Below are 115343 nucleotides of genomic sequence, written 5' to 3' on the forward strand. Positions count from 1 at the left end.
GGGGACGAGGCCCTGACTCGATCGTTATGAGCCTGTGGATGAGTGAGCCTTCTCCACAGGCTCTGTTTCCTCCCTTCCCTCAGGCAGTGCCGCCGTGGTCATCTGGCCGACATGGGACGGACACGAACACCCGGTCGGACACGCACGGCGAAGAGCACACGGACCGCCAAAGGGACGCGCAGACAGGCGCTCGGCAGCAGGGGAGAGGACCTCGCCGCCGCGTTCCTCGAAGCCGCCGGTCTGGTCGTTCTCGAACGCAATTTCCGGTGCGCTCGAGGTGAGCTCGACATCATCGCCCGCGACGGCGGCACGGCGGTCTTCGTCGAGGTCAAAACGCGTCGCACCGCAATGCTGGGATCTCCGCTGGAGGCGGTGACCCCGACCAAGCTCGCCCGCATCCGCACACTGGCAGGCATCTGGCTGCGGGAACAGGACGAGTATTTTCCGGCCACACGCATCGATGCGCTCGGCATCATCACGGAACCGCGCGTCCAGTACTTCCACTGCCCGAACATCCAGGTCGACTCATGAGCGAGGAGACACCGGGACGCGAGCACCGGCCACCGGAAGCGGTCGGTTCAGACGAGGCCGAGCCCGAATGCTCTGAGCCTGAGACAGGAGGCGGGGGAGCAGAGCCGGAACCGTCTGGACCCCAGCCAACGACACACATCATCGGGCGGGCCTCGGCCGTGGCCCTGTGGGGACTGACCGGGAAGATCGTCTCGATCGAAGCCGGCGTCAGCGCCGGACTGCCCGGAATCGACATCGTCGGACTGCCCGATGCCTCGGTGAGCGAATCACGCAAACGACTCCGAGCCGCCCTGGCCTACCTCGGCAGACCCGTTGCCACACAACACCTGACGATCAACCTCACTCCCGGCACTGTGCCGAAGATCGGCACCGGATTCGACCTCGGCATCGCCGTGGCCGTGCTCAGAGCACTGTCGCTGATCACCAACGACGACACCGGCGATGTCGTCCACTGCGGTGAGATCGGACTCGACGGCAGGATCCGTCCCGTCACCGGAGTGCTCCCTTCCCTGCACACAGCACTGCAGGCAGGCTTCGACCGCTTCGTCGTCCCCGTCGGCAACGCCGACGAGGCGGCCCTCATCGGACGGGCCAGAATCCTCCCGGTCGCCTCACTGGCCGAAGTCGTCAATGCCTACGGCGGATCGATGGCCGTGCCCGCACTGCCCGCAGTCCTCGAAATGGACCGCCCCGTCCCCGTCGCCCCGGAACTCCACGACCTAGCCGAGGTCCAAGGACAGGCCGAAGGACGATTCGGTCTCGAAGTCGCCGCCGCGGGCGGCCACAACCTGCTCATGCGGGGCACGCCGGGAGCGGGCAAGACCCTGCTGGCTCAATGCCTCCCCGGAATCCTGCCGCCCCTCGACGACGATGAAGCCGTCGAAGTCGCCACCGTCCGCTCTCTGCGCGGAGAACTCGACGGCAGCGACGGACTCGACCACCGGCCCCCGTTCGAAGCACCCCACCACCGCAGCACCGCCTCGGCGCTCATCGGCGGACGCCGCCCCGGAACGGTCGGGGTCCTCAGCCGCGCCCACCGCGGGGTGCTGTTCATGGACGAAGCCCCCGAATTCTCCCGCGACGTCCTCGAAGCCCTGCGGCAGCCGATGGAATCCCGTCGCGTCCACATCCACCGCGCCTGGGGATCGATGGTGCTTCCGGCCTCGTTCCAACTCATCATGGCCGCGAACCCCTGCCCCTGCGGAGTCGGGATGGCCGGAGCCGGCGCGGACTGTCGGTGCACGCCCCTGGACAAGCGCCGCTACCGCAACCGTCTGTCCGGCCCGCTGCTCGACAGAGTCGACCTGCAGCTCGAACTCTTCCCCGTCTCACCCGCCGACATCAGGCTCGGCGGAGACCAGGAGACCAGCGCCACCGTCGCGGCCCGCGTCCTCGAAGCGCGGAACCGACAGGCCGAACGCTTCGCTGACTGCGACTGGCGGCTCAACGCCGACGCACCCGGAACCTGGCTGCGCGAACACTTCGCACTCACACCGGCGGCCCTGACCGATCTCGACCGGGCCCTCGACACGGGCCGGATCACAATGCGCGGCTACGACAGAGTGCTGCGAGTCGCGACCACCCTGGCCGACCTGGTGGGAAAGCCAGGACCCGACCCCGACACGATGAGAATGGCGCTCGCCCTGAGGACACAGGAGTCATGACCGTGAACGCACATGATGAAGTCCGCTCAGCCATCGCCTCACTCCTGCGCATCGGCGAGCCCGGTGACGGTCTGCTCAAACGCCTCGTCGACGGCATCGGTCCCGTCGCCGCCCGGGCGATCATCGCCGCCGTCGGCCGGGGTGAGACCACAGCCCACGACGCCGTCCAGGGTCTGGCCACCACCGGTGCCGAGGCGGCTGAACATGCTCAGATGCCAGAGGCCATCGACCGGTGGGCGGTGCGAGCCGGCGAAGCCGGCGCTGTCGGGAATGATCTGGACAAGATCGCGAGAATCGGTGGGCGCCTGGTCATCCCCGGTGACGATGAGTGGCCTCGGATGCTCGACGACCTCGGTCCAGCTGCGCCACTGGGGCTATGGGTCCGAGGGTCGGCTTCTCTCGGTGCCGTGCTGACTCGTGCCGTTGCCGTGGTCGGGGCCAGAGCGGCCAGCAGCTACGGAACCAAATGCGCTTCGGACCTCGCGTGGGATCTTGCCGCTCGTGGAATCACCGTCGTGTCCGGGGGAGCTTTCGGCATCGACGCGGCCGCCCACCGTGCCGCCGTCGCTCGGGAAGCACCGACGGTGGCATTCATGGCCGGGGGCGTCGACCGCTTCTACCCGGCGGCGAACGCCGAACTGTTCGAACAGATCCTCACCACCGGCGCCATCGTGTCCGAGACCGCTCCGGGAATGACGCCGATGCGCCACCGATTCCTGCTGCGCAATCGGCTCATCGCCGCCTCCGCGCAGGTGAGCGTCATCGTCGAAGCCGGTTGGCGCAGCGGGGCACTCAACACCGCCCGGCATGCCCTCGAACTCTCCCGGCAGGTCGCGGCTTTCCCCGGGTCCGTCTATTCGGCGTCCTCGGCCGGGGCCCACAGGCTCGTGCGTGAACACGAGGCGGAGCTCGTCACCTGCAGCGACGATGTCATCGCGCTCACGGACGATGACACCCCGGCGCTGTTCGACGCTGCCGCAGTGGGAGACGCCCCGCACAGCGGAGATCGTTCGCCGTCGTCCGACCCCCGGGAAGCGCTCGACGAGCGGGAGAAGATCTGTCTGAATGCGCTGACCGTATCGAAGCCGCTCGACGTCGGCACCATCGCCTCTCGGGCAGGTCTGACGATTGCCGACGCGCTCAACTCCCTGACCGCACTCGACCTCGACGGTTTGGCAGCTCGGCGCGACACAGGGTGGGTGAAACTGCGCAAGTCCCGCGGCTGAACCCAGGCGCTCGCATATCCTGGGGATGTGAGCACAGACTCGACCGTCGCCGAGGTGGTGTCCGGCTATGCCGACCACCTGCGGTCCCGTGATGTCTCCGAACACACCGCTCGCGCCTACGTCGCCGACGTCACCGACTTCCTCGACCATGCCGTGCACTCGACGAAGATCCGAGGCAGCTCCGAGAAAGGCGCGGCAACGGCGACGTCCAAGCGGACCTCGTCTGACGGCGAACAGAGCCTGCCGGACGGAGCAGGAAACTCGTCGAAGACTTCCGGGCCGCGAATCGATGTTGCTGGCGTCGAACTCGATGACCTGCGGTCTTGGCTCATCGCGCTCGACGACGCCGGAGCCGCGAAATCGACGGTGGCTCGCAAGATCGCGGCCGTGCGTTCCTTCTTCGCCTATGGTGTGAGCAATCTGGGGCTGCAGAACAATCCGGCCGCACGTCTGCGGACACCGAAGAAGGACTCGCGTCTGCCCACGGTGCTCAAACCCCAGCAGGCCGCCGACCTCATCTCCGCCGCCGAGAGGTCCCGGTCAGGAAACACCGCGGCTGGACATGAACAGCAGGATGAATCCGGGGCGAGCGGTTCGAACACACTTGGGGAAAAGCCAGACCCGCTCGACGCGGCCAAACGCATTCGGGACGCCGCGATCCTCGAAATGCTCTACGCCACCGCGGTGCGCGTCTCGGAACTCACCGGGCTCGACCGCAGCGATATCGATCACCGGGCATCGATGATCACCGTGCTCGGCAAGGGCGACAAGGAACGTCGTGTCCCCTTTGGAAGCCCAGCGCGCAGGGCCCTCGAGGACTGGCTCGCCGCCCGCGAGCTGTTCGCCGGTCCCAACAGCGGCGACGCAGTGTTCCTCGGCGTCCGCGGGGGACGCATCGGTGCGAGGCAGGTGCGCGAACTCGTCCACCGCTACGGCTCCCACGACCCCAGCGCCCCGGACATCGGTCCGCACGGACTGCGTCACTCGGCGGCAACCCATATGCTCGACCGCGGCGCCGACCTGCGGCAGATCCAAGAGCTGCTCGGCCACTCCACCATGAGCAGCACCCAGATCTACACCCAGGTGTCCATGCAGCGGCTGCAGGACACCTACCGTCGAGCACATCCGCGGGCCTGAGACTCACAGAGCTGCGGCCGGCCGGCAATGTCCCCTCGGAAGCGCCCTGCCGGCAGCGGCTCTCTACTTGCGGAACTCCCAATGCCACGGCTCGGGCAGCGACCCCGTCTGCCTCGCCCATCCGGGGTGGATCCAGCCGAACTTCGGTGCGTTCGCCCGCATCCACTGATGCTGTGCGGTGCCGAAGGAATTGATCCCGCTGCCGAGGTCGACCGCCAGCGCCCATCCGTGATTCGATGTCCCCGGTGTCGCCGCCATCCGCCCCTTCCGACGCTTGAGGATCACCTGCGTGGCGTAGTCCCGGTAGGCGTCGGTGACGGAGATCGGAGCACCGAAACGGGCCTCGAACGCCTTCGAGAGCCGATCGAACGCGGCCTGAGCATCACAGCGCAGCATCTGACCGGGCGCCGTCTCCAACCGGCACATCGCCGAGGCGGGTATCCGCCCGTTCCTGTGACCGCCCCATGCACCAGCACCCGAAGTGGTCGAATCCCCACCGCCTTTCGGTTCCTTCGCCGGTTTCCGAGACAGCGGCAGCAGAGCCGACTGCTCCTGGCCGAAGAACCTGACCGGATCGACATATCTCTTCTCGCTCGCGGCCGGCCACGCCCCGATATGCAGGCACGAACGCTGACAATGACCACCGCTGTCCACCGCGCCGATCTGCTCACCGGCGGCGAAGCTCTCACCCTTTGCCAACGATGTCGCGGCCGGCTGGAACGTGAGCACATGTCCGGAATCGGTGAGGATGCTGACGGTGGCCATCCCCGCCACGGTCCCCGCAAAGCGAATCGTCCCCGTCGTGGGTGCCCGCAGCGGCTCGCCGACGACGGCGAGCACGTCGATTCCGCGATGCCCCTTGAGCCACGGTTTGTCCGGAGGGTCGAAGGCCTCGATGATCTCCATCGCCGGCACCGGGGTGGCCCAATTCTTCGAAGTGCTCGTCTTCGGAGCGCTCTGTGCTGCTGTCGAGCCAGGGCCGGTGGCGGCGCTCGCCGCCGGGGGAGTGGCCGTGAGCACCAGGGCCGCTGCGATGATCAGGGCGAGGAACACAGACGGCGGCGAACCGAAACGTGAGCCGGTCTCGGCCTCACGCTGGTGAAAGCGTGGGCGGAATCGGTCGAGCGCAAAGAGATCCATAGGAGCATGCAAGCCTGTGGCGCACGTCCGTGTCACCCAGCGGAGACAGCCCTGTGGACGAGCCTTCTCCTTCCACAGGCTCCCGACGTTCGAGTCGACAGGCCATGCACAGGAATCGGTGGCCGAGTGAACCGGAACCACGGCGATTCAGCAGCCCGTGCCCGGATTCGGTGTCCTGGCCCGGATTCGGTGTCCTGGCCCGGACTGGAACTGCTCCTGCCGGCCGTGGTCGCATCCATCCATCCACACCGATCGACGCATGAGTCGACACATCGTGACCGGTCGACCACGCGTCGACGCGCATGTCGACACGGCGGTGCGAGCCGGTGGGCCGCCTCGGCGAGGGATCGATCTCGATTGGAAATGGCTTGCCCGACCGGGATAGACTTAAGACCAGCAGAAGCGTGTCTTCTGACTACGCGTATCCGAATTCTTCTCCTTCCCATGGTGCAGGCAGCCGTCAGGTGTGCCTGTGGGGCGGACGAACCGGGTACCAGGAATCAACCGAAAATGTCATCGACGCATCCCGTCGGTCCGATCGAAGCGAGCCCATCGGGTCTCGAATCGGCAGAGATCGGCGCGCGCGTGACGTAAAAGCACCTTGCGGTGCACAGAAAGGAGGGCGTCGGCATGGCCGTCGTCACCATCCGCCAGCTGCTCGACAGCGGCGTTCACTTTGGACACCAGACCCGTCGTTGGAACCCGAAGATGAAGCGCTTCATCTTCACCGAACGCAACGGCATCTACATCATCGACCTGCAGAAGTCGCTGGGCTACATCGACAACGCCTTCGAATTCGTCAAGGAGACCGTGGCCCACGGCGGCTCGATCCTCTTCGTCGGCACCAAGAAGCAGGCCCAGGAATCCATCGCTGAGCAGGCACAGCGCGTGGGTCAGCCCTACGTCAACCAGCGTTGGCTCGGCGGTATGCTCACGAACTTCCAGACCATCTCGATGCGTCTGCGCCGGCTGAAGGAACTCGAAGAGATCGACTTCGACGACGTTGCAGGCTCCTCGCACACCAAGAAGGAACTGCTCATCCTGCGTCGCGAGAAGGACAAGCTCGAGAAGACCCTCGGCGGTATCCGCGACATGCAGCGCACCCCGTCGGCCGTCTGGATCGTCGACACCAAGAAGGAACACCTCGCAGTCGACGAAGCCAAGAAGCTGGGCATCCCGGTCATCGGCATCCTCGACACCAACTGCGACCCGGACGACGTCAACTACCCGATCCCGGGCAATGACGACGCCATCCGTTCGGTCTCGCTGCTGACCCGCGTGGTCGCCGATGCCGTGGCCGAAGGCCTCATCGCCCGCCACTCCTCGGACGACGCCAGCGGTGAGAAGAACGTCTCCGCCGTCGAGCCCATGCCCGAATGGGAGCGCGAGCTGCTCGAAGGCAACGCTCCCGCCTCTGAGGAAGCCGCCTCTCCTGCCGCAGACGCCGCAGCCGCGGCTGAAGAGGCGACCGACGAGCCCCCAGCTGAGGCTGCTGCCGAAGCCGCTGACAAGGCGACCGAAGCACCTGCCGCTGAGGCCGCGGGAGCCGCCGACTCCACCGAGTCGACCGAGTCCTGATTTCGTTTAACTCCACCATCCTGAGGAGAAAGAATGGCAAACTACACTGCCGCTGATATCAAGGCACTGCGCGAGAAGACCGGCGCCGGAATGATGGACGTCAAGAAGGCTCTCGACGAGTCCGACGGCGACCAGGCGAAGGCCATGGAGGCACTGCGCATCAAGGGCCTCAAGGGCGCCACCAAGCGCGAAGGCCGCTCGACCTCCGACGGTCTGGTCGCGACCTCCGTCGAAGGCGGATCCGGCACCATGATCGAGCTCAACTCGGAGACCGACTTCGTTGCGAAGTCCGAACCGTTCGTCAAGCTCTCCGAAGAGGTCCTCGAACTGGCCGTGGCGAACAAGGCCGACTCGGCCGAGTCACTGCTCGCCGCTGAGACCGACGGCAAGCCCGTCTCCCAGTTCATCACCGAATCCGGTGCCTCCCTGGGTGAGAAGGTCGACCTGCGTCGCGTGGGCCGCCTCGAGGGCGCCAAGATCGCCTCCTACCTGCACCGCACCAACAAGGACCTGCCTCCGCAGGTCGGCGTGCTGCTGGCATTCGAAGGTGACGACGAGACCGTGGCACATGATGTCGCCGTGCACATCGCCGCCATGGCCCCGAAGTACTTCTCCCGCGAAGACGTTCCCTCCGACATCGTCGAGAACGAGCGTCGCATCGCCGAAGACACCGCGAAGAACGAAGGCAAGCCCGAACAGGCACTGCCGAAGATCATCGAGGGTCGCGTCAACGGCTTCTTCAAGGAGAACTGCCTGCTCGACCAGGGATTCGCCAAGGATCCCAAGCAGTCCGTGGCCAAGGTGCTCGAGGCTGCCGGCGTCAAGGCCACCGGCTTCCTGCGCTACCGCGTCGGAGCCTGATTCACCACTGACCGCGAAGCAGACACGTCTCTGCTTCCCAGGTTCACCGAGTGAGTGAGAACTCACCCGAGGAGCGGGGTCGGACCAATCGGTCCGGCCCCGTTTTTCGCTAGAATGACCCAGACGCCCGGCCACAGTGACGATCCCACCGGGCACAGACCTGCCTGCACGGAAGAAGGACTCCATGACAAGCACCCCTGTTCACGAATCCAGCTACGCCAGCCGAGCGGTGCGCACTCACCGCCGCCGTGTTCTGCTCAAGCTCTCCGGGGAGGTCTTCGGCGGCGGCAAGATCGGCGTCGATCCCGACGTCGTGGCCGCGGTCGCCCGCGAGGTCGCCCCCACCACCGAAGACGTCGAAGTCAGCATCGTCGTCGGCGGCGGCAACTTCTTCCGCGGAGCCGAGCTCTCCCAGCGCGGAATGGACCGCACCCGTGCCGACTACATGGGCATGCTCGGCACCGTGATGAACTGCCTGGCCCTGCAGGACTTCCTCGAGCAGACGGGTGTCGATACCCGCGTGCAGACCGCGATCCCGATGTCGCAGGTCGCCGAATCCTATATTCCCCGCCGCGCCATGCGGCACATGGAGAAGAACCGCGTCGTCATCTTCGGCGCCGGCGCCGGACTCCCGTACTTCTCCACCGACACCGTGGCCGCCCAGCGTGCACTCGAGGTCCACGCCGATGAGGTCCTCATCGCCAAGAACGGTGTCGACGGCGTCTACACCGCCGACCCGAACGTCGACCCCAGTGCGGAGAAGATCGCCGAGATCAGCTACCAAGACGCCCTGCAGCGCGGCCTCAAGGTCGTCGACGCGACCGCCTTCAGCCTGTGCATGGACAACAAGCTGCCGATGCACGTCTTCGGAATGGAAGGCGAGGGCAACCTGCAGAAGGCCATCATCGGTGAGAAGATCGGCACGGTCGTTCACTGAGACCCGCTCCCACCGAGGGCGCCGGGCACTGAACGCAGGCAGCCCCTCACAGCGTGGAACCGCCCTCACCGAGGCGACCACACCGTTGCGCGTCCACGCTGGTGAGGACACCCCTGTGAAGTTTCGGTGCGGCATTTTTCAGCGATGACCCATAGAATGAACTCAAAGCTTTAAGAGATGGAAAGAGGCAACCGTGATTGAAGAGACACTGGCCGAAGCCAGAGAGAAGATGGACAAGGCCGTCGAATTCACGCAGGACGACTTCGCGTCGATCCGCACCGGCCGCGCCAACCCCGCACTGTTCGCCGACATCGAGATCGACTACTACGGTGCTCCGACGCCGCTGCAGCAGCTCGCCTCGTTCCAGACGCCCGAGGCTCGCACGATCCTCGTGACTCCCTACGACAAGGGCACGCTGGGCGATATCGAGACCGCCCTGCGCAACTCCGACATCGGCGCGAACCCCGCCAACGACGGCAACGTCATCCGCATCGTCCTCCCGGACCTCACCGAGGAGCGCCGCAAGGAGTACGTCAAGATCGTCAAGGGCAAGGCCGAAGACGGCAAGGTCTCCATCCGCAACATCCGCCGTCACGCCAAGGAGACGCTCGAGCGCATCAAGAAGGACGGCGAAGCCGGTGAGGACGAGGTCACTCGCAGCATCTCCGAACTCGACGATCTGACGAAGAGTAAGGTCGAAAGCGTCGACAAGCTGCTTGCGCAGAAGGAAGCTGAGCTGCTCGAGGTCTGATGATTGCCGTGACAGGGTCCGACAGTCCCGCCTCAGATCCGGCTCCCCTCGGGGAGCCGGATCCGTCCGGCGAGGCAGCGCAGGTGGAGTCCCCGTTCCCCAGACGTAGGGATCTGCGCAACTCGGACAAGCCGTTTTCGCCCGACGACCCGGAGTCGAATCCCACCGTCGAGGAAGCAGAAGACGGGGCCGAACCGGAATCGAAGGACTACGGTCGGGCCGGCCGCAACCTGCCGGCCGCGATCGGCATGGGACTGCTCATCGGCGGCGTGGTGCTCGCCTCACTGGTGTTCCTGCCGATCTCCTTCCTCTTCATCATCCTCGTCGGCATCGTCGCCGCGATGTGGGAGCTGGCGAACGCTCTGTCGCGTTCGGGTTCCCTGGTCTCCCGGGTACCGACCATGGTGTCGGCCGCCTGCATGGTCGTCGCCACCTACATCGGCGGCCGCGAAGCTCTCTGGGTGACGTTCGCCGCCAGCGCCGGAGCAGTCATGCTCTTCACGATGGTCGAGCGTCGGAAGAACGCAGTCAAAGACGTCTCGCTCTCCCTCTTCGCCCTGACCTACGTCGGCCTCATGGCCTGCTTCATCGTCTACCTTCTGACCCAGCCGGACGGCAATTTCTACATCATCATCTTCCTCGCCGCGGTCGTCGCCTCAGACACGGGCGGCTACGTCTTCGGCGTGCTGTGGGGCAAACACCCCATCGCCCCGCGGATCTCTCCGAAGAAGTCCTGGGAAGGCTACCTCGGCTCCACCGTCTTCGCCGCGGTCGTCGCAACGATCCTCGCGGTCACGGTCGTCGACGCACCGTTCTGGACCGGGCTGGTCATCGGTGCGGTCATCCCCGCCTTCGCCACCCTCGGCGACTTCAGCGAATCGATGATCAAACGCGACCTGGAACTCAAGGACATGGGCACCCTGCTGCCCGGCCACGGCGGCGTGATGGACCGACTCGACTCGATCCTGCCGACCGCCCCCGTCGCGCTCGTCCTCTTCTCGGTGCTGCCCGGCTACCTCTGAGCCGGTCGCCGAGGCGGTTCCTCGGCACCGAGTGGACCGTGCGTCTCGAGCCGCTGTCCCGACGTGGCGGCTTGTATCCGCCCGACGTGGCGGCTCACACACGACAGTCCAGCGGCGAACATGAGACAATGGCCGTGTGAGTTCTCAAGCAGGCAGAAGGCAGACCAGGCCCGTCGTCGAACATGCCGACGGCACGACATCGACGACCCCGATGCGCGATGGCCGTCCCCTTCTCAATTTCAAGTCCGCACGGGTCAAGCAGCCGCCTCAGCATCTGGCCGATATGACGATGGACGAACGCATCGACGCGGTCACAGAGATGGGACTGCCCGGATTCCGGGCCAAGCAGATCTCTACCCACTACTTCAGCCACTACGTCACCGACACCGAGGCGATGACGGACCTGCCCAAGGACAAGCGGGCGGAGATCCAGGAGCGGTTCTTCCCGCATCTGCTCACCGAGGTGCGTCGCCTGCGCACCGAGAACGGCGACACCATCAAGTTCCTGTGGCGCCTGTTCGACGGGGCTCTCGTCGAATCCGTGCTCATGCGCTACCGCAACCGAGTCACGCTGTGCGTGTCCAGCCAGTGCGGGTGCGGCATGAACTGCCCGTTCTGCGCCACCGGCCAGCAGGGTCTGACTCGGAACATGTCGACGGCCGAGATCGTCGAACAGGTCGTCCGCGCCAACCAGGTCATCGCCGCCGGAGAACTCGCCGAGGCTCCGAGATCGGATATGCCCGGTGCAGGTGAGACCGCTCTCGGCGCGGAAGCCGACGATGACGATGCGGCGGGGGAGTCCGCCTTCGACGGGGAGGCCACGGCCACCTCGGCGAGTGGGCCCGAACGGGTCTCGAACATCGTCTTCATGGGCATGGGCGAACCCCTGGCCAACTACAAGCGGGTGATGAACGCGGTGCGCCGCTTCGTCGGGCCCGCCCCGGAGGGCCTGGGCATGTCGGCCCGTCGGATCACGATCTCCACGGTCGGGCTGGTGCCGGGCATCAACAAACTCGCCGCCGAGGACATCCCGGTCACGTTCGCACTCAGCCTCCATGCACCCGATGACGAGCTGCGCGATGAGATGATCCCGGTCAACACCCGGTGGAAGGCCGATGAGGCCATCGACGCCGCGTTCAACTACTACCAGGTGACCGGTCGACGGGTGAGCATCGAATACGCGCTCATCAAGGACATGAACGACCACGTCTGGCGCGCCGAACTGCTGGCGAAGAAACTCAACGCACGCGGTCGCGGCTGGGTCCACGTCAACCCGATTCCGCTCAACCCGACCCCGGGCTCGGTGTGGACGGCCTCCGAACCGGAGGTCGCCGACGAATTCGTGCGCCGCCTCATCGATCAGGGCATCCCGACGACTATCCGCGACACCCGCGGTTCCGACATCGACGGCGCCTGCGGACAGCTCGCCGCAGCCGACTGATCTCCGTCCGATTCGGCGCCTGCCGACCGCGGCCACGCAATTTCTGCGGCTTCCATCTATCATGGTGGAAACACCACAGCCACTCGCTTCTGGAGGAGACATGGCGGACACGACTTTCCCTCGAATGTCCGGTTGGAAGAACGGATACGACCCCAAGCAGGTCGACAGCTTCTTCAAGCGTGCACGTGAGTCCTTCGAACGGCCGACGCCGCAGCCCGGCGATCTCGACTCCCGGGCGGTGCGCACGGTCGGCTTCGACCTCGTCCGCAAGGGTTATCACGTGGCCGTCGTCGATGCTGCGCTCGACCGTCTCGAAGACGCCTTCGCCAAGCAGGCGCGTGACCGTCTGATCGCCCAGTCCGGTCAGGACGCATGGGTCTCCGAGCTCACCCGTGTCGCGGCGTCCCTGCGGGGACGTCTGGTCCGCGAGCCCGGAGAGCGCTTCGACAACCCTCCTCCCGGAGTCATCGGCTACGACATCGACCAGGTCGACGATATGTGCGACAAGGTCAACTCGTACTTCACACAGGGCGTGGCGATGAGCGTCGACCAGGTCCGCCGCGTGCTATTCAAGACCGGGAAAGGCAAGAAGGCGTACAACGAGGACCAGGTCGATGCGTTCATCGACCGCGTCGTCGAAGTGATGGCCTCCGTTGACTGATTTCCACTTCTTCACGGTCCCGACCGCAACCGATCCGGGCACGCTCAACCCCGTCTACGAGCTCCTCGACTTCCCGATCGCGATGGGCCGGGCCGACGACGTCGTCCTCACCGGTCCCGCCCCGGAGAAACCTCTGGTCGACGGCCGCGAAGTCACCGATCCGCGCCTCATCAAGGCACTGTCGGTGCCCGTCGAGCTCGACCGCGCCGAGGTGCTCGACCGCAGTTCGAAGCTCGCCGGAGTTCTGCGCGCCATGGGAGTGGTCCCGGAATCCGGTGCCAGGCTGAGCCTCGCCGAGGATGTCCCGCCGCTGACGCGGGCGCTCGGTCTGCTCGCTGCCACCCGCATCGGGTTGGTCGTGGACCTGCGCGCTGGGTCTGGTGGAGCGACGCCCGGTGTCGGAACTGACGGTGTCGGTGCTGTTTCTGCCCAGGACACAGTCGTCCTGCACACGATCGAAGCCGAACCGCTCGAGTCGGGCCGTGCCTCCGTGCGGGTCACCCGCTCTCGCTTCGAAGGCGTCGGTGTGACGATCGGGTCCGAGACCGCGAACCTCGACCAGGCGATGCGTGATTCCCGAGTCGAATTCGCCGCTGTGGTGCCGCTTAAGCCACAGCACACCATGCTGCTCACCGACGACGGAGAGATCGATGCCCAGTCGAGCCTCGACTGGTATCGCAGCGAGGTCCTCTCTGCCTCCTGAGCCCCGGACGTCCGGGTGCTTCGGTCCGAGAGCGGATGGCCCTCGGGTTCAGGCTGATCCGCGATTCACACGGACGGTGGAATCGCTGCGCGCCGCCGGCTGTGTCTTCGCCGAAGACGAAGCGGCGATCCTCCTTGAGGCAGCGGGCGGGCCCGCGCGGAGACTCGATGGTCTCGTGGCCCGCCGCGTTGCCGGCGAACCCCTCGAACAGATCGTCGGCTGGGTCGACTTCGCGGGCCTGCGATTGAGTGTCCAGCCTGGAGTGTTTGTGCCACGGCAGCGGACTGCTCTGCTCGCGACTCACGCGGTGTCCGCGACCCGGCGGATGATGAGCTCACAAGGGAATGGGACAGAGCCAGACGTCGCTGCTGTCCGACCTATTGTGCTCGAAGCGTTCTGTGGGGTCGGACCGGTCGCCTCAGTTGTGGCTGCCCGGGTGCCGGGAGTCGATATTCACCTCGGCGATGCGCAGGCTGAAGCCGTGCGATGTGCTGTGGAGAATGTTGATTGTTGCGTCCAGACAGGCGACTCCGCACAGGTGGGGGAGTCGGGTGCCACTGTGACGGGGCATGTCCTCGACTGTCTCCAGGGACTGCCCGACTCACTGCGGCAGTCAATCTCTGTCCTCGCGGCCGTGCCGCCCTATGTCCCTGAAACTGCGGCCGACTTTCTGCCCCATGAGGCCTTCGACTTCGAACCGAGCACTGCTCTGTTCGGCGGTGCTGATGGGCTCGACCTCGTCCGACGGCTCATCACGGAGTCGCTCGACTGGCTGGCTCCGGACGGAGTGCTGCTCATCGAACTCGGTCGTGGGCAGGTCGCAGAGGCCACCACATTCGCAACCGAGCGGAGGCTGGAAGCCCAGAGCCACCTCGGCGAGGACGAACAGACCGTGCTCCTCGAACTGCGTGGTCGAAACTGACAGTAACCGACCTCGTACCGACTGGCTCAAAGCGCACGTGCAGTGCATGAGGGCCGTGCGCCTGCACTTTGAGCCGGTCGGTGAGCGGGTGGAGTCAGTACGCTGGCCCACCCTGGGCGATGCGGATCAGTTGGCGAAGGCGTTGATCCCGGTCATGGTCCGCCCCAGGGTCAGCTGATGCACTTCGTGCGTGCCTTCGTAGGTCAGCACGGTCTCGAGGTTCACGGCGTGACGCAGCGGCGGGTATTCACTCGTGATGCCCGAACCGCCGAACAGGGCGCGCAGGTCACGGCAGACGTTCATCGCGGTGTCGACGTTGACCATCTTGCCCAGGCTGATCTGCTCGGGGCGCACACCCTTCTCCGAATCCTTGAGCTTGCCCAGGTGAGCGGCGAGCAGCGTGATCTGCGAGTACTGACCGAAAGCCTTCGCGAGCTTCTGCTGGGTGATCTGGAACGACGAGAGCGGACGGTCGAACTGGATGCGGGTGCCGGTGTACTCCAGAGCCGAGAGCAGGGCATCGCGGGCGGCACCAGTGACACCGAAGACGATTCCGTAGCGGGCCTCGGACAGGCAGGACAGGGGGCCCTTGAGGCCCTTGGCCTTCGGCAGCATCGCATCTTCGGGCAGACGGACGTTGTCGAGGACGATCTCACCGGTGATCGAGGCGCGCAGCGAGATCTTGCGGTGGATCTCCGGGGTCTGCACACCCTCGGCGTTCGAGGGGACGACGAAGCCGCGGACGACGTTCTGTCCCTTGTCGTCGACCTCTTCGGTCTTGGCCCACACGACCATGACATCGGAGACCGGCGAGTTCGTGATCCACATCTTCGCGCCGTTGAGGATCCAATCGGATCCGTCCTTCTTCGCCGTCGTCTTCATCCCCGACGGGTCGGAGCCGACATCGGGTTCTGTCAGCCCGAAGCAGCCGATGGCCTTGCCGGCGGCCATCTTCGGCAGCCATTCCTCCTTCTGCGCTTCCGATCCCCAGTGGTGGATGGCGAACATCGCCAGCGAACCCTGCACTGACACGAGCGAACGCAGACCGGAGTCGACGGCTTCGAGTTCACGACAGGCCAGTCCGTACTGAGTCGCTGTCGACCCGCCGCAGCCGTAGCCGTCGAGGTGCATGCCCAGCAGACCGAGCTCGCCGAGTCCTTCGGCCAGTTCGCGGGCGGGGATGGTGGCGTCGAGGAAGTAGTCGCCGATCTTCTCCCGAACGTTCTCGTCCAGCCATTTCTTCACGATCGATGCGAATTCGAGGTCATCGGATTCGAAGACCGAATCCAGTCCAAGAATGTCGTCAGGGCTCAGCGTCTTGCTCATATCCATCTCTTTCGCCATTGATTGTCTTCATTCACAGTTTTACCGGAACCCGGTGGAGGACCGGTGTCCCGAAGCACTACAGATGACCAGGTACGCTGGGCGACACACGAGCTCATGTCGAGTCATTTCCCAGAGAACTTTGGCATCATCGGTTGGCGTGAGTAAACGTGGTTTCATTGTAGTCGGCTCGACAGGTTCGGTCGGCACCCAGGCCCTCGACGTCCTCGCCGAGCACCGGGACGAGCACGCGATCACCGGCCTGGCTGCCGGATCTCAACTCGACCTTCTGCTCGAGCAGGCTCTTGACTTCCGTGTGCCCGTCATCGGGCTCACGACCCCTCCGACCGGGGGAGAGTCCGAGGTGCGTGAGCGCCTGACCCAGTTGGCCGCCGAGCGGGGAATCGCTGATCCCGTCGAAGCCATCCACCTCGGGCATGACGCCGCCGAGGTGGTTGCGGGCTCGGCGGCGGACATGGTCCTCAACGCGATCACCGGTGCGGCCGGTCTCGGCGCGACTCTGGCCGCTCTCGAGCGCGGCACGGATGTGGCCCTGGCGAACAAGGAATCCCTCATCATCGGCGGCTCCATCGTCCTCGACGCAGCCCGGGCCACGGGTGCCCGACTCGTTCCCGTCGACAGCGAACACTCCGCCATCGCCCAGGCGCTGCGGGCCGGCACCCATGGGGAAGTCAGCAAACTCATCATCACCGCCTCGGGTGGGCCCTTCCGGGGAATGACCCGCGATGCCCTGCGCCGAGTCACCCCCGCTCAGGCGCTCAACCATCCCACATGGTCGATGGGCTCGATGATCACCATCAACTCGGCGACCCTGGTCAACAAGGGCCTCGAAGTCATCGAAGCGCATCTGCTCTTCGACATCGACTTCGACCACATCGAGGTCGTCGTCCATCCGCAGTCGCAGATCCATTCGATGGTCGAGTTCACCGATGCCTCGACGATTGCGCAGCTCTCACCACCGGATATGCGGCTGCCGATCTCCTACGCTCTGGGCACCCAGGACGATGGAACGACGAAACGCCTGTCCTCGGGAGCCGTCCCGCACAATTGGGGCCAGCCCATGCACTGGTCGTTCGAACCGGTCAACCATCTCGCTTTTCCCGCGCTCGGCCTGGCCATCGACGCAGGTAAGAAGGGCCGCAGCTACCCGGCGGTGCTCAATGCCGCCAATGAGGAACTCGTCGCAGCATTCATCGCCGGTGACATCGCCTTCACCGGTATCGACAAGGGCCTCACCCGAGCACTGGCCGCTCACGAACCGGCGGCCGACCACACGGTGGAGACCGTACTGGTCGCCGATGCCTGGGCACGGGAGTTCGCTCGTGCCGATGTCGCCGAACAGAACGGGGGTCGCCGATGACAGTTGTGCTCTATATCGTCGGGATCATCCTGTTCCTCATCGGCATTTCGATCTCGATTGCGCTCCACGAACTCGGCCACCTCACCCCGGCGAAGAAGTTCGGGGTCAAGGTCACGCACTATATGGTCGGCTTCGGACCGACCCTGTTCTCCTTCCGCCGCGGTGAGACCGAATACGGCATCAAAGCGTTCCCCCTCGGCGGGTTCATCGCGATGCCGGGAATGTACCCGCCGGAAGACGCGACGAAATCCCGCCTCGAAGGAGCAGCAGTCGCGAACAACGGCGTCGCTGCGAACAGCAGTGTCGACGGCACGGAAGACCTCCTCGGTGGACCGGGCGCGGCACTCGACTCAACGGGCGACGGAACGGTGGAACACCTCGGCGAGGGGATGGGTGACGGTGATGCCGCTCCGCTGCGCAGGGATCGGAAGAAGCGGAAGGGGCGGCTGTTCGAGGACACGATGGCCGATGCCCGGGAGTTCTCGAATCAGGAGATCGAGCCGGGGGAGGAGCACCGGACGTTCTATGCGCTCAGCGTGCCCAAACGGCTCGTCGTCATGTTCTCAGGTCCCTTCGTCAACCTGGTGCTCGGCATCCTCATCATGGGGATCTCACTGCTGGGCATCGGTGTGGTCACTCCGACGACCACGGTTCAAACCGTTGTCGAATGCGCCGTGCCCGCCTCCGAGGCGCAGGAGCGTCCCGCCTCGGAGCAGAACAGGTGCCGACCCGACGATCAGCTCACGCCCGCGTGGGAGGCCGGGATCAAACCGGGGGATGAGATCACCGCGATCGCCGGTGTCGAGACGAAGGACTGGGACCAGCTGTCGTCGGTCATCAAGGAACATGCCGGCGAACGCGTCGATGTCGACTTCGTCCGCGACGGCGAGGCACAGACGGTGACGGTGCCGATCATCGCCACCGAACGGCCGAAGGCCGACGACGCGGGCAAGGCAGTGCTCAACCCGGACGGGACTCCGCAGACCGAGACACAGGGCTTCTTCGGCGTCGGACCCGTCCAGGAACGCCAGCCGCTTCCGCTCGGCGAGTTCCCCGGCGCAGTGTGGGATCAGGTCTCCGGAGTCTTCCACGCGATCCTGACGCTGCCGGTCAAACTCGTCGACATCGGCGAGGTCGCCGTCGGCACGAAGGACCGCGACGCCGAAGGGCTTGTCGGCATGGTCGGCGTCGGACGCATCGCCGGCGAGATCGTGTCCACCGACAAGATCGACGTCGTCGACAAAGCGCAGATGGGGTTGGGCATGCTCGGCTCGCTCAACATCTTCCTGTTCGCATTCAACATGATCCCGCTGCTGCCGCTCGACGGCGGTCACATCGCCGTCGGCCTCTACGAAGGCGCGCGCCGCCGCATCAACCGGTGGCGCGGACGCGGGCTGATCGGTCCCTTCGACACGGCGAAGCTGCTGCCCCTGACCTATGTGTGCATCGGCCTGATGCTGTGCATGACCGCACTGCTCGTCTACGTCGACCTCGTCAAACCCATCACCCTCGACGCGATCTTCAACTCCGGGGGATAGGAGAGGCAGGGCGGCTGGGCTGAGCGACCGAACTCTGCGGCTGAGCGTGAGTCGCCTGCGGCTGAGCTCGTTCAGCTGCTGAGCGTGATCGCCTGCACCTCGCCGAGGTGGTTGAGCCCCACCGTGATCGTTGCCTTCGCCTCTGCTGTGCCCGTCACCGCCGAATCGCCGGTGTACGGCACTGTGACCACTCCGCGCAGCGGGGAGACCATGGTCAGGTCCGCCCCGGTGACGGGACGGTCGATCTGCTTCTCCGCCCGCCACCGGGCGAAGCGCTCCCGCCGTTCGTCGCGGGGTTCGTCGAGGTCCATATTCGTCGAGAAGATCGCCTCTGCGACGGCGTCGTCGAAGTCGTTGACGAGGTTTGCCGCGGCCAGCACGGTGTCGGTCTGGGCTTGGGCTGCGGGGAAGCGCGGCACCGGCACCGAGGTGGTCCGTCGTTCCAGCCGGGTGGCCTGTCGTCCCGTGGCCGCCGCCCACCCGAGGTCGAGCGAGTCCTGGACGACCCGCTGCGCCGGATAGTACGTGGTGTTGCCGAGCACGACGATGCTTAACCCCAGGTCTGGGAACCACCGCATGTGTGAGCCGTATCCGGGGTAGCCGCCGGAATGGCAGACGACGCGACCGAATCGGGTGTCCAGACGTGTCTCGAGCCCGTATCCGTAGCTGAGCGTCTCCGAGTGATGGTCACTCGTCTGGAGCTCCATGGTCCGTCGTGGCTGCTGGTCGTCGGCGAGGATCCGCGACCAGGCTCCGGGCGTGTATGTGTCCAGGTGTTCGAGGGCAGCGAGGTGTGTGTCCATCCACGCACCGATGTCGTCCACTGTGGAGATGACACCGCCGATGGGGGAGAAGACCCCCGGGCCGGTGAGTTCTGCCAGGTGGAGGCCGCCGTCGAGATCGACGCGGAACCCCGACGCCAGGTCCGGGAAGTCGGTGTGGTCGAACCCGGTGCGCGTGAGACCCAGCGGCTCGAAGACCTCCGTGCTCACGAGTTCGATGAACGTCCGGCCGGTGACCGCCTCGGCGACCATGCCGAGCAGGGCATATCCGAGGTTCGAATACTCGTAGCCGGTGTCGGCGGGCGCGCAGGCGATCGCGCCGCGGTGCAGCCATGCGGTGAGCTCGGCCGGAGTCATCGCCTCCATCCGATCGGCCCACGGGTCGTCCTTCGTGAATCCGGTGCTCATCGTCAGCGCCTGTCGGCAGGTGCGGTCGGCGATCGCAGTGTCGGCGAGCTCGGGCAGCAGGACACCGAACGGTGTGTCCAGGTCGAGGCCGTCGGCGGCGAGGAAGCCGATGGCTGCGGCAGTGAAGGACTTCGTCATCGAGGCGATCCGGTACGGAACGTCGGCGTTCACGGTTCGGGCGGGACCGCCTCGGCGAAAGATTCCCCACGCCAGGGATCCGCCCTGTTCGTCGAGCTTCTGAGATTCGGCATCGAGGGCCGCGGTCATCGCCTCGATATCGGGTTCGACGAATTCGGGTGTGCTCACTGGGCCGCTCCTTCGTGCAGACTTCACGTCATCTTCACACTACCGTCAGCCGGTGATAGGGGTGCGTGGTCGGCGGCGCGGCAGTGGTGCGTGGATGGGCCCGCGGTCGCGCAGGTGCCGTTCCAGGGTGCGCACTGCGGACGGTCGGCCGTGTGTCAGTGGGAGGTCCTACAATGGTGATGGTTCGCACAATCCGGGCTCCGCATCGGCGCCGACTCGGACATTGTGGCTGGTCACCAGCCCGACTGAAGGGATCCTTCGTGACATCGGTCAATCTCGGAATGCCCGCACCGCCGCCTCCCGTGCTTGCTCCGCGGAGGAAGACGAGGCAGATCAACGTCGGACGGGTGGGGGTCGGCTCCGATTCCCCGGTGAGCGTGCAGTCGATGACGACGACGCAGACGACGGACATCAACGGGACTCTGCAGCAGATCGCCGAACTCACCGCCGCCGGCTGCGATATCGTCCGCGTGGCCTGCCCGACCGCCGACGATGCCGCGGCCCTGCCGATCATCGCCGGCAAATCCCAGATCCCCGTCATCGCCGATATCCACTTCCAACCCAAATACGTCTTCGCCGCCATCGACGCCGGCTGCGCGGGGGTGCGCGTCAACCCCGGCAACATCCGCAGATTCGACGACCAGGTCAAAGAGATCTCGAAGGCCGCCGCCGAGGCAGGCGTGTCCATCCGCATCGGCGTCAACGCCGGGTCCCTCGACAAACGGCTGATGGAGAAATTCGGCAAGGCCACGCCCGAAGCGCTCGTCGAATCCGCGCTGTGGGAGGCCTCCCTGTTCGAAGAGCACGGATTCTATGACTTCAAGATCTCCGTCAAACACCACGACCCGGTGATCATGGTCCGCGCCTACGAGCTGCTGGCCGAGCGCGGCGATTGGCCGCTGCATCTGGGCGTCACCGAGGCGGGCCCCGCCTTCCAAGGCACGATCAAATCCGCCACGGCCTTCGGCCACCTGCTGGCCGAGGGCATCGGGGACACCATCCGAGTGTCGCTGTCCGCACCTCCGGCCGAGGAGGTCAAGGTCGGCAACCAGATCCTCGAATCCCTCAACCTGCGCCCCCGGAAGCTCGAGATCGTCTCCTGCCCGTCCTGCGGACGTGCGCAGGTCGACGTGTACACGCTCGCCGAACGCGTCACCGCCGGCCTCGAAGGCATGGAGGTGCCGCTGCGAGTCGCCGTCATGGGGTGCGTTGTCAACGGGCCCGGCGAGGCCCGCGACGCCGACCTCGGTGTGGCCAGCGGCAACGGCAAAGGGCAGATCTTCGTCAAGGGAGAGGTCATCAGGACCGTACCCGAATCCGAGATCGTCGAGACCCTCATCCATGAGGCCAACCGCATCGCCGAGGAGGCCGCGGGCGAGTCATCCGGTGTCGCCTCGGGGCCGCCTGAAGTCACCGTGGGATAGGTGCGATACCTTGTGAGGACGAACAGATTCATGGTCCAGTCATTGGCCCATGCTGACGGCTGAGAAAGAGTTCAGGGGCACATGGCGCTGAGGATCGCACGACTGGAACATCAGCACACCCGGTGGCTGACGGACCTGCTTGCGCGCAACCCCTGCGAGAACGTCTACCTCATCTCCCTCCTCGAAGTCACCGGCACTGCCCGGCTGGGGTCACCGGCAGGAACGCTGTACGGAATCTTCGACGGTGACCGACCCGTCGCCGCCTACTGGGTGGGCGGGAACATCATCCCGGTCGCGGCGACTCCGGCGACGAATGACGTGCTCGCCCGCAAACTCAATGCCGACGGTCGCGTGTCCTGCTCACTCATCGGCAGTCGGTCGGTCATCCTCGACCTGCGGCAGCGACTCAACTGGGGCGAACCGCGCGGAGTGCGTGAGCGACAGCCGCTGCTGGCCATCAGCTCCGATCCGCGGGTGGCCCCTGATGAGCATGTGCACCGGGTGACTCTCGACGATCTCGGCGCAGTGTTTCCCGCCAGCGTCGACATGTTCACCAAAGAGGTCGGATTCTCACCGATCGAGGACGGCACCGCCGGGTACCTGTCGCGGGTGCGCGGGATCATCCGCAGCAAGAACTGCTACGCCAGGATCTCCGACACTCTGCCGCAGGGAGGAGCGGTGCCGAGGTGGCCGGCCACCGAACAGGACGAGCAGGTGCTGTTCAAGGCCGATATCGGCATCCGCGCTCGACGCATCGTCCAAGTCCAAGGAGTGTGGGTCCATCCCGAAGTGCGCAATCAGGGCCTCGGCGCCTCGGGCATGGCCGCCGTCGTCCAACGCACCCGCGACAAAGGCCATTCCACGGTGAGCCTGTACGCCAATGACTACAACGAGACGGCTCTGCGCATGTATGCCCGTGTCGGCTTCGAACAGGTCGGCACCTTCGCCACCGTCATGTACTGAGCGGTCGGCGAATCAGTCGCGGCGATTGCGGGACTGCGGTTTGGCCATATCGCCGAGGAACTTCTCCATCTCCCGGCGGTCCTTCTTCGTCGGACGCCCCAAGCCCTTGTCGCGCCTGGGCACGAATCCGCGCAGCGCCGGATCGGGCGGGGGAGTCAGATCCTCGTAGCACTTCACGGCCACACTGGCCTGCATCCGAGTGGGGATGAACCCGGTGATCTTCCAGATGAATTCCGACCCGGCCTTGCGCACTCGGACCTCTTGGCCGATCGTCACCTTCTGCGCGGCCTTGACCCGCTGACCATCGACCTGGACATGGCCGCCGCGGCAGGCTTGAGTGGCGAGGTTGCGGGTCTTGAACATCCGTGTCGTCCACAGCCACACGTCGATGCGCATGTGCTTGGACGGGTCACGATCGATCTCAGTCATCTCACTCCCGTCGGGATCCCTCTGGCGTTTCGAGCCGAGTGTCAGCGCGCAGAGCCAGGGCCGAGCGCCTCGTGAACGTCTGCGCAGGGCGGCCCCGCCCCTGGCTGACGGCCTGACCGGTGGGGTCGAGCAGAGGCAGCATGGTGCGGCGGAACGTATCGGCCTGCAGGCTCTCCCCGGCGACGACCTCGTGGAGTTCGCGCAGCTGTCGCAGCGAGAACTCCCTCTCCAGCAGCCCGAAGGGGTCCGGGGTGCGTTCGTGGAAATCCCGCAGCCGGTGCACGGCCACGCGCACGATCTCCTGATGTTCGGCACTGAGCTCACCGACGTCATGGACGGGTACGAGCTTCCGGCTGTGGACGGGGGAGTCGGGATGATCGGAATCGGACTCCGCAGGCTCAGGTTCGGCCGCCTCGGCGGGGGTGTCACCGGTGCCGTCATCCTCGGCGAGTCCGACGTCGGCGGCGGAGAGCACATCGAGGTGGGCTACGGAGATCACCCAGCCGCGATCGTCACGGTCGGGCTGGTCGAACACATGCAGCTGGACGGGGGCACGGTCGACCAACCGAGCCTTCTCACGCAGACAGCGGGCGACCGCCTCGGCGAGGCGTTCCTGCGGACGCAGAATCGACCCGGGCAGCTGCCACACCCCGTCTCCGGGATGGGTCATGAGAACATGCAGGCCACGGCCGGGCACGGGGCAGAGGACCGCGGTGTCGACCGCGACCGAGGGCCGCGGGAACTGCGTGAGTTGACTGGGATCAGGCATGCTCTTCGTATCGTTCGGACTCATCATTTCAGCGGGGACCGGGCGGGGAACCGGACGGTCCCGACCGCTGCTGGACTTCGGTGCTGCAGCCACCAGTCTAATTCTCTTCCCCCAGGTGACGAATCCGCGCCCGCACGGATTCCCTCCGCTTCGTCCGCGTGCGATAGTGTTCGATCTGAGTCTTGACAAGTTGAGGAGTTTTACCCATGGCCCTGCGCATGTCGTCCCTGTTCGTGCGAACCCAGAAGGAGGACCCGGTCGGCGCCGAGGTGGCCAGCCACAGACTGCTGCACCGCGCCGGATACATCCGCAGGTCAGCACCGGGAATCTACACGTGGCTGCCGCTGGGTCTGGCCGTGCTCGGCAAGATCGAAGCCATCGTGCGCGAAGAGATGGCGCTCGCCGGCTCCCAGGAAGTCCACTTCCCGGGCCTGCTGCCCGCCGATCCGTACAAGAAGTCCGGCCGCTGGGAAGCCTTCGGACCCGACCTCTTCCACCTGCGTGACCGCCGCGAGAACGACTACATCCTCGCCCCCACCCATGAGGAGGTCTTCACCCTCCTGGTCAAGGACCTCTACTCCTCGTACAAAGACCTGCCGCTGTCGATCTACCAGATCCAGACGAAGTACCGCGACGAGGCCCGCCCCCGCGCCGGTCTGCTGCGCGGACGCGAATTCATCATGAAGGACGCCTACTCCTTCGACATCGACGACGCCGGTCTCGACGCCTCGTACGAGGCCATGCGCGTGGCCTACCTGCGCGCCTTCGCCCGCCTCGGCCTGCCGTGCCTGCCGGTCAAGGCGACCCCGGGTGCCATGGGCGGCTCCGGAACCGAGGAGTTCATCTACCCCTCCGAGGTCGGAGAGGACACCTTCGTCCGGTCCCCGGGCGGATACGCCGCGAACGTCGAGGCCGTGACCTCGATCGTGCCCGAGGCGATCCCGTACTCGCAGTCGCCTGCCGCGCATGTCGAGGACACCCCTGACACCCCGACCATCGAGACCCTCGTGGCGGCTGCGAACGCGGACCATCCGCGCGCCGATCGCGAATGGACGGCCGCGGACACCCTGAAGAACGTCGTCTGCGCCGTCACCCACCCCGACGGCACTCGCGAGATCATCGTCATCGGCCTGCCCGGCGACCGCGAGGTCGACCTCGACCGTGCCGCCGGCACCGGAATGCTCGGCGACGGCGAGGTCGACCTCGAAGCCGCGACTGCTGAGGACCTCGCCGCTCATCCCGAGCTCGTCAAGGGATACATCGGGCCCGGCAACGACCTCGACAGCCCCGTGCTCGGCCTCGAATCGCCGTCGAAGATCCGCTACCTCCTCGACCCCCGCGTCGTCGACGGCACCCGCTGGATCACCGGAGCCAACGAGCCGGGTCGCCACGTCTTCGACCTCGTCGCCGGACGGGACTTCGCCGCCGACGGCACGATCGAAGCCGCCCAGGTCGTCCTCGGCGACCCGGCCCCGGACGGTTCCGGTCCGCTGGAGCTGGCCCGCGGTGTCGAGATCGGTCAGATCTTCAAGCTCGGTCGCAAGTACGCCGAATCCCTCGAGCTCAAGGTGCTCGATCAGAACGGCAAGGCCCAGACCGTGACCATGGGCTCCTATGGCCTCGGCGTCACCCGCGTCATGGCCTGCATCGCCGAGGAATACCATTCCGAGGACGGGCTCCTGTGGCCGCAGCATCTGGCCCCGGCCGATGTGCACATCATCGTCGCCGGCAAGGGCGAAGAGATCGCCGAGGCGGCCGAGAAGATGACGGCCGAACTCGAGTCCGACGGCATCAGCGTCCTCCTCGATGACCGGAACAAGGTCTCGCCCGGATTCAAGTTCGCCGATGCCGAGCTCATCGGCATCCCCAGCGTCATCGTCGTCGGCCGCGGTCTGGCCGACGGCGTCGTCGAGGTGCGTGACCGTCTGGCCGGCGAGAAGTCCGACCAGCCCGTCGCAGAGGTGGTCCCCGCCACCGTGGCACGCGTCCGTCAGGCGTACGCCGAGGCCGCAGCCGCAGCCGATGCGGCGATCAGCGCCGACGAGAACGCCTGAGCCGCCTCGGTGTTCGAAGCCCTCGCCGGAGGCATCGACGTCACCTGGACGATGGTTCTGTGGCTGCTCGCCGCAGGACTCCTGGCCGGGTGGATCGACGCCGTCGTCGGCGGGGGCGGACTGATCCAGCTGCCCGCGCTGCTGCTGGTGCCGGGGATGAGCCCCGTCCAAGCGGTCGCGACGAACAAGATCGGCTCGATTGCGGGCACGACCGCCTCGGCGATCACCTACCTGCGTAAGATCACCCCGGACCGGTCGGCGACGATCCCGGCCGCGGCCTCGGCGTTCCTCGGTGCCGTGCTCGGAGCGAAGCTCGCGACCTTGGTGCCGAGCGAGGCCTTCACCCCGATCATCCTGCTGGCGCTCATCGGGGTCGGGATCTTCACCGTGCTCAACCCCAGCCTCGGTGCCGATGCCACTCTGCGTTTCGGGGAGACCTCGAAACGTCACCATGCGCTGTCATGGCTGATCGGGCTCGTCATCGGCATCTACGACGGCGTGCTCGGGCCGGGGACGGGATCGTTCCTCGTCATCGCCTTCGTCTCGATCATCGGATTCTCGTTCCTGCAGGCCTCGGCCACGGCCAAGGTCATCAACTGGGCCACGAACTTCGGAGCGCTCGTCTACTTCGTCCCCGACGGTCAGGTCGTGTGGCTGCTGGGCATCGTGGTGGCCGTCGGCAACGTCGCAGGCGGAATCGTCGGCGCCCGCACCGCGCTGGCGAAGGGCTCCGGGTTCGTCCGCGTCATCTTCGTCATCGTCGTCTCCGCGATGATCCTCAAACTCGGATACGACGTCATCTCCAGCCTCATCCACTAACTGCTACCTGACGGCGGCGCAGCAACCTCGCGCAAGGTTGCTGGGCCGCCGTCAGGTAGCAATAAGAGGTCAGCCTATGGGTTTGAGGGCGTGGGCGTTGACTCCGGCGACGTCGGCGCCGGACAGAGCGCGGGCCACCCACAGTGAGCGGGCGGCATCGGCCAGGCTCGAGGTCGAACCGCCGGAGGCCGCGCGCAGGTACCAGAACATGTTCGTGATCTCCCGGGCCACGGTCGCGCCCATCCCGTACTGCGGATCGACCCCGGCACACAGTGCCAGATCGGTGGCGAAACCCCGCAGCCACGCCGCCTGCGCCTGCGGATGATCCGACGGGATCTCGGCCAAGCGGTTCCACAGCACCGGAGCCAGCGTGTACGCGGTCGGACCGGCCAAGGGCTGCGGGTCGATGGCCTTCCACGTCGAAATGCCCGTCGGATCGGGATTGCCGGCGAGGATGTTGTAGTAGTGCAGGTCGGCGTGGATGAGCCAGTTCTCCTCCGAAGACGCCAGAGTCCGCATCCAATTGCGGGCGAACGACAGCAGCAGCGAATCGTGCGGACCCGCCTCCGACCACCCGGTCAGCAGCGCGGCATCGGCATCGAACGAGTTCAGCCACCCGGCCACGACATCCTGGACCCGCAGGAACTCCGAGGTCGCCGGAATCTCCAAGGACCGCTGCAGGGCACCCCACACCGGCGGCACGTCGGCCAGGGCCAACACGGACAGATTGTCCTTAGTGCGCAGCCGCTCCTGCAGAGTGACCCGGAAACTGCGATCATCGCGGATGACCCGGACCGCGCCGTGCCCGTTCCACATCGTCAGTGCCCGCAGCACCTGCGCATGCGCGGCCGTATGCGCCGAGGTGGGAGCGGCGAACCGCAGCACACCCTGATAGTTCTCCTGAGTGAGCACCGGAATCACCAGCGACTCGCACCCGGCCCACGGCGCCCCCGGCACATCGTCGAAGCGCAGCTTCCACCGGTCGAGGAGCTCGTTGGCCATATAGTCGAGCGCCGCGACCCACGAATCGGTGCGGAATTCGCCGATGATCTCGCGCGTCGCACGATAGAGAACCGGTGGAACCTTCACTCCTGCACCTCCGCCTGCCCGGGTTCGTCATAGGTGAAGCGCAGCGGCTGCGGATCGGCGAAGACCGTTCGGGTCCGAGCCGATTCCCACAGTCGCAGAATCGCCGAGGCGTCCGCCTCCAACCAGGGCAGAAGCGCGGAGGCGACGCCGTCCTCGAGGGAGAGGGCGAGGTCCTTCGCGGATTCCGCATCCGTCGGTGTGGGGTCGAGCTTCCACGCCGAGGCGGCCGGATCGGCCGCGTCCTCTCCGAGGAGTTCCAGCATCTCCCCGGACAGGGCACCCAGAGACTCGAGCCGCGCTAGCGCCCCCTTGCGTTCGCGCGACTTCGCGTCGAAGTTCACAGCCAGGCGCTCATAGCCGTACGCGGCCGCCCGGGACTGGTTGAGGATCGCATTGAAGACCTCGGCGCGATCGTCCTGGTCCTCATCGTCGACGTCCTGCTTCGAGTCCTGAGTCGTCTGCCTCCGGTCCCCGTCCTGGTCCATCTGGTCGCGGCCGGTGCGGATGAGGTCGTCGGCTGTGGTGATGATCTCCGGCTTCGTCGTCCCGGCGATCAGAGCCAGACCCGTCGCCGCGTCGGCCAGGATGGGAATGAGCCCCGATCCCAGGGACGACGAGGCTTCGAAGACGGCTCGGGACGCGACCTCGGCGGCCTGGACGAAGGTGCGTTCCTCTTCGATCGGGGGTGCTTCGGTGGCGAACTCGGTCGGCGGATTCCAAACTGGTCCGACCGCCGCAACGACATCGGCGAGGTCCTCACCAGCGGTTTCGGGGTCGCCTGGACCAGGAGAGGTGGAGTCGAGGATGCGGGCCAGACGATTGCGCAGCTGCCGGGTCGAATCCAGCGTGGGGATCTCGGGATCCTGATCGAGTCGCAGGCCGCAGGCGGTGAGCAGACCCAGACTCAACCCGCCGACGCCGGCAGTCAGAAGGCCGCGGCGACTGACGGGAAAACGCATACGGCAATCCTATCGGATGCCCGGTCGTCGCCGAGGAATGCCCGGTCGTCGCCGAGGAATGCCCGGTCGTCGCCGAGGAACGCCCGAGCGATCGCCGAGGAACGCCCGAGCGATCGCCGAGGGGCGCCCGACCTGCCGCAGCACGAGACTCGGACACCTCACCGATTGGGGCGAAGGCTTAACCTCGACGGCGGCTGTCGCTTAGGGTGGGTGAGAACAAGGCGACCGCGCAGGTGCACGGTGCGTCGGACCCCTCGCCCCACCTCGGCGAGGGGAGAGGCTGGAGATATGGAGGAGAAATGGACGAAGACGTCGAGCGGATCAAGGGCCTGCTCGCCCCGCCCCTGCAGGACGCGGGATTCCACCTCGAGACCGTCAAGGCGGTAGCGGCCGGACCGCGGCGCACGCTCACCGTCGTCGTCGACCTCGACGAATCGAGCACCGACCCGATGTCGATGGAGAAGATCGCCGAATCGACGAAGATCGTCGGCGACGCCCTCGACGAGGTCGAGATCTTCCGGGACAAGCCCTACCAGCTCGAGGTCACGAGCCCCGGCGCCACCCGGAAACTCGAGACCCCACGCCACTTCCGACGTGTCATCGGCCGCCGCCTGGAGATCACCACGAAGAAGGACACCTTCAAGCTCGACCTCGCCGAGGTGGGGGAGAGTTCGATCACGGGCACCGACCCCCAGCGCAAGGAGCCGAAGACGGTCGACCTCGGCGATATCCGCAGGGCCCAGGTGGAACTGAAGTTCCGCTGAGGCAGAACTCACGCTTCGCCGGCGGTGAAGAGCCCCATCGGAGACAGAATGCGGGCGCGGACTGGGATAGACTGTGACGCCTGCATAAGTGAACACAGACAATTCAATGCTCGATTGAGCCGGAGAGGACTTAGACATGGACATCGACCTCAATGTTCTGCGCGTGATCGAACGAGAGCGTGAGATTCCGCTGGAAACCCTCATCGAACTCATCGAACAGGCGCTCTTCCTCGCCTACCAGAAGACCGAAGGGGCATGGCCCGACGCCCGCGCCGAACTCGACAAGTCCACGGGTGAGGTGCGCATCCTCGCCGTGGAGTTCGACAACGACGACAACCCGATCGGCGAATTCGACGACACCCCCACCGGTTTCGGCCGCATCGCCGCCCAGACCGCCCGGCAGGTCATCCACCAGCGGCTGCGCGACGTCGAGGACGAGACGCTGCTCGGCACATTCAAGGGCCGCGAGGGCGAGATCGTCTCGGGCATCATCCAGCAGAGCCGGGACCCGCAGATGGTCCAGGTCGACCTCGGCGATGTCGAAGCAGTGCTGCCCCCGCACGAACAGGTCCCCGGCGAGACCTACGCCCATGGCACCCGCCTGCGCGTCTACATCGCCGATGTCCACAAGGGAACGAAGGGCACCTCGGTCACCGTCTCCCGCACCCACCCGAACCTCGTGCGCAGGCTCTTCGCCCATGAGGCCCCGGAGATCGCCGACGGCACCGTCGAGATCGTATCCCTGGCCCGCGAGGCCGGCCACCGCACGAAACTCGCCGTGCGCGCCACGAAGCCCGGAGTCAACGCCAAAGGCTCATGCATCGGCGAACTCGGCTCGCGCGTGCGCGCAGTGATGAACGAACTCGGCCAGGAGAAGATCGACATCGTCGACTACTCCGACGACCCGGCGAAGTTCATCACCCACGCGCTGTCCCCGGCCAAGGCCAAGAGCATCGAGATCCTCGACGCCGCCGCCCAGGAGTCGCGCGCCGTCGTCCCCATCGACCAGCTCTCCCTGGCCATCGGCAAGGAAGGGCAGAACGCGCGCCTGGCAGCGAAGCTCACCGGCTGGAAGATCGACATCGTCGCAGGCGAGTAGCCTTTCGCAGTGATCCGCACCACTGGCCCCCTTGGCGCGAGCGGGGTTGCCGGTGCTGTAGAATCATTCATTGTGAATGTTGGTGATGGACCCGTAAGGACGTGCATCGCCTGTAGGCAGAAGGCCGGTCGGGACGAGCTGACACGCTTCGTGTTCCGCCCCGATCAGCGCCCCGCCGTCGTCCACGATGTGTCAGCGACACTGCCGGGACGTGGTGCTTGGGCGCACCCTGATGAGAAGTGCCTGAACAAGGCCCTGACCACTGCCGCCTTCGCTCGATCCTTTCGAACGAAGATCACCGCCTCGGACCTCCCGAGGCCGGACACCGAACCCAAAGAGAACGGGTAGCCGAATGGATGACAAGTTGTGAGTGTCGCACGATGACACCCAAACGGAATTCGAGAGAGCAGTGAAATGAGAACTGCTCTTCATTGATGAGGTTCTTTCCTGACCGGGAAAGAACCCGGACAGGAGAACTGTGGCAAAGCCCCGTGTCCATGAGCTCGCGAAAGAGCTCGGCACAACAAGTAAGAACGTCCTCGAAAAGCTCCAGGACATGGGCGAATTCGTTCGCTCCGCCTCTTCGACGCTCGAAGCGCCCGTCGTGCGTCGTGTGAAGGAGGCATTCGCCGATTCCGCTCCCGCCGATGGCGAGAAGAAGTCCGCCGGTGGCGCGAAGAAGGCCGCCAAGCCGGCCGCGAAGCCCGGAGCCCCGAAGCCCGGTGCGAAGCCCGCACCCAAACCAGCTGCGAAGTCGGCGGCCAAGCCGGGTGCTGCGAAGCCTGCCGGATCCGCAGAATCGGCCCCCGCCGAGGATACCGCCCCCGCTGCGAAATCCGCTCCGAAGCCCGGCGCCAAGCCGGCCGCTCCGAAGACCGCAGAGCCGACCGAGGCCCCCGCAGCCGAGACCAAGCCGGCTGCCTCCTCGGCGCCGAAGCCCGGTGCACCGAAGCCGTCTGCCGCACCCAAGCCGGGTGCACCGAAGCCGGGCGCGCCCAAACCCGGTGCGCCGAAGCCAGGCGGTCGTGGAGCTGCACGGCCCGGCAACAACCCGTTCGCTTCCTCCCAGGGAATGCCGAAGCCCGGCCGCGGATCCAAGTCCGGCGGTCGTCCCGGCGGCCAGGGCGGTCAGGGTGGCCAGGGCGGACGCCCCGGCAACAACCCGTTCGCTCCTTCGCAGGGAATGCCGAAGCCCGGCCAGAAGCAGCGCGGCGCAGGAGAGGACTCCTCGGGCGGTCCCCGTCCGGCACCTCGCCCGGGCGCACCTCGCCCCAACCCGTCGATGCTGAAGAACTCGGCGCTGAACAAACCCGCTCCCGGCCGCGGTCGCGGCGGCGGACGCGGAAATGCCCCCGGCGGCGCACCCGGTGCACCGGGCGGCGCTCCCGGCGGTCCTCGTCGTGGGCCCGGCGGCGGTCCCGGTGGTCGCGGTTCAGGTCGCGGTCGCGGAAGCACGCAGGGTGCATTCGGCCGCGGCGGCGGTCCCCGTCAGAAGGGACGCAAGTCGAAGCGGGCGAAGCGCGCAGAGCTCGAGCAGATGCAGGCTCCGTCGGTCGGCGGCGTCAGCGTTCCGCGCGGAGACGGCACCACGCCGCTGCGTCTGCGTCGCGGCTCCTCATTGGCCGACTTCGCCGAGAAGATCAACACCGATCCGACGAACCTCGTGACCGTGCTCTTCCACCTCGGTGAGATGGCCACGATCACCCAGTCCCTCGACGAGGCGACCTTCGAGGTCCTCGGCGAGGAGCTCGGCTACAAGATCGAGATCGTCTCGCCCGAAGACGAAGACCGCGAGCTGCTCGAGACCTTCGACATCGACCTCGACGCCGAAGCCGCAGAGGAGGACGATGAGGACCTGCAGGCACGTCCGCCGGTCATCACCGTCATGGGTCACGTCGACCACGGTAAGACCAAGCTGCTCGATGCGATCCGTTCGGCCAATGTCGCCTCCCGCGAAGCCGGCGGAATCACTCAGCACATAGGTGCCTACCAGGTCGAGGTCGACCACGAGGGCCAGGAGCGCAAGCTCACCTTCCTCGACACCCCTGGTCACGAGGCATTCACTGCCATGCGTGCCCGCGGTGCGAAGTCGACGGACCTCGCGATCCTCGTGGTCGCCGCCGACGACGGCGTCATGCCGCAGACGATCGAAGCTCTCAACCACGCTCAGGCGGCCGAAGTGCCGATCGTCGTGGCCGTGAACAAGATCGATAAGGAAGGCGCCAACCCCGCCAAGGTCATGCAGCAGCTGACCGAATACAACCTCGTGGCCGAAGAATACGGCGGCGAAACGATGTTCGTGCCCATCTCCGCACTCAAGCGCGAGGGCATCGACCAGCTGCTCGAGTCCGTCCTGCTGACCACCGATGCGGCCCTGGATCTGCGGGCGAACCCCGACAAGTCCGCTCGCGGCATCGCGATCGAGGCCAAGCTCGACAAGGGCCGCGGTGCGGTCGCCACGGTCCTCGTCGAGTCCGGCTCCCTCCGTCAGGGCGATGCCATCGTCTGCGGCACCGCCTACGGACGTGTGCGTGCGATGTTCGATGAGAACGGCAACCTCGTCGAGGAAGCCGGACCCTCACGCCCGGTCCAGGTGCTCGGTCTGTCTTCAGTGCCCCGCGCCGGTGACTCGTTCATCTCAACCGATGACGATCGCACGGCCCGTCAGATCGCTGAGAAGCGTGACGCCATCGAGCGCAACGCCGCTCAGGCTCGCGGTCGCAAGCGCATCAGCCTCGAGGACTTCACGAAGGCTCTGGCCGAGGGCAAGGTCGACATGCTCAACCTCATCCTCAAGGGTGACGTCTCCGGTGCTGTCGAAGCGCTCGAGGATTCGCTGCTCAAGATCGATGTGGGCGACGACGTCGACCTGCGGATCATCCACCGCGGCGTCGGAGCGATCACGGAGAACGACATCAACCTGGCCACGGTCGACAACGCGATCGTCCTCGGCTTCAACGTCCGTCCGGAAGCGAAGGCTCGCGACCTGGCAGACCGCGAAGGCGTCGACGTCCGCTACTACTCGGTCATCTACCAGGCGATCGACGACATCGAGAGCTCGCTCAAGGGCATGCTCAAGCCCGAGTACGAAGAGGTCCAGACCGGCACCGCGGAGATCCGCGAGGTCTTCCGCTCGTCGAAGTTCGGCAACATCGCCGGTTCGATCGTCCGCGACGGCCACATCAAGCGGAACTCGACCGCTCGCGTCACCCGCGACGGAATCGTCATCGGCGACAACGTCCACATCGAATCGCTGCGCCGGTTCAAGGACGATGCGACCGAGGTCCGCGAAGGCTACGAGTGCGGTATCGGACTCGGCAAGTTCAACGACCTGCGTGTCGGCGACATCATCGAGACCTTCGAGATGCAGGAGAAGCCGCGCGACTGAACGGTCGCTTCCGACGAGTCACCCCGATGACTTCGAGCGCACCAGCGCACCCGAGGATTCGGATGGGACTCGCCACGTGAGTCGAAGGCTCCGGTCGGCCCCCGGACGGGGACCGACCGGAGCCGGTTCGATTCCACAGCTAACATAGGGCCGGAAGAGTTGTTCCGGCCCCGAACAGAAGGACAAGCACCATGGCAGACTCGACACGGGCCCGCAAGATCGCCGACCAGATCAAGGTCATCGTCGCCAGCACCATCGAGCGCAAGCTCAAGGATCCGCGCCTCGGCTTCGTCACCGTCACCGACGTGCGCGTGACCGGTGATCTGCAGCACGCCACCATCTTCTACACCGTGTACGGCGACGACCAGGACCTCGTCGGCACCGGTCATGCCCTCGAATCGGCCAAGGGCTTCATCCGCTCCGAGGTCGGCAAGGGACTGACGATCCGTCTGACCCCGAGCCTCGAATTCATCGCCGATGCCGTCCCCGAGGCAGCCGCCCGTCTCGACGGACTGCTCGCTCAGGCCGCCGCCGACGATGCTCGCGTGGCCGGATTGGCCAAGAACGCGGAACATGCGGGCGAGTCGGACCCGTACAAGAACAACGACGACGCCGACGAAGACTGAGCCTCTCATCGCGGCGCTCATCGCATCGCCCCTGGTCATCGGGGGAGTGCCACCGATCGGCGGCATAAGGCCCGAGTTGAGCTTCGTCACGTCCGGAAAAAAGTTCTCGTAACAGTTTTGTTATCTTTCCGAGATGTCGTAGACTTTTTGCGGTAACGAAATGATTACGACTCTGTTAAGGGAATTCTGCATTGGGTAAGCACTCCTCACCGAAGCCGTCGTTCGCGAAGCAGCTGATCCGGGATCTGGCTCCCGGCAACCGCCCCGCCGGCCGGCGCGCAGCGAATGCGCCGTCCACGGCGACTTCCGTGCTGGCGACCGTCAAGCAGCGTCCCGTCGTCGCCGCGATCGCCGTTCCTGCCGCCGCGACCGCCGCCGTCGTCGGTTCGACCGTCGTCATGGGACCGCCCGAGTCCGGCAATGTCACCACCGAAGCCGCATCGACGACACCCGAGGAGTCGAACACATCCTCGACCGTGAGCCAGAAGGAGCTCGACGCCGAGCGCAAGAAGGCCGGCGAAGAGTACCTGGAGAAGGTCAAGGACGACCCGAAGTACAAGAACAAGTCCTCGAAGACCACTCTCGAGGTCAAGGCGCCGCCGAAGCCCGAGCCGACCGCCGAATCGTCGGCCTCCCCGGAGAAGGGCGACAGCGACTCGTCCTCCGATGAGAAGTCCTCCTCGGACGAAGGCACCTCCTCGGACACCTCGGCTCCGCCGTGCAGCGTGTCCTCCTCGATCGAGTCCGGTCTGCTGCCGAACGCCGTCAACGGCTACCGCGCCGTGTGCGCGAAGTTCCCCGAGGTCAAGACCTTCGGCGGACGCCGCCCCGGCACCGGCTCGGATCACAACACCGGTGAAGCCGTCGACATCATGATCACCGGCGCCACCGGCGACCGCATCGCCGACTACCTCATCCAGAACCAGGGTTCCCTCAACGTCAAGTACGTGATCTGGAAGCAGCGCATCTGGATGCCCGGCCAGGGTTGGAAGGGTATGGAGGACCGCGGAGACGCGACCGCCAACCACTTCGACCACGTGCACGCGTCCTTCAACTGATCGCCGGCCTCAGTGAGCGATCCTTCCCCGCAGGGCGTCCTCGTCTGCGATAAACCGCAGGGACTGAGCTCCCACGGCGTCGTCTCCCGCATCCGCCGCTGGTTCGGAACGAAGAAGGTCGGCCACGCTGGCACTCTCGATCCGATGGCCACGGGCGTCCTCGTGCTCGGCCTCGGCCGCGGCACCAAGCTGCTCACCTATATCACCGGGGTCTCGAAGACCTATTTCGCTACCGTCCGTCTGGGATCATCGACCCCGACGGATGATGCCGATTCCGAGCCCGATCGCTTCGCTGATCCGGCCGATCTCGCCCGCGTCGACCCCGCGGCCATCGAGGCCGCCGTGGCCGAGCTGCGCGGTCCCATCGACCAGGTGCCCAGCGCCGTCTCGGCGATCAAGGTCGACGGCAAGCGCTCCTACGCCCGCGTTCGCGCCGGTGAGGACGTCGAGCTCAAGGCCCGTCGCGTCGAGGTCTCGGCCTTCGAGATCATCGACATCCGCTTCTCCGCCGACGACGGTCACATCGACGTCGATGTCGAGGTCGACTGCTCGTCCGGCACCTATGTGCGCGCCCTGGCCCGCGATATCGGCACCGACCTCGGCGTCTTCGGTCACCTCACTGCGCTGCGGCGGACCCGCGTCGGAGAATTCCACATCGACCGGGCCGTGACCCTGCCCGAGGACCTCGACGTTCCCGCGCCCGACCTCATCTCCCTCGCCGAGGCGGCCCGCACCCTGCTGCCCGTCGTCACCGTCGGGGCCGAACAGGCCACAGCGCTCATGCAGGGCAAGACGGTGGCCGCCGCCGACTGGAGTGCCGATTCCGGCGGGACGGACTGGAGTGCCGATTCCGGCGGCGCCGACTGGAGCGCCGAGTCCGGCGGGGCGGACTCGGAGAGCCGCGAAGTCGCCGTGGTCTGCGACGACGCCCTCGTCTCTGTGGCCGAGGTGCGCCGGGGCGGCGGACTCAAATCCCTCACGGCCTTCGCCATCGACCTCGCCTGAGCCGGTTACGACGGAGGCCGACCAGTCGACCCGCGCCGACTTCGGCCGACTCACACCGTCTTCAGCCGTCCCACGCCGCCGTCGGCCGACCCACGCCGTCGACTGATCCACCGTGACAAGATAATTAGTTGTAATCATGAATTACAACCGAAACTCTTGTGCCAGACGACGGCATCTGATCTACTTGTCCTATGTTCGTCTTGACCCTCGACCAGCAGGATTCGCGGTCGAACGCCGACGCGGTGCCCCGAGTCCTCGACGCGCTGTCCCCGATCACCACGGTCGTTCCCTTCGCCCGCACCATCGGCGACGAGGTCCAAGGAGTCCTCGACGACCCCGAGGCCGTCGCCGAGGCAGTGCGCAGAATCGGCATCGACTCCGACTGGCATATCGGCATCGGCATCGGCGAGGTCGAGCGGCCGCTGCCCGAGGCGACCACCGAGGGCAGGGGAGCGGCGTTCTATGCTGCCCGTCAGGCGGTCGAAACGGCGAAATCCGCACCCGCCCACCTCGTCGTCAATGCCGACCCGGACGGCGAGCACCGCGTCCTGGCCGAGGCGGCTCTGCGCCTGCTCGTCAGCACCCTCGGCGAGCTGCGCAGCCACTCCCGCGGCTACGTCGGCTTCCGCCTCGATGATCCCGATGCCACTCAGGCCCAGATCGCTGCAGAATTCGACGTCTCTCAGCAGGCAGTCTCCCGAGTGCTGGCGGCCGGTCCTGCCGATCTCGTCGCTGGAGCCGAACGCCTGGCCCGACATCACCTCGCCCGGCACGACGCCGCCCAGTCGGAAGGAGCCGAGCATGTGGACTGAGGTCCTCGTCGCCGTCGCCGCCGCAGTCGCCGCGGCGCTCATCGGCTGGCCGCTCGTCCCGCTCTTCCTCCGTCTGACCCATACGGGACCGGGGACCAAGCCCGCACGCACCGGAGCCGAAGACATCGAAGTCCTGCGCGGCGGACTGTGGATCGGCATCGTCGAACGCGCACTCATCGCCGGAGCCATCGTGCTCGGCCGACCCGAACTCATGGCCGTGGTCATCGCGGTCAAGGGGCTCGGACGCTTCGCCGAGATCAAATCCTCGGCGGCCGCGGGAGAGCGGTTCATCATCGGCACCTTCGTCTCGATCGCCCTGGCCTCCCTCCTCGGAGTCATCGGCTGGGCGATCGTGTCCTGACCGCCTCCTCTCGCGTCGGCCTCACGCCGTTCCCGCCTCATCGCCACGGTGACTGCACGGTCACGGTCGGGCAGGGCCGCCTCGGCGAGGTGCGGGTTAGGAGGCGGAAGATCTCTGCGATAATCTGAATCGGTGCACGGAAGGAGCGAATGTCTGGTGGAGCTGTATCACGGACTCGGTGAGGTCGAGGTCGATGCTGTCGGCACCGTCGTCACCCTCGGCAACTTCGACGGCGTGCACCGCGGCCACCAGACGGTGCTGACCACCGTCGCCGCCCTGGCCAGGCAGGAGGGCCTGCGCTCGATCGCGATGACGTTCGATCCGCACCCGCGCACGGTCCACCGCGCCGAGGACCCGACCGTGATGATCACCTCGACCCGGCAGCGCGCCGAACTCATCGCCGCCACGGGAATCGACGGCCTCCTCATCCAGCCCTACGATCTCGGCTTCGCCGCACAGTCGGCCGAGGAATTCGTCCGCAGATACTTCGTCGAAGCCCTGCGCGCGAAGATCGTCGTCGTCGGCGATGACGTCCGCTTCGGCAAGGACAACGAAGGCTCCATCGAGACTCTGCGCCGCCTCGGCGAGACATACGGTTTCCGGACCGAGACGATCGATGAGGTCGGACGCGGGGGACGGTATTCGTCCTCGCGGATCCGCGAACAGATCACTGCAGGCGACGTCGCCGAGGCGGCCGACCAGCTCGGGCGCTACCACGCACTCCACGGCACCGTCGTCCACGGCGATGCCCGCGGACGCGACCTCGGGTTCCCCACTGCGAACCTCTCCGACGACCACGAAGGGCTCGTCCCCGCCGACGGCGTCTACGCCGGATGGGCCACGTTCTCCGGTGAGGACCAGTCATACCCGGCGGCGATCTCAGTCGGTACGAACCCGACCTTCCAGGGACAGATCCGACGGGTCGAGGCGTACGTGCTCGACAAGGAGTTCGGCGAATTCGATGTCTACGACCGTGAGATGACTCTCGAATTCGTCTCCCGCATCCGCGGCCAGGTCGCGTTCACCGGGATGGATGACCTCATCGTGCAGATGCATGAGGACATCGCCGATGTGCGCGAAGTCCTGCACACCTGATAAGCTGATCTCTGCCGTTTTCACCGGCCGCGGTCCCATAGTGCAGAGACTTCAGGTCCCTGCGCCGCGCAACGACACGAAGGAGAACTCCATGGCTCTCGACACCGCTGTGAAGCAAGAGATCATCAAGGAATATGCAACTCATGAGGGTGACACCGGTTCTCCCGAGGTTCAGGTTGCACTGCTGACCCGCCGGATCTCCGATCTGACCGAGCACTTCAAGGATCACAAGCAGGATCACCACTCGCGTCGTGGCCTGCTGCTCCTCGTCGGTCAGCGTCGCCGCATGCTCAAGTACCTGCAGAAGGTCGACATCGAGCGTTACCGTTCGCTCATCAAGCGCCTCGGTCTGCGCCGCTGATTCGACGTCCGCGCAGCTGTCACGCAAAGCGTCCCACCTTCGGGTGGGGCGCTTCTGTGCTTCTGCGGTAGACTTCGTAACGGACAACCATGCCGTGGACGTTTCGGTCTTCGGTAGTGGCCTCCGGAGGAATGAGCGCTTCGCGCCGGTTCCGTGGGCCCCGATCGATGACCGGCTTGGATCCATGGGATGTCCGAGCCAATATCCCGCCGGAACGGCGCGGGGTCTCGCACTGCCGAGGGCACACCGCCTGCGGCAGCGCGTTCACTCATGCGTTGAGGACAAGCACCTGCGCACCACAGACCACCGCGTGCCGGCACAACATAGGAGACTACGTGGGACTCAACCCTGAATCCGCCGTTGCCCATATCGACAACGGCAGCTTCGGCAAACACACCATTCGCTTCGAAACCGGTCGGCTGGCCCAGCAGGCCGCCGGCTCCGCCGTTGCCTACCTCGACGACGACACCATGCTGTTCTCGGCCACCTCGGCCGGAAAGAACCCCCGTGAGGGCTTCGACTTCTTCCCCCTGACCGTCGACGTCGAAGAGCGCATGTACGCAGCCGGCCGCATCCCCGGCTCGTTCTTCCGCCGCGAGGGACGCCCCTCGACCGACGCGATCCTCACCTGCCGCCTCATCGACCGCCCGCTGCGCCCGTCCTTCGTCAAGGGCCTGCGCAACGAGGTCCAGGTCGTCGTCACCGTGATGTCGGTCAACCCCGACCACATCTACGACGCCCTGGCCATCAACGCCGCGTCGATGTCGACCCAGCTGTCGGGTCTGCCGTTCTCCGGCCCCATCGGCGGTGTGCGCATCGCGCTCATCGACGGCCAGTGGGTCGCCTTCCCGAACCACTCGCAGCTCGAGGACGCCGTGTTCAACATGGTCGTCGCCGGTCGCGTGGTCGGTGACGACGTCGCCATCATGATGGTTGAGGCCGAAGCCACCGACAACGCCATCGACAAGATCAAGACCGGCGCTCAGGCCCCCACCGAGGAGGTCGTCTCCGAAGGTCTCGAAGCTGCGAAGCCGTTCATCGCCGAGCTCTGCCGTGCGCAGTCCGAACTCGCCGACCGCGCCGCGAAGCCGACCGTCGAATTCCCCGTCTTCCGCGACTTCGAAGATGACGTCTTCGACGCCGTCAGGGAACTCGCCGAGGCGAAGCAGACCGAGAACTTCAGGATCGCTGACAAGCAGGAGCGCGAAGCCGCCGGTGAGGTGCTCCTGGGCGAACTCTTCGACAAGCTCGGGGAGCGCTTCGAAGGCCGTGAGAAGGAGATCGCGAACGCGCTCAACGCGCTGACCAAGCAGGTCGTGCGCAAGCGCATCCTCACCGATCAGGTCCGCATCGACGGTCGCGGGCTCAAGGACATCCGTCCGCTCACCGCCGAGACGAACGTCATCCCGCGCGTGCACGGTTCGGCCATCTTCGAGCGCGGCGAGACCCAGATCCTGGGTGTCACCACGCTGAATATGCTCAAGCTCGAGCAGACGATCGACTCGCTCTCACCCGAGACCTCGAAGCGCTACATGCACCACTACAACTTCCCGCCCTATTCGGTCGGTGAGACCGGTCGTGTGGGCAGCCCGAAGCGCCGCGAGATCGGCCACGGCGCGCTCGCCGAACGCGCCCTCGTGCCCGTTCTGCCCAAGCGCGAGGACTTCCCGTACGCGATCCGTGAGGTCTCCGAGGCTCTCGGCTCGAACGGTTCGACCTCGATGGGCTCGGTCTGCGCTTCGACGCTGGCCATGCTCTCAGCCGGTGTGCCCCTGCAGGCGCCCGTCGCCGGCATCGCCATGGGACTCGTCTCCGACGTCATCTCCACCGACCAGGGCGAGCAGACCGCCTACGCGGCTCTGACCGACATCCTCGGCGCCGAAGACGCCTTCGGCGATATGGACTTCAAGGTCGCCGGTACGCGTGACTTCATCACCGCGATCCAGCTCGACACCAAGCTCGACGGCCTTCCCGCCTCGGTGCTCGGTGCCGCACTCAAGCAGGCTCGTGAAGCCCGCATGGTCATCCTCGACGTCATCGCTGAGGCCATCGACACCCCGGCCGAGATGGCACCGACGGCACCGCGGATCATCTCCGTGAACATCCCCGTCGACAAGATCGGTGAGGTCATCGGGCCCAAGGGCAAGATGATCAACCAGATCCAGGAGGACACCGGCGCGGACATCAGCATCGAAGACGACGGAACCGTCCTCATCGGGGCCACCGACGGACCGGCCGCCGAGGCCGCCCGCTCGATGATCAACGCGATCGCGAACCCGCAGGTCCCCGAGGTCGGCGAACGCTACCTGGGCACCGTGGTCAAGACGATGAGCTTCGGCGCATTCGTCTCCCTGACCCCGGGCAAGGACGGCCTGCTGCACATCTCCGAGCTGCGTAAGCTCAACGACGGCAAGCGTGTCGAGGACGTCGAAGACGTCGTCGGCGTGGGCCAGAAGGTCCAGGTCGAGATCACGAAGATCGATGACCGCGGCAAGCTCTCGCTGGCTCCGGTCACCGACGAAGACGAGAACACGGACGAAGAGGGATCAGACAACTGATACTGAGTAGTTCGCACACCGGGGAGGGCAGCCGAATCGATCGGTCTGTCCTCCCCGGTGGTTTGACGCTGACCACCGAACACATGCCGGGCCTGGCCTCGGAGACGATCGGCATCTGGGTCGCCGCCGGGTCCCGTGACGAATCCGCCGAGACCGCCGGGTCGACGCATTTCCTCGAACACATGCTGTTCAAGGGCACCGGCAGCCGCGACGCGAAGACCATCGCCGCGGCCTTCGACCGCACGGGCGGGGACTCGAACGCGATCACCGCGAAGGAGCTCACCTGCTATTACTCCAGGTGTCTGGTGACGGATCTGCCGGACATCACGGGGCTGCTCGTCGATATGGTCTCGAACGCCCAGCTCGAGAACGAGGAGTTCGAGCGCGAGCGCGGAGTCATCATCGAAGAGCTCGCGATGTCCGCCGATGATCCCGGGGACGTCCTCTTCGACGACTTCGACTCCCTGGTCTTCGGCTCGCATTCGCTGGCTCGGCCCGTGGGTGCGACGAAGGACCAGATCCGCGTGCTCGGCCATCACACGGTCATCGACCACTACCAGTCGACGTATATTCCGCCTCGTCTGGTCATCGCTGCCGCGGGTGGGGCGACCCATGAGGAAGTCCTCGCTATGGTTGAGGACGCCCTCGCCGAGGCTGGGCTCGGGTCCCGTGCCGATGTGTGGTCGGGTGCGGAGAATGGTGCTCACGGCGCGGGCTCGGTGGAGAGGGGAGCGCACCTGGCCGGTGCGTCCCGGGTGCGTCCGCAGTTCCATTCCGGACAGTCGCACACCGTCAAGGACATCGAACAGCTGGGCATCATGCTCGGCTGCGAAGGCCTGGAAGAAGGCCACGACGACCGGTTCATCTACTCGGTCATGCTCACGATGCTCGGCGGCGGAATGTCCTCGCGACTGTTCCAGAGCGTGCGCGAGGAGCGTGGGCTGGCCTATGCCGTGAACTGTGTGGCCAGCCAATTCACTGACACGGGGACATTCGGAATCTACGCCGGCTGCACCGCCGAGAACGCTCAGGCCGTCGTCGATCTGGCCTTGAACGAATGGGACCGTTTGGCGCAGGAGGCGCCGAGCCGGTTCGAACTCGACGAGATCGTCTCCCAGCTGTCGGGGTCGATGGTGCTCGGACTCGAATCGTCGGCGGCGCGTATGAACCGCCTCGCCCGGTCCGAGATCTTCGGTCTGCCGCTCGAATCGCCGATGGATCTCATCGAACGCGTCCGTTCGGTCACAGCCGAGGACGTCAGCGAGATGGCCGGGCGCCTGTTGTCTCGGCCCAAGGCGCTGGCTTTGGTCGGTCCCGCCGCCGAGGTCGAACTGCCCTGATCGCGTCCGTGGGGTCAGGGTTGCGGCCGTGGGATGCCGGTCGGCAGGAATCTGAAGGGAGACGGTGAGATGTCGAGGAAGAGCGCAGCCGTACGCCGGGAGGAGATCCTCGCGGCCACGGTCGAGGAGATCGACTCCTCCGGCCTGCGCACTCTGCGCGTCTCCGACGTCGCGGCACGTCTGAGTCTGAGCGCGAGCCTCGTCATCTACCACTTCGAGACGAAGGAAGCGCTCGTCGCCGAAGCTTTCGACTTCGCCGGTCGCCAGGACATCGACCATGCGCGTGAGCTCGCTGCGGACGCGACGGCCGCCTCCACCGGCAGGTCGGCGTCGGTTCCCGGATCGGCTGCCGCGCGCCAGCGCCTGCGGGAGGTCATCGGTTGGTACATGCCCAGCGGGTCCTCGCGCAGCTGGAAGATCTGGATCGACGGCTGGGCGGCCGGGCTCTTCGATTCGGGCCTGAAGTCCACGTTCGCCGGTCTCGATCAGGAGTGGAAGGCGATCCTCATCGGGCTCATGGACGAAGCCATCGCGGCTGGGGAGTGCTCTGCCCCGGAGGGCGGCACCGAAGCCTGTGCGACTCGGATCCTCGCCTTCCTCGACGGCCTGGCGATCCAGGTGGTGGTCAATCCCGCCGCCGTCGATGCCGACGTGCTGGCGACCTGGGTTGACGACTTCCTCGCCCACGAACTCGGCTGAGGGCGATTGTTGGGTCGATCACCAGCCCGGTCCTCGTCTCCTCGTCCATCCAGCCCGTATCGATCGGACCGGGATCGACGACGTTCGCAGAGATCTTCTTCGGACCGAGTTCCCGGGCAGCTGAGATGACAATGCGATCGAGCGCGCCCTTCGACGCGCCGTAGTGCAGATTGCCGGTGACATGATCGCTGGTGAACGCGACGATGGCTCCGCCCTCCTCGCCGATCTGCCGTGCGAATGCCGCTATGAGGATCAGTGATGCGCGAGCGTTCACTGCCATGTTGCGGTCAAAGCTCTCGGCGGTGGAGTCGAGGATCCCGGACTCTTCATCGTGCGCATGGCTGAGGACAAGTCCGTCGATCGCGCCATAGTCCCTGGTCACTCTGTCGACCAGCTCCTGCGCGTCCTGAGCGGATGACAGGTCGCACGGGTAGTCACCGGAATCCCGATCACTCGTGCAGACCGACCAGCCATCGGCGGCCAGGCGCGACGAGATTCCAGCGGCGATGCTGTTGGCCCGGCCGGAGCCGGTGGTGAGGACTGTCGGCATGACTCGATCTTAACCACAGAGACCGACAGGTCGCCCGCGTTTCGGGAGGACGGCCCTCGAACGCCTCGCAAGCGAGTCTCTGCAGGGGTTCGAAGGCGATTGTCTGGTCGATCCAGGGCGTTGTGGGCGCTCAGAGCACCTCGGATCGACCAGAGAATGCCGGCTCGCCCGCCCTGCCCGGTGGCGCGCTGCTGCGTGCGGTCTTGACGCGGGGCTGCCGTCCGACGAGACTGGTCACATGCACGTTACTGAATCGCGATTCAGTAATGGTCTGATGCACTCCGCTCCCGACTCTTTCCTGGAGGCTCCATGTTCATGGACATCACGTGGCAGGACCCTGTCACCGGCGCGGCAGGCTATGTCGTCATCGACACCCTCGTGCGCGGAACCGCCTCGGGAGGGCTGCGCATGCGCAGAGGCTGCACCCTCGAGGAAGTCCGCGGACTCGCCCAGGGCATGACCCGCAAGGAAGCCATCCACCTGCGCGAGGGCCGTCACTACGTTCCGGTCGGCGGAGCCAAGGGCGGCATCGACTTCGATCCCCGGGCCCCGGGGGCCAAGGACGTCCTCGAACGGTTCCTCGCCGACATCAACCCGATCATGCACGCCTACTGGGCCCTCGGCGAGGACCTCGGTGTCCGCCAGGACGATATCGACGAGATCCTCGCCCGCCGCGAACTCGGTTCCGGGCTCTCGGCCGTGGCGAAACTCGTCGACGATCCGGCCGCCGTCGACGCACGAGCCGAAGAGGCCTTCTCGACCGTTGTCGACGGCATCTCCCAGGACGAACTCGTCGGCGGACTCGGCGTGGCCACCTCGGTGCTCGCCGCCCTCGACGAAGCCGGACGCGAACCCAGCGAATCCGCTGCTGTCATCCAGGGCTTCGGGTCCATGGGCGGAGCGACCGCCCGCTACCTCGCCGAGGCGGGACTGCGGATCGTCGGCATCGCCGACGCCGACGGGTTCGTGAACAACCCTGCCGGGCTCGACGTCGAAGCCCTGCTGACGACCCGTGATCACTTCGGCGGAATCGACCGGGCCTCTCTGCGTCCGGATGACCACGACGGCGACCGCGACGACTGGCTCGCCGCCGACGCCGACGTCCTCGTCCCCGCCGCCGTCAGTTACTCGATCACTCCGGACAACTGCGACCGCATCCAAGCCTCACTCATCGTCGAAGCCGCGAACATGCCCGTTGTGCCCACAGCCGAAGAACGTCTGCTGGCCCGCGGGGTCACCGTCGTCCCGGACTTCCTCGCGAACTCGGCGACGAATGCCTGGTGGTGGTGGGTGACCTTCGGCGACGTCGACGGCAGCTGGGACGACAGCCGCACCATCGTCACGACGACTCTGCGCGAACTCACCACCGAAGTCCTCGCCGTCGCACGTGACCAGGGCATCAGCCCCCGTGCGGCAGCGCAGGCGAAAGTCGATGCGAACCTCGACCACCTCGCCGATCGCACCGCCGCTCCCGCCTCGGCGTCGGAAAGCTAGCGACATGGATGCGTTCTTCGACCCCGGCAGTGTGGCCGTCCTCGGAGCATCGAATGATTCCAGCAAATGGGGATTCTGGCTCGCGGCCGGAGCCCTGCGCGGAGCCGAGCGACGCCGCGTCTATCTCATCAACGCAAAAGCCGCGTCGATCCAGGGCAGGCCGACATTCGCCCGTCTGGGAGACCTGCCGGAGACCCCGGAGCTGCTCGTCATCTCCGTGCCCGGTCCGACCGTCGCGGGAGTCGTCGCCGAGGCTCTCGAGAACGGGGTGCGCGCCTTCCTCATCATCTCCGCCCGCGTCCCCGACGCCGAGGCACTGGCTGCCACGATCCGCGAAGCCGGAGGGCGCCTCATCGGCCCGAACTCCTTGGGCCTCGTCGACTCACGCACCGACCTGCTCCTGGCCTGGGGCAACTTCACCCCGGGCAGCCTCGCCGTGGTCACTCAGAGCGGGCAGCTCGGCACGGAGATCGCCACCCTCTCGGCCCGCAGCGGACTCGGCATCTCCCGATTCGCCTCGATCGGCGGACAGTCCGACGTCCGCGCCGCCGAGGTGCTCACCACCCTCGTCGGCGACCCCGCGACCGCCCAGGTCGCGCTCTACCTCGAGTCCTTCACCGGCGGCGCCGCCCTCGTCTCAGCGCTCAAGGCGCTGCGTGCCGCCGGGAAGCCGACGATGATCCTGACCACTGGATCCTCGAGTGCTGGTGCCCGGCTCGCGAAGTCCCACACCGGATCGATGACCTCGGCCATGGACACCGTCGATGCCGCCTGCCGGGCCGCCGGCGCCATCCGCCTGACCACCCCCGGCCAGCTCGTCGAACTCGCCGGCTTCTTCGCCTCTGCCTGGCTGCCGAACGGCCGTCGCATCGGTGTGCTCTCCGACTCGGGCGGGCAGGGAGCGATCGCTGCCGACACCGCCGAGAGCTGGGACCTGCATGTCACCGAGCTGACACCGACCGCTCGTGATCGTGCCGCCAGTGTCCTCACCGACGCCGACCACCTCGACAACCCCATCGACCTCGACGGGGCAGGGGAGAAGGATCTCGACGTCTACGCCGACCTCGCCGAGGTGCTGCTGGCCGACTCGGACATCGACGCCGTCGTCCTGACCGGATACTTCGGCTGCTACGGCGAGGACATCCCCGACCTCCTTGACCGTGAGCTGTCCGTCATCGACCGATTGGGTGAGCTCGTCGCCGAGGCGAAGAAACCCGTCATCGTCCACTCGATGAGCGCATCCTCGCCCGCCGTCACCCGACTCTGGGAACTCGGCATCCCCGCCTACACCTCCATCGAGGCGGCCATGCGTGTGATCGCCCGCGCCGGCTTCTACGCCGCCCACTCCGGACGACTCACCGAATCGCTCGACCTCACCGGCCCCATCACCCCGTGGGGCACCGGATACGCAGCCGCCCGAGCCGTGATCGAGGACGCCGGAGTTCCCGTTCCCTCCGCCGTGACCTTGGGAAACGTGAGCCTGGGGGAGTCCCGTGAACCCGCCGAGGCGGTCCCGGACTCCGAACTCAGACCGCCGTTCGCGCTCAAGGCCGGATGGCCGGCGCACAAGACCGAAGTCGGGGGCATCGCCCTGGGTCTGAACGATCTGCCCGCGGTCGAAACGGCGTATGCGGACATGGTGGGCCGCCTCGGCGAGGGTGAGTACATCCTCGAGGAGATGGACACGCGCGAGCACGTCGTCGAGATCCTCGTCGGAGGTCGGCAGGATGAGAACTTCGGGCCGCTCGTCGTCGTGGCCGCCGGTGGGACGGAGACCGAACTCTTCGCCGATACCTGGCTCGAACTCGCCCCGGTGTCCCACACCGAGGCGCTGGGCATGATCTCGCGGCTGAGCTGCTCGCGGCTGCTCACCGGATGGCGGGGCCGTCCCGCCGCCGATATCGACAGCCTCGCCGAGGTCATCGTCGCCGTCTCACGGCTCGTCGCCGGCAGCAACGACATCGCCGAGATCGAAATCAACCCGGTCCGCGTCGCCCAGGACGGCGCCCTGGCCGTCGACGCGCTCGTCGTGACCACAGAGAACCCGAACAGCGAGGAATGAGAATGGAACAGACGGACATCACCGGCGGCGCACACCTGGCGCGGGCACTCGAAGCCGAGGGGATCACTCGGGTCTTCGGGATCCCCGGCACCCACAACCTCGAAATCTTCGCACAGCTGAGCGCCGCAGGCATCGACATCGTCTCACCCCGCCACGAACAGGGTGCGGGCTACATGGCCGACGGCGCCGCCCGCGTCACCGGCGAGGTGCAGGTCATCGTCACGACCACCGGGCCGGCAGCGCTCAACGCGCTCACCGCCCTGCTGCAGTCCTTCACCGACTCCGTTCCGGTCCTCCTCATCACCCCGGGAATGCCGCTGACCCACCCCGGCCGCGGCAACGGACTCCTCCACGAGGTGCGCCACCAGTCCGCGGCCCTGTCCGCCGTCCTCACCGAGGTCACGCGGGTCACGAGCCCCGGCGAGGTGTCCCTGGCCGTGGGGCAGACACTGTCGGCGATGCGCTCGGGCCGGACACGACCGGCCGCCATCGAGATCCCGCTCGACCTCATCGAAACCACCGGTCCCGGGCGGCTCCATCCGTCCGTGACCCGGGGCCTTGCGGCCCCCGTGCCCTCACAGATCGACACCGCCGCCGAGGCGATCGCCGGCTCCCAGCGCCCGCTCATCATCGCCGGCGCCGGTGCGCACGGGGCAGGTGAGGAGATCGCCGCGCTGGCGTTGAGCCTCGGCGCCGGGATCATCCTGTCGTCGAACGCGAAGGGGCTCATCGACGACCGTGCCGAGACCACCATCGGCGCCGTCGGTGTCCTCGAACTGCTCCCGGAACTCACGGGCGATGCCGATGCGGTCATCGCGATCGGTACGGAACTGGCGCCCAGCGACTTCTGGCCGGACCCCCTGCCGCTGCCCGACACCGTGGTGCGCATCGACATCGACGAGGTGCAGATGCTCACGAACGCGGCCGTCACCCATCCGATCCTCGCCGACGCGCGGCCTGCGACCGCGCCGCTGGGCGAACGGGTGGCCGCGCTGCGAACGGAGTCCGCGACTGCCGCCGCCCGGGACTGGACGGTCGGCTGGAAGGACAGGGCCGCCTCGGCGATGGAATCCGACGGTCGACCCTGGGCCGAACTCTCGGCCGCACTCACGACGTTCGCGGAGGCCGACGACTCGCCGCTCATCGTAGCGGCGGATTCGACGATGGCCTGCTATTACGGGGTGCAGACCGGATGGAAAGCGCGCCCAGGGGACCGGTTCCTCTACCCGGCCGGGGCGGGAACGCTCGGCTTCGGACTGCCCGCCGGCATCGGCGCGAAACTCGCATCGCCTCAGGCCAGGGTCGTCGCGGTCGAAGGCGACGGAGGATCGATGTTCACGATCGCCGAACTCGCCGCAGCCGTGCAGGCACGGGTGCGGCTGAGCCTCATCATCGTCGACAACGGCGGGTACGGGGAGATCCGCAACGAGATGGAAGACCGCGGGGACACCCCGTCCGGGGTGAAGCTGACCGGACCGGACTTCCCGGCACTCGCGCAGGCGATGGGCGCACGCGGGGTCCACGTCGACGGTGAGGACGCGCTGGTGGCGGCACTCACCGAGGCGGAGGACTCGACGGGCCCGACGCTCATCCACATCACCGAGGAGTCCCGAGCCGGAGCGGACATGCTCGGCGGCTGAGACCTCCGACCGCCGGTCGGGCGCGAAGGGGCACCCGACCTCCACACAATTTTCGAAGGAGAACTGATGAGCTACACACCTTGGCCGCTGACCGATGAGCAGCACGACATCCTCGACCTCGTGCGCGGATTCGCCCAGGACACGATCCGACCCGCAGGACGCCGCGTCGACGAAGCCGACACCGAATCGCCCGTCGACATCTTCACGGCCGCCGCGAAGCTCGGGATCACCGACTTCATGATTCCCGAGGAGTTCGGCGGCGGCGGATTCACCGATGTCTTCACTCAATGCCTCGTCCAGGAGCAGCTGTGCTTCGGGGATCCGGGCATCGGGAACTTCGTGTGCTCGAACGGGTTCTTCGCCGACCCGATCCTCGCTTTGGGCACGCCGGAGCAGAAGGAGGAGTGGCTGCGCCCGCTCACAGGTGCCGACCCGAAGATCACGGCGCTGGCGACGACGGAACCCGGCTCCGGATCGGACTCGGCCTCGATCATCACCCGGGCGGATGCCGTCGAGGGCGGGTACGTGCTCAACGGGCAGAAAGCCTGGATCTCCAACGCAGGACTCGCCGACTTCTACGTCGTCTTCGCCAAGACCGACCCGAGCCAGCGCTCGCGCGGGATCAGTGCGTTCCTTCTTCCCCGGGAGACCGAGGGGATGGAGTTCGGGGCGCCGATGAAGAAGATGGGGCAGCGGGCCATCGTGTGTCGGGAGATCTTCCTCTCTGACGCATTCGTACCGGTCTCGGGCCGCCTCGGCGAGGAAGGGGAGGGCTTCTACGGGCTCATGCGCACCTTCGACATCTCACGGGTGGTGCTCGGGGCCGCGGCGCTCGGCACAGCACGGGCGGCCTTCGAATATGCGCGTGACTACGCGCGGGAGCGCACGCAGTTCGGCACGAAGCTCATCGATCATCAGGCCGTGGCGTTCCGGCTGGCGGACATGTCGGCGCGGATCGATGCCGCGTGGCTGCAGGTGCTCAACGCCGCGCGGATGCTCGACGCCGGTGATGCCGTGGGTCGGCAGAAGGTGACGTCGACGGCGGCGATGGCGAAGCTGAACGCCTCGGAGACGGCGATGTTCTGCACCTGGGCGGCCGTGCAGACCCTCGGCGGGTGGGGGTACTCACGGGAGCATCCGGTCGAGCAGTGGATGCGCGACGCCAAGCTGGAGGAGATCGAGGAGGGCACCTCGGACATCATGCGGCTGCTCATCTCCCGCAACCTCGGGTGAACGGGGAGCAGACTGCGCGCTGCGTGCTCTGCGTGCTCTGCGTGCGGTGGCGGCGCGCTGTGTGCGGAGTCGGCGTGTGCTGCTCGCACAGCGGGACAGCTCAGGTTCGACCTTCTTTTCACGCCGAAATGGAATAGGACCCGCGAACCCCCTGTTGTCCGAGACGAGACCCTGGGATAGGGTCGAAACGAAGCCACCGATGTGGTGGTCATCAAATCTGATCAGGAGGAATCTCATGGCTGAGCAGTACACACTTCCGGAACTGCCCTACGACTACTCCGCTCTTGAGCCGCATATCTCGGCTCGCATCATGGAGCTGCACCACGACAAGCACCACGCCACCTACGTCAAGGGCGCCAACACCGCCATTGAGCAGCTGGCCGAAGCCCGCGAATCCGGCAACCTCGCCAACGTGCCGAAGCTGACCCGTGACCTCGCGTTCAACCTCGGCGGACACGTCAACCACTCGATCTTCTGGAACAACATGTCCCCGGACGGTGGAGACAAGCCGGTCGGTGAACTCGCCGCAGCCATCGATGACCAGTTCGGTTCCTTCGACAAGTTCCGCGAGCACTTCACCACCGCAGCCACCACGATCCAGGGCTCCGGCTGGGCCGTCCTCGTCTACGACCAGCTCGGCGGAAACCTCTTCATCGAGCAGCTCAAGGATCAGCAGTCCGACATCCAGCTCGGCGGCACCCCGGTTCTGCAGCTCGACATGTGGGAGCACGCCTTCTACCTCGACTACCAGAACGTCAAGCCCGACTACGTCAAGGCTTGGTGGAACATCGTCAACTGGGCCGACGCCGGCGCACGCTTCGACCGCGCAGTCGCTCAGACGAAGGGCCTCCTCCTCGGCTGAGACCCCTAATTGCTACCTGACGGCGGCCCAGCAACCTCGCGCGAGGTTGCTGGGCCGCCGTCACGTGTGTGGGGGAGCGAAACGGGCGCAGTCGGGCCGGCAGCTGCGGATAGGGTGGACGAATGAGCGCAATACTCAGTGCTTGGCAGTCAGAGGACGCCGAGATGTTGGGTGCGGTGTATGAGCGGGCCGATGACGTTCTGCTGAGCAACATCCCCGACGACCGCACGATCGACGGTGCCCGGACATGGATTGAGACCGTCACCGGCGCCGAGGCGACCGGGGACCTCTGCGCTCGTGCGATCGTCGGCCCCGCCACCGGGGCCGACCGACGAATCCTCGGCAACGTCATGGCCTCCGGAATCGAGCACAGGCACTCGAGCGCATGGGTCTCCTACTGGTCCGTGGCCGAAGCCAGGGGCCAAGGACTGGTGTCGGCGGGGCTGCGCAGCCTCGTCGATCTCCTTCACGACGAACTCGGAATCCACCGGCTCGAACTCGGCTACAGGGTGAACAATCCGGCATCAGCCGCCGTGGCCAGGAACGCCGGATTCCTCGTCGAGGGTCGCGAGCGAGAGAAACTGCGCTATGACGGCATCCGCTATGACACCGAGGTCTGCGCCAGACTCGCTGGAGATCCGCGGCACGGCGGAACGCGAATACCCATCACCGGACCTCGCTGACTCCGCTCCCGCCCCTCCAGAACTACCTGACGGCGGCCCAGCAACCTCGCGCGAGGTTGCTGGGCCGCCGTCAGGTAGTAAGAGGGAGTGTTCGGATGGTCACCGGATGCGGGGGAGCGGCGGTGGAGTCGCTAGACTGGCTGGCGGAGATCGCAGGGATCGTCACACCTCGCCGGGATCGTCACATAAGGAGACCAGACACATGAGCATTCGCGTAGCAGTCATCGGAGCCAAGGGTCGGATGGGATCCCACGCCGTCGATGCGATCAACGACGCCGAAGGGCTCGAACTCGTCGCCGCGCTCGGCAGCGGCGACTCTCTCGAGACCCTGCTCGAGAAGGACATCGACGTCGCCGTCGAGCTCACCGTGCCGAAGTCCACCGAGGACAATGTCACCTTCCTCGTCGAGAACGGCATCGACACCGTCGTCGGCACCACCGGCTGGGACAATGACCGCCTGGCCCGGCTCGACGCCACGTTGCAGAACCACCCGCAGACCGCGGTGCTCATCGCCCCGAACTTCTCGATCGGCGCCGTCCTGGCCATGCGCTTCGCCGAACTCGCCGCCCCCTACTTCGACTCGGCCGAAGTCGTCGAAATCCACCACACCCGCAAACTCGACGCCCCGTCGGGAACTGCGAACCACACGGCCCAGCGCATCGCCGCAGCCCGCAACGCCGCCGAACTGCCGGCCGTTCCAGACTCCACCGAATCCGATCCGCACGGTGCCCGTGGTGCCGTCATCGACGGCATCCACGTCCACGCCATCCGCCAGCAGGGCATGAACGCCCACGAGGAGATCCTCTTCGGCTCCGACGGCGAGGCCCTGACCATCCGCACGGACTCGCACTCCACCTCGGCGTTCATGCCCGGCATCGTCACCGCGGTGCGTTCGATCGCCGACTGCACGGGGCTCATCCACGGCCTCGAGAACATGCTTGACCTCTGATGTCGAAGGCCAAGATCGGAGCGATCATCGTCTCCGTCGTCCTCGTCTTCTACTTCGTCCTCATGGGACAGCGGGCGTGGATCCTTGTGCGTGAACCCGCCATGATCCCCAAGGTCATGGGCATCGCCCTGTTCGTCCTGCCCATCATCGGCGCATGGACGCTCATCGTCGAGCTCGTCTTCGGCGCCCGCACCGAGAAGCTCGCACGCATCCTCGGCGCCGAGGGCGGCCTGCCCGTCGACGACCTGCCCAGGACACCTGGCGGGAAGATCATCCGCGAAGCCGCCGACAAGGAATTCGTGAAATACCAAGCCGAAGCCGAAGCCGCTCCTGAGGACTGGCGGTCCTGGTTCCGGCTCTCCTGTGCCTACGACGCCAGCGGAGACCGCAAACGGGCTCGCGCCACGATGCGCAAATCGATCAGCCTCTTCCGGGAAGGTCAGAAGCAGGGCGCTTAGACCCCGGCGACGCCGCCCGGACGATCGCGGCGATCCCGCCTTCCAGCGGGCCGCGCGAGCTGACGGCGAGCTTCCACACCAGAGGCAGCAGCACGAACGTGAGCGCGTGGATGACGAACTCGAGGGTCTGCTCGCCCGCCGTTGCGGACTCCTCCAGCGGATTGCCCACGATCTGGCGTCGCGTGATCTCCAACAGCACGACGTGTGCCGAATACACGCTCAGCGGCATCGATCCCGGCGCCGACAGCGGCGCGAGCACCCACGACCGACGGCCCAGCAGCACCGCCGCGGCTTGGCAGCAAGCGATGGTCATCACCGCTGTCCCGCCCGTGGAGAGCAGATCGAACGGCGTGCCCGAATGCGGACCGGCGATCGCCAACCACCACCACGACGTCGCCGGCGTCACCCCGTAGCTGCCGGTGAACAGAGCCGCCGTGAGATCCGTGCCCCACATCTGCGAGTCGGCCACGAGGGCGGCATCACCGCCGAAGACATTGAGCAGAATCCACGACGCACCGCGGCCGAGGACGAAGAGACCGAGCCCGGCCGTGAACAGTGCGAGGAGGTGGCGGCCGATGTCGAGCTTCGCCACGGCCATGCCCAGCAGAATATAGGACAGCCACTGCAGCACCGGGTAATAGCCGGTGAGGAAGAGGTCGGTGAGCATCGTCGACGGCGTCGCCAGGTCGAAGAACCCCATCGGCAGGTAGCTCGGTTCGAGGAAGAACGTCGAGCGCACCCACATCGAGACCACGGGGGAGACCACCATCCAGACCCCGCCGATCGCGAACAGCGCCCCGGCCCGCAGCCGCAGGAAGAACAGGGCGAGAGCGAACATGATCCCGTAGTTGACGAGGATGACCGCGAGCAGTCCGGAGATCGATCCCAGACACAGCCCGATGAGGACGATGGCTGCCGCCCGGATGAGCACGCTCGGCGCCGCATCGCGCAACCGCCCCGACTCCGCCATCCGGGACCGGGTCGACAGCACCAGCGAACAGCCGGCGAGGACCGCGAACAGTGCCGAGGCCCGCCCGGCGAAGACCGCCGCCCACGTCGGCATCCCCGTCTCGTCGCCGAGTGCGAAGATGTGCGTGACCATCATCGCCAGCAGGGCGATCCCGCGGGCGACGTCGAGCCCGATGAGCCGACCGTCGGGGCTGAGTCGACGGACCACCCTCGCCGAGGTGGCCGTGGAGTTCGCGTCGTGCGCTCGGTGGGAGTCCGCCGGGTGAGAGCTCATGGAACGATTCTCACACGAATTCGCGGCAATCGGGCCCGCGGGGCCCGGCCGTCCGCGAGGTCGGCAGCCGCGGGCAGCGGTCGCGGGTCTGGATCGAACTCGTCACCGGCGCGACGAGTGCGGATCCGAGGAATCCGACCTGGTCACAGCCGGTCACAGCCTGGCCCGATGACCGCCCGGCCCCGGTCACAGCCGCGCGATCGTGTCCACATCCTCACCGAATTCCCGAGCCGTCTCCTCGGACACTGTCGCCCTCGTCGCCCGCAGCGCCTCGAGGTAGTCATCGGTCGAGAGAACCTCCGTGCGGGAGGAGATGTCGACCTGCTGCTGCCGCAGCGACGACGCCAGAGCCTCCTGCGAGGCACGCCTGGCCGCATATTCGATATCTGCCGGAGTCAGCCCATCACTGGCATCGACGAGGATGGCGAGATCGACTCCGGAGACGGTGTGCTCGGGGATGTAGCGCGACCAGATCGCCTCCCTGGCGGTGGCATCGGGCAGGCCGATCGGTATGACATAGTCGAAACGCCCATGCCGCAGGAACGCCGCATCGAGCGCCCGGACGAAGTTCGTCGCACAGATGAGCAGCCTGTCCTCGCGGTCTCGGAACTGACCGACCTGCTTGAGCAGCTCGTTCGTCACTCCCTGCGTCGGCGACGGCGGCTCGCCCCCGCGCTTCGACGCGATCTCCTCGACCTCATCGATGAACACCACTGCATGCTCGAGCTCGTTGATCTGCTCGAACGTCGTCCGCAGACCCGCGGCCACGCCACCGGGCTCACCCGACAGGCGCGAGGGGAACACCTCGACGAACGGCCAATCCAGCCGCGAAGCCACCGCCTTCGCGAATGTCGTCTTCCCCGTCCCCGGAGGACCGAAGAGCATCACCGCCCGAGGTGGCACCACCCCGAAATGATCGGCCAGATCCGGTTCGGCCAAGGCGGTCCTCGAGCATGTCCTTCTCCTCCTGCATCCCGCTCACCCCATCCCAGAGGTGGCGCGGTAGAATCCGCCCGCCCACTGCCTTGAGCCGGTCGAGCTCACGACGTTGGACGGGCAGGTGCCGTTCGACGTACTTCAACCCCGAACGAGCCTCGAAGCCGTTGGCCACCAGGCCATCGCACGCCGAGGTCCCGGCGGGAATGAGCATCGACAGTTTCCCCAAGCCCAGCGGCATGAGACGACGTTCGAGCGCATCGAGCAGCCCCGCCTCGGCGCGGGTGCCCTGCTTCGGGTCGGCGCCCACGGTTTCGAGGACATGGAAGAACACGAGCACTCCCTGTCCGTGGGCGGCGCGGCCGACGGCGGCACCGACGACCCCCTCGTCGCGGACGGCGACGACGGCCTGATTGCGCTGGCAGGTTGCGAGCACCTCGGAGAGCGGATAGAGCGGGGGAGCGGTCGTCGCAGACTCGGGAATGGCGGCCTCGAAGAGACGGATGATTCCGTCGAGATCATCATCATGGAAATCGCGGATGCGGGTGCGGGTCATCGAAAACTCCTTTGTTTCGGTGGCGGGCAGGGTCCAAGCGTAGACGATCTCCGCCCACCGGCCGTGATCTGTCTCTCACCAGCCGCGCTCTGCGGCGTGCCCAGGGACGGCCGGGCCGCCTCGGCGAGGGACCGACGAGGCGAATGACACCCGCAACGCGGGTGGACCACTGCACTCATGGGAGGAGGTGGGCGGTATCCTGGAACTATGGCGATTCTCGGTGACCAGGCAGCAGCGACTGCCATTGACGCGTTCGGTTCCGTCGGCACTGCAATGGTGACCCCATTCAAGCGCGACGGCAGCATCGACTATGCGTCCGTGGAGAAGGTGGCGAACCACCTCGTCGAGCTCGGCAACGACATGCTCGTCGTCTCCGGCACCACCGGCGAATCTCCGACGACGACCGACGACGAGAAGGTCGAACTCATCCGCGTCGTCCGCGGTGTCATCGGCAAGCGGGCGAAGATCATCGCCGGCACCGGCAACAACGTCACCGCGCACACCATCGACCTCTCCCGCCGATCGGCCGATGCGGGAGCCGACGGGATCCTGCTCGTCACCCCGTACTACTCGAAGCCGACCCAGCCGGCGATCGAAGCGCATATGCGTGCGGCCGCCGACTCCACCGACCTGCCGGTCATGCTCTATGACATTCCCGGCCGAGCCGGTGCCCCGATCATCACGGACACCCTGTTGCGACTGTCCGACCACCCGAACATCCTCGCGGTCAAGGACGCCAAGGGCGACCTCTTCGCCTCCTCGTTCGTGATGAACAACTCCTCGCTCGTGTACTACTCCGGCGAAGACGCCCTCAATCTGCCGCTGCTGTCCCTCGGCGCACTCGGACTCGTGTCCGTGGCCGGGCACGTCTGCTCCGACCGGTTCGCAGCCATGGTGGCCGCGGCGGCGAACAACGACCTCAACACCGCACGCACCCTTTCCCGCGACACCGCGGACGTGGTGGATGCGCTCATGAACCACATGCCGGGAGTGATCTCGGCGAAGGCCGCTCTGCAGGCCCAAGGAATACTCGACAACCGCGACGTGCGGATGCCGCTGCTCCCAGCTGATGAGGAGCAGATGGCGTTCGTCGCCGCCCAATTGACCAGGAGTGGTTACCTCAGTGAATAATGCATTGACTCAAGAACTGTCCCTCCCACCGAAGATGGACAGAGAAGCCGTCCGCATCGTCGCGCTCGGCGGGCTCGGCGAAGTCGGCCGCAATATGACCGTCTTCGAATACCACGGCAAACTCCTCATCGTCGACTGCGGTGTGCTCTTCCCCGAGGAGGATCAGCCCGGCGTCGACCTCATCCTCCCCGATTTCTCCTACCTCGACGACCGCCTCGATGACATCATCGGCCTCGTGCTCACCCACGGCCACGAAGACCACATCGGCGCCGTCCCCTATCTGCTGCGCCGCAAGGGCGACATCCCGATCCTCGGCTCGCAGCTGACGATCGCGCTCATCGAAGCCAAGCTCAAAGAGCACCGGATCAAGCCCATCACCCGTGTGGTGAAGGAAGACGATGTCGATCAGCTCGGTCCCTTCGACCTCGAGTTCGTCGCCGTCAACCACTCGATCCCCGATGCCCTGGCCGTGTTCATCCGCACCGGCGCCGGAAACATCCTCCACACGGGCGACTTCAAGATGGACCAGCTGCCGCTCGACGGTCGCATCACCGACCTGCGCGCCTTCGCCCGCCTCGGCGAGGAGGGCGTCGACCTGTTCATGACGGACTCGACGAACGCCGAGGTCCCCGGCTTCACCGCGCTGGAGAAGGACATCGGGCCCGTGCTCGAGAACCTCTTCGGCACCGCCGAACGCCGCATCATCGTCGCCTCTTTCTCCTCCCACGTCCACCGCGTGCAGCAGGTGCTCAACGCCGCCACCGCCCACGGCCGCAAGGTGGCCCTCGTCGGCCGCTCCATGGTGCGCAATATGAAGATCGCCGAAGACCTCGGCTACCTCAACGTGCCGGCCGGGACGCTCATCGACATCAAGAAGGTCGACGACTTCCCCGATGATCAGATCGTCCTCATGTGCACCGGCTCCCAGGGAGAGCCGATGGCCGCCCTGTCGCGGATGGCCAATCGCAACCACCGCGTCGACGTCGGCGACGGCGACACCGTCATCCTCGCCTCCTCGCTCATCCCCGGCAACGAGAATTCCGTGTTCAAGGTCATCAACGGCCTGATGAAGCTCGGCGCCCGTGTCATCTCGAAGGCCGATGCGAAGATCCACGTGTCGGGCCACGCCTCCGGCGGCGAGCTGCTCTACTGCTACAACATCGTCAAGCCGCGCGGCGTCATGCCCGTCCACGGCGAATGGCGGCACCTGCTGGCCAACGCCCGCCACGCCGAGGCGACCGGAGTCGATCCGAACAACATCGTCCTGGCCGATGACGGCTGGGTCGTTGACCTCAAGGACGGTCGCGCCGAGGTCGTCGGCGCCGTCGACTGCAACTACGTCTTCGTCGACGGATCGTCGGTCGGTGAGATCACCGAGGCGGACCTCAAGGATCGTCTCGTCCTGTCCGGTGAGGGCTTCGTGACGATCTTCATGGCCGTGAACTCGCAGACGAAGTCCCTCATCGCCGGGCCCGAGATTCATGCCCGCGGTGTCGCCGAGTCCGACGACGTCTTCGACACGATCGTCCCGAAGGTCCAGAAGGCCGTCGAGGATGCTCTGCGCGACGGAACCGCCGATCAGTACCAGCTCCAACAGGTGGTGCGCCGCACCATCGGCCGTTGGGTGTCCTCGAAGCTGCGCCGCAAGCCGATGATCGTCCCCATGGTCGTCATCGTCTGAGTTCGCGCCGTCTGAGACGGCTCTGCCGGCGCGCGCTCGAGCGACCGCTCGCTCACGCAGCCAGACCGCGCTGATGCGTCCTGGCCGACCGGATGAGTCACGTTCTGTTCTATGACTCAGGTTCAACCCCGATGCACAGAACAGAACGTGATGACGCCGGTCACAGAAGGTGATGACGGTCGGCAGACTGCCCGATTCGTCCCTGCGGAGGCGTCACGAGCGGGCCGTGGGCTCCGGTTCGTCGTCATCGACGGGTGAACCGGCGTCGCGAGCCGTACGTCCACCTGCGACGTCAGAGTCGCCGACGTCGCCTCGGGCCGCCCTGCCGGCGCCTGCCTCGAGACCCGGCAGGGGCTTGCCCGGCGAGCGGCGGATCATCACCACGACGACGGCGAGACCGATGATGAGCGCGGTGAGCACGACGGTGCCCGCATTGAAGCCCAGACCGTTGAGCCCGATGAATGCCAGGGCACCCGCGGCCAGCGAATACACGAGCATCGGTATCGACGTCCGCCGGATGAGCTCGCCCTCCCGACCGACGAGTCCGACCGTCGCCGAGGCGGCCACGACGTTGTGCACGGCGACCATATTGCCCGCGGCCCCGCCGACCGCCTGAGCCGCGACCACGGTCTCGGGGCTGGCCGCGCCGATGGCCGTGCCGGTGGAGAACTGGAACTGGGAGAACATGACGTTCGAGACCGTGTTCGACCCTGCGACGAACGCACCCAGGGCACCGACGAACGGGGCGAACAGCGGCCAGGCGTCGCCCACGGAACTGGCGGCCGCCTCGGCGAGGGTGACCGGCATCGAATCCAAGCCGGCGCCGTTGTAGTCGGCACCGGAGTTGATGAACACACGCACCAGCGGCAGCGAACACAGCAGCGCCACGGCCGCACTGGCGATCTGCGAACCGGCGATCTGCCACGAGCCGGCGATCTGCTTCTTCGTCATCCGATGGATGAAGTAGGTCAGTCCGCAGGCGAGGACGAAGATCGCGCCGGGCGACCACAGCAGATCCATGTTCTGACTGATGGGAGTGCCGAAGATGTTATCGATCTTGATCACTGCCGGACCGTTGAGGAACTCCTTGATCGCCGGCACATTGCGCGTGATGAGCAGCAACGCGACGACGATGAGGTAGGGCGACCAGGCGCGGACCAGCGACATCTTCTTCTGCAGCTGCGCCTTCTCCTTGCTCGGGTCCACGGTGCCCATCCAGAACGCCGGCCACTTCTCTCGCGGGGCGAAGTCCCAGGTCTTCTTCGGCATGAGGAAGCCCATCCGCGAGGTCGTCACGACGATGGCCAGACCGATGAGCCCACCGAGCAGCGACGGGAACTCGGGGCCGAGGACGTTCGCCACGATGAGGTAGGGAACGATCATCGCCAGGGCCGCATAGATGGCGAACGGAGCGATGGCCAGACCGTCGGCGAAGCGCCGGTTGGCACCGAAGAATCCGGTCATCAGGCACGACAGCAGCAGTGGGATGAGGATGCCGCAGCAGGCGTGGATGAGCGCAACCTGAGTCGCGGTGTGCGCGACGAACTCCGCCTGGTCGAGTCCGAGCTGACCGGCGCGCTCGGCGACATCGGCCGACATCGACCCGTCCTCCTGCGACAGTCCCGAGCCGATGCCCAGAACCATCGGAGTGCCCACGGCGCCGAAGCTCACCGGCGTCGACTGGATGATGAGACCCGCGAGCACCGCGGCGATCGCAGGGAAGCCGAGGGCGAGCATGAGCGGGGCGACGACGGCGGCCGGAGTGCCGAAACCGGCGGCACCCTCGATGAAGGAACCGAAGAGCCAGGCGACGATGATGACCTGCACGCGCCGATCCGGAGAGATCGCGATGAAGCCGGAGCGGATGGTCTCGATCGCCCCGGACCGCGTGATCGTGGCCAGCAGCAGCAGTGCGCCGAAGACGATCCACAGCAGGCCGATCGCGACGAGGAGACCCTGGACGACGGAGGCTCCGATCGTCACCCACTCGATCTTCCACGCGAAGTTCGCCACGAGGGCGGCGGCGATCAGCCCGACGGGCATGGCATATTTGGCCGGCCAGCGGAAGCCGATGAGCAGGATTCCCGCCAACAGGATGGGGGACAGGGCCAGGAGAGCTGCAACAGCGAGGTTGTCCACTTCTCAGTCCGATCTGCGGCACCTTTGCCGCGTCGATCCACGAAAGATGTTCCTTCGTTCATCTTCTCCAGCCCGCGACGTCGAGTCAACGAAAACACCGTCTCGAATCAGGGATAGGGTTTGACGAGACGTGCATCACCTCATATTCTTTCGTTGTGTGAACATAAATTTTCACGATGTGGAAGTTTCGCAGGCTAAACCCCGTTGACCAGCGAAAACGACGCACCTCTGAGTGCGGACAAGGACGCAGCACCTCTGTGCTGACTAAGGAGAACCATCGATGACCGCTCATATCGAAAACCTGGACATCCCCGCCGGGATGGAGATCACCGGTGAGCTGCCGGACGGAGCTGAGAAGGTCCTGACCCCCAAGGCGCTGGAGCTCATCGTCGACCTGCACCGGAAGTTCAACGGCGAGCGGCTCAGTCGTCTCGAAGCCCGCAAGGAACGCCAGGCCGAGATCGCCGCGGGCAAGGACCTCGACTTCCTGCCCGAGACCGCCGAGATCCGCAACGATCCCTCCTGGCAGGTCGCACCCCCGGCGCCGGGCCTCGAAGACCGCCGTGTCGAGGTCACCGGTCCCACGTACAAGAAGATGACGATCAACGCGCTCAACTCCGGAGCGAAGGTGTGGCTGGCCGACCAGGAAGACGCGAACACCCCGCAGTGGGACTCGGTCATCCAGGGCCAGCTCAACCTGCTCGACTCCCTCAACCGCGACATCGACTTCACCTCGCCCGAGGGCAAGGAATACAAGCTCGCCCCCGATGAGGAGCTGCCGACCATCGTCGTGCGCCCCCGCGGCTGGCACATGCCCGAGAAGCACATCCTCATCGACGGTGAGGAGACCTCGGGTTCGCTCGTCGACTTCGCGCTCTACTTCGCCACCGCCGGTCAGATCCAGATCGAGAAGGGCCGCGGCCCCTACTTCTACCTCGCGAAGATGGAGAGCCACCTCGAGGCCCGCCTGTGGAATCAGGTCTTCGAGCACGCCGAGGACGCCTTCGGCCTGACCCGCGGCACCATCCGCGCCACCGTGCTCATCGAGACCTACCCGGCGGCCTTCGAGATGGAGGAGATCCTCTACGAACTGCGCGAACACTCCGCCGGCCTCAACGCCGGTCGCTGGGACTACATCTTCTCCGTCATCAAGTACTACCGCTCCCGCGGCTCCGAGTTCCTGCTTCCGGACCGTTCGGACGTGACGATGACCGTGCCGTTCATGAACGCCTACACCGAACTGCTCGCACGCACGTGCCACAAGCGCGGGGCCCACGCCATCGGCGGCATGTCCGCGTTCGTCCCCTCGAAGGACGAAGCCGCGAACAAGGCCGCCTTCGACAAGGTGCGTGAAGACAAGTCGCGTGAGGCCGGCAAGGGCTTCGACGGCTCCTGGGTCGCCCATCCCGGAATGGTCGCCCTGTGCAAGGAGGTCTTCACCGAGACCCTCGGCGACAAGCCCAACCAGATCGACAACAAGCGCGAAGACGTCGACGTCACCGCCGCCGATCTCCTCGATGTGAAGTCGACCCCGGGTGCGATGACCGAGGCGGGCCTGCGCACCAACGTGTCCGTCGGCATCCAGTACCTGCGCGCCTGGCTCGAAGGCAACGGCGCGGTCGCCATCAACGGGCTCATGGAGGATGCCGCGACCGCTGAGATCTCCCGCTCCCAGGTGTGGCAGTGGCTGGATGCCGGAATCACCCTGGACTCCGGTGAGACGGTGACGAAGGAGCTCGTCGAGCGCATCGTCGCCGAGGAGGTCGCCAAGCTGCCCGGTGACGACGCCGATTGGAAGGACGCCACCGACACCTTCGTCTCGGTCGCGATCGCTCCCGACTACGTCGACTTCCTCACCCTGCCGGCCTACGCCCGCATGCCGTGATCCGAATGTCGTGATCGACTCATGTCGGCCCGTGTGCCCTGACCGGGGCAGACGGATTCGCGGCCGGTGAGTCGCTGGACGCCCCCGAAATCTGTGCCACACGCACCGATTTCGGGGGCGTTCTTCGCTAAGCTCGACGTACACATGCGCCCGGCGCCCGAGACCGCAGGAACGGAAGATGAGCCTGACCACAGACGAACTGCCCCGACTGGCCAGTCCCAGCAGCATCGCCGAACTCTCCGAACTCATGGCCCGCGCCCACGCCGAGAACCGCACCGTCGCCGTGTTCGGCGGCGGCACCGCCTTCGACGATCATCCGCCTGCGGACACTCCCGGGCTGCTCATCGACCTGACCTCGATCGCCGAGGTGGCCGACCCTTCCAGCGACACCATCCGTGCCGGAGCCGGAACCCGGATCAGCGCGCTGAACAGGCTCACCGCCGAGTCCGGACAGGAGATCCTCGCCGATCTTCCCCTCGACCGCATCGACACCGGGGCCACTCTCGGCGGGATGATCGCCACCGCGGCCGCCGGACCCCGCCACCCGCGCCGTCCGCGCCTGGCGGGGACCGTGCGGTCGGTGACGACCGTCGCCGCGGATGGGACCATCGCCCGCACCGCCGAGGGGCTCCATCCGGATCTGGGCGGCCGCGATCTTCCCCGGCTCGTCGCAGGGTCCTGGGGGACCCGAGCGATCATCGTCGAGGCCGAGATCCGGCTGACGAACAGACCGGAAGTCCAGAGATTCGTGTGGATTCCCGGCACCGAGGCGGCCGCCGACCTGCTCATCGCCCGCCGTGTTCCCGATGCCGTCGTCATCGAACGCCCACCCGGCTCACCCGCGGCGACAGTGGTCCTCATCGAAGGGGAGCCCGATGAGGTCGAGGCCGAGGTGGGCCACCTCGTCGATCGGATCCCCGGGGCGACTCCCTGTGGGGAGCCGGAATGGTGGGGTCGTCGGGCGCGGTTGGCCGCGACCATCGCGGTGTCCGCGGCGCCGGGCTTCATTGCGACTCTCATCGATGCTGTCGCCCGGTTGGAGACGACGATCGGCTATCCGCTGCAGTTGCGGGGCAGCGCCGCGGGGTACTTCGAACTCGGCATCGGCGCCCCGGAATCCGAGCCGGGAGTGGCCACACGAGTGGTGCTCGAACACCTGCGCAGCTTCGGTCTGCACAGGCTCGCCGCCCGGCTGATCCACGCACCCGCACCGGTCTGGGCTGAGGTCGACGCGTGGGGTCCGCAGCCGGGCCGACAGGGTCTGCGCGAACTCAAGACGCTCGTCGACCCGCGAGGAGTCCTGGCCCCGGGCCGCGGTATCGCCGGAATCTAGCGCGGCGATGGTCGGCGCGCCAGCAGCACACCCCGCGCGATCGATATCGCGCCTCTACTTCACCAGCAGCACCGGGCACTCGGCCTCGAGGATGACCTGCTGAGCACTCGATCCGAGCAGCAGCTTCACGACCGGCGAGCGGCGTTTGGCGGCCATGACGATGAGTCGTGCTCCATGGTCGTCGGCCAGGCCGAGGATCTGCTCGGCCAGATCGGAACCGGCACGGTGGACGGCATACTCCAGCCCCGCCTCGGCGAGGGCGGCACCCAACCGGGTGCATTCGGCCAGGGGAGACGTCGAGGGGGCCGTCGTCGTATCCGTGCCGAACACGACCGCCTGCAGCGCCGCGTTCTCGCGTCGGGCCGCGGCGATCGCCTGCTCGAGCACCGCCTCCGAGGCGTCCGGACGCAGCGCCAGGACCACGGTCGCCGACGCCGAGTCGATGCCCGGCGACGCGGTGACCTGCAGGGACGGGGCCGGGAAGCGGGACTGTGGAGTCGAATAGAGGTCAGTCATCGTAAGCTCCTCAGCCGATTCCGATGACGCCGACGGCCACACCGACCGCGAGCATGACGAGGGCGACGATGAGCGCACGCCAGAGCACCTTCTTATGGTGGTCGCCGAGCTCGACGCCGGACAGCGACACGAGCAGCAGGATCGCGGGCACCAGCGGCGACTGCATATGCACGGGCTGGCCGGTGATCGAGGCGCGGGCCATATCGGCGGCCGAGATGCCGAAGTGGGAAGCGGTCTCGGCGAGCACGGGCAGGATGCCGAAGTAGAAGGCGTCGTTGCTCATGAAGAACGTCATCGGGATCGACAGCAGACCGGTGATCACGGCCATGTAGGGTCCCATCGAGGTCGGGATGACCTCGACGAGCCATTCGGCCATCGCATCGACCATTCCGGTGCCGGACATGATGCCGGTGAGCACACCGGCGGCCATGACCATGGCGACGACGGAGATGATCGCGGTGGCGTGGGAGGCGAGCTCCTCTTGCTGGTCCTTCATCTTCGGGAAGTTGACCATGAGCGCGATGACGGTGCCGATCATGAACAGGTACGGCAGCGGCAGAATGTCGATGATGAGCAGGACCATCACGGCCAGGGTCAGGCCGAGGTTGAACCAGAACAGCTTCGGCCGCAGGGTCGCCCGATTCGGGTCGAGCGCGGTGTTCGCCAGACCCGAACCGGCGGATCCGGTCGCGTCGTCCGCGGAGGTGGGCCTCGCCTCGGCGGCGGTGCCGTCATTCGCCGAGGCGGCCCCCGTTTGTCCGTCCCCGTGACCTGAGGTCGTGGTCGGATCCCCGGCGGCGGTTCCGGCACCGGCACCGGCGACGGCGCCGACGAGGTCCCTGCGGCGGTTCGATCCGCGGTCGGTGACCCAGGTGACGCCGTTCTTGGCCAGGCGGCGGCGTTCGGAGAGACCGAGCAGGTAGGCGAAGAGCAGGCACACGAGCAGACCCGCGGCCAGGGAGGGCACCATCGGGGCGAAGATCTCGTTCGCGTCGATCTGCAGCGCCGAGGAGGCGCGTGCCGTCGGACCGCCCCAGGGCACGATGTTGAGGGTGCCGTTGATGAGGCCGGCCACGCAGGTGAGCACCACCGGCGACATCTCGAGGCGCTGGTAGATCGGCAGCATGGCCGCGGTGACGACGATGAACGTCGTCGATCCGTCGCCGTCGAGGGACACGGCGCCGGTGAGCAGTGCGGTGCCGAGGACGACCTTGACGGGGTCGTTGCCGGCGATCCTGAGGATGAACTCGACGAGCTTGTCGAAGAGGCCGACGTCGATCATGATGCCGAAGTAGATGATGGCGAAGAGCAGCAGCGCTGCCGTCGACGACATCGAGGCGATCGCGTCCATGACCATCTCACCGATGCCCAGGCCGGCCCCGGCGAAGAGGCCGAAGATCGTGGGCACGAGGATGAGAGCGAGGATCGGCGAGAGTCGTTTGGTCATGATCAGCGTCATGAAGACGAGGATCATGGCGAAACCGAGAATGACAAGCACGAGCTTCTCCTTCGAAGGCGAATGTGAGGCTCGAAACACCGTAGGGCCCAGCTCACGTGCCGCGCGCGCTTGTGTGCACTGATGGCGTTTAGATCGTTGAGCGCCTTTTGCGCATTGCGCTCAAACGCGGCTACGCTGAGCGCGTGCCCCGGCCCCACCGTTCGTTCTCCCGTCGTGTGCTTATCTCTCAGCTCGCGCTCGTTGCCGTGATCCTCGCCCTGGTCACCGGAGTGTTCGCGTGGCTGGGCGCGCGCACCGTCACCGAGGTGACCGAGACCGAAGCGCTGGCCACCGCCCGGACGCTGGCGATCGACCCGGACGTCCGCGCCGCTGCCACGCAGGCCTCGGCCGAGCACGCCGACGAACCCGATGAGCAGCTCGTGTCCTCGATGCTGACGATCACCGATGATCTGCGCGACCGGTCGGGCATCACCTTCGCCGTCATCACCGATGATCGCGGCATCCGACTCACCCACCCCGACCGGTCGAAGATCGGGCACAAGGTCTCGACCTCCCCGGAGGAGGCGCTGGCCGGTCGCGAGAACGTCTCCCACGAATCCGGGACCCTGGGCGAGACGGTGCGGGCGAAGGTGCCGATCTATTCGAGCGAGGACGGCCGGACCGTCGTCGGCGAGGTCTCGGTGGGCATCTTCGCCTCCGTGCTCGATGCCGATGTCCGCCGCGAACTCATCCTGCTCGGCACCGTGGCGGTGCTCGCCCTGGCACTCGGCGGGGCCGTGTCGGTCATGCTCGGGCGCCGGCTGCGTCGGGAGACGCTCGGGGTCGGACCCGAAGAGCTCGCCGAGATGGCCCGCGACCAAGGAGCCGTGCTGCACGGTCTCGACGACGGGGTGCTCGGCTTCGACGCCAACGGGACGCTGACATTGAGCAACTCGAATGCGAAGAAGCTGCTCGGGACGGCCTCCGACAAGGCGGTGGCGGCCGTCTCCGACGGGAAGGGCAGAGCCGCCTCGGCGAAGGACGGCGACCAGGGGAACGACACGGTCGGCGAGAACGGCAGTGCCGCCTCGGTGCAGGAGATCGACGACGCCGAGCTGATCGACGTCCCCGGCGAGATCACCGCGATGATGGCCGACGCACCGGACGAGGGCGCGCTGCGGCGGCGGATCACGATCGGCGACCGGATCCTGCTGGCCACGGCGGTGCGCGTCCAGCGCGACGGAGTCTCCGTCGGCGGGGTCGTGACCCTGCGCGACGAGACGCAGATGCTCACGATGGCGCGTCAGCTCGAATCCGTGACCGCCATGGCCAGGGCCCTGCGCACCCAGCGTCACGAATTCGCCAACCGGCTGCACACCGTGCTCGGCCTCGTCGACACGGGCGCGACCGACGAAGCCCATACCTACCTGTCCTCGATCCTCGGCACCGGCCCGATCACCACCCCGGTCGAGGACATCGATCTCATCTCCGACCCATACCTGCGCGCCGTTCTGGAGGCGAAGGGGACGACCGCCGCCGAGGCGGGGGTGAGCTTGGCCGTGACCCCCGAATCCCTGGCCGTGGGCGCGGTCCACGACCCGGAAGCGGTCACGCTCATCCTCGGCAACCTCATCGACAATGCGGTGCGGGCGGCCGTCGCAGGTCAGCGGTTCACCGACGACGGAGGCCGGGTCGAAGTGCAGGTGCTCAGCTCCGGGACGGAACTCCACGCGGTCGTCACGGACACCGGCGATGGGATCGACGACGAGCTGGGGGAGAAGATCTTCGACGAGGGATTCTCCACCTCGACGGCCGCCTCGGCCCCGGATTTCGGGATCGGACTGACCACGGGAACAGGCACCGGGGACGGCCACGGACTCGGCATCGGACTCGCGCTCAGCCGCCGGGTCGCGGAGAAGGGCGGGGGAGCGGTGTGGCTCATCGACGGCCACGATCCGGAACTCGGCGGGGCGAGCTTCGGCATGCGCCTGCCCGATGCGCTCGACGAACCGGCGGGCGACGGCTCTGCTGCTGAGACGGACGGCCATGCCGCCGCGGGAGAACGCGGTGCCGCCGCGGACGACGACAACGACTTCGGAACGAATGAGGAGAGATGATGGTCAACGTTCTCGTGCTCGATGACGACTTCTTCGTCGGGCAGATCCATGCCCGCTACGTCGACGAGGTGCCCGGTTTCACGGCGTTCGAACCCGTCCGCGACCTGAGAGCGGCGCGCGAAGTCATCGCCGAGAACGATGTCGACCTGCTGCTCGTCGACTATGTGCTGCCCGAGGGCACCGGGGTCGACCTCATCCGCGAGACCGACATCGATGCGATCGTGCTCTCGGCCGTCACGGATCCGCAGGTGGTCCGCTCATCGCTGCGATCGGGGGCGATGACCTACATCGTCAAACCCTTCGCCGCCGAGGTGCTGCAGAACTTCCTGCGCCGCTATGCTCGGTTCCGCCGCTATTGGGAGCGGGAGAAGGTCGGTCAGGCCGATCTCGAACGGCAGCTGCGCAACCTCCACGATGCCGCGGCCGTCGGCGGGACCGGGGCGAGCCCGGCAGGATCGTCGACGACGACTCGGATCCTCACCGCACTCGAGGAGGCGAGCGGTCCGATGACGGCCCTCGAAGTCGCCGAGGCGGTCGGGGCCTCGCGTGCCACCGCGCAGCGGCATCTGGCGAAGCTCGCCGAAGCCCGCACGATCACGGTCTCCCTGCAGTACGGGTCGACGGGCCGGCCCGAACACCTCTACGCCACCCGCTGACCCGGCGCGTGCGTAGATTCTGCGCCGGATGGACTGTTTCTGCCTCGAACGGACCGATTCTGCGCCGAACCGCGAGTTAAAACGTGGCACAGGCCATTCTCGGCAATGAGGGTTGGATGGAGACGCTGCTGGCGATCCGTCGGAGCCTGCGGCCGGGAGGACGCATCGTTTTTGAGTCTCGCGATCCCGAGCGGCGGGCTTGGCTGGAGTGGACGAAGGGGAACACCTATTCCGCCGCCGAGGGCGACGGAGAGGGGGCAGTCGAGTCGTGGGTGGAATTCGAAGCCGCATGCGGCGGATTCGTCGACTTCATCGGTGTGTTGGTCTTCGAGCGAGACGGTCGACGTGTCGAGCAGCGGAATTGTTTGCAGTTTCGGAGCCGGGACGAGCTGAAGAAATCACTTGAGGGCACTGGGTTTGTCGTCGAAGAGATCCGCGACGTTCCGGACCGGCCGGGCCGTGAGTTCGTGTTCATCGCACGCAAGGGCCAGCAGGGGCGCACTCAAGCATAGTTCGACAACGGATACACCATTGCGGGGGCGGTTTCTATCCGAAGATGACCGATGTCTAGACTGCAGGAGGCTTTGCGTGGGCAGAAGGCGATCCAGCCGGGGCTCATTCCGGTTCCGACGCCATATCCGCCTTCTTGAGCGCTGTCGGGAGAAGGACATCGGTCAAATAGTCGCTGACACCGTCCATGGCTTCTTCCTCGACGGCGAGGCTGGTCTCGGCGTCGAATGCCATCTGATGGACTGTCAGCAGTTCTCCTGCCCAGGAAACGTAGCACTCTGACATCGCGATCTTCCCTTGGTCCAAGAACGTTCCGTTGTAGGCGGCCGTGCAGAAGCCATCGCCCTTGTTTCCTTTAGGCTCGAAGACTTCGACCGACTCGGTCGGCTCCGCGTTGATCGATTCCTGGCAGTCGTCCACCGTCTTTCGGAGATCCTTGAGCAGCTCCGTCGATCCCCTTTCGGGCCTGGTCAGCGATGCCAGGATATATGTGCCGTTGCTGTCGTCCGACTGTTCAAAGGATCGTGCAGCGGAAACCCCATCCAAGTCCGATGAATAGGCGGACATGGCACCGATGATGCACTCAGATTGTGTGGACTGATTCTCGGTAGTGGTGTCCTCAGAGTCGAATGGATTGACGGATTGGTCTTCCTTTTCCCCGAACTCGACGTCGTTCTCAAGTGTGAAACCGCTTGGCAAGTCATCGAGTGAGAGGATTCTGTTGCTGTATTCGTCGCCGCTCAGAGCAGCGCGTTCGTCTGCTTCCTGAGATTCGACGGCTGATGGATCAGGGGAGGCTTCCTCCTGCTTCCCGCCTTGCCCTGCCTGATCTCCGGATCCGCCTGAGCAGGCTGACAGCGTGAAGGCGCAGCTTGCTGCCATGAGTCCGATCGTGAAGCGTTTCAACAACTTTCCCTTTCGTGCGCGGCGTCTCGACAGGAGCCTACAATATCTGTTGTCTTTTCGACCGTCTCTGCTCTGTTTTTGGGCAGAGGTTACGCGATCGCTCCCAAGTGCCGTCGCTGGCTGGGGAGTTCGTCTCTGGGCGCCCCTGCTGACGTTGGAGCACGTTTCAGGGAACCCTGATCGAAACTCTCCAGCGGCCCTCCCCGCACCTCCAACCACCCGCCCCGCCACACGCCGAAACCTGCGGATTTGCTGGGCAGGAGCGCAATATCGTCCTAAGATGAGAGACATGGCGACCAGAACGACTTCCCCCGCTTCTGGTTCCGGGAAACGCACAGCGCGCAAAAACGCTGGTCGGTCCGGTCAAGCGGGGACCGAAGAACCCGGGACAAACGTTGTCACCGGTGCATGGAGGGGAGTGGCCCACATGGCCGGAAACCGTGCGCGAAAGACTCTCAGCGACGAACCGACCGATCAATCACCGACGAAGCGGGACGGCACAGCCTTCTTCCTCATCGGACTCTCGATCATCATCGCCGCCTTCGAATGGTGGAACATCCCCGGCGCGATCAGCGATGGCGTCCGCGGAATCGTCGAAGGCACCTTCGGCCGGGTGGCACTCGCCCTGCCGGTGATCTTCACCTGCTACGCGATCCGCCTGTTCCTGCGCGGCGACGACAACCGCGGCAACAACCGCATCCTCATCGGGATGATCTTCGGCCTGCTCGCGGCCTCGGGCCTGGCCCATATCGCCGCCGGCAATCCGACCTTCACGAACTCCCGCGATGCCATGGCCAACGGGGGAGGCGCGGTCGGCTTCGTCGTGTCCTCACCGCTGGTCGTCGCGACCACCGTGTACGTGGCGGTGCCGCTGCTCGTCCTCCTCGGCCTGTTCTCCCTGCTCGTGGTCACTGCGACCCCGGTGCGGGCTATCCCGCAGCGCCTCACCGCTCTGTACTACCGACTCACCGGTGGGGCCCGGCCTGAGACCGACGCCGAGGCGGCCGAGACCGAACAGTCCGACCTCGTTGCCGAGAACGGCCGCACCTCCGACCTCAAGCCCGTGATGGGCGCCAAGCGCCGCAGCCGGAAGAAGAAGACCGAGATCCCCGATCTCGACTCCGAATCCGCCGACGATGACACCACGACGAAGGCCTACGACAAGGCCTACATCCACGAGAACGACGTCAGCGACGAAGAAGCCGACACCACACGCATCGAGACCGACCCCGAGCCGAAGCTCAAGCCAGGCCAGCGCCGCCCGACCAAGGCCGAACGCGAGATGGCCGAGCTGAAGAAGACCATCGGGATGGACGACGCCGCCGCCAACCAGGCGACGAAGTCCGAACCCGCTGCCGCCTCGGCGCCGGTGCCAGTGACGAATGCGCCCGCCCCACCGCCCACGGAGCAGCTGCCCGAACGCGTCGAGCAGCTCACCCTGGCCGGGGACGTCACCTACACCCTGCCCGCCTCGGACAACCTCCAGCCCGGACCTCCCGCGAAGGAGCGCTCCGAGGCCAACGACCGCGTCGTCGAAGCCCTGCGCGACGTGCTTACGCAGTTCAAGATCGACGCCGAGGTCACCGGCTTCTCCCGTGGTCCCACCGTCACCCGATACGAGGTGGAGCTGGGCCCCGGCACGAAGGTCGAGAAGGTCACAGCGCTGTCGAAGAACATCGCCTATGCCGTGGCCAGCGCCGACGTGCGCATCCTCTCGCCGATCCCCGGCAAGAAGGCCATCGGCATCGAGATCCCGAACTCCGACCGCGAGAATGTCGCCCTCGGCGATGTGCTGCGGTCGAAGGCCGCCCGCAAGACCGACCACCCGATGGTCATGGGCGTGGGCAAGGACGTCGAAGGCGGATTCGTCGTCGCCGACCTCTCGAAGATGCCCCACCTGCTTGTCGCCGGTGCCACCGGTGCCGGTAAGTCGAGCTTCGTGAACTCCATGATCACCTCGATCATGATGCGCGCGACTCCCGACGAGGTCCGCATGATCCTCGTCGATCCCAAGCGCGTGGAACTGACGATCTACGAGGGCATCCCGCACCTGATCACCCCGATCATCACGAACCCGAAGAAGGCCGCCGAGGCGCTCGAATGGGTCGTGCGCGAAATGGACGCCCGCTACGACGACCTCGCGAACTACGGGTTCAAGCACGTCAAGGAGTTCAACAAGGCCGTCCGCGAGGGCCGCATCCAGCCGCCCGCCGGATCCGAACGCGTCCTCCAGCCCTACCCGTACCTGCTGGTCGTCGTCGACGAGCTCGCCGACCTCATGATGGTCGCCCCGCGCGACGTCGAAGCCTCGATCCAGCGCATCACCCAGCTCGCCCGTGCCGCCGGCATCCACCTCATCCTCGCCACGCAGCGACCCAGCGTCGATGTCGTCACCGGCCTCATCAAGGCCAACGTGCCCTCTCGTCTGGCCTTCGCGACCTCCTCGCTGGCCGACTCGCGAGTCGTGCTCGACCAGCCCGGCGCGGAGAAGCTCATCGGCCAAGGTGACGCCCTGTTCCTGCCCATGGGTGCGGCCAAGCCGATGCGTGTCCAGGGTGCCTGGGTCAACGAGTCCGAGATCGAGAAGGTCGTCGAACACGTCAAGGGCCAGCTGACACCGAACTACCGCGAAGACGTGGCCGTCGAAGCGCCGAAGAAGCAGATCGACGAGGACATCGGAGACGACCTCGAGCTGCTGCTCCAGGCGATCGAGCAGGTCGTGACCACGCAGTTCGGGTCGACCTCGATGCTCCAGCGCAAGCTGCGCGTCGGCTTCGCCAAGGCCGGCCGCCTCATGGACCTCATGGAGTCCCGCGGCATCGTCGGACCCTCCGAAGGGTCGAAGGCCCGCGACGTGCTCGTGCGCCCCGACGACCTGCCCGGCACCCTGGCCATCATCAAGGGCGAGACCCCGCCCGAGGATTCCGGCGCGGCTGAGGCACCGAACGGCAGCGGCCAGAACCACGGCGGACAGGGTCACGGTCAGTCCGGCCACGCCTCGGCTGCCGATGACTACGACGAGGAGTTCGACGACGACTACGGCGAGACCTCACACGGCTCGGCTGCGTCGCACGGCGCAGCTTCGTCCGACCGCTACGCCCACGGAGTCGGCCACGCCGGCGACCTCACCGTCGGCGATACCGACCCGGAGACCGGGCTCGAGGTCGTCGAAGCCAGCGGAGAGGACGCGTGGCAGCTCACCGGGCGATGATCTGATCCGAACCCCACCCCTCGCCGAGGCGGCGCACCGTTGAAACGGGGCGCCGCCTCGGCGATTGTGGTTGAGATGTCCGTGGTTGGAATGATCTGCTCAGCTCACTCCGATAGGCTGGAGGCGTGAACGATCGAGTCGAGGCCGGAGCCTCTCAGCAGCCCTCCGCAGAACCGAGCCCGTGGAATATCCCGAACGCGCTCACGGTGCTGCGCATCCTCATGGTGCCCCTCTTCCTGGTGCTGCTGCTCATCGACGGCGGCAACGATGTGACACTGCGCTGGTGGGCGCTCGTCGTGTTCCTGCTGGCCATGTTCACCGACTTCGTCGACGGATACCTGGCCAGGCGAAACAACCTCATCACGAACTTCGGCAAGATCGCCGATCCCATCGCCGACAAGTCACTCATGGCCGCCGCCCTGATCGGTCTGGCGATCATCGTCGAACTTCCGTGGTGGGTGCCGGTGATCATCCTCGTGCGCGAGTTCGGCATCACCGTGCTGCGGTTCTTCATGATCCGCATCATTGTCATGCCCGCCTCGCGCGGCGGCAAGATCAAGACCGTGCTGCAGACCGCGGCGATCGGACTGTTCCTGCTCCTCTTCCCGCTCTCGGACGTGGTGCCCTCACTCGTGTACGTCATCCTCCTCGTCATCGCGTGGATCATCATGACCGCGGCCATCGTCGTCACCATCGTCACCGGCGTCGACTACTGCGTGCAGGCGGCGAAGCTGTACAAGGATGCGAAGAGCGGTGGGGACGCGCAGCGTGGTTGAAGCCGAGCTGTTCGCGACCACGCGGCGCATCATCTCCACCTGCACTCGACTGGGGATCTCTCTGGCATCGGCGGAATCGCTGACCGGCGGACGCTTCGTCGCCTCACTCGTCGACGTGCCGGGGGCCTCGGCCGTGGTGCGTGGGGGACTGGTCACCTACGCCACGGACCTCAAGGCGAGCCTGGCCGGCGTCGATGCCGACCACCTCGAGGAGACCGGACCGATCGACCCGGTCGTCGCCGCGCAGATGGCCGTCGGCACCGCCGTGCAGTGCGTCGCCGATATCGGGATCTCGTGCACCGGCGTCGCGGGACCCGATCCTCAGGACGGCAAACCCGTCGGTCTCGTCTACACCGCGATCGCCTTCGGAGGGAAGGCGAAGGTCTTCGAACACGAGTTCACCGGCGACCGAGACGCCATCCGCAAGCAGACGGTGCAGGCGATGGCGGTCAACCTCGACGAATTCGTCGCCGAACTCGCTTTCGGGCCAGAGAGCGGGCAGGGGACCGGTCGTGGGACGGCCGTGGAATAAGTCGGCACGCCGCGGGGTTGAGCAAGTGATGACCATCGGACGAATATTCTCCAAAGACTTCGAATGGACTGGCAAAACCATCCGCTCGGGCCACCAGGTTGGTGCAGTGTCACAGCCAGGTTGTAAAGTTGTTGGAACCACCATGACGGGACGCGCTGACAAAGGGAGGGCCGCGTTATGTTACTGAGAGTCGAAATCGGCGACGCACTTCGTTCCGCCCGCCGTCGTCAAGGACGCACCCTGCGCGACGTCTCGACCGGGGCCAGCGTTTCGCTGGGCTACCTCAGCGAGATCGAACGCGGACAGAAGGAAGCCTCCTCGGAGCTGCTGTCTGCGATCTGTGAGGCACTCGACCTGCCGCTGTCGGCGCTGCTGTCGTCCGTATCCGATCGCTTCGCACTCGAAGAGGGCGTGCAGATCCCCGACACCATTCCGCAGGAGCTCTCGGACAAGATCCTCGGCCACCCCGAGGGATACTCTTCTCCGCGCCTGGCCGCCAAGCCCTGATGCGGCACACGCTCTACTGGATCCTCATGAACGAGGAGTTCGGTGAGGCTCGTGCCGCCTCCCTGCACACCGACCTGACTCTGAGTTCACTGGGCTCGCGGACGGCCGAAGAGGCATTCTCCGCCGGGGTCGAACCCCGCGACATCTGGATCGCCGTGTGCGATTCCATGGGTGTGCCCGAATCCCGCCGCCTCGGCAAGGAGAAACCGCGGTCGACGCCGTTCTGATTGTTCGCAGTTGCGCGTATCTTTCTCTGCCGACGCGGTGCCGGCCGCGTGTAGACTGATCGCATGAGTCAGGCGGTCCCCTTCATCACCTTTCAGCCCAGTCGCGGCCAGAGCGCGGGCGACGCCATGAAGACCTACCTCGAGCTCTTCACAGATGGGCGAGTGATCCTCGACAACCGATACGGTCCCGATGGACCTGGGGCAGAGGGAACGGTCATCATGTCCGAGATCGAGATCGCCGGCCAGAGACTGCGATTCAGCGACAGCTTCGTCGCACACGAGTGGGACATCACTCCCGGTGTCTCTCTCATGGTCGACTGCGAATCGAGCGAGGAACTCGAACGCCTCTTCACCGCGCTGAGCGTGCAGGGGACTGTGTACATGCCGCTCGATGACTACGGATTCGGGCCATTCGGCTGGGTGGGCGACCGCTTCGGCCTCACCTGGCAGCTGGGCCTGGCGTCGGCCTAGTCTCCGCAGAGACACGCGACACACCCGAATATATAGAACACCTGTTCCCATGTGGGTTATCCTGGTGAGGAATCACGGGACCTGTGACCATGAGTGGCTGGTTATCCACGGGGGAATCGCCTCCTCTGTCGTTATGTCAGTGCCATCTTCTAGCCTTGGTCTCAACGGAAAAGCAACGAAGAGGAGACGTCATGGCACGTACACCCAAGAACCTCCAGGTTCCCACCGGCGGAGACAAGTCGAAGGCGCTCGACGCCGCGCTGGGTCAGATCGATCGCAACTACGGCAAGGGCGCGATCATGCGCCTCGGCGACAGTGTTCGTGAGCCCATCGCCTCCATCCCGACGGGTTCGGTCGCTCTCGACATCGCTCTGGGCATCGGCGGTCTGCCGCGCGGCCGCGTCGTCGAGATCTACGGTCCGGAATCCTCCGGTAAGACGACCGTGGCTCTCCACGCCGTGGCGAATGCTCAGAAGGCCGGCGGAATCGCTGCCTTCATCGATGCCGAGCACGCCCTCGACCCCGAGTATGCGAAGAAGCTCGGCGTCGACACCGACCAGCTCCTCGTCTCCCAGCCGGACACGGGTGAGCAGGCGCTCGAGATCGCCGATATGCTCATCCGCTCCGGAGCCCTCGACATCATCGTCATCGACTCCGTCGCAGCCCTCGTGCCCAAGGCTGAGATCGAAGGCGAGATGGGTGACAGCCACGTCGGTCTCCAGGCTCGCCTGATGTCGCAGGCTCTGCGTAAGATCACCGGTGCCCTCGCGCAGTCGAAGACCACCGCGATCTTCATCAACCAGCTCCGTGAGAAGGTCGGAGTCTTCTTCGGTTCGCCGGAGACCACCTCGGGCGGTAAGGCACTGAAGTTCTACGCCTCCGTGCGCATCGACGTCCGCCGCATCGAGACCCTCAAGGAAGGTCAGGACGCGGTCGGCAACCGGACCCGGGCGAAGATCGTGAAGAACAAGATCGCTCCGCCGTTCAAGCAGGCCGAGTTCGACATCCTCTACGGTCACGGCATCTCCCGCGAGGGCAGCCTCATCGATATGGGCGTCGACAACGGCATCGTGCGCAAGTCCGGCTCCTGGTTCACCTATGACGGCGACCAGCTGGGTCAGGGCAAGGAGAACGTCCGCAACTTCCTCCGCGACAACCCGGGCCTGGCCGAAGAGATCGAGCTGAAGATCAAGCACAAGCTGGGCCTGATCCAGGTCGACGAACCGGAGGAAGACGCCGAGGCGGCCGGAGAAGCACAGACGGATGACGTCGAAGTCTCCTGACGCTCCTTCGGCAGACGATGGGTTGACCAGCATCGAGTCCACCGCATCGACAGCCGAGGTCAGTGCGGGGGACTCAGGCCAGAGTGGCTCGTCTCAGACCGAGACGCTCTCGCAGCTGCGCAGTGCGATCTCGGAGATCGACCAACGCCATGCCGAGGGAGAGGCCGGATTCTTCGCCGGTCTCTCCGGAGTCGATGACGACGACGTCGCTGATCGTGCCCGTTCGGGAACGGGCACGACCTCCCGACGGAAGAAGAAGACGAAGAGTGGGAAACGTCCGCGATCGGAATCCGACAACGGATGGGTCGAAGGCGGTACCGGCTCAACTCCGGACTTCGTCGACGCCCCGGACTTCCTCGCCTCGGACGACTCTGGACCGGATTTCGCCGCCGGACCCGGGCTGAGCTTCGAGGACGAAGACGACGCCCCCGACTTCGACGCGGACTACGCACAGGCGAAGAAGACGGCGATGAACATGCTCGCCATGCGCGATCACTCCAGCGACGAACTGCGCAAGAAACTCCTCAAACGCGACCTCATGCCCGAGGCGATCGACGTCCTCATCGAGAAGCTGCAGAACTCGCGCCTGCTCAACGACGAAGAGTTCGCTCACCGCTTCGCACGGGCACAGCGGGAGAACCGCAAGCTCTCCCGCTCCGTGCTCAAACGAGAACTGAGCAGAAAGGGCATCAGCCCCGAACTGGCCTCCGAAGCCGTGGCCGACATCGACGGTGAGGAAGAGCTCGCCCGCGAAGTGGCCGAGAAGAAAGCCGCCTCCACCCGCCGACTCGACTATGCGGTGCGAGAGCGCCGAATCCTCGGCATGCTCGCCCGCCGCGGCTTCCCCTCGGCGATCTGCATCAAGGTCACACGGGACGTGCTCGCCGAAGACTGAAACGGCACCTGCAGAACGGCTAGAATGGGTGCGCCATGACTGAACTGATTGAATCCCCGACGACATCCGCAACCACCCCTCGCAGCTACGAGGTCAAGACCTACGGATGTCAGATGAACGTGCACGACTCCGAGCGCCTGTCCGGACTGCTCGACGATGCCGGCTACGTTCAGGCGAACACCGACGACCAAGCCGACGTCGTCGTCTTCAACACCTGCGCCGTGCGCGAAAACGCCGACAACCGTCTCTACGGCAACCTCGGCCAGCTCGCGAGGGTCAAAGAGAACCACCCCGGACTCCAGATCGCCGTCGGCGGATGCATGGCACAGAAGGACCGCGACACCATCGTGAAGAAGGCCCCCTGGGTCGACGTGGTCTTCGGCACCCACAACATGGGCTCTCTGCCGGCACTGCTCGAACGCGCCCGCCACAACGAGGAAGCCCAGGTCGAGATCCTCGAAAGCCTCGACGTCTTCCCGTCCACCCTGCCCAGCCGCCGCGACTCCCAGCACTCCGGTTGGGTCTCGATCTCGGTCGGCTGCAACAACACCTGCACCTTCTGCATCGTGCCCAGCCTGCGCGGCAAAGAGAAGGACCGCCGCCCCGGCGACATCCTCGCCGAGGTCGAAGCGCTCGTCGCCGACGGAGTCGTCGAAGTCACCCTGCTCGGCCAGAACGTCAACTCCTACGGTGCCGAATTCCGTGATAAGGGCGCATTCGCGAAACTGCTGCGCGCCGTGGGCAACGTGGAAGGAATCGAACGGGTCCGCTTCACCAGCCCGCACCCGGCCGCATTCTCCGATGACGTCATCGACGCTATGGCTGAGACCCCGACCGTGATGCCGCAGCTGCACATGCCGCTGCAGTCCGGTTCCGACACGATCCTCAAATCCATGCGCCGCTCCTACCGGACCAAGCGGTTCATGAACATCCTCGACACCGTGCGCGAGCGCATCCCACACGCGGCCATCACCACCGACATCATCGTCGGCTTCCCCGGCGAGACCGAAGAGGACTTCCAGGGCACGATGGACATCGTCCGCCGGGCCCGATTCTCCCAGGCCTTCACCTTCCAATACTCCATTCGCCCCGGCACACCCGCGGCGACGATGGACAACCAGGTGCCGAAGGACGTGGTGCAGGAACGATTCGAACGACTCACCGCGCTGCAGGACGAGATCTCCTGGGACGAGAACAGAGCACAGATCGGCCGTGAGGTCGAGGTGCTCGTGACCAAGCTGCCCCACGACGATTCCCCACGCCTGAGCGGCCGTGCCGAAGACAACCGCCTCGTCCACGTCGGAATCCCCGAAGGCACCCAGAAGCCGCGACCCGGCGACTTCGTCACCGCCAGCGTCACCGAGGCGAAGCCCTACTTCCTCCTCGCCGATTCGGGATTCTCCGTGCGCCCGTCCCGCGCCGGCGACGCATACGACCGGGCACAGGCTGACACCTGCGGCGCACCGAGCCCCGGCCAGGGTTCGGCAGGCGCCACGAACCTCGGCATGCCGACCATCCGCCCCCGCGGCTGAGATGGGTGCCTTTGCCATCATCCCGGCAGCCCCCGTGCTGCTCGACGACATCGACCTCAGCGAGACCGCCAGGACGGTCGACCTGCGGACCGCCATCCGCGAGACCTTGAGGACGCAGACCGGTTGGGCTCTGCCGATCGAGACTCTGCCGCCGGTGGCCGGGCTGGGCGGCTGGGGAATCGACCGTGGAGTCGACACTCGAACCGGTCAGCTGCTGTCCGGGAACGAATGGGTCGAGACCGTTGAGGCCCTGACGTCGGAAGAACGTCAGTTCGCCGAGGCGGCCGACTCCGCCGTCATCGTCGCTATTCTTCACGCTCACGCCGCCGACGTCGAAATCGGTCCGCTCGGTTCGAGTGAGAATCTTCTGCTGCCCATCGACCTGTCGGGAGCAGCTACAGAAGACGCCCCCTTGGCTCCGATCGACGGCGCTGCGGAATTCGACACCGCAGTCATCGAGACACTCACCTCCGGGACGACCATGGAGACGAAGAGACTGCTCGAACTCTGTGATCACGCGGAGACCGTGGCCGCCAGCCTCAGTGTGCTTGCCGCCGGGATCCGCCACATCGTCGACCAAGGTGCTCGTGTCTCGACGCTGCAGCCGGTCGTCGACGAATCCGTTCACGAAGTGCATACTCTCTGCGGCACCGGACAGTGGGCGTGATCGCTCATGGCTGAGGGGCAGTCGCCGACTCCGAACGGCATATCGATGCAGCCGGGCGAGCGGTCGACGCCTCCGATCATCACCGTGGTCGGAGCTACCGCCACCGGGAAGTCGGATCTCGCGCTGGATCTGGCCGGCCGCCTCGGCGGGGAGATCATCAACACGGATTCGATGCAGTTCTACCGGGGGATGGACATCGGCACTGCGAAGCTGCCGGTCGAGGAACGGCGGGGGATTGCGCACCACCTCATCGACGTCCTCGACGTCACCGAAGAGGCGAACGTCCAAGACTTTCAGGCACGTGCGCGAACGGCGATCGCGGACATCCGAGGGCGCGGACTGCGGCCGATCCTCGTCGGCGGATCAGGACTCTACGTCCGCGCCGCCGTCGACCATATGGAGTTCCCGGGAACCGATCCCGAGGTGCGAGCCCGGCTCGAGGCAGAGGCCGCGAGGGACCGTTGGGGTCTGCACCGGAAGCTGCGGGAACTCGACCCGAAAGCGGCCGCGAAGATCACCGTCAATGACCAACGACGCATCGCCCGAGCGCTCGAAGTCATCGAACTCACGGGGCGACCCTTCAGCGCTCAGCTGCCGGACTATCAGGAGATCGAACCGACCATCCACATCGGTCTGAGCATGGACCGGCCCGTACTCCATCAGCGGATCGCCACACGCGTCGAACTCATGTGGGACCAAGGCTGGGTCGATGAAGTGCGTTGCCTGCTCGACGCAGGGCTGGCCGAAGGAAAGACCGCGTCGCGCGCCATCGGATACGCACAGATCCAACGCCACCTGACCGGAGAGCTCACCGCCGCCGAGGCGAAGGAAGAGACGGCGATCCGCACCCGGCAGTTCGCACGCCGACAGGACACGTGGTTCCGTCGTGACCCGCGCATCAACTGGATCGACGGAAGCGCCGCAGACGCCGAGCAGAATCTGATGCATGCGCTCGACCTGCTCGCCGAGTCCTGAGCGATGGCCGAGGTCTGAAGCCGAGCAGTGGACAGGCCAGGGCGGGTGCGGGGACACGTAATCAGCGGGGGCTGTCTCCGAAAGGCGCAGGCTACCCGACGGCGGCCGGAGGCTGGTCGCGAACCCGCGGGCGACTGTTTGCCTCGACGTCGATTCCGCGCATGCCCAGGAGCACGACCGAAGCCAAGAGGAGCACCGCTCCGACGAATATGTAGATGGCTTGAGGACTCCATCCGCCGTCCAGCATCGCACCGGTCGCCGTCGGTGCGATGATGGCGCCGAACCGCCCGATTCCGATGCCCCAACCCGCGCCGGTCGAGCGCAGTGTCGATGAGTACGACTGCGGCGTCAGCACATAGAGTCCGGCGATGCAGCCGTTGATCGACATACCGACGAGCACACCGAAGACCACGACGACTGCGACCCACTGCGCCATGAAGATGAAGATCGCCATGAGCACAGCAGCCACCACGGAGAACGTCATGAGCACGGATCGGGTGGACCAGCGTGAGGTGAAGAGGCCGAAGACCACCGAACCGATGGCTCCGCCCAAGGTGAGACCGACGGTGACGATCATCGACAGGGTGTCGGTCAGGCCGGTTTCGTGCATCAGCCGCGGTGTCCACGAATTCACGAAGTAGAACCCGAACATGATGATGAAGAACGTCGTCCAGACGACGAAGGTGACGCGACGATTCCGGCGATTGAACAGCGCCGTGATCCCGGTGCCGACGTCCGAATCTCCGGCTGATGCGGGCCCCCTCGCGTCGATATCGACCGGCCCGTCGAAGCCGAGCCTGCCGGCGATGGCCTCGAGCCTGGTCTGCGAATCGTGCGGCTTCCTGTTGTAGAGGAACGATGGGGACTCCGGCACCAAGAAGACGACGAGCAGGAGTGAGAAGACGGCCAGCGCACCGCCGAGGACGAACACCGACCGCCAGCCGGAATTCGCGATGAGTGCGACCATGACGGATCCTCCGACAGCCGCACCGATTCCGTATCCCGCAGCATAGATGCTGATGACCAGTCCGCGACGCTTGCGCGACGAGTATTCGGCCGAGATGACGTTGGTGGCGACCAGAATGCCTCCGATGCCCAGGCCGGTGACGATGCGCCACAGGCCGAGCTGATTCGCCGACGTCGCGGTCGCGGACATGAAGAGGCCGATCGCATTGACGATGATGGCGATCATGATCATGTTTCTGCGCCCGATCCGGTCTGCCACCGGGCCGAGGACCAGAGCACCGACGGCCATACCGAAGAGCGCTGCACTCATGACCAGGCCGAGGGCCGTCCCGGAGAGCCCGAATTCCTCAGTCACCTGGTTGGAGGAAAAGGAGATGGCCAGGACGTCGTAGCCGTCAAGGGCGTTGAGGAATGTGCAGATCACGACGATCAGCCATTGGTAGAAGGACATCGGCGAGTTGTCGATGCGGGTACGTAGATCCACGAGCAGTCTCCGTCTTTGTGAGGCCTGGTGAAGAGCAGGAACGTCGCTCCGATGCGACTTCCCTATGCAGAGTCCCTATTGAGATAGTGAAAGCGGGTTGCCGGTCACGCTAGCAGAGCCCGGGTCCCAGGGCAATGGTTCGCCGGCGGAGTTCGCGCCGATGGAGCGAATTCACAATCACCTATGGACATAGGCAAATACCTATGTTTATAGTGATTCACGGAACCCATGGAAGTGTTCATGAAAGGCGGCCCCGTGGTCACAGCAACCGGAACCCAGATCGTCGACGACTATTCCCTCGAAATGACGGGCAAGGATGTCGGAAAGCTGCGTGACGCTGCTCATGCCATTCCCCCAGGCACACGCATCAACGTCACCTTCCTCGGCAACGAGGACCTGCGGATGCGGGTCGAAGCTGCGGAAGCGGTCCGCGAGCTGGGCTTCGTGCCGGTGCCGCACATCTCCGCTCGCCGGCTGAAGTCCCAGACCGAACTGGAAGACTTCCTCGGAGAACTTCAGCAGGTCGGTGCTTCGGAGCATGTATTCGTCATCGGGGGAGACCCGAGGGAAGCGGAAGGACCCTACGCCGATTCGCTGTCGGTCATCGACACCGGACTGCTGCCGAACTTTGGAGTGACCGAGGTCGGCATCGCCGGATACCCGGAAGGCCACCCCGATATCGCAACGAGCGACCTGTGGTCTCATCTGGAAGCAAAGACTCAGTCCCTGAAAGACCAGGGACTCGAACGTGTGGTCCTCACCCAGTTCGCTTTCGATGCCGATCGGGTCAGCGAATGGGTCAAGGAGACCCGGGAGCATGGAATCGACTCCCTCGTCCGCATCGGAACTCCCGGCCCTGCCGGAATCAAGCGGCTGCTCGGATATGCGGGCCGATTCGGTGTCGGGACGAGCGCCTCGATCGTCAAGAAGTACGGTTTCTCGCTCACCAATCTTCTCGGCACTGCCGGTCCCGGCAAGTTCCTCACCGAGCTGGCTGACGACATCGACCCTGGTTCGAAGAGCGACGATGTCAAGGTGCATTTCTACACCTTCGGCGGTCTGCTCAACACGGCACAATGGGTCAGCGACTTCTCGGCCGGACGCTGAAGACATGACCATCATCCAGTGACCGCAACGACAAATCAGAACAGAGAGGTTCACATCTCATGACCGACAATCTCCAGCAGCTCCTCGACACCGCCAATCCGGTCGACCTGCTCCGCAATTCCCAGATCGGGTCCTACATCTACCCGGTGGTTCCCGCCGACTTCAGCAATTGGATCAAGGAACAGCGGGCTTGGCGTGAGACGGCTGTCCTCTACGACCAGTCGCACCACATGGACAACGTGTTCCTGCGCGGGTCCGACGCCATCAGACTCATCTCCGACACGGCCATCAACTCGACGGCGAAGTTCGCGGTGAACAAGGCCAAGCAGTACGTTCCCACGACGGCCTCTGGCCATGTCATCGGCGACGGCATCCTCTTCCACGAAGCCGAAGACGAGTACGTCTATGTCGGGCGCGCTCCGGCTTCGAACTGGCTGCTCTACCACGGTGAGACCGGTGGTTACTCGAATCTCGACATCGAGATCGATCGTCGTTCGCCCTCTCGCCCGTACGGCGACGCGGTCTCCCGCCGGTATTACCGATTCCAGATCCAGGGCCCGAACGCGTGGAGCATCATCGAGAAGCTCAATGGCGGCCCGCTCGAGAAGCTCGGATTCTTCAACATGTCGACGATGTCGATCGCCGGCCGGCAGGTCCGCACACTGCGACACGGAATGGCCGGAGCACCGGGCCTCGAGGTCTGGGGCCCGTACGAAGACCACCACCTGATCCGCGACGCCATCATCGAGGCGGGAGCCGAGTTCGGCCTTCTGCCGGTCGGGTCTCGCGCCTACCCGTCGAACACTCTGGAATCCGGCTGGATCCCCTCCCCGCTGCCCGCGATCTACACGGGTGAGGAAGAACGCGGATTCCGTGAATGGCTCGGTGTCGACAGCTACGAGGCGACCGGGACCCTGGCCGGATCGTTCGTCTCGGAGAACATCGAAGACTACTACCTGACTCCGTGGGAGCTCGGCTACGGTTCCTTCGTCAAGTTCGACCATGATTTCATCGGCCGCAGCGCCCTGGAGAACATGAATCCGGCGCAGCAGCGCCGGAAGGTCACGCTGTCCTGGGACGCCGACGACCTCGGCCAGGTATTGTCGTCGCCGCTCAACGTCGACGGTCCCAACTTCAAGTACTTCGATCTGCCTCTTGCCAACTACGGTTCGGCGAACTACGACGCGGTCATCGACGCCGAGGGCAACACGGTCGGGTTCTCGATGTTCACCGGATACTCGGCCAACGAGCGTCGCGGACTGTCACTGGCTGTGGTCGATCCCGAAGTTCCCGAAGGCGCGGAGCTCAAGGTCGTGTGGGGCGAACCGGACGGCGGGACGACCAAGGCATCGGTCGAGCCGCACGAGCAGACCGAAGTCCGTGCCGTCGTCAGCCCCGTCCCGTACTCGACGGTCGCACGTCAGACGTACAAGGGCGGCTGGCGGACCGGCTATACGAACTGACACCGCTATCCTGAAAGGGCCCGGACTTCGGTCCGGGCCCTCTTGGCGTTCGACTTTAGGGAGACCCAGACCAATGAGCCTACGCAGTGCTCTCCTCGTGCTCTTGCGGATTGCACCGATGTCCGGCTACGAGCTGCAGAAGCAGTTCTCGCACTCCGTGGGGTACGTCTGGCATGCTCCCGACTCCCAGATCTATCCCGAGCTGAGGAAGATGGCCGCGGAGGGACTCGTCGAGCCCGAAGAGCAGACGCGGGGGAGCGTGGCCACCAGACGGGTGTATCACGTGACAGACGCGGGCGAGGAGAGCTTCGCCGAATGGATGCGCACTCCGCTGAAGTATCAGCGCACACGAGACGCCGCGCATCTCAAAGCCTCGTACCTGGAGTCAGCCGATCACGACACCCGAATCGCCTTCCTGGGCGATCACATCGCTCATTGGACGTCTGAACTGAAGTGCTGGGAAGACGAAATCGAGAAGATCGACACACTGACCACGCCCATGCTCAACCGGCGTTTGGAAGTGACCCGCCCCGAGGACCGAGAGAAGACGATCGCCTTCAAACGGTTCGCCTATGAGGGATTGGCCGAGAAGGCACGAACCGAGATCGCCTGGGCGAAGAAGGGCCTCGAGCTGGCGAAGAGGTTCGGTCCCTGACCAGAGACTGTATCGAGCCACCGGCGCCCACCGATAGGATGGAGTCATGAGCACTCCGGATACCCCGTTCGCAGCATGGGCCGATGCCGCCTTCGTCAAGGGACACGGCACGCAGAACGACTTCGTCCTCATCTCCGACGACGACAGCAAGCTGGAGATGCATCCCGAAGCCGTCGCCACACTCGCCGACCGGCGGGCCGGGCTCGGCGCCGACGGGATCATCCGCATCGTCCGTTCCGCAGCCAGCGGTATCCCGGGGGCCGCCGAACAGGCCGAAGCCGGAGCCGAATGGTTCATGGACTACTACAACAATGACGGCAGCCTGTCCGAGATGTGCGGCAACGGTGTCCGTGTCTTCGCTCACGCGCTCGTCACCAGCGGTCGCGTCTCTGCTGACGCCCGTGACATCCTCGTCGGCACCCGTGACGGCATCAAGACGGTGCGCACGACCCTCAACCCGGCTCTCGGCGTCCAGACCGGCGACGACGTCGTCGGTACGGGAGTGTCGGGACCGGGCTCGCCCGGCGATGCCTGGTACACGATCGACATGGGCGACTGGTCGCTCGACCCATCGAGCTCCGTGCTCGTGGACACCGGCGGCATCGAGGTCGCCCGCCCCGGCCTGCGCGTGTCCACCGGCAACCCCCACACCGTCGTCGCCCTGGCCGAGAACGCTGAGCTCGCAGCCGCCGACCTGCGCGATGCCCCACTCCTCGACCCTGTCCCGCCACAGGGATCCAACATCGAATACATCGTCATGGAACCGGCCCGATCCGATGTGGCCGGGGGAGAAGGCGCTCTGCGCATGCGCGTGTTCGAACGCGGAGTCGGAGAGACCCGGTCCTGCGGAACGGGTGCCTGCGCGGCAGCGATCGCAGCCCACCACTGGGCCGGGGAGAAGTCACCTCTGCAATGGCGAGTCGATGTGCCCGGCGGTCAGCTGCGCATCGAAATCGAACCCGATGTCGAGGGCACGAGCGGACGCGTCAGCCTCGCCGGGCCCGCGGTCCTCGTCGCCAGCGGCACGATCAGCTGAGTCGGTCGCGCCTCAGCCGCGCTCGACCGTGAGCACGCGGAAACCCTTCGACGAGCCCGTGCGCACGACCTCGAAGTCGTCGCCGAGCATCCCGGCGATCCACTTCTGCAGGGAATCGGCGCCGAGGTTCTTCGACACGACCAGGTCGGCGCGGCCGCCCGGGGCCAGGCGCGGCAGCCACATCTCCAACAGTTCGTGCAGCGCTTCCTTGCCGATGCGGATCGGCGGGTTCGACCGGATCGCGGCGAACTGCACATCATCGGGAACATCAGCGGCGGTGACCGTGCGAATCGATTCGAGACCCAGCCTGCGCGCATTCGCCGCCGTGGTCTCCAAGGAACGGGAGTTGACGTCGAGTGCCCACACCCGCACATCCACCTCGGCGTCCTGGGCATCCAGGGCCGTGTGCAGGGCGATCGGCCCCCAACCGCACCCGAGGTCGAGGATATCGCCGGCCGGCGGCTGCGGCAGATGACGCAGGAGCACAGCGGTGCCGAGGTCGAGGCGAGTGGGCGAGAACGTGCCTGATACGGTTTCGACGGTGACGGCGCGGCCGGCCAACTCGAGGTTCAATTCCCGCGACTTGGCCTCGCTGCTCGGCGATTCGGTGAAATAGTGCTCTGACACCGTTTCAGTGTAGACGGCTGTGGGATAATTGATGGACATCACCGTCGGTGCGCATCGCCGCGACCGGTGCGAAGCATGACGACGTCCGCACGAGAAGTCCCGTGCTGACGGCAGAGAACAAAGGAATGAATGACGTCTGAAGACAAAGAGCGTCGCAACGCGATGCTCGACCGTGTGCTCTCCCGAGGTGCCCAAGCCCTCGATGATCACGACACCATCCCCGAGGACGACCAGTTCGACCTCGCCGAGCGTGCCGCCCTCACCCGGGTGGCCGGACTCTCCACCGAACTCGAAGACATCACCGAGGTCGAATACCGTCAGGTCCGCCTCGAACGCGTCGTCCTCGCGGGCATCTGGAACACCACCCAGGCCGAAGCCGAGAACTCGATCCGAGAACTCGCGGCGCTGGCCGAAACCGCGGGCTCCGAGGTCCTCGACGCGCTCATCCAACGCCGCGACAAGCCGGATCCGGGCACCTACCTCGGCAAAGGCAAGGCCGCCGAGCTCGCTGAGGTCGTCGCCTCCGTCGGCGCCGACACCGTGATCATCGACTCCGAACTCGCTCCCAGCCAGAGGCGCGGACTCGAGGACGTCATCAAGGTCAAGGTCGTCGACCGCGTCGCGCTCATCCTCGACATCTTCGCCCAGCATGCGAAATCCCGCGAAGGCAAGGCCCAGGTCGAACTCGCCCAACTCGAATACCTCCTGCCGCGTCTGCGCGGTTGGGGTGAGTCACTGTCCCGCCAGGCCGGTGGCCGGGTCGCCGGCGGTGCCGGGATCGGCTCCCGCGGGCCTGGTGAGACGAAGATCGAGCTCGACCGCCGCCGCATCCGCGCCCGGATGTCGAAGCTGCGCCGCGAGATCAACGCCATGGCACCGTCCCGGGAGACGAAGCGGAAGAACCGCGCCCGGCACCATGTGCCCTCCGTTGCGATCGTCGGGTACACGAACGCGGGCAAATCCTCCCTGCTCAACCTGCTCACCGACGCCGAGGTGATGGTGCAGAACGCCCTCTTCGCCACTCTCGACCCGACCGTCCGTCAGGCCAAGACCGCCGACGGCATCGTCTTCACCTACACGGACACCGTCGGTTTCGTCCGCAACCTGCCTCACCAGCTCGTCGAAGCCTTCCGCTCGACACTGGAGGAGGCCGCCGGTTCGGATCTGCTCCTCCACGTCGTCGACGCCTCCCACCCGGATCCGCACGGGCAGATCCAGGCCGTGCGCGACGTCCTGGGGGAGGTCGAGACCGGGGACATCCCCGAACTGCTCGTGTTCAACAAGGCCGATATCGCCGAGGAGGCCGTGATCACCGGGCTGCGCGCGGAGTATCCCGATGCCCAGTTCGTCTCCGCCGTGTCGAAGGAAGGCATCGATGACCTCATCGAGGCCATCGAGGACCGACTGCCGGTCCCGGACATCGACATGACCGTGCTCATTCCCTACGAACGTGGTGACCTCGTGTCGAAGATCTACGCCCTCGGCACGGTCGAACACGAATCGCACGGCGCAGAAGGCACCAGCCTGCAGGCGAAGGTGCCGACCGAACTCGTCGACGAACTGCGCGAATTCCAACGTCCGGACCTGGTCATCGACGAGTGAAGGCTGTCGACAACCTCCTCGAATCCGCTGTCGGCGCCATCGGCGGGTCGCCACGAGGAGGTCAGCAGGAGATGGCCCAGGCGGTCGCCTCGGCGGTGGACAAGGGAATCCACCTGCTCGTCCAGGCGGGAACCGGCACCGGCAAATCCCTGGCCTACCTCGTGCCGGCGACCGAATACGTCACTCGCACCGGTGGAAAGGTCGTCGTGTCCACGGCGACCCTGGCCCTGCAGACGCAGATCATCCACCGCGATCTGCCGCGACTGTTCAAGGCCGTGAAGAAGGATCTCGATCCGCTGCCCAGGGCAGCTCTGCTCAAGGGGCGGCGGAACTATGTGTGCAAGCACAAGCTCGCCGGCGGGTATCCCGACGAAGGAGAGGGAATGCTCTTCGACCTCGGCGCCGACGCCGAGGCGGGACGCAAACCCACCGAACGCTCCGGGCTGGGGGAGGAGATCCAACGGATCCGCACCTGGAAGAAGACCACCGACACAGGCGACCGGGACGACCTCATGCCCGGTGTCAGCGATCGTGCCTGGTCACAGGTGTCGGTCAACGCCTTCGACTGCCTCGGTTCGAACTGTCCGCTGTTCACCGAATGCTTCGCCGAGCTGGCCCGGAACAAGGCCGCCGAGGCCGATATCGTCGTGACGAACCATGCCCTGCTGGCCATCGACGCCTTCGGAGAATCGAACGTTCTGCCCGAACACGATGTCATCATCATCGACGAGGCCCACGAGCTCAAGGACCGGGTGACCAGCGCACTGTCCGGTCAGATCAACACGAGCATGCTCTCGGCGGCGACGAGTTCGGTCCGGAAACACACCACCGTCCAAGACGGGGTCGTCTCCCTGCTCGATTCCGCCGCGGCAGCACTCGAACGCGCACAGAAATCGGTGCCCGAGGGGCTCATCTTGCATATGAGCGAGGCACTCGGACTGGCCATGGCGCAGATCCGTGATTCGGCACGCCAGATCATCAACGACATCGGCGGCAAGACCGAGGACGCCGATGCCGGTCGGCAGATGGCCAAGGCCCGCTGTCAGGAGATCTTCGAACTCGCCGAGCGCTTCTGCGACCCGGGCAAGAACGATGTCATCTGGCTCTCGCGCTCGACCTTCAGGGAGAAGGAGACGACGAACCTCGTCGTCGCTCCCCTGAGTGTTGCCGGCACCATGCGCAACGGCATCTTCGAAGAGTCCACGGTCGTGGCCACCTCGGCGACCCTGTCCCTGGGCGGGAACTTCGACGCGGTCGCCGCCTCGTTGGGGCTCTTCGGACCCGATGCCCCGAAGTGGGACAGCCTCGATGTGGGATCGCCCTTCGACTATGGGAAGCAGGGCATCCTCTACGTCGCCTCCCACCTGCCCAAGCCCGGACGCAGCGGGCTGAGCGAGGAGGCGCTGACGGAGCTCGAGGAACTCGTCGAGGCGTCGAACGGCGGAGCGCTGGGCCTGTTCTCCTCCCGTGCTGCGGCGAACGCAGCGGCAGAACTCCTGCGGAAGAAGCTCGATCTCCCGATCCTGCTCCAAGGCGACGACGGCCTGCCGGCGCTGGTCTCCGAGTTCACGGCCGATGATCAGACCTGCCTGTTCGGGACCATGTCGCTGTGGCAGGGAGTCGATGTGCCGGGACGCACGAACCGACTGGTCATCATCGACCGTCTCCCGTTCCCACGCCCCGACGACCCGCTCATGCAGGCTCGAGCACGCGATGCCGACCAGCGCGGAGTCAACGGATTCATGGCCGTCTCGGCCACCCATGCGGCCCTGCGCCTGGCTCAGGGAGCCGGACGCCTCATCCGGTCGACCAAGGACAGGGGAGTGGTCGCCGTGCTCGACTCGCGGCTGCGCTCGGCCCGGTACGCCGGTTTCCTCGTCAACTCGATGCCGAGGATGTGGCCGACGACGAACTCCGGTCTCGTGCGCAAGAGCCTGGCACGGCTGGCCGAGACCGACGAAGGATGACACAAAGGCCCGCGACCGAATCGGTCGCGGGCCTTTGCATTTCGGCAGCGGAGAGCCGACAGAGGGTCAGAGGCGGCGGACGACAGCGACGACGAGGCCCATGATCTGCGCGTAGGTGCCGTCGATGGGCTCGTAGTTCTCGTTCTGCGGCATCAGCCACTGCTGACCGGCCTTGCGCTTGAGGGTCTTCACCGTGGCCTCGCCGTCGAGCAGTGCTGCGACGATCTGACCGTTGTCAGCGGTGTGCTGCTTGCGCACGACCACCCAGTCGTCGTGGCAGATGGCGGCTTCGATCATCGAATCGCCGACGACCTTGAGCAGGAACATGTCACCGGAGCCGACCACCTGGGTCGGCAGCGAGAAGACATCGTCGACTTCCTGTTCGGCCAGGATCGGGCCACCGGCGGCGATGCGGCCGACGACCGGAACCTGGACCGTGTTGTTGGACAGCTCCTCGTACTTCGCGCGCTCGGCCTCTTCCTCTTCGAACGGATTGACCACTTCGATGGCACGCGGGCGCTTCGGGTCGCGACGGACATAGCCGAGGCGCTCGAGCTGGGAGAGCTGGTGGGCGACGCTCGAGAGGGAAGCCAGTCCTGCGGCCCTGCCGATCTCGCGCATGCTCGGCGGGTAGCCGTTGGTGACGACCGCGCGTTCGATGGTTTCGAGCACGAGACGCTGACGAGGAGTCAGGCGGAAATCGCCCTCACCGGTCGATCCCTCGGGGATCTGGACCACGTCGTCGTCATCGCTGCGAGCGGCAGCGATCTCGCTGGCAACATCTTCGTTGCGAGGCCTGCCTCTGCCTCGTTTGTTCTGAACCATTGCTCGTTCCCCTTCGTTCTATTCCCTGCCGCTGAACGCCGTGATCTCCGCTTCGGAGATTCTCGTGTCAGTGCCGACTGAGATGGTTCTGACAGATCAATCAACAACGCTGGTTCCCTCTCATTGTCGCATAGATGTTCGAGTCGGACTGGACATTTGTTCGATTGGCATGTTGAATAGAACAGACGTTCTACCGATTACTGGTGGAATCGTACGAATGAAAGAGGTAATGCGATGTCTGCACAGAACACCGAGCTGCGCCTGACCACTCGTGGACGCCAGGCTGTGCGCCTTCTCCGGACCCTGCTCGTCGCTCTCGTCGTCATCGGCGGAGCGCTCCTCCTCGCCACCCAGTCGTTCTCGGCCGCTGCTGTCGCCGAATCGGAGACGGAGAGTGTCGGCATCGATGCCGACGCCGTCGTCGTCGGTGAAGGCGAATCGCTGTGGACCGTGGCTTCGAATCTCGGCCTCGACCGCGACACCCGCGATGTCGTGGCCGATATCGCCGAGATCAATCACCTGGACACCCCGACCGTCCACCCCGGCCAGACCCTCGACGTCCCCGTCCGCTGAGGGTCGGCCGGATCCGGCCGCCTCGGCGAGTCTCGTGGCCCGACCCGCCGCCCGGGCGGCGTGGGCCCCTCGGTAGAATGATCGCCGTGGGAAACATCGAATCTCTGCCAGTGCGGTCCGACCTCGTCGGCCTCAAGCCCTACGGGGCTCCGCACCTCAATGTGCCGGTCCAGCTCAACGTCAACGAGAACGCCTATCCGCTTCCGGACGTCGTCGTCGACAGCATGCGCGCCGCCGTCGATGATCACTTCTCGGGACTCAACCGATATCCCGACCGCGAATTCACCGCTCTGCGCGAAGACCTCGTGACCTACCTGGACGGTGTGAACGAACGCGCCGGAGACACCGTCGAACTCGATCCCTCCATGATCTGGGCAGCCAATGGTTCGAACGAAGTGCTCAGCCATATCGTGCAGGCCTTCGGCGGGCCCGGGCGGACCGTCCTCGGGTTCACCCCCTCCTATTCGATGCACCCGCTCATCACCACGGGCACCGGCGCCGAATGGCAGCACGTCGAACGCAAGGACGACTTCACTCTCGATGCCGACGCGGTCGCCTCCGAGGTGGCCCGTGCGAATCCGGACATCGTCTTCCTCTGCACTCCGAACAACCCGACCGGCACCTCGATCGGACTCGACGTCATCGAGGCCGCCTACGACAACTGTTCGGGAATCGTCATCGTCGACGAGGCGTACGCGGAGTTCTCCCGCCCCGCCAAGTCCTCGGCCATGACCCTGCTCGATGGACGGCCCCGCCTCGTCGTCTCCCGCACCATGAGCAAGGCCTTCGCCTGCGCCGGACTGCGGCTGGGCTACGCCATCGCCGCCCCTGAGCTCATCGACGTCCTTCGCCTCGTTCGCCTGCCCTACCACCTGTCCGAGGTCACCCAGGTCCTCGCCTGCACCGCACTCGAACACGCTGAGCTGCTGCTGGGCAACGTCGATCGGCTCATCGACTCACGCAACCGGATGGCAAGCCACCTCGCAGAGGCCGGGTTCACCGTCCACGACAGCGATTCGAACTTCGTCCTCTTCGGCAACATCTCCTCACCGGCCGATCTGTGGCAGAAGCTGTGTGACCGCGGAGTCCTCATCCGCGATATCGGCATCACCGGCCACGCCCGCGTCAACGCCGGCACCGAGGAGGAGACCGCAGCGTTCCTGACCGCCATCGACGACATCCTCGCCGAATCCCCGGACACCCTCGAGGAACGTCCGCAGGCTCCAACCCCGTCATCCGCCGCCCCGACGAAAGGCACTCCATGAGGCAGGCCCAGAACTCACGCACCACGTCCGAGTCCACGGTGTCCGTGTCCGTCAACCTCGACGGCACCGGCTCCTCGAACATCTCGACTTCCGTGCCGTTCTTCGACCATATGCTCACCGCCCTGTCGAAGCACTCGATGATCGACCTCGACATCACCGCCACCGGCGACACGCACATCGACGTCCACCACACCGTCGAAGACACCTCGATCGTGCTCGGCCAGACCCTGCGCGAAGCACTCGGCGACAAGGTCGGCATCCGCCGCTACGGCTTCGCTGCCGTGCCGCTGGACGAGGCCTTGGCCCAGTGCGTCGTCGACGTCTCGGGTCGCCCCTACTTCGTCCACGAAGGCGAGCCCGAAGGCCAGCAGTACCACCTCATCGGCGGCCACTTCACCGGTTCGATGACCTCCCACTCGCTGGAATCGATCGCCTTCAACGGCGGACTGACCGTCCACCTCGACCTGGTGCGCGGTCGCGACCCGCACCACATCGTCGAAGCCGAGTTCAAGGCCTTCGCCCGCGCGCTGCGCGAGGCCGTCGAAACCGATCCGCGCAGCAACTCCGTTCCCAGCACCAAGGGAGTCCTGTGAGTACGACCGTCATCGTGACCCCGTTCGGGGTCGCCCAACAGCTGGCCGCCGCCTGCGTGCTGTCGAATATCTCCGGCACCATCGTGCCGATCGGCGACTTCAGCGGAATCGTGCTCGCCGACACGGATGTCAAAGCCGGCAACGAGGCGGCCGCAGCGATCTCGAAGCTCGCGGGCAAACATGAGGTCCTGCTCCTCGTGCGCAGCGAAGAGCAGATCGACGCGGGCCACTACCGTCACGGCAGCCGCGAATCCGACGTGCCGGCCGGACTGGCGCTGAAGAACCTGCCCGATGTGCTCGAGGGACTGCTGCTCGAGACCGTTGCCGCAGAAGACGTCGAAGGCAGTATCCCGACCTCATCGATGACGAAGCTGCAGGCCAGCGCCGCCACCATGAGCCCGGGCCGGGCCGCCATGGCACGCACGGCACTGCTGTGGATCATCGCCGCAGTCCTCGCCGGACTCGTCACCGCCTTCGGCATTGCGCTGGGCCTGGGCGGAAACACCATCGCCTGGGTCGTCGCCGCCCTCGGCGTCATCGTCCTCGGATTCTCCCTGTGGAGGATCTGGTCGGTGCTGAGCAAGGGCGCGAAACGATGACGACGGTTGCCGTCCTCGACTACGGAGCCGGCAATGTCCGCTCCGCCGTGCGTGCTGTCGCCGCAGCCGGCGCCGAGGTCACGCTCACGGCCGACCACGATGTCATCAACGACTCCGACGGACTGCTGGTTCCCGGCGTCGGCGCCTTCTCCGCCGTGATGGCGGGACTGGAGAACGTCGGGGGAGTCGAACTCATCCGTGCCCGCCACGAACAGGGCCGACCGCTGCTCGGCATCTGCGTCGGTCTGCAGGTGTTCTTCGCCCGCGGTGAGGAACACCGAGTCAAGACCGAAGGCATCGGCCTGTGGCCCGGAGCCGTCACCGCGCTCGAGGCCCCGGTCATCCCGCATATGGGGTGGTCGAAGGTCACCGCGCCCGCAGACTCGGCAATGTTCGCCGGCATCGGAGACGAACGCTTCTATTTCGTCCATTCCTATGCCGCCGCCGAACCACCGCCGGGCACGATCGTGACGACCTCCCGCCACGGCAGCGATTTCGTCGCCGCCGTCGAAGACGGCACGACCTGGGCCGCGCAGTTCCATCCCGAGAAATCCGCCGAGGCGGGGGCCCGGCTGCTGCGCAACTGGCTCGCCTCGTTCGCGGCCGACAGCAGCCCAGGCAGCGACTCCGGCCGTACCGGCACCAACCCCACAGACGCACTCAGCTCCTGACCGAGCACACCGACTATGGTTGCCCGCAAACCCCGTGGCACCCTGGCAGAAAGGTCACAATGACAGACAGTTCGAACAAGCTGGTCCTCCTCCCCGCCGTCGACGTCGCCGACGGCAAGGCCGTCCGTCTCGTCCAGGGCGAAGCCGGAACCGAAACCGACTACGGTTCACCCATCGACGCCGCCCAGGACTTCGAGAACCGCGGAGCCGAATGGATCCACCTCGTCGACCTCGACGCCGCCTTCGGACGCGGATCGAACTCCGACCTGCTCAACCAGGTCGTCAAAGCTGTGGGGATCAAGGTCGAACTCTCCGGCGGAATCCGTGACACCGAAAGCCTCGAACGGGCACTCGACACCGGAGCCGAGCGCGTCAACATCGGCACCGCCGCCCTCGAGAACCCCGAATGGACCGCCGAGATGATCTCGCGCTTCGGCGACCAGGTCGCCATCGGCCTCGACGTGCGCGGAACCACCCTGGCCGCTCGCGGCTGGACGAAGGACGGCGGCGACCTCTACGAAGTCCTCGCAACCCTGGAAGCCGCCGGCTGCTCCCGCTACGTCGTCACCGATGTGCGCAAGGACGGCACCCTGCAGGGTCCCAATGTCGACCTGCTCAAGGACCTCGCGCAGAAGACGGACTCTCCGATCGTCGCCTCCGGCGGAGTCTCGAGCCTCGACGACCTGCGAGCCCTTCGTGAGCTGGTGCCCTTCGGCGTCGACTCGGCGATCGTGGGCAAGGCACTCTACGCAGGCAAGTTCACTCTGGAAGAAGCCCTCGACGTCGCAGGACGGTGAGTCTGTGAGCACGCACTCACACGATCCGGACCAGCCGCATGGGCCGGGCGGTCCCCGGTCCGCCGCGTCTGATGCCCGGGCAGGCGAGGCCCACGCCCCGACGGATTCCGCCGGTCAGGCGTGGGAGGGCCGGGATCTCAAACCCAACCCGTTCTCCGGCGACACGGGGCTGGCGGATGCGGCTCTGCTGGAGTCCATGACCCAGGCCGCTCAGGCACCCCTGGATCCGGCCGCACACCAACGGGTCGTCCAAGCCCTGTCCGGGGCCAGGCTCTACGCCCCGATCGTGCCGATGGTTCTCGACCAGGAGGTCGGAGAGAACGGGCTCATGGCCGACAATTCCTCGGAGATGGCGATGGTTCGCCTCCAGGCCGATGACGGACGAGAGTGCACCCCGGGATTCTCCGGAATCCCACCGCTGACCGCGTGGCATTCCGATGCCCGTCCCGTGCCGATCGAGTCCGAACGGCTTGTCCTCGGGGCGATCGAGGCCGAGTCCCAGCTCGTCGTCCTCGACCCTGGGGCCGAGTCCTCGTTCCTGCTGCGCCGCCCGGCCATGTTCGCGTTCGTGCAGTCCCAGCCGTGGACTCCGTCCTGGGCCGACGCCGAGGTGGCCCAGCGACTGCGTGCCATCGCCGAGTCCTTCCCCTGGTTGGCTCGAATCGGGGTGAGCCCCGGCAGCGACAGCGTCCACCTCGGTGGGCCGGAGCTCGGCATCACACTCGGCGTCGAGTCCGAGGTGCCGCCGGAGGAGGTGCGCCGGTTCCAGGAAGCCGTCGCCGGCGACGAGGACCTTGTGGCGAAGATCGACTCTCTGGCCATCCGCCTCGTCGAATTCTGACCGTTCCGGGCGTGTCAGATCGGCAGGGCACCTATGCTTGTGACCCATGAGCGAAATCCGTGACCTCGGCCACTCGACCGCACCGGACGACAGCTACCTCGACGAGATGGCTCGACAGACCCGAGCTCGAGCCGGGCAGGCCGCCGAGTGGGCCTCCGACTTCACCGGTGCCCCGGAGACGAGCCGGTCCGGCATCGCCGCTGGCCTCGACGCTGCGGAAGGCGACCTCACGGGCCTGCTCCACACCATCCATGACCTGGCAGAGACAGCATTCGAAGAGTTCGATTCGGTCGCAGCGATCGCCTCGGTGTTGGAGAATCACGGAGTCGATGTCGAGACCGGCCTCTACGGTGTGAAGACGACACTGCGGGCGACGACGGGATCCGGTCACGGTCGTACGATCGCGATCCTCGCCGAATACGATGCCCTGCCCGAGATCGGGCATGCGTGCGGGCACAACATCATCGCCACCGCCGGAGTCGGCGCCTTCCTCGCCCTCCAAGCCTTGTACGAGAAAGACCCCGACGCCGTGCCGGGCACCGTCGTGCTGCTGGGCACCCCGGCCGAAGAAGGTCATTCGGGCAAAGAGGTCATGGCCCGGGACGGTGCCTTCGACGGCATCGACGCGGCCATCATGGTCCACGGCTACGGCTACGACTGCGCCGACCAAGTGTGGCTGGGACGCCGCCTGCTCAAGGTCACATACTCAGGGGTCGCCGCCCACGCCTCTGCGCAGCCTTTCATGGGGCGCAACGCCCTCGACGCGGCAAACCTCTTCTACCAGGGGCTCGGCCTGATGCGGCAGCAGATGCCGCCGATTTCCCGCCTGCACGCGGTCATCACCGACGGCGGAACGAGACCGTCGATCATCACCGAAACCGCCACCGTGCAGTGCTACGTCCGTTCGAAGTTCCCCGAAACGCTCAAAGAGCTCTCCGACCGGGTCGAGGAGGCGGCGAAGGGCGCCGCGCTCATGACCGGCACCGGCGTCACTGTCGACTGGGACGAACATCCGCCGTCGTTGCCCGTGCGTACGAATTCGACGCTGACCGCCCGCTGGGCCGAACACGAACAGACGCGCGGCCGCCAGCCGCTGCCCGCCGGAGTCCTAGAGGAATCGATCGCTGCGTCCACGGACTTCGGCAATGTCTCCTACCGGATTCCCGGCATCCATCCGCTCATCAAGACCGCCGACGCCGAGGTGGCCCTGCACACTCGTGAATTCGCTGCAGCCGCCGAGACCCCTGCCGCCGAAACTGCGGCGCTCGACGCAGCCTATGGTCTTGCGTGCACCGCCCTGGATTTCCTCGTCGACGACGCCCTCGCCGCCGAGGTGACCGAAGAATTCGCCCGCGACGGCGGAGCGATCGATGTCGAGCACTTCTTCGACTGAGATCGTCCCGCCGCACCCAGACCCGCGCCATCGAAGAGAAGGACCGCTCATGTCGACGACGACAGATGGGAAAGTCGGTTTCGGCCAGCGCACGCTGGACTGGATCGAACGCATCGGAAACAAGCTGCCCGAACCGTTCACACTGTTCCTCGGGCTCTTCATCATCACCGGTCTCGTCTCCACGGCCATGGCCATGGCCGATGTCACCGTGGCCATTCCCGGCGGCGACGAGACCATCGCGATCAAGGGCCTGTTCACCGGGGAGGGCCTGTCGTGGCTGACCACGACGATGGGCGACAACTACATCGGGTTCCCGCCCCTGGCCACGGTGCTGCCGATTCTCCTTGCCGTCGGTGTGGCCGAGAAGTCCGGAATGCTCGCCGCGGCCGTCCGGATCGCATTCGGCAAGAGCCCGAAGTGGCTGCTGCCCTACGCCGTCGGCTTCGTCGGGGTGGTCGGGTCGATCATGGCCGACTCGGCGTTCGTCATCATCCCGCCTTTGGCTGCGCTCGTGTTCAAAGCGGCAGGACGGCATCCGATGGCCGGGCTCATCGGCGGGTTCGCCGCCACCGGTGCCGGCTATTCGACGTCGATCGTCCCCACGAGCCTCGACGCTCTGTTCGCCGGGATCACCACCTCGGTGATGGAGACCCTGCCGAACACCGATTACACCGCGGTCAACCCGGTGTCGAACTACTACTTCAATATCGCCTCGTCGATCGTGTTGGCGATCATCGCAGGGTTCATCATCGACCGGCTCATCGAACCGAACATGGTGCGCAAGGGAGTGCCCCGCGAATACGCGAATGCCTCGTCGAGCGGGCTGGCTCGCGAATACCAGGCACCCGACAGCCCCTACGGAGATGCCTCGGCTAAAACGGAAGGATACTCTGAATCCTCTGACGATGGTTCGTCCACAGAGATCAAGGCCGAACTCGAACCGGAGGAGAAGAAGGGTCTGATCTGGGCGGTCGTCTCGGGGCTCGTCCTCACCGCGGTCTTCCTCTTCGCTTTCCTCCTTCCCAGTTCTCCCTGGCGGAACGAGGACGGCGGATTCCTCCCGGAGTCCCCGCTGCTGTCGTCGATCGTGTTCATCGTCTTCGCCTACTTCATGCTCATGGGCGTCGTCTACGGCTTCGTCGTGTGCACCGTCCGGTCGATGAATGACCTGGTGAGGATGATGAGTCAATCGATCATCGACATGATGTCCTTCCTCATCCTCGCGTTCATCCTCGGCCAGTTCATCGCCCTGTTCAACTGGACCGGCATCGGTTCGTGGATCGCCGTCGCGGGAGCGTCGGGGCTCGAAGCGATCGGTCTGACCGGGTTCGCCGCGGTCATCGGCTTCATGCTCCTGGCCAGTGTGCTCAACCTGTTCATCATCTCCGGCTCGTCGATGTGGACGCTCATGGCCGCCGTGTTCGTCCCGCTCTTCTCCCTGCTCGGCTACGAACCGGCGTTCATCCAGGCCGGGTTTCGCGTCGGTGACTCGGCCACTCAGGTCATCACCCCGCTCAACCCGTACATGATCGTGCTGCTCGGTCTCGTCCGCCGGTATGAGCCGAACGCCGGGCTGGGCACGGTCATCTCTCGGATGTTCCCATTCGTCATCCCGTTCTGGCTGGCCTGGGCAGTGCTGCTGGGCATCTGGTTCCTTTTCGACCTGCCGCTGGGCCCGGGCAACGGGATCCGGCTGTGAGGTTCGATTGCCGATGGTGAGTCGAATCAGTGATCTTATCGACAAAACCCCGGGCTCGGCTCAACTGAGTCGATTCTGGTGCAAAGCACTGGGATGCGAGGTGTCGGCCACAGACGAAACCGGTGTCGCGATCTCCGGAGCGTCGAATGCGCCGACTATTCTCTTTGAGCCTTCGAGCGATTCGTTTGGGGACAACAGTCTGCATCTCGACCTCTGTCCGACTGACCGCAGCCAGGCGGACGAGCTCGAAAGACTTGTGGCTCCGGGTGCGACGAAGACTGATGTCGTGCCGTCAGGAAGCTGGCATGTTCTCGCGGATCCGGACGGCGACAAGTTCTGTCTCATGGCGAAGCGCATCCCAGCAGAGCCGGAAGACTTCCATGACTGAGTCCCAACCCAATCGGTGACAGAAACAGGAAACGACCATGCAGTTCTGCGGACTACTGTCGAACTTCCGCGGTCAGAGGACGTTCGCGACCTTTATGGCTCAGAGCATCTGCTGCACGCCCTCGCGCCAATCGGTAGTGCCGACAGCTTCGGCCAAATCGCTGGAAGCGATGACGCAGGGTTCGTACCAGATCGGTGCCAACTGGTTGAGCTCATAGAAGGAGCGCTCGAACGCCCCGATGGCACGGGTCGCCCAACGTGGAACTGAGAGCGGACGTTTGTGCTTCTGCCCAAGTGCGTCCGCGGTGAAGTCGGCGATCTCGGCCAGTGTCGGATTTGATGCTGGTGCGATCCGCAGCTGATGCGTTCCCGCGGGGACGCTCTTGAGATCCTGTGCCGCCCGGATCATTGCTGCGGCGTGGTCGGCGATGACGGTGATTCCGTGCGGGACATCAGTGCGTGCTGGCACCATGGCCCGTCGCCCGTGAGAGATCGGTTCGGTGATGCACATTCGTACGACCGATGACCATTTCTCTGCGGTCCTGCCGAGCAGATCGCCTGCGATGACGCTCGCACTGGTCGCGGAGTGAGCCTCACGGGCTTCGATGAGGCGCTGCCGGATTCGTCCTTTGTCTTCCACCGGAGCGAACGGGGAGGCCTCGGTGATTGGGGAGTCGAGGCCGGCGAAGGCATAGACCGACTCCGGGAAGACCACAGGAATGTCGAGTTTGGCCGCAAGGTCGAGGATCGCCGCATCGAGCGGGGGGAGGATCTGCTCCCACTTCCGACTGTCATAGGGCGCATGCGCGCAGGCGAAGATCACATCGGCGCCCGCGGCGGCCTTCGCCAACTGTGTGCGGTCACTGGCATCGGCCCTGATACGGGTGGGGGTGCCGGATGAGTTGCTGCCGGAGCGGGTGGCGATGCGGACGGTGACTCCGACGTCCGTGAGTCGGGCGGCGATCTCCGAACCGATCTGTCCGTTTCCGATGATGAGTGCTGTTCTCATAGCGAGTCCTTCCGATGATGTCCTCATGATTGAGAGAGCGGCGCTCTCGGTATTCAGCGTAAGCCGCATGCGTCGATAATTGAAGAGCGGTGCTCACTATTGTTATCTTCGCTCTCGGATCATAGGGTGAAGTCATGACAGAGACGACCCCACGACAGCGAGCCCGAATCGAGACGGAAGCCCAAATCACCGCGATCGGCAACCGGATGGTCGACGACGATGGAGTCGACGGGCTGTCGCTGCGCGCGATCGCTCGTGAGCTCGGGGTGGTCTCCAGCGCGGTGTACAGGTATGTGAAGAGTCGCGATGAACTGCTGACGATCCTCATCCGCGACGCCTTCACGCAGATTGCCGATGCCGTTGATGAGGCTCTGGCCGGGGAGAGGAGCGTCAAGGTGCTCGCGCTGACGATGCTTGACTGGTCGCGCACGTATCAGAATCGGTGGGCGCTCATCTACGGCACCCCGATCGCTGACTACGAGGCTCCGCGAGAGGAGACCGTGGTCCCGGGAACGCGGATCATGGTGACGCTCGCGGAGCTGGTGGCGGAGGACGGGGGTGCTGCGTCCGCGTCGGAGCCGGCGCGGCGGCGCCAAGGAGGACCGTCTGGGTCGAATCCTGACATGTTGAAGCCGCTGCGTGCGGGCCTCGAGGAGCTCGGCCTCGACTACTCGGACGGGACCATCTTGAGAACCGTGACCATCTGGGTCGCTGTCATCGGTCTGATCAACGGTCTTCGCTTCGGCCAATTCGGTCCGGGCTTCGACGAAATCGAGGGTGAACTCATGCGCGGAGTCATCGGCAGCCTCGGTGAATGAACCGCGGGCCGGGGTGGGGATCGGCGGCCGATCGATGAATGCGAGTGCAACTGAATGGTTGCACTTTGGCGGGGTGCGAGATAGAGTCGTCGCCAACGCGGCCCAGTGCCGATCTCACCGACGAGAGGAACCATCGTGACCGAGGACGACGTACCCATCGCTGCGGATGATGTGCCCGACGAGATCGTCCGCAGCATCCACATCGACGCCGACGCGCAAACGGTGTGGGACATTATCAGCGAACCCGGCTGGTTCATCAATGACGGCAGCTACACTGAGCATGACATCAGTTCTGAGGACGGTGTCTCTCGGGTGGTTGACCCGAACGTCGGCGAATTCGCCATCGGCACGGAGGAGCTCGATCCGCCTCGTCGTGCCGTCTTCCGCTGGCTCGGCGGAACGCCCGGATCGTTGGGGGACTTTCCCAGCAACACGATCGTTTTCATCATCGAGCCAGAGGGCCAGGGCGTCCTGCTCACCGTCCGTGAGAGTGGGTTCGCCCGGCTCAGCGACGATGCCGCCGAGCGACGCCGACGATTCGAGGAGAATGCCGAAGGCTGGGTCGAAGAGCTCGTGGTGGCGAGGGGACTCGCCGTGTCGGCGAGATGAGTTCTGCAGACGACTCCGTTCAGGACAGATTGCTGTCGGGTGAGGCGGATCTCGTCTTCAAAGCGCTGGCCGACCACACGAGGCGCCGCATCCTGGTTCGGCTGTCCCAGTCGCCCGACGACGCCGGCGCCGTGGCACGTGATCTCGGGCTGAGCCGACAGGCCGTGGCCAAGCAGCTGCGGATTCTCGAGAGCGGAGGAATCGTGAGTTCGGCGACCCGATCATCGCGCCGCGTGCACTCGGTGAGTCCGTCGCAGATCCGCGAAGTATCCGATCTGCTCGGTATCGTCGCCCAAGGATGGGATCGTCGCCTCCGCGGCATCAAGGCGCAGGCGGAGCGAGCAGGTGAGGACCCCTGATCCGTCAGCACTGCTTCGCCTTCGGAGCCGCCTCTCAGCCGAGACGCTGCACCGGAGATTCGGCGGACCCGGTGGGCCATCCTCCCCGGCGAACGGCTGAACCACAGACGAAGGCGGCCCCCGACGAATAGTCGGGGGCCGCCTCGGTGATGGATGTGTCAGCGGACGGGGCCGGTGAACTTCTCTCCGGGGCCTTCGCCGGGGGCGTCGGGGTATTCCGAGGCTTCGCGGAAGGCCAGCTGCAGGCTGCGCAGTCCATCGCGCAACGGGCGGGCATGGTGGTCGCCGATCACGGTGGCGGCACCGGTGACGAAACCGGCCAGTGCGGTGATGAGCTTGCGGGCCTCGTCGAGGTCCTGCAGGTCGGCGCCGCGACCTTCGGCGGTGTCCTCGGCCAGGCCGCACTTGACGGCGGCAGCGGACATGAGGTGAACGGCGCTGGAGGTGATGACCTCGACAGCGGGGACCTCGGCGATGTCGCGCGTAACGTCGGCGATCGCCTCGGCGGGAACAGATTCTTCAGAACTCATGCTATAAGCTTGACATATAAATCAATGCGGCGATCACACCAGGGCCTCGATGTGCGAAGAGTCATGAAGCGTAGTACACTGGTAGCTGGTGCGAAGCGGAGTCTGTCTCCCACCTTGATCGCGAAGAGCGATCGGGTCCAAAGATCTGTCCGTCAGGCATAGTCTGATCGGGTGCAGATCGAGGTGTATTCACCGAACGTACGTCTACCGTACTGCTCGTGTGTGCAGGCTCCCTTGGCATGTGTCAACGGGAGCCTTTTTCGTTGTCACGACCACATTTGAGCAAAAGGAGTGAACACATCAGCGAGACGCGCATCAATGACCGGATTCGGGTTCCCGAGGTCCGGTTGGTCGGACCCAACGGTGAACAGGTCGGTATCGTTGCCATTCGCAAGGCACTCGATCTCGCCGGCGAAGCTGGCCTCGACCTCGTCGAGGTAGCCCCGCAGGCGAAGCCACCCGTAGCCAAGCTCATGGACTACGGAAAATTCAAATACGAATCTGCCCAGAAGGCCAGAGAAGCCCGGAAGAACCAGGCGAACACTGCGCTGAAGGAGATCCGCTTCCGTCTCAAGATCGACGAACACGATTACGAGACGAAGAAGGGCCACGTCACCCGCTTCCTCGAAGGCGGCGACAAGGTCAAGGTCATGATCATGTTCCGCGGACGTGAGCAGTCCCGTCCCGAGATGGGCATCAAGCTGCTCAACCGCTTGGCCGAGGATGTGTCCGACCTCGGCTCCGTCGAATCCTCACCGCGAGTCGACGGACGCAACATGGTGATGGTCGTCGCCCCGCACAAGTCAAAGTCTGACGCCAAGGCGGAGGCCCGGAAAGCATCAGCAGATGCCAAGGGCAAGTCCGCTGAGGTGAAGTCCCGTCGCGATCGGGTCGCTGCAGAGAAGAACGCAGCTCGCCCGGACGCGTGAGAAATTAAGTACGTCGCGTTCCAGGTCCGTCCTGGTCTGTGCGTGTGAAGTAGTTGCCAGCGGTTGACGCGGGCAACGAATTGCAAAGGAGAACGGCACTATGCCGAAGCAGAAGACGAACAGCAGCGCCAAGAAGCGCATGCGCGTGACTGGCAGTGGCAAGATCATGCGTGAAGGCGTGAACAACCAGCACAAGTTCGAGGGCAAGAACTCGGCTCGTAAGCGCCGTGTGTCCACCGACCAGGAAATCGTCGGCGGCGACCGCGCCAAGGCCCGCAAGCTTCTGGGCAAGCTCAAGGGCAGGTGAGACCCCTTTCGGGGCTTTCTTTCCCGGACAGTCTCCGGGACCCCCATGGGCAGTCGATATCGGCTCCCACAGCTTGAATCAGAGTCCGGCACCGCCGGCAGATACGAACTTTCTAAAGGAGTAACACGTGGCACGTGTGAAGAGAGCGGTCAACGCTCACAAGAAGCGCCGGGTCATCCTCGACCGGGCAAGCGGCTACCGCGGACAGCGCTCGCGCCTGTACCGCAAGGCCAAGGAACAGGTCATCCACTCGCTGGTCTACAGCTACCGTGACCGTCGCAAGCGCAAGGGCGACTTCCGTCGTCTCTGGATCCAGCGTATCAACGCCGGAGCCCGCGCCAACGGTATGACCTACAACCGTTTCATCCAGGGCCTCAAGGCCGCTGGAGTCGAGGTCGACCGTCGCATGCTCGCCGAGCTCGCCGTGAACGACTCGGCTACCTTCGCGCACCTGGTCAAGGTCGCCAAGGACGCTCTTCCTGCTGACGTCAACGCAGCGAAGACCGACGCGGCCTGAGCAGCGTCATCTCAAGACTTCGGTCACAGCTGTGACTGACCGATCGCCTCAATGATCGACGACGGCCCCGAACTTCAGGTTCGGGGCCGTCGGTCTTTTCGCTCGGACTCGCATGGTCCCCTACTTCAGCTTCAGGCTCTTCAGCACTCAACGGATCGAGAACACGGTTTCATGAAACTCCCTGACGTCATCTCCTCACCTCAGTCGAAGCGGATCAAGAACGCCGCGAAGTTGCTCAGGCGCCGTGGTCGCAAAGCCACGGGGCAGTTCCTCGTCGAAGGTCCGCAGGCCGTCCGTGAGGCACTGGCGCGCAAGGGCTCCGTCGTCGAGCTCTTCATCACCGAGGAGGCCGCTGAGGAGCACCCCGCGTTCGTCTCCGCGGCCAAGCACGGGCGCATGCAGTGCAGCATCGTCACCCCCGAGGTGCTCACCGAGTTCGCATCGACGGTGAATTCTCAAGGTGTCGTGGCCGTGTGCACGACCCTCGATGTGGAGCTGACGTCCGTGCTCGATAAGCAAGCGCAGCTCGTTGTCGTCCTGTCGCAGGTGCGCGATCCGGGCAATGCGGGGACCATCATTCGTCTCGCCGATGCTGCCGGTGCCGACGCCGTGGTGCTCACTTCGTCCTCGGTGGATGTCTACAACGACAAAGTGGTGCGTTCGACTGCCGGTTCCCTCTTCCACATTCCCGTCGTCACCGCAGTCGGACTGTCCGAGGTGACCGAGCTTGCCCGCGCCCGCGGCCTGCAGGTGCTCGCCGCCGATGCGACTGACGAAGCCCACGATCTTCACCACCCGTGGGACACAGGGCTGGATCTGACCGCGCGGACCGCTTGGGTCTTCGGCAATGAGGCGTGGGGGATGAGCGCCGAGGACCTGGAGCTATGTGACTCTTCCGTCGCCGTGCCGATCTACGGTTCGGCAGAAAGCCTCAACCTCGGCACCGCCGCCGGAGTGTGCATCTACGAGAGTGCTCGCAACCAGCGGATGTGAGGGGCTCTGGCGCGGTCGCGACGCCTCTTGCCGCGGTAGCTCCTCGACGCCTCCGGGGGCGGCAATGTACTACGGAGGTGGTTCAACTCTTCGCCGATCTGCGGTACGGTAACGACAAGGAGCCTGTCCAGACCGTCGGAGTGATCAGCGTGGTGAGGTGAGAATGGCTGAAGCGTCCAAGCGGCCGAAGTCTCTCGCGCTGTTGCGGAGTCATCACCTCAAAGAAGCTGTCGACTCCGTGGTCTTCTTCTCGGCTGTGGCGTGTATCTTCTGGGTCTTCGACTTCGGCGCTGGTGCCTCACCGTCGGTACAGCAGATGCTGCTGACAATTGTCTTGCCTGTTGCTCTGCTCAAGGAGTACATCCTCTACGCCTCAGCGGTGAGGAGACTCGGCTTCGTCGAGGTTCCGAGAAGCAAGATGGCGGCCTTGTAGCCGCTTGAGAACCGGAGAATGACTCGATTCGGAGAAGATCGCAGAGAGGATTTCAGCTTTGGAAGCCGCAGCCACCGCGCCGCAGAGTCTGCACACGTTGCGCAGAAAGTCCCTCCACGACGGGCTGTTCAATGTAGCTCTCTTTGCCGTCATCGGGCTGTTCTTCTGGGCCATCGACTTCAACTCGCATAGCGCAGTCTCGGCCGCACGGATGGTGTTCACGATGCTCATCCCCGGCCTGATCATCTATTCGCTTGTCGAATATTTCGTCAGCAAACGACTGTTGGAACTCGATACATAGACCGCCGTCTGCTGTCGATGTTCTTGAGGCCACGTGCCGCCGACGTGGTATGTCACTGCCACCGAATAGGGTGGGCCTATGACGACTGAGAGCCCGCGCCCAACGAAGATCAGACTCGAGAATCTCGTGGAGGGCTGCCTCGGCGATATCGATGCAGAGGAATTCCTCGAAGGGATGGAATTCACCGACCTCAACCTCGCCGAGGTGGCCGCCGCGCAGGCGACGTTCCTGGACTGCCGATGGTCGAACGTCAATTTCGGCGATGCCGAATCTCCGATCGATCTCACCGGAGCCAGGATCTCGGGAACGGAGATCACGGACTGCCGCGCAGACACCTGGAACATGCCTCGGGGGAACCTGCTGCGCACCGAGATCTCTGGAACACGGATCGGTGCCGGAGTCGTCTATGACAGCGTGTGGGAGAAGGTGGTATTCACCAACTGCCGCATCTCCTACCTCAACCTGCGCGAGTCGAAACTCACTGATGTCGAGTTCCGCGACTGCAAGATCGACGAGATCGATCTCGACCGTGCCAAGGTCAGTCGAGTCGCATTTCCCGGAAGCAACGTCGGTGTCTTCCACTGCGAAGGCGCCACTCTCGGCAACGTCGACATCCGGGGACTGGAGCCGCACAAGATCTCCGGTGTCCACTCACTGCGCGGAGCGACCATCGATGAAACTCAGCTCATGCTCTTCGCCGAACTCTTCGCCTCCGAACTGGGCATCACCGTGGAGTGAGCACGGGAGCCTCCTAGCGGAGGAGCACGCTCTCTGACCTGGTGAGACACCTATTGCACAGATCACTCTTCGGTGAAAGACTCACAGCATCGCGGCATTCGCCTGCAGCGAGCGAGTCCGCGTTCTCACTTTCGAATCGACGGAGGATGCGCAAGATGGCCAAAGAGATTTTCGTTTCACTCGGTATCGACATCGATGCAGTATCAGGCTGGCTCGGTTCCTACGGTGGGGAGGATTCTCCCTCGGACATACAAAGGGGCATTTTCGCCGGCGAAATCGGAGTTCCCAGACTCCTGAAGATGCTCAAACGTCGCGATCTCAAGGCAAGCTGGTTCATCCCCGGTCATTCTCTCGAGACTTTCCCTGACCAGTGCAAGATGGTGCACGACGACGGACATGAGATCGGCGCCCATGGATACAGTCACGAGAATCCCGTCGCGATGACGAACCGTCAGGAAGACCTCGTCATGGAGAAGTCCGTCGAGCTCATCACGAACCTCACGGGCAGCCAGCCGCGCGGCTATGTTGCCCCGTGGTGGGAGCTGAGCGCATACACTCCAGAGCTGCTCAAGAAGTTCGGGTTCGACTATGATCACAGCCAGAGTCATAAGGATTTCGTTCCTTACTATTCCATCGCCGGCGACGAATGGACGCCGATCGACTATTCTCAGTCGCCTGAAACGTGGATGAAGCCGCTGAAACACGGTCAGGAGATCGACCTCGTCGAGATCGCCGCGAACTGGTACGTTGACGACCTGCCTCCGATGCTGTTCGTGAAGAGCAGCCCGAACAGCCACGGCTTCGTGAATCCGCGCGATATCGGGACCCTGTGGCGCGACCAGTTCGACTGGGTCTACCGCGAACTCGACTATGCGATCTTCCCAATTACGATCCACCCGGACGTGTCCGGCCGACCGCAGGTGCTGCTCATGCTCGAACGACTGCTGGACTACATCGGCGGACACGACGGAGTGAAGATCGTGACAATGGGCGAAATCGCCGATGACTTCCGCGCTCGCTACCCGTTTGAGTCGCCTGAACGTCCTCTGGCGTATTGAGCCCCCAGGAACACGCTGAGAGCCCCAGCCGAGTCGACCTCGGCTGGGGCTCTCAGTAATTCAGCGGCTTCCGCTTGCACACGGCGATCGGTTCACCCGGCGCGCCTCACCGCTGCCCCAACTCGTCGATGAGCACCCGTTTGTTCTCCGAATAGTCGATGGGTACGACCACGACGTGCACACCGCCGGCCTCGAACGCGTTCTCCAAGGCATCGCTGATACCGTCGACATCCTCGACGCGGGTGCCGGTGGCACCATACGATTCCGCGTACTTCACGAAGTCGGGGTTGTCGAAGGTCAGACCGAAGTCGGGCATCCCGTCGGCTGTCTGCTTCCACCGGATCATGCCGTAGGCATAGTCCTCGAGGATGACCACGACGAGGTCCAACCCGAGCCTGACCGCGGTCTCCATCTCCTGGCTGTTCATCATGAACCCGCCGTCGCCGACCACGGCCATGACTCGACGTTCCGGGTAGGTCAGCTTCGCCCCGATCGCCGAGGGCAGTCCGGCTCCCATCGTCGCCAGTGCATTGTCGAGCAGCAGGGTATTCGCCCTGGTCGTGCGGTAGTTGCGGGCGAACCAGATCTTGTACATCCCGTTGTCCAGCGCCACGATCCCATCGGTCGGCACGACGTCACGAACCTCCTGGACGATGCGCTGCGGGATGAACCGATCCTCATCGGCCCCCTCGTGGATCTTGATGAGGATCTCATCGCGCATCGGCAGGAGCGTCTCGGCGGTGGGCACGGGACCTCCGAGCACCTCGGCGAGCCTGTCCAAGGACGGACCCAGGTCACCGATGACCTCGAACTGCGGGAAATACACCTGTTCGACGATGGCGGGACGGTACCCGATGTGCACGACGGTCGGTCCGTTCTCATCCATCGTGAACGGCGGCTTCTCCGTCGTATCGTGACCGATGGTGACGATGACATCGGCGGCGTCGATCGCGTCGTGGACGTAGTCACCGGACGTCAGCGCCGCCGTGCCCATGTACAGATCCGACGCTCCCGTCACCGACCCCTTGCCCATCTGTGTGGTGACGTAGGGGATGCGCATCTGGGCGACGAAACGCGACAGCGCCTCACTGCACGAAGCCCGGGAGGCATCCGCACCGAGCATGAGCAGCGGGTTCTTCGCCTCCTTGATGACGTTCGCGGCGTTCGCAATCGCCGTATCCCCGGCGACGGGCCGAGTGTTCGTATGCGGTTCGATGAGCTCGAACCCGTCGACCGGCATCCCGGCAATGTCCTCGGGCAGCTCGAGGTGCACCGGTCCCGGACGCTCGGCCTGAGCGGCACGGAACGCCTCCCGGACCATCGTCGGAATCATCGCCGCCGAGGTGATCTGCTTGCTCACCTTCGTCAGCGGATCCATCGTCGCCACCGTATTCACCATCTGGAACGCTGCCTGCTCGGCCGTCCTGATGCCCTTCTGCCCGGTGATCATGATGACCGGCATCCCGCCGAGGTGGGCGTACGCCGCCCCGGTCGCCAGATTGAGTGCCCCCGGGCCCAGGGTCGTCAGCACGACACCTGGCCGTCCCGTCAGCCGCCCATAGGTGGCGGCCATGAATGCGGCGGCCTGCTCGTGGCGGGTGAGGATGAGTTCGATCGATGAGTCCCGCAGAGAGTCGACGAAGTCGAGGTTCTCCTCACCGGGAATGCCGAAAATCCGCTCGACGCCCTCGTTCTCGAGGGCTCTGACCATGACATCGGATGCACGTTGTGTCGTCATGGTCCCGACCCTACGCTTCTCACGATTCGATCCCAATGATCCAGAACACACCCTCGCACCCAGGTGAGATCCCACCCGCACCGAGGTGGACCACCCACCCAGCGGACGTAGGGAACCGTAGGGCCGCCTCGGCGAAGGGAACGCCCACCGAGGCGGCCCACCCACCCAGCGGACGCCGCCCCAGTTCTCGGCAGGGGAGACGATAGACTGGCACGCGAAGAAGAATGACGTCCCCACAGCTACGGGCAAGTACGGACAAAAGGACATTGATGACAGACCAACTCGACCCCTTGGACGAGTCGGCCGTGAAGCAGGCCGTCGACGCGGCACTCAAGGCTTTCGCGGATGCGACGACTCTCGACGAGCTCAAGCAGGCGAAGATCGACCACACCGGCGACAAAGCCCCGCTGGCGCTCGCCAACCGAGCCATCGGCTCACTCGACAAGGCCGATAAGGCCGCCGCCGGCAAGATCGTCGGCAAGTCCAGGGGAGCGGTCAAGCAGGCCCACGACGCACGCCTTAACGAACTCGAGGCCCAACGCGATGCGGCCGTGCTCATCGAAGAGGCCATCGACGTCACCCTGCCCACCGATCGGCGCCGTCTCGGCGCTCGCCACCCGCTGAGCCTCATCCAGGAACAGGCAGCGGACTACTTCGTCGGCCTCGGCTGGGAGGTCGCCGAAGGCCCCGAGATCGAATCCGAGTGGCTGAACTTCGATGCCCTGAATTTCGGACCCGACCATCCGGCCCGCCAGATGCAGGACACGTTCTTCGTTGACCCACCTGAGGCGGGACTCGTCCTGCGCACCCACACCTCACCGGTGCAGTCGCGGTCCCTGCTCGAACGCGGTGTCCCGCTCTACGTCGTGTGCCCGGGCAAGACCTTCCGCACCGATGAGCTCGATGCCACGCACACCCCGGTCTTCCACCAGATCGAAGGCATCGCCATCGACAAGGGCCTGACCATGGCCAACCTGCAGGGCACCCTCGACGGCTTCGCCCGCGAGATGTTCGGCCCGGAGTCGAAGACCCGACTGCGCCCGAGTTTCTTCCCGTTCACCGAACCGAGCGCGGAGATGGACTTCTGGTTCCCCAACAAGGTCGGCGGCCCCGGCTGGATCGAATGGGGCGGCTGCGGAATGGTCCACCCCAATGTGCTGCGCGCCGCTGGCATCGACCCCGAGGTCTACCAGGGCTTCGCCTTCGGTATGGGCATCGAGCGAACCCTGATGCTGCGCGAGGGAATCAACGATATGCATGACATGGTCGAAGGCGATGTGCGCTTCTCGGCCCGTTTCGGAATGAAGGCTTGATATGCGCGTCCCACTGAACTGGCTGGCCGACTACGTCGATCTCCCAGCCGATATCGACCCCCATGCCCTCGCCGCCGAATTCGCGTCCATCGGACTCGAGGAAGAGGACTTCTTCGGACCCGAGATCACCGGCCCCCTCGTCGTCGGCCGCGTGCTCGAACTCGTCGAAGAAGAGCACTCGAACGGTAAGACCGTCAACTGGTGCCGCGTCGACGTCGGCCCCGAACACAACGAGGATCTCGACGATCCGAAGGACCCGCAGCCCGGCGAGGAGCGCCCGAGCCGCGGCATCATCTGCGGTGCGCACAACTTCGTGCCCGGCGACCTCATCGTCGCCTGCCTGCCCGGAGCCGTCCTGCCCGGTGACTTCAAGATCGCCGCCCGGAAGACCTACGGTCACAAGTCCGATGGCATGATCTGCTCGGCCAAGGAGCTCGGACTCGGCGAGGATCACTCCGGCATCATCGTTTTGTCGGATCTTGGGCTGACCGGTGAGCCCGGCGATGACGCGATCGCGCTGCTCGGCCTCGACCAGGTCACCCTCGACGTCAACGTCACCCCCGACCGCGGCTACCAGCTGTCGATGCGCGGCATCGCCCGCGAATATGCGCAGATGAAGGGTCAGACTTTCACCGACATCGGATCCGCCGAGGTGGCTCCCACCAATGCGGCCACCGACGATGGATTCCCGGTATCGGTTGAGGACAACAACCCCATCAACGAGGTGGCCGGCTGTGACCAGTTCACCGCCCTTCAGGTCACCGGCCTGAACCCTGCCGCCAAGACCCCGTTCTGGATGCAGCGTCGCCTGCAGCAGGCGGGCATGCGCCCGATCAGCCTGACCGTGGATGTCACGAACTACGTCATGCTCGAACTCGGACAGCCGCTGCACGCCTACGACACTTCGCTGCTCGGCGACGAGATCGTCGTGCGCCGCGCCACCGCGGGGGAGAAGTTCACTACTCTCGATGATGTCGAGCGCAAGCTTGACCCCGAGGATCTGCTCATCACCGACCGCGGTGCTGGAGCTTCTGGCAAGGGTGGGAAGGTCATCGGCCTGGCCGGAGTCATGGGCGGAGCCGCCGTCGAAGTCAACGACCAGACCACCGACGTCGTCATCGAGGCCGCTCACTTCGACCCGATCTCGATTGCTCGCACCTCGCGTCGTCACAAGCTGTCTTCGGAGGCCTCGCGTCGCTTCGAACGTGGAGTCGATCCGAATCTCGCTCCTGTGGCTGCCCGTCGCTGCGCCGATCTGCTCGTCGAACTCGGCGGCGGCACGCTCAGCCCAGCGACCACACAGGTAGGACAGGCTCCGGAACCGACCGTGCTCGATCTCAAGGTCGCCCGTGTGGCGTCGCTGGTCGGTGTCGATTACACCGTCGCCGAGGTGACCTCACTTCTTGAGGGCATCGGCGCGAGCGTGTCGACTAAGGACGATGAGACGGTGTCGGTGACCGTGCCCAGCTGGCGCACGGACATCACCGACGACGTCGACCTCATCGAGGAAGTCGCCCGCACCGGCGGCTACGACCGGATTCCGTCCGTTCAGCCCGCCGCTCGGGCCGGCAACGGACTGACGGTGGCGCAGAAGACGCGTCGCCGGATCTCGAACCTGTTGGCTGCCGACGGGTTCACCGAGGTGCTGTCGTACCCGTTCACGAACGAAAAACGGGACGATCAACTGCGGCTCGAGGCCGATAATGTGCGCCGACAGCACGTGCGTCTGACGAATCCGATGTCCGAAGACCTGCCGCTCATGCGCACCAACCTGCTCTCGACTCTCGTCGACCTCGTGGTTCGCAACCAGGGCCGTGGAGCCAAAGACGTTGCGCTCTTCGAAGCCGGACTCGTATCCACCTCGGCGGGAATGCCTGAGGGACCGGGGCCGCGTCACCTGCCGGGATACCACCCGAGCGATGACGAGCTCGAGGCGATCTACGCCTCGGTGCCGGCCCAGCCCTACCACTACGCGGGCATCATCTCCGGCAATGCCGAGATGCCCGGTGTCTGGGGCAAGGGCCGCAAGGCCGAGGCCACCGACGTCATCGACACGGTCCGCCGGATCGCATCAGTCAACGGCCTTGAAGTCACCGTCGAGGC

The 115343-nt window shown here is 65.6% G+C and carries 108 protein-coding genes and 1 pseudogene (1 of these 109 only partly in view); 88 read left to right on the forward strand and 21 right to left on the reverse strand.

Annotation, left to right across the window (positions count from 1 at the left end; all coding sequences use genetic code 11):
- Positions 1-111 precede the first annotated feature (111 nt).
- The 4 genes from GUY37_RS06475 to GUY37_RS06490 are packed head-to-tail and all read left to right on the forward strand — an operon-like array spanning position 112 to position 4558.
- Complete coding sequence (locus GUY37_RS06475; protein ID WP_166823607.1) at positions 112-531, forward strand: YraN family protein; 420 nt, start codon at positions 112-114, stop codon at positions 529-531.
- Positions 528-2195, forward strand: coding sequence for a YifB family Mg chelatase-like AAA ATPase (locus tag GUY37_RS06480; RefSeq protein ID WP_166823609.1), 1668 nt, complete (start codon positions 528-530; stop codon positions 2193-2195). The genes GUY37_RS06475 and GUY37_RS06480 overlap by 4 nt, the downstream gene beginning before the upstream one ends.
- Positions 2192-3421 (forward strand): DNA-processing protein DprA, encoded by a 1230-nt coding sequence (dprA, locus tag GUY37_RS06485; protein WP_166823612.1) that lies wholly within the window; start codon positions 2192-2194, stop codon positions 3419-3421. The genes GUY37_RS06480 and dprA overlap by 4 nt, the downstream gene beginning before the upstream one ends.
- Positions 3422-3448: 27 nt before the next feature.
- Positions 3449-4558 (forward strand): tyrosine recombinase XerC, encoded by a 1110-nt coding sequence (locus GUY37_RS06490; protein WP_166823615.1) that lies wholly within the window; start codon positions 3449-3451, stop codon positions 4556-4558.
- 63 nt (positions 4559-4621) lie between these two features.
- Here the strand turns inward: GUY37_RS06490 and GUY37_RS06495 are convergent, their stop codons facing one another.
- Positions 4622-5698: a D-alanyl-D-alanine carboxypeptidase family protein gene (locus tag GUY37_RS06495; protein WP_228278398.1), complete on the reverse strand. Its 1077-nt coding sequence runs from the start codon at positions 5696-5698 to the stop codon at positions 4622-4624.
- Between the two features lie 630 nt (positions 5699-6328).
- On the opposite strand from GUY37_RS06495, the gene rpsB reads away from it, so the two are divergent.
- The 8 genes from rpsB (at position 6329) to GUY37_RS06535 (ending at position 13652) form a co-directional block, all read left to right on the forward strand.
- Positions 6329-7276 carry a 30S ribosomal protein S2 gene (gene rpsB / locus GUY37_RS06500; protein ID WP_166823618.1) on the forward strand — a complete coding sequence of 316 codons (948 nt, stop codon included), beginning with the start codon at positions 6329-6331 and terminating at the stop codon, positions 7274-7276.
- Between the two features lie 33 nt (positions 7277-7309).
- Positions 7310-8137, forward strand: coding sequence for a translation elongation factor Ts (gene tsf / locus GUY37_RS06505; RefSeq protein ID WP_166823621.1), 828 nt, complete (start codon positions 7310-7312; stop codon positions 8135-8137).
- Between the two features lie 184 nt (positions 8138-8321).
- Positions 8322-9074, forward strand: a complete 753-nt coding sequence (gene pyrH / locus GUY37_RS06510) for a UMP kinase (protein WP_228278399.1) — start codon at positions 8322-8324, stop codon at positions 9072-9074.
- A 193-nt stretch (positions 9075-9267) separates the two neighbouring features.
- Positions 9268-9825: a ribosome recycling factor gene (gene frr / locus GUY37_RS06515; protein WP_152348225.1), complete on the forward strand. Its 558-nt coding sequence runs from the start codon at positions 9268-9270 to the stop codon at positions 9823-9825.
- The gene (locus tag GUY37_RS06520) at positions 9825-10847 is read left to right on the forward strand and encodes a phosphatidate cytidylyltransferase (RefSeq protein WP_166823624.1); all 1023 of its coding nucleotides are present in this window, start codon (positions 9825-9827) and stop codon (positions 10845-10847) included. Before frr ends, GUY37_RS06520 begins: the two co-directional genes overlap by 1 nt.
- A gap of 136 nt (positions 10848-10983) precedes the next feature.
- A complete protein-coding gene (gene rlmN, locus GUY37_RS06525) occupies positions 10984-12288 on the forward strand; it encodes a 23S rRNA (adenine(2503)-C(2))-methyltransferase RlmN (protein ID WP_323127527.1) in 1305 nt (434 codons plus the stop codon).
- Between the two features lie 100 nt (positions 12289-12388).
- On the forward strand, positions 12389-12949 hold the full coding sequence (locus tag GUY37_RS06530) for a DivIVA domain-containing protein (RefSeq protein WP_152348227.1): 561 nt from the start codon (positions 12389-12391) through the stop codon (positions 12947-12949).
- Complete coding sequence (locus GUY37_RS06535) at positions 12942-13652, forward strand: hypothetical protein (protein WP_166823627.1); 711 nt, start codon at positions 12942-12944, stop codon at positions 13650-13652. Before GUY37_RS06530 ends, GUY37_RS06535 begins: the two co-directional genes overlap by 8 nt.
- A 418-nt stretch (positions 13653-14070) precedes the next feature.
- On the opposite strand, the gene GUY37_RS19000 is transcribed toward GUY37_RS06535, so the two are convergent.
- The gene (locus GUY37_RS19000) at positions 14071-14223 is read right to left on the reverse strand and encodes a hypothetical protein (RefSeq protein WP_208094782.1); all 153 of its coding nucleotides are present in this window, start codon (positions 14221-14223) and stop codon (positions 14071-14073) included.
- Here GUY37_RS19000 and GUY37_RS19005 point away from each other — a divergent pair.
- Positions 14212-14574, forward strand: coding sequence for a class I SAM-dependent methyltransferase (locus GUY37_RS19005; protein WP_208094783.1), 363 nt, complete (start codon positions 14212-14214; stop codon positions 14572-14574). The genes GUY37_RS19000 and GUY37_RS19005 overlap by 12 nt on opposite strands.
- A gap of 126 nt (positions 14575-14700) precedes the next feature.
- On the opposite strand, the gene GUY37_RS06545 is transcribed toward GUY37_RS19005, so the two are convergent.
- The gene (locus GUY37_RS06545) at positions 14701-15900 is read right to left on the reverse strand and encodes an acyl-CoA dehydrogenase family protein (RefSeq protein WP_166829464.1); all 1200 of its coding nucleotides are present in this window, start codon (positions 15898-15900) and stop codon (positions 14701-14703) included.
- A gap of 157 nt (positions 15901-16057) precedes the next feature.
- Between GUY37_RS06545 and dxr the strand changes: the two genes are divergently transcribed.
- Together dxr and GUY37_RS06555 are read left to right on the forward strand one after the other, a co-directional pair.
- The gene (dxr, locus tag GUY37_RS06550; RefSeq protein WP_228278400.1) at positions 16058-17278 is read left to right on the forward strand and encodes a 1-deoxy-D-xylulose-5-phosphate reductoisomerase; all 1221 of its coding nucleotides are present in this window, start codon (positions 16058-16060) and stop codon (positions 17276-17278) included.
- Complete coding sequence (locus GUY37_RS06555) at positions 17275-18816, forward strand: M50 family metallopeptidase (protein ID WP_166823636.1); 1542 nt, start codon at positions 17275-17277, stop codon at positions 18814-18816. Before dxr ends, GUY37_RS06555 begins: the two co-directional genes overlap by 4 nt.
- A gap of 71 nt (positions 18817-18887) precedes the next feature.
- Here GUY37_RS06555 and GUY37_RS06560 read toward each other — a convergent pair whose 3' ends face one another.
- On the reverse strand, positions 18888-20312 hold the full coding sequence (locus tag GUY37_RS06560; RefSeq protein ID WP_166823639.1) for a serine hydrolase domain-containing protein: 1425 nt from the start codon (positions 20310-20312) through the stop codon (positions 18888-18890).
- Between the two features lie 260 nt (positions 20313-20572).
- On the opposite strand from GUY37_RS06560, the gene ispG reads away from it, so the two are divergent.
- Positions 20573-21736, forward strand: coding sequence for a flavodoxin-dependent (E)-4-hydroxy-3-methylbut-2-enyl-diphosphate synthase (gene ispG / locus GUY37_RS06565; RefSeq protein WP_166823642.1), 1164 nt, complete (start codon positions 20573-20575; stop codon positions 21734-21736).
- A gap of 81 nt (positions 21737-21817) precedes the next feature.
- Positions 21818-22699: a GNAT family N-acetyltransferase gene (locus GUY37_RS06570; protein WP_152348233.1), complete on the forward strand. Its 882-nt coding sequence runs from the start codon at positions 21818-21820 to the stop codon at positions 22697-22699.
- A 12-nt stretch (positions 22700-22711) separates the two neighbouring features.
- Here GUY37_RS06570 and GUY37_RS06575 read toward each other — a convergent pair whose 3' ends face one another.
- Positions 22712-23128, reverse strand: coding sequence for an RNA-binding S4 domain-containing protein (locus GUY37_RS06575; protein WP_166823645.1), 417 nt, complete (start codon positions 23126-23128; stop codon positions 22712-22714).
- Position 23129: 1 nt separating this feature from the next.
- Positions 23130-23897: an NUDIX hydrolase gene (locus tag GUY37_RS06580; protein ID WP_166823648.1), complete on the reverse strand. Its 768-nt coding sequence runs from the start codon at positions 23895-23897 to the stop codon at positions 23130-23132.
- A gap of 206 nt (positions 23898-24103) precedes the next feature.
- Here GUY37_RS06580 and GUY37_RS06585 point away from each other — a divergent pair, with 206 nt between their 5' ends.
- Both GUY37_RS06585 and GUY37_RS06590 read left to right on the forward strand, forming a co-directional pair.
- Positions 24104-25951, forward strand: a complete 1848-nt coding sequence (locus tag GUY37_RS06585) for a proline--tRNA ligase (protein WP_166823651.1) — start codon at positions 24104-24106, stop codon at positions 25949-25951.
- A gap of 9 nt (positions 25952-25960) precedes the next feature.
- Entirely contained in the window at positions 25961-26770 is an 810-nt protein-coding gene (locus GUY37_RS06590; protein WP_228278401.1) for a TSUP family transporter, read from the forward strand.
- A 69-nt stretch (positions 26771-26839) separates the two neighbouring features.
- Here the strand turns inward: GUY37_RS06590 and GUY37_RS06595 are convergent, their stop codons facing one another.
- Both GUY37_RS06595 and GUY37_RS06600 read right to left on the reverse strand, forming a co-directional pair.
- Complete coding sequence (locus tag GUY37_RS06595; RefSeq protein ID WP_166823654.1) at positions 26840-27859, reverse strand: aminoglycoside phosphotransferase family protein; 1020 nt, start codon at positions 27857-27859, stop codon at positions 26840-26842.
- On the reverse strand, positions 27856-28818 hold the full coding sequence (locus GUY37_RS06600; protein ID WP_166823657.1) for a hypothetical protein: 963 nt from the start codon (positions 28816-28818) through the stop codon (positions 27856-27858). Before GUY37_RS06600 ends, GUY37_RS06595 begins: the two co-directional genes overlap by 4 nt.
- 299 nt (positions 28819-29117) lie before the next feature.
- On the opposite strand from GUY37_RS06600, the gene GUY37_RS06605 reads away from it, so the two are divergent.
- The 14 genes from GUY37_RS06605 to GUY37_RS06670 all read left to right on the forward strand — a co-directional run bounded on the left by GUY37_RS06605 (position 29118) and on the right by GUY37_RS06670 (position 43984).
- Positions 29118-29582 (forward strand): ribosome maturation factor RimP, encoded by a 465-nt coding sequence (locus GUY37_RS06605; protein ID WP_166823660.1) that lies wholly within the window; start codon positions 29118-29120, stop codon positions 29580-29582.
- A gap of 136 nt (positions 29583-29718) precedes the next feature.
- Positions 29719-30681 carry a transcription termination factor NusA gene (nusA, locus tag GUY37_RS06610; protein ID WP_166823662.1) on the forward strand — a complete coding sequence of 321 codons (963 nt, stop codon included), beginning with the start codon at positions 29719-29721 and terminating at the stop codon, positions 30679-30681.
- Positions 30682-30753: 72 nt separating this feature from the next.
- Complete coding sequence (locus GUY37_RS06615) at positions 30754-31029, forward strand: YlxR family protein (RefSeq protein WP_166829470.1); 276 nt, start codon at positions 30754-30756, stop codon at positions 31027-31029.
- A 130-nt stretch (positions 31030-31159) separates the two neighbouring features.
- Positions 31160-34069: a translation initiation factor IF-2 gene (gene infB, locus GUY37_RS06620; protein ID WP_166823665.1), complete on the forward strand. Its 2910-nt coding sequence runs from the start codon at positions 31160-31162 to the stop codon at positions 34067-34069.
- 191 nt (positions 34070-34260) lie between these two features.
- Positions 34261-34695: a 30S ribosome-binding factor RbfA gene (rbfA, locus tag GUY37_RS06625; protein ID WP_166823668.1), complete on the forward strand. Its 435-nt coding sequence runs from the start codon at positions 34261-34263 to the stop codon at positions 34693-34695.
- Positions 34696-34886: 191 nt separating this feature from the next.
- Positions 34887-35753 (forward strand): ligand-binding protein SH3, encoded by an 867-nt coding sequence (locus tag GUY37_RS06630; protein ID WP_166823671.1) that lies wholly within the window; start codon positions 34887-34889, stop codon positions 35751-35753.
- Between the two features lie 12 nt (positions 35754-35765).
- Positions 35766-36758, forward strand: a complete 993-nt coding sequence (truB, locus tag GUY37_RS06635; RefSeq protein WP_166823674.1) for a tRNA pseudouridine(55) synthase TruB — start codon at positions 35766-35768, stop codon at positions 36756-36758.
- Positions 36759-36949: 191 nt separating this feature from the next.
- Complete coding sequence (locus tag GUY37_RS06640) at positions 36950-37570, forward strand: hypothetical protein (RefSeq protein WP_166823676.1); 621 nt, start codon at positions 36950-36952, stop codon at positions 37568-37570.
- Positions 37560-37931 carry a hypothetical protein gene (locus GUY37_RS06645; protein ID WP_166823679.1) on the forward strand — a complete coding sequence of 124 codons (372 nt, stop codon included), beginning with the start codon at positions 37560-37562 and terminating at the stop codon, positions 37929-37931. Before GUY37_RS06640 ends, GUY37_RS06645 begins: the two co-directional genes overlap by 11 nt.
- 156 nt (positions 37932-38087) lie before the next feature.
- On the forward strand, positions 38088-39026 hold the full coding sequence (locus GUY37_RS06650; protein ID WP_166823681.1) for a bifunctional riboflavin kinase/FAD synthetase: 939 nt from the start codon (positions 38088-38090) through the stop codon (positions 39024-39026).
- Positions 39027-39117: 91 nt separating this feature from the next.
- Positions 39118-39387, forward strand: coding sequence for a 30S ribosomal protein S15 (rpsO, locus tag GUY37_RS06655; RefSeq protein WP_166823684.1), 270 nt, complete (start codon positions 39118-39120; stop codon positions 39385-39387).
- Positions 39388-39722: 335 nt separating this feature from the next.
- Positions 39723-41945, forward strand: coding sequence for a polyribonucleotide nucleotidyltransferase (locus tag GUY37_RS06660; protein ID WP_166823687.1), 2223 nt, complete (start codon positions 39723-39725; stop codon positions 41943-41945).
- A gap of 62 nt (positions 41946-42007) precedes the next feature.
- Entirely contained in the window at positions 42008-43285 is a 1278-nt protein-coding gene (locus GUY37_RS06665) for a M16 family metallopeptidase (protein WP_228278402.1), read from the forward strand.
- A 69-nt stretch (positions 43286-43354) separates the two neighbouring features.
- Positions 43355-43984: a TetR/AcrR family transcriptional regulator gene (locus GUY37_RS06670; RefSeq protein WP_166823690.1), complete on the forward strand. Its 630-nt coding sequence runs from the start codon at positions 43355-43357 to the stop codon at positions 43982-43984.
- Here the strand turns inward: GUY37_RS06670 and GUY37_RS06675 are convergent.
- Positions 43911-44534 (reverse strand): SDR family NAD(P)-dependent oxidoreductase, encoded by a 624-nt coding sequence (locus GUY37_RS06675; RefSeq protein WP_166823692.1) that lies wholly within the window; start codon positions 44532-44534, stop codon positions 43911-43913. The two genes, GUY37_RS06670 and GUY37_RS06675, sit on opposite strands and share 74 nt — an antisense overlap.
- A 309-nt stretch (positions 44535-44843) precedes the next feature.
- On the opposite strand from GUY37_RS06675, the gene GUY37_RS06680 reads away from it, so the two are divergent.
- The 8 genes from GUY37_RS06680 (at position 44844) to GUY37_RS06715 (ending at position 53915) form a co-directional block, all read left to right on the forward strand.
- On the forward strand, positions 44844-46028 hold the full coding sequence (locus GUY37_RS06680; protein ID WP_166823694.1) for a Glu/Leu/Phe/Val dehydrogenase dimerization domain-containing protein: 1185 nt from the start codon (positions 44844-44846) through the stop codon (positions 46026-46028).
- Positions 46029-46032: 4 nt separating this feature from the next.
- On the forward strand, positions 46033-48090 hold the full coding sequence (locus GUY37_RS06685) for an acetate--CoA ligase family protein (protein WP_166823695.1): 2058 nt from the start codon (positions 46033-46035) through the stop codon (positions 48088-48090).
- A 2-nt stretch (positions 48091-48092) separates the two neighbouring features.
- Positions 48093-49730, forward strand: coding sequence for a thiamine pyrophosphate-dependent enzyme (locus GUY37_RS06690; RefSeq protein WP_228278403.1), 1638 nt, complete (start codon positions 48093-48095; stop codon positions 49728-49730).
- 66 nt (positions 49731-49796) lie between these two features.
- Positions 49797-50963 (forward strand): acyl-CoA dehydrogenase family protein, encoded by a 1167-nt coding sequence (locus tag GUY37_RS06695; RefSeq protein WP_166823702.1) that lies wholly within the window; start codon positions 49797-49799, stop codon positions 50961-50963.
- Between the two features lie 235 nt (positions 50964-51198).
- Positions 51199-51825, forward strand: coding sequence for a superoxide dismutase (locus GUY37_RS06700; RefSeq protein WP_152348256.1), 627 nt, complete (start codon positions 51199-51201; stop codon positions 51823-51825).
- Positions 51826-51947: 122 nt separating this feature from the next.
- Positions 51948-52508: a GNAT family N-acetyltransferase gene (locus tag GUY37_RS06705; RefSeq protein ID WP_166823704.1), complete on the forward strand. Its 561-nt coding sequence runs from the start codon at positions 51948-51950 to the stop codon at positions 52506-52508.
- 202 nt (positions 52509-52710) lie between these two features.
- Positions 52711-53457 (forward strand): 4-hydroxy-tetrahydrodipicolinate reductase, encoded by a 747-nt coding sequence (dapB, locus tag GUY37_RS06710; RefSeq protein WP_166823707.1) that lies wholly within the window; start codon positions 52711-52713, stop codon positions 53455-53457.
- The gene (locus GUY37_RS06715; protein ID WP_152348259.1) at positions 53457-53915 is read left to right on the forward strand and encodes a tetratricopeptide repeat protein; all 459 of its coding nucleotides are present in this window, start codon (positions 53457-53459) and stop codon (positions 53913-53915) included. The genes dapB and GUY37_RS06715 overlap by 1 nt, the downstream gene beginning before the upstream one ends.
- Here GUY37_RS06715 and GUY37_RS06720 read toward each other — a convergent pair.
- The gene (locus GUY37_RS06720) at positions 53878-55158 is read right to left on the reverse strand and encodes a heparan-alpha-glucosaminide N-acetyltransferase domain-containing protein (RefSeq protein WP_166823710.1); all 1281 of its coding nucleotides are present in this window, start codon (positions 55156-55158) and stop codon (positions 53878-53880) included. The two genes, GUY37_RS06715 and GUY37_RS06720, sit on opposite strands and share 38 nt — an antisense overlap.
- Before the next feature lie 186 nt (positions 55159-55344).
- Positions 55345-56650 (reverse strand): annotated as a pseudogene (locus GUY37_RS19400) (ATP-binding protein).
- Between the two features lie 207 nt (positions 56651-56857).
- Between GUY37_RS19400 and dapA the strand changes: the two are divergent.
- The gene (dapA, locus tag GUY37_RS06730) at positions 56858-57781 is read left to right on the forward strand and encodes a 4-hydroxy-tetrahydrodipicolinate synthase (RefSeq protein ID WP_152348262.1); all 924 of its coding nucleotides are present in this window, start codon (positions 56858-56860) and stop codon (positions 57779-57781) included.
- A gap of 34 nt (positions 57782-57815) precedes the next feature.
- Positions 57816-59462 (forward strand): ribonuclease J, encoded by a 1647-nt coding sequence (locus GUY37_RS06735; protein WP_166829476.1) that lies wholly within the window; start codon positions 57816-57818, stop codon positions 59460-59462.
- A 213-nt stretch (positions 59463-59675) separates the two neighbouring features.
- Here GUY37_RS06735 and GUY37_RS06740 read toward each other — a convergent pair whose 3' ends face one another.
- The gene (locus GUY37_RS06740; RefSeq protein WP_166823713.1) at positions 59676-61601 is read right to left on the reverse strand and encodes an L-lactate permease; all 1926 of its coding nucleotides are present in this window, start codon (positions 61599-61601) and stop codon (positions 59676-59678) included.
- Positions 61602-61881: 280 nt separating this feature from the next.
- Here GUY37_RS06740 and aceB point away from each other — a divergent pair, with 280 nt between their 5' ends.
- Positions 61882-63486, forward strand: coding sequence for a malate synthase A (gene aceB / locus GUY37_RS06745; RefSeq protein WP_166823716.1), 1605 nt, complete (start codon positions 61882-61884; stop codon positions 63484-63486).
- Between the two features lie 178 nt (positions 63487-63664).
- Positions 63665-64819, forward strand: coding sequence for an FAD-binding oxidoreductase (locus GUY37_RS06750; protein ID WP_166823718.1), 1155 nt, complete (start codon positions 63665-63667; stop codon positions 64817-64819).
- 54 nt (positions 64820-64873) lie between these two features.
- Here the strand turns inward: GUY37_RS06750 and GUY37_RS06755 are convergent, their stop codons facing one another.
- A complete protein-coding gene (locus tag GUY37_RS06755) occupies positions 64874-65335 on the reverse strand; it encodes a universal stress protein (RefSeq protein ID WP_166823721.1) in 462 nt (153 codons plus the stop codon).
- A gap of 10 nt (positions 65336-65345) precedes the next feature.
- Positions 65346-66833 (reverse strand): CitMHS family transporter, encoded by a 1488-nt coding sequence (locus GUY37_RS06760; protein ID WP_166823724.1) that lies wholly within the window; start codon positions 66831-66833, stop codon positions 65346-65348.
- Positions 66834-66976: 143 nt separating this feature from the next.
- On the opposite strand from GUY37_RS06760, the gene GUY37_RS06765 reads away from it, so the two are divergent.
- The 3 genes from GUY37_RS06765 to GUY37_RS06775 all read left to right on the forward strand — a co-directional run bounded on the left by GUY37_RS06765 (position 66977) and on the right by GUY37_RS06775 (position 70058).
- Positions 66977-68890, forward strand: coding sequence for an ATP-binding protein (locus GUY37_RS06765; protein WP_166823726.1), 1914 nt, complete (start codon positions 66977-66979; stop codon positions 68888-68890).
- Positions 68887-69546 (forward strand): response regulator, encoded by a 660-nt coding sequence (locus GUY37_RS06770; RefSeq protein ID WP_228278404.1) that lies wholly within the window; start codon positions 68887-68889, stop codon positions 69544-69546. Before GUY37_RS06765 ends, GUY37_RS06770 begins: the two co-directional genes overlap by 4 nt.
- Positions 69547-69662: 116 nt before the next feature.
- The gene (locus GUY37_RS06775; protein ID WP_166823728.1) at positions 69663-70058 is read left to right on the forward strand and encodes a hypothetical protein; all 396 of its coding nucleotides are present in this window, start codon (positions 69663-69665) and stop codon (positions 70056-70058) included.
- 103 nt (positions 70059-70161) lie between these two features.
- Here the strand turns inward: GUY37_RS06775 and GUY37_RS06780 are convergent, their stop codons facing one another.
- Positions 70162-70962: a hypothetical protein gene (locus GUY37_RS06780; RefSeq protein WP_166823730.1), complete on the reverse strand. Its 801-nt coding sequence runs from the start codon at positions 70960-70962 to the stop codon at positions 70162-70164.
- Positions 70963-71389: 427 nt separating this feature from the next.
- Here GUY37_RS06780 and GUY37_RS06785 point away from each other — a divergent pair, with 427 nt between their 5' ends.
- From GUY37_RS06785 to miaA, 11 genes are all read left to right on the forward strand, one after another.
- Entirely contained in the window at positions 71390-74173 is a 2784-nt protein-coding gene (locus GUY37_RS06785; protein WP_166823733.1) for an FtsK/SpoIIIE family DNA translocase, read from the forward strand.
- 125 nt (positions 74174-74298) lie between these two features.
- Complete coding sequence (gene pgsA / locus GUY37_RS06790) at positions 74299-74949, forward strand: CDP-diacylglycerol--glycerol-3-phosphate 3-phosphatidyltransferase (protein ID WP_166823736.1); 651 nt, start codon at positions 74299-74301, stop codon at positions 74947-74949.
- Positions 74942-75481, forward strand: coding sequence for a CinA family protein (locus tag GUY37_RS06795; RefSeq protein ID WP_228278405.1), 540 nt, complete (start codon positions 74942-74944; stop codon positions 75479-75481). Before pgsA ends, GUY37_RS06795 begins: the two co-directional genes overlap by 8 nt.
- 177 nt (positions 75482-75658) lie before the next feature.
- Positions 75659-75988, forward strand: a complete 330-nt coding sequence (locus GUY37_RS06800) for a helix-turn-helix domain-containing protein (RefSeq protein WP_062244061.1) — start codon at positions 75659-75661, stop codon at positions 75986-75988.
- Entirely contained in the window at positions 75988-76215 is a 228-nt protein-coding gene (locus GUY37_RS06805) for a DUF3046 domain-containing protein (RefSeq protein ID WP_135809558.1), read from the forward strand. Before GUY37_RS06800 ends, GUY37_RS06805 begins: the two co-directional genes overlap by 1 nt.
- Before the next feature lie 63 nt (positions 76216-76278).
- Positions 76279-76686 (forward strand): VOC family protein, encoded by a 408-nt coding sequence (locus GUY37_RS06810; RefSeq protein WP_166823742.1) that lies wholly within the window; start codon positions 76279-76281, stop codon positions 76684-76686.
- A 191-nt stretch (positions 76687-76877) separates the two neighbouring features.
- Positions 76878-77969: a recombinase RecA gene (gene recA, locus GUY37_RS06815; protein WP_166823745.1), complete on the forward strand. Its 1092-nt coding sequence runs from the start codon at positions 76878-76880 to the stop codon at positions 77967-77969.
- The gene (locus GUY37_RS06820; RefSeq protein WP_166823748.1) at positions 77950-78864 is read left to right on the forward strand and encodes a regulatory protein RecX; all 915 of its coding nucleotides are present in this window, start codon (positions 77950-77952) and stop codon (positions 78862-78864) included. Before recA ends, GUY37_RS06820 begins: the two co-directional genes overlap by 20 nt.
- A gap of 35 nt (positions 78865-78899) precedes the next feature.
- Entirely contained in the window at positions 78900-80396 is a 1497-nt protein-coding gene (miaB, locus tag GUY37_RS06825) for a tRNA (N6-isopentenyl adenosine(37)-C2)-methylthiotransferase MiaB (RefSeq protein ID WP_166823751.1), read from the forward strand.
- A 1-nt stretch (position 80397) separates the two neighbouring features.
- Positions 80398-81063, forward strand: a complete 666-nt coding sequence (locus tag GUY37_RS06830) for a hypothetical protein (RefSeq protein ID WP_166823754.1) — start codon at positions 80398-80400, stop codon at positions 81061-81063.
- A gap of 6 nt (positions 81064-81069) precedes the next feature.
- Positions 81070-82038 (forward strand): tRNA (adenosine(37)-N6)-dimethylallyltransferase MiaA, encoded by a 969-nt coding sequence (gene miaA, locus GUY37_RS06835; protein WP_407645398.1) that lies wholly within the window; start codon positions 81070-81072, stop codon positions 82036-82038.
- A gap of 91 nt (positions 82039-82129) precedes the next feature.
- Here miaA and GUY37_RS06840 read toward each other — a convergent pair whose 3' ends face one another.
- Positions 82130-83488: an MFS transporter gene (locus tag GUY37_RS06840; RefSeq protein WP_166823757.1), complete on the reverse strand. Its 1359-nt coding sequence runs from the start codon at positions 83486-83488 to the stop codon at positions 82130-82132.
- Positions 83489-83743: 255 nt separating this feature from the next.
- Here GUY37_RS06840 and GUY37_RS06845 point away from each other — a divergent pair, with 255 nt between their 5' ends.
- From GUY37_RS06845 to dapF, 4 genes are all read left to right on the forward strand, one after another.
- Positions 83744-84595, forward strand: coding sequence for a methylenetetrahydrofolate reductase (locus tag GUY37_RS06845; protein ID WP_228278406.1), 852 nt, complete (start codon positions 83744-83746; stop codon positions 84593-84595).
- 59 nt (positions 84596-84654) lie between these two features.
- Positions 84655-86058: a vanillate/3-O-methylgallate O-demethylase gene (gene ligM / locus GUY37_RS06850; RefSeq protein WP_166823760.1), complete on the forward strand. Its 1404-nt coding sequence runs from the start codon at positions 84655-84657 to the stop codon at positions 86056-86058.
- A gap of 73 nt (positions 86059-86131) precedes the next feature.
- Entirely contained in the window at positions 86132-86713 is a 582-nt protein-coding gene (locus GUY37_RS06855) for a PadR family transcriptional regulator (RefSeq protein WP_166823763.1), read from the forward strand.
- A gap of 46 nt (positions 86714-86759) precedes the next feature.
- Complete coding sequence (dapF, locus tag GUY37_RS06860) at positions 86760-87749, forward strand: diaminopimelate epimerase (RefSeq protein ID WP_152348281.1); 990 nt, start codon at positions 86760-86762, stop codon at positions 87747-87749.
- Positions 87750-87761: 12 nt separating this feature from the next.
- On the opposite strand, the gene GUY37_RS06865 is transcribed toward dapF, so the two are convergent.
- The gene (locus GUY37_RS06865; RefSeq protein WP_166823766.1) at positions 87762-88376 is read right to left on the reverse strand and encodes a class I SAM-dependent methyltransferase; all 615 of its coding nucleotides are present in this window, start codon (positions 88374-88376) and stop codon (positions 87762-87764) included.
- Positions 88377-88505: 129 nt separating this feature from the next.
- Here GUY37_RS06865 and hflX point away from each other — a divergent pair, with 129 nt between their 5' ends.
- A complete protein-coding gene (gene hflX, locus GUY37_RS06870; protein WP_166823768.1) occupies positions 88506-89978 on the forward strand; it encodes a GTPase HflX in 1473 nt (490 codons plus the stop codon).
- Positions 89975-91945, forward strand: coding sequence for an ATP-dependent DNA helicase (locus GUY37_RS06875; RefSeq protein ID WP_166823771.1), 1971 nt, complete (start codon positions 89975-89977; stop codon positions 91943-91945). The genes hflX and GUY37_RS06875 overlap by 4 nt, the downstream gene beginning before the upstream one ends.
- Positions 91946-92011: 66 nt before the next feature.
- Here the strand turns inward: GUY37_RS06875 and lexA are convergent, their stop codons facing one another.
- Positions 92012-92770, reverse strand: a complete 759-nt coding sequence (lexA, locus tag GUY37_RS06880) for a transcriptional repressor LexA (protein WP_152348285.1) — start codon at positions 92768-92770, stop codon at positions 92012-92014.
- Positions 92771-93004: 234 nt separating this feature from the next.
- Here lexA and GUY37_RS06885 point away from each other — a divergent pair, with 234 nt between their 5' ends.
- From GUY37_RS06885 to GUY37_RS06930, 10 genes are all read left to right on the forward strand, one after another.
- The gene (locus GUY37_RS06885; protein WP_152348286.1) at positions 93005-93343 is read left to right on the forward strand and encodes a LysM peptidoglycan-binding domain-containing protein; all 339 of its coding nucleotides are present in this window, start codon (positions 93005-93007) and stop codon (positions 93341-93343) included.
- 86 nt (positions 93344-93429) lie between these two features.
- Positions 93430-94608, forward strand: coding sequence for a histidinol-phosphate transaminase (locus tag GUY37_RS06890; protein ID WP_228278407.1), 1179 nt, complete (start codon positions 93430-93432; stop codon positions 94606-94608).
- On the forward strand, positions 94605-95201 hold the full coding sequence (hisB, locus tag GUY37_RS06895; RefSeq protein WP_166823776.1) for an imidazoleglycerol-phosphate dehydratase HisB: 597 nt from the start codon (positions 94605-94607) through the stop codon (positions 95199-95201). The genes GUY37_RS06890 and hisB overlap by 4 nt, the downstream gene beginning before the upstream one ends.
- Positions 95198-95800 (forward strand): hypothetical protein, encoded by a 603-nt coding sequence (locus GUY37_RS06900; protein WP_166823779.1) that lies wholly within the window; start codon positions 95198-95200, stop codon positions 95798-95800. The genes hisB and GUY37_RS06900 overlap by 4 nt, the downstream gene beginning before the upstream one ends.
- A complete protein-coding gene (hisH, locus tag GUY37_RS06905; protein ID WP_166823782.1) occupies positions 95797-96471 on the forward strand; it encodes an imidazole glycerol phosphate synthase subunit HisH in 675 nt (224 codons plus the stop codon). Before GUY37_RS06900 ends, hisH begins: the two co-directional genes overlap by 4 nt.
- A 59-nt stretch (positions 96472-96530) precedes the next feature.
- Positions 96531-97268 carry a bifunctional 1-(5-phosphoribosyl)-5-((5-phosphoribosylamino)methylideneamino)imidazole-4-carboxamide isomerase/phosphoribosylanthranilate isomerase PriA gene (gene priA, locus GUY37_RS06910; RefSeq protein WP_166823785.1) on the forward strand — a complete coding sequence of 246 codons (738 nt, stop codon included), beginning with the start codon at positions 96531-96533 and terminating at the stop codon, positions 97266-97268.
- Positions 97269-97272: 4 nt separating this feature from the next.
- Complete coding sequence (locus GUY37_RS06915) at positions 97273-98109, forward strand: SseB family protein (RefSeq protein ID WP_166823788.1); 837 nt, start codon at positions 97273-97275, stop codon at positions 98107-98109.
- Positions 98110-98155: 46 nt separating this feature from the next.
- Positions 98156-99502 carry an amidohydrolase gene (locus tag GUY37_RS06920; RefSeq protein WP_166823791.1) on the forward strand — a complete coding sequence of 449 codons (1347 nt, stop codon included), beginning with the start codon at positions 98156-98158 and terminating at the stop codon, positions 99500-99502.
- A 49-nt stretch (positions 99503-99551) separates the two neighbouring features.
- On the forward strand, positions 99552-101201 hold the full coding sequence (locus GUY37_RS06925; protein ID WP_208094784.1) for an AbgT family transporter: 1650 nt from the start codon (positions 99552-99554) through the stop codon (positions 101199-101201).
- A 13-nt stretch (positions 101202-101214) separates the two neighbouring features.
- Positions 101215-101589: a VOC family protein gene (locus GUY37_RS06930; RefSeq protein WP_166823796.1), complete on the forward strand. Its 375-nt coding sequence runs from the start codon at positions 101215-101217 to the stop codon at positions 101587-101589.
- A 99-nt stretch (positions 101590-101688) separates the two neighbouring features.
- Here GUY37_RS06930 and GUY37_RS06935 read toward each other — a convergent pair whose 3' ends face one another.
- The gene (locus GUY37_RS06935) at positions 101689-102666 is read right to left on the reverse strand and encodes an NAD-dependent epimerase/dehydratase family protein (RefSeq protein WP_323127528.1); all 978 of its coding nucleotides are present in this window, start codon (positions 102664-102666) and stop codon (positions 101689-101691) included.
- A 65-nt stretch (positions 102667-102731) separates the two neighbouring features.
- Between GUY37_RS06935 and GUY37_RS06940 the strand changes: the two genes are divergently transcribed.
- From GUY37_RS06940 to GUY37_RS06950, 3 genes are all read left to right on the forward strand, one after another.
- Complete coding sequence (locus GUY37_RS06940) at positions 102732-103415, forward strand: TetR/AcrR family transcriptional regulator (protein WP_166823802.1); 684 nt, start codon at positions 102732-102734, stop codon at positions 103413-103415.
- 135 nt (positions 103416-103550) lie between these two features.
- Positions 103551-104024 (forward strand): SRPBCC domain-containing protein, encoded by a 474-nt coding sequence (locus GUY37_RS06945; protein ID WP_228278409.1) that lies wholly within the window; start codon positions 103551-103553, stop codon positions 104022-104024.
- Positions 104021-104383 carry an ArsR/SmtB family transcription factor gene (locus tag GUY37_RS06950; protein WP_166823805.1) on the forward strand — a complete coding sequence of 121 codons (363 nt, stop codon included), beginning with the start codon at positions 104021-104023 and terminating at the stop codon, positions 104381-104383. The genes GUY37_RS06945 and GUY37_RS06950 overlap by 4 nt, the downstream gene beginning before the upstream one ends.
- Before the next feature lie 158 nt (positions 104384-104541).
- On the opposite strand, the gene GUY37_RS06955 is transcribed toward GUY37_RS06950, so the two are convergent.
- Positions 104542-104913, reverse strand: coding sequence for a DUF1844 domain-containing protein (locus GUY37_RS06955; RefSeq protein WP_039206663.1), 372 nt, complete (start codon positions 104911-104913; stop codon positions 104542-104544).
- A 263-nt stretch (positions 104914-105176) separates the two neighbouring features.
- Here GUY37_RS06955 and infC point away from each other — a divergent pair, with 263 nt between their 5' ends.
- The 8 genes from infC (at position 105177) to GUY37_RS06995 (ending at position 110189) form a co-directional block, all read left to right on the forward strand.
- A complete protein-coding gene (gene infC, locus GUY37_RS06960) occupies positions 105177-105842 on the forward strand; it encodes a translation initiation factor IF-3 (RefSeq protein WP_228278410.1) in 666 nt (221 codons plus the stop codon).
- 100 nt (positions 105843-105942) lie between these two features.
- Positions 105943-106149, forward strand: coding sequence for a 50S ribosomal protein L35 (rpmI, locus tag GUY37_RS06965; RefSeq protein WP_166823808.1), 207 nt, complete (start codon positions 105943-105945; stop codon positions 106147-106149).
- A gap of 127 nt (positions 106150-106276) precedes the next feature.
- Entirely contained in the window at positions 106277-106666 is a 390-nt protein-coding gene (gene rplT, locus GUY37_RS06970; RefSeq protein ID WP_025779787.1) for a 50S ribosomal protein L20, read from the forward strand.
- Between the two features lie 171 nt (positions 106667-106837).
- A complete protein-coding gene (locus GUY37_RS06975) occupies positions 106838-107659 on the forward strand; it encodes a TrmH family RNA methyltransferase (protein ID WP_166823811.1) in 822 nt (273 codons plus the stop codon).
- 163 nt (positions 107660-107822) lie between these two features.
- Positions 107823-108092, forward strand: coding sequence for a hypothetical protein (locus tag GUY37_RS06980; RefSeq protein WP_166823813.1), 270 nt, complete (start codon positions 107823-107825; stop codon positions 108090-108092).
- 58 nt (positions 108093-108150) lie between these two features.
- Positions 108151-108393, forward strand: a complete 243-nt coding sequence (locus tag GUY37_RS06985; protein WP_166823816.1) for a hypothetical protein — start codon at positions 108151-108153, stop codon at positions 108391-108393.
- 78 nt (positions 108394-108471) lie between these two features.
- Positions 108472-109131: a pentapeptide repeat-containing protein gene (locus tag GUY37_RS06990; protein ID WP_166823819.1), complete on the forward strand. Its 660-nt coding sequence runs from the start codon at positions 108472-108474 to the stop codon at positions 109129-109131.
- 155 nt (positions 109132-109286) lie between these two features.
- A complete protein-coding gene (locus tag GUY37_RS06995) occupies positions 109287-110189 on the forward strand; it encodes a polysaccharide deacetylase family protein (RefSeq protein WP_166823822.1) in 903 nt (300 codons plus the stop codon).
- Between the two features lie 106 nt (positions 110190-110295).
- On the opposite strand, the gene GUY37_RS07000 is transcribed toward GUY37_RS06995, so the two are convergent.
- The gene (locus GUY37_RS07000) at positions 110296-111927 is read right to left on the reverse strand and encodes an acetolactate synthase large subunit (protein ID WP_166823825.1); all 1632 of its coding nucleotides are present in this window, start codon (positions 111925-111927) and stop codon (positions 110296-110298) included.
- Between the two features lie 269 nt (positions 111928-112196).
- On the opposite strand from GUY37_RS07000, the gene pheS reads away from it, so the two are divergent.
- The gene (pheS, locus tag GUY37_RS07005; protein ID WP_166823828.1) at positions 112197-113240 is read left to right on the forward strand and encodes a phenylalanine--tRNA ligase subunit alpha; all 1044 of its coding nucleotides are present in this window, start codon (positions 112197-112199) and stop codon (positions 113238-113240) included.
- A 1-nt stretch (position 113241) separates the two neighbouring features.
- A protein-coding gene (gene pheT, locus GUY37_RS07010) for a phenylalanine--tRNA ligase subunit beta (protein ID WP_166823831.1) crosses the window boundary here: on the forward strand, positions 113242-115343 show its 5' portion. 484 nt of this gene lie beyond the right edge of the window; the window shows 2102 of its 2586 coding nt (coding positions 1-2102); the start codon lies at positions 113242-113244; its stop codon lies beyond the right edge, outside the window.

The sequence above is a fragment of the Brevibacterium limosum genome (assembly GCF_011617705.1).
In the GTDB taxonomy this organism is placed as follows: Bacteria; Actinomycetota; Actinomycetes; order Actinomycetales; family Brevibacteriaceae; genus Brevibacterium; species Brevibacterium limosum.

Excerpts from the sequence above, each read along its gene's own strand:
- GUY37_RS06475 (WP_166823607.1), top strand. The coding sequence starts at position 112 with ATGGGACGGACACGAACACCCGGTCGGACACGCACGGCGAAGAGCACA.
- dprA (WP_166823612.1), top strand. The coding sequence starts at position 2,192 with ATGACCGTGAACGCACATGATGAAGTCCGCTCAGCCATCGCCTCACTC.
- GUY37_RS06480 (WP_166823609.1), top strand. The coding sequence starts at position 528 with ATGAGCGAGGAGACACCGGGACGCGAGCACCGGCCACCGGAAGCGGTC.
- GUY37_RS06820 (WP_166823748.1), top strand. The coding sequence starts at position 77,950 with ATGACGTCGAAGTCTCCTGACGCTCCTTCGGCAGACGATGGGTTGACC.
- GUY37_RS06755 (WP_166823721.1), bottom strand. The coding sequence starts at position 65,335 with ATGACTGACCTCTATTCGACTCCACAGTCCCGCTTCCCGGCCCCGTCC.
- GUY37_RS06925 (WP_208094784.1), top strand. The coding sequence starts at position 99,552 with ATGTCGACGACGACAGATGGGAAAGTCGGTTTCGGCCAGCGCACGCTG.
- GUY37_RS07000 (WP_166823825.1), bottom strand. The coding sequence starts at position 111,927 with ATGACGACACAACGTGCATCCGATGTCATGGTCAGAGCCCTCGAGAAC.
- dapF (WP_152348281.1), top strand. The coding sequence starts at position 86,760 with ATGAGCACTCCGGATACCCCGTTCGCAGCATGGGCCGATGCCGCCTTC.
- GUY37_RS06495 (WP_228278398.1), bottom strand. The coding sequence starts at position 5,698 with ATGGATCTCTTTGCGCTCGACCGATTCCGCCCACGCTTTCACCAGCGT.
- rpsB (WP_166823618.1), top strand. The coding sequence starts at position 6,329 with ATGGCCGTCGTCACCATCCGCCAGCTGCTCGACAGCGGCGTTCACTTT.
- GUY37_RS06935 (WP_323127528.1), bottom strand. The coding sequence starts at position 102,666 with ATGCGGCTTACGCTGAATACCGAGAGCGCCGCTCTCTCAATCATGAGG.
- GUY37_RS06800 (WP_062244061.1), top strand. The coding sequence starts at position 75,659 with ATGTTACTGAGAGTCGAAATCGGCGACGCACTTCGTTCCGCCCGCCGT.
- GUY37_RS06995 (WP_166823822.1), top strand. The coding sequence starts at position 109,287 with ATGGCCAAAGAGATTTTCGTTTCACTCGGTATCGACATCGATGCAGTA.
- ligM (WP_166823760.1), top strand. The coding sequence starts at position 84,655 with ATGACCGACAATCTCCAGCAGCTCCTCGACACCGCCAATCCGGTCGAC.
- aceB (WP_166823716.1), top strand. The coding sequence starts at position 61,882 with ATGACCGCTCATATCGAAAACCTGGACATCCCCGCCGGGATGGAGATC.
- miaA (WP_407645398.1), top strand. The coding sequence starts at position 81,070 with ATGGCTGAGGGGCAGTCGCCGACTCCGAACGGCATATCGATGCAGCCG.
- GUY37_RS06555 (WP_166823636.1), top strand. The coding sequence starts at position 17,275 with ATGACAGTTGTGCTCTATATCGTCGGGATCATCCTGTTCCTCATCGGC.
- GUY37_RS06570 (WP_152348233.1), top strand. The coding sequence starts at position 21,818 with ATGGCGCTGAGGATCGCACGACTGGAACATCAGCACACCCGGTGGCTG.
- GUY37_RS06520 (WP_166823624.1), top strand. The coding sequence starts at position 9,825 with ATGATTGCCGTGACAGGGTCCGACAGTCCCGCCTCAGATCCGGCTCCC.
- hisH (WP_166823782.1), top strand. The coding sequence starts at position 95,797 with ATGACGACGGTTGCCGTCCTCGACTACGGAGCCGGCAATGTCCGCTCC.
- lexA (WP_152348285.1), bottom strand. The coding sequence starts at position 92,770 with ATGGTTCAGAACAAACGAGGCAGAGGCAGGCCTCGCAACGAAGATGTT.
- GUY37_RS06990 (WP_166823819.1), top strand. The coding sequence starts at position 108,472 with ATGACGACTGAGAGCCCGCGCCCAACGAAGATCAGACTCGAGAATCTC.
- GUY37_RS06930 (WP_166823796.1), top strand. The coding sequence starts at position 101,215 with ATGGTGAGTCGAATCAGTGATCTTATCGACAAAACCCCGGGCTCGGCT.
- dapA (WP_152348262.1), top strand. The coding sequence starts at position 56,858 with ATGGCGATTCTCGGTGACCAGGCAGCAGCGACTGCCATTGACGCGTTC.
- tsf (WP_166823621.1), top strand. The coding sequence starts at position 7,310 with ATGGCAAACTACACTGCCGCTGATATCAAGGCACTGCGCGAGAAGACC.
- GUY37_RS06685 (WP_166823695.1), top strand. The coding sequence starts at position 46,033 with ATGGATGCGTTCTTCGACCCCGGCAGTGTGGCCGTCCTCGGAGCATCG.
- pyrH (WP_228278399.1), top strand. The coding sequence starts at position 8,322 with ATGACAAGCACCCCTGTTCACGAATCCAGCTACGCCAGCCGAGCGGTG.
- hflX (WP_166823768.1), top strand. The coding sequence starts at position 88,506 with ATGACGTCTGAAGACAAAGAGCGTCGCAACGCGATGCTCGACCGTGTG.
- priA (WP_166823785.1), top strand. The coding sequence starts at position 96,531 with ATGACAGACAGTTCGAACAAGCTGGTCCTCCTCCCCGCCGTCGACGTC.
- GUY37_RS06530 (WP_152348227.1), top strand. The coding sequence starts at position 12,389 with ATGGCGGACACGACTTTCCCTCGAATGTCCGGTTGGAAGAACGGATAC.
- GUY37_RS06955 (WP_039206663.1), bottom strand. The coding sequence starts at position 104,913 with ATGAGTTCTGAAGAATCTGTTCCCGCCGAGGCGATCGCCGACGTTACG.
- GUY37_RS06675 (WP_166823692.1), bottom strand. The coding sequence starts at position 44,534 with ATGCCGACAGTCCTCACCACCGGCTCCGGCCGGGCCAACAGCATCGCC.
- GUY37_RS06545 (WP_166829464.1), bottom strand. The coding sequence starts at position 15,900 with ATGAGCAAGACGCTGAGCCCTGACGACATTCTTGGACTGGATTCGGTC.
- nusA (WP_166823662.1), top strand. The coding sequence starts at position 29,719 with ATGGACATCGACCTCAATGTTCTGCGCGTGATCGAACGAGAGCGTGAG.
- rpsO (WP_166823684.1), top strand. The coding sequence starts at position 39,118 with ATGGCTCTCGACACCGCTGTGAAGCAAGAGATCATCAAGGAATATGCA.
- GUY37_RS06600 (WP_166823657.1), bottom strand. The coding sequence starts at position 28,818 with ATGCGTTTTCCCGTCAGTCGCCGCGGCCTTCTGACTGCCGGCGTCGGC.
- GUY37_RS06885 (WP_152348286.1), top strand. The coding sequence starts at position 93,005 with ATGTCTGCACAGAACACCGAGCTGCGCCTGACCACTCGTGGACGCCAG.
- GUY37_RS06920 (WP_166823791.1), top strand. The coding sequence starts at position 98,156 with ATGAGCGAAATCCGTGACCTCGGCCACTCGACCGCACCGGACGACAGC.
- GUY37_RS06585 (WP_166823651.1), top strand. The coding sequence starts at position 24,104 with ATGGCCCTGCGCATGTCGTCCCTGTTCGTGCGAACCCAGAAGGAGGAC.
- GUY37_RS06690 (WP_228278403.1), top strand. The coding sequence starts at position 48,093 with ATGGAACAGACGGACATCACCGGCGGCGCACACCTGGCGCGGGCACTC.
- rpmI (WP_166823808.1), top strand. The coding sequence starts at position 105,943 with ATGCCGAAGCAGAAGACGAACAGCAGCGCCAAGAAGCGCATGCGCGTG.
- GUY37_RS06700 (WP_152348256.1), top strand. The coding sequence starts at position 51,199 with ATGGCTGAGCAGTACACACTTCCGGAACTGCCCTACGACTACTCCGCT.
- GUY37_RS06715 (WP_152348259.1), top strand. The coding sequence starts at position 53,457 with ATGTCGAAGGCCAAGATCGGAGCGATCATCGTCTCCGTCGTCCTCGTC.
- GUY37_RS06750 (WP_166823718.1), top strand. The coding sequence starts at position 63,665 with ATGAGCCTGACCACAGACGAACTGCCCCGACTGGCCAGTCCCAGCAGC.
- GUY37_RS06775 (WP_166823728.1), top strand. The coding sequence starts at position 69,663 with ATGGAGACGCTGCTGGCGATCCGTCGGAGCCTGCGGCCGGGAGGACGC.
- dapB (WP_166823707.1), top strand. The coding sequence starts at position 52,711 with ATGAGCATTCGCGTAGCAGTCATCGGAGCCAAGGGTCGGATGGGATCC.
- GUY37_RS06975 (WP_166823811.1), top strand. The coding sequence starts at position 106,838 with ATGAAACTCCCTGACGTCATCTCCTCACCTCAGTCGAAGCGGATCAAG.
- GUY37_RS06980 (WP_166823813.1), top strand. The coding sequence starts at position 107,823 with ATGGCTGAAGCGTCCAAGCGGCCGAAGTCTCTCGCGCTGTTGCGGAGT.
- GUY37_RS19000 (WP_208094782.1), bottom strand. The coding sequence starts at position 14,223 with ATGCCCCGTCACAGTGGCACCCGACTCCCCCACCTGTGCGGAGTCGCC.
- GUY37_RS06950 (WP_166823805.1), top strand. The coding sequence starts at position 104,021 with ATGAGTTCTGCAGACGACTCCGTTCAGGACAGATTGCTGTCGGGTGAG.
- GUY37_RS06575 (WP_166823645.1), bottom strand. The coding sequence starts at position 23,128 with ATGACTGAGATCGATCGTGACCCGTCCAAGCACATGCGCATCGACGTG.
- GUY37_RS06770 (WP_228278404.1), top strand. The coding sequence starts at position 68,887 with ATGATGGTCAACGTTCTCGTGCTCGATGACGACTTCTTCGTCGGGCAG.
- GUY37_RS06830 (WP_166823754.1), top strand. The coding sequence starts at position 80,398 with ATGGGTGCCTTTGCCATCATCCCGGCAGCCCCCGTGCTGCTCGACGAC.
- GUY37_RS06810 (WP_166823742.1), top strand. The coding sequence starts at position 76,279 with ATGAGTCAGGCGGTCCCCTTCATCACCTTTCAGCCCAGTCGCGGCCAG.
- GUY37_RS06645 (WP_166823679.1), top strand. The coding sequence starts at position 37,560 with ATGTGGACTGAGGTCCTCGTCGCCGTCGCCGCCGCAGTCGCCGCGGCG.
- GUY37_RS06640 (WP_166823676.1), top strand. The coding sequence starts at position 36,950 with ATGTTCGTCTTGACCCTCGACCAGCAGGATTCGCGGTCGAACGCCGAC.
- GUY37_RS06735 (WP_166829476.1), top strand. The coding sequence starts at position 57,816 with ATGGACAGAGAAGCCGTCCGCATCGTCGCGCTCGGCGGGCTCGGCGAA.
- GUY37_RS06580 (WP_166823648.1), bottom strand. The coding sequence starts at position 23,897 with ATGCCTGATCCCAGTCAACTCACGCAGTTCCCGCGGCCCTCGGTCGCG.
- GUY37_RS06785 (WP_166823733.1), top strand. The coding sequence starts at position 71,390 with ATGGCCGGAAACCGTGCGCGAAAGACTCTCAGCGACGAACCGACCGAT.
- recA (WP_166823745.1), top strand. The coding sequence starts at position 76,878 with ATGGCACGTACACCCAAGAACCTCCAGGTTCCCACCGGCGGAGACAAG.
- rbfA (WP_166823668.1), top strand. The coding sequence starts at position 34,261 with ATGGCAGACTCGACACGGGCCCGCAAGATCGCCGACCAGATCAAGGTC.
- GUY37_RS06705 (WP_166823704.1), top strand. The coding sequence starts at position 51,948 with ATGAGCGCAATACTCAGTGCTTGGCAGTCAGAGGACGCCGAGATGTTG.
- pheS (WP_166823828.1), top strand. The coding sequence starts at position 112,197 with ATGACAGACCAACTCGACCCCTTGGACGAGTCGGCCGTGAAGCAGGCC.
- GUY37_RS06805 (WP_135809558.1), top strand. The coding sequence starts at position 75,988 with ATGCGGCACACGCTCTACTGGATCCTCATGAACGAGGAGTTCGGTGAG.
- GUY37_RS06940 (WP_166823802.1), top strand. The coding sequence starts at position 102,732 with ATGACAGAGACGACCCCACGACAGCGAGCCCGAATCGAGACGGAAGCC.
- miaB (WP_166823751.1), top strand. The coding sequence starts at position 78,900 with ATGACTGAACTGATTGAATCCCCGACGACATCCGCAACCACCCCTCGC.
- GUY37_RS06695 (WP_166823702.1), top strand. The coding sequence starts at position 49,797 with ATGAGCTACACACCTTGGCCGCTGACCGATGAGCAGCACGACATCCTC.
- GUY37_RS06720 (WP_166823710.1), bottom strand. The coding sequence starts at position 55,158 with ATGAGCTCTCACCCGGCGGACTCCCACCGAGCGCACGACGCGAACTCC.
- hisB (WP_166823776.1), top strand. The coding sequence starts at position 94,605 with ATGAGGCAGGCCCAGAACTCACGCACCACGTCCGAGTCCACGGTGTCC.
- GUY37_RS06680 (WP_166823694.1), top strand. The coding sequence starts at position 44,844 with ATGTTCATGGACATCACGTGGCAGGACCCTGTCACCGGCGCGGCAGGC.
- GUY37_RS06855 (WP_166823763.1), top strand. The coding sequence starts at position 86,132 with ATGAGCCTACGCAGTGCTCTCCTCGTGCTCTTGCGGATTGCACCGATG.
- GUY37_RS06670 (WP_166823690.1), top strand. The coding sequence starts at position 43,355 with ATGTCGAGGAAGAGCGCAGCCGTACGCCGGGAGGAGATCCTCGCGGCC.
- GUY37_RS06605 (WP_166823660.1), top strand. The coding sequence starts at position 29,118 with ATGGACGAAGACGTCGAGCGGATCAAGGGCCTGCTCGCCCCGCCCCTG.